The following is a 115,343-nucleotide window of genomic DNA, read 5'->3' as shown; positions in this document are numbered from 1 at the left end:
GAGGCTGGATCGGTTCTGGTCGGCCGCGCCGCAGGCTGATGAAAGCCTGCTCCATGGAACTGGCCAGCGTCTGTGCATCGATATCGGTGTCGGCCACATAAACGTTGTACCCGGCCATCACCCAGGGCGCATCCAGGTCCGGGGACGGCCGGAATTCGCGGCGGTAGATCGCGATCGCGTCGTGCAGCTGTCCCGGCGCGAAATGGGAGGCAAAGGCATAGGGCAGTCCCAGGTGCGCCGCAAGCTGGGCCCCGAACAGGCTGGAGCCGAGGATCCAGACAGGAACATGAGAACCGGCGCCCGGTATCGCCCGAATGGCCTGGTCCGGAGCGGGGTCGGCCAGGTAGCCCTGCAGTTCCACCACATCCCGCGGGAACTGCTCAGGGTCGCTCTGCGTGCTGCGACGCAGGGCACGGGCCGTGGCGGGGTCCGTGCCCGGTGCGCGGCCCAGTCCCAGATCGATCCGACTGGGAAAGAGGGCATTCAGGGTGCCGAACTGCTCGGCCACGATCAGCGGCGCATGGTTGGGCAGCATGATGCCGCCAGCGCCCACGCGGATGCGCGTCGTAGCAGCCGCGACCTGGCCGATGAGCACTGCGGTCGCCGCACTGGCGATCCCCGGCATGTTGTGGTGTTCGGCGAGCCAGTACCGCGTGAATCCCAATTTATCGGCGAGTCTCGCGAGGTCCAGCGTTCTGTGCAGTGCCTCACGAGCATCTGAACCGACCGTGATCGGGGCGAGGTCAAGTATGGAAAATGTAGTCATCCGATCATTGTATCTCGCGCCTTGGGCCTCCTTCGAATGATTCGCTCCGAAAGGTCAATCCATATTCCCTGACTAATCAACATTCGAGTGCACGATGCCGTGGTAGTGCGGCAAACGTGGTGGCCCTGGCGATTGGCGCGTCTGGTTAGCCTGAACAGGCAATTCTCAGAAAATATATATACTTAGCATAAAAAGGGAGCGTCATTTTTGCGGCCCGTATCCTGCAGTTGTTGGCGGTCAGGGGCGCTATGCCAACCGAATGTGATTATGCTGAATCCAGTCGTCCGGGGTTGTCGGGAAAGATCAGCCTGGACCTGCAGTGTTGGTTCTGAGTCAGTCTCGATTTTCGGTTCCGCGTCACAAAAAGTGGTGGTGCGAAGAGAAAAATCGTTGACGATTCGTGTAGATTCATCCGTTGGTAATGTAGTGGGTTCGCATTAACTTGGGTTAAGTTCAAGTGTAATGAATTGGTATTAACGTAAGTTAATGGAGGTAGCAGCATGTTCTGTGCTGTTAAGGCTCCCGGAGCGGCATTTGTGAAGGGTATTGCGTAGACAAAAAGTGCCACTCTCGAGCCATGACCAGAGTGCGAATCAACGTGTTTGAGGAGAGCGGATGACCGTAAGGGCACCGGAAGAAATTGAGGCCGAACATCGCGTTCTGCTCGTGTCGATATTTGCCACTCTGGGATCAGTGCTGCTGGTTGCATTTGGAGTCCTGGCCATGTCGACCGGGCGAGCGGTTCTGGCAACCGTGCTCTTGACCACCGCGGTGCTGTGTCTGTCGTTGATGCTTTACAGCAGGCTTACCGGTGATTTCCGTAACGTCAGCTTTCTGTTGTCGGCATTGGCTTTTCTGCTCGCAAGTTTCCTGATCATGCATGGCGGCGTCGAAGGAACCGGGGCCTACTTCGCGTTTGCCATCGTGATCATCATGGTGATGGCCGGGTTCACGAATATCCGGGTGACGATGTCCATTTGCGGGCTTTTTCTGGTGGCCGTGGCCATGGGGCTTTTTGGCTCGGTGTCCCAGCATTGGGTTTATCCGTACAGCTTTGTTGAAAAGGTACTCATCCTGGTGGCGCTCGCGGCCCTTATGCTGCTGGCAATAGTGTCCGAATGGATTCGTTTGCGATCGTATTCGGCGACGGTGGATATACATGAACAGGTTTGCGTGGATGCTCGCCACGACGCATTGACCAAGCTATTGAATCGTCGAGGTCTGGAAGGTGCTCTTGCCGCTCTGCCGCCGCCACGCTTTCCGGCATCCCTTGCGATCCTGGACTTGGATCACTTCAAGGCGGTGAACGACACACACGGGCATGATGCCGGTGATCGGGCGATTTCGGCTTTTGCCAGGCACCTGCGTTCCAGCGTCAGGGCACAGGACATCGTGTGCCGCTGGGGTGGAGAAGAGTTCGTCCTGGTCATTACGGATGCGCAGTGTGCCGAGGCGTTGGCGATCGTCGACGACATCCGGATGGACTTCGCGAGGACCACCCTGCCCATTGGCGATAACGGACTGCGCTTGACGTTTAGTGCCGGCCTGGCAAGCCTGGAGTCTGCTGGCGCCTTTGAGCGGGCATTGGCGGACGCCGATCAAAGCCTGTACCGCGCGAAAAACGACGGTCGCAATCATCTTCAGGTCGCCGAAGCGGATGAAATGCCCTTGCACTCTGATGATGACACGCCGCCTTCGGGGTCGGCGGTTGTCCCGTCAAATCTGGCCGCGAAGCCCCCGAATATCATCCCAGTGTAATCCTCTGCGTCTATAGTCCAGGTGGGAAGCGCAGGAGGATTTTCGGATGAGTGTCGCGAGGCGTCTTAGCCAGTATCTCGCTGATCAGGGCATTGTCTATGCGAGAGTCCAACACCCGTATTCAAGCACCGCGACGCGCACGGCGGAGGCCGCCCATGTGCCGGGTGACCGTCTGGCGAAGGGCGTACTGGTCGAGGATGCGGGCCACTACATGCTGGCCATTCTGCCCGCGTCGCGGCGCTTGCATCTTGGGCAGCTACATCACCTGATCGGGGAGCATGTCGGGCTGGCGACCGAACAAGAGGTCGTCGAAACCTTTGCAGACTGTGCCCGTGGGGCGATCCCCGCACTGGGAGCGCCCTATGGGCTGGAGAGCATCGTCGATGAACACGTGCCAACCGAAGGGGATGTCTACCTGGAGGGTGGCGATCACGAAACTCTGATCAAGCTGCCGGCGGTTACCTGGCGGGAGTTGTTAAGGCCAAGTCGGCAGGGACTCTTCAGTCGCCATTTATAACGTGTAGCTGTTGCGCCATTGCTTGGTGCAGTGAATGCTACGGCGATGGAAATCGCAATTCGCCTGCAGGGACTGGTGCGCAGTTACAACGGCATCCGCGCCGTTGATGGCATCGATCTGGAAGTCCCGCCCGGAAGCATACTGGGGCTCCTGGGGCCCAACGGAGCCGGCAAGACCACCATCGTGCGCATGCTCTCCACCCTGATTGCCCCGGATGCGGGCATGGCCGAGGTCGGCGGCTTTGATGTCGTGCGCGATGCGGAACGGGTGCGAGAGATTATCGGGCTGACCGGACAGTATGCATCGGTAGACGAGAAGCTTACCGGGCGCGAGAACCTGTTGCTGATCGCGCGGCTGCTGGGTCTTGGGCGTCGCCACGCGCGCCGCCGTGCGGACGAGTTGTTGGGGCAGTTTCATCTACAGGATGCTGCGAAGCGGCCGGTACAGACCTATTCCGGGGGGATGCGCCGCCGACTGGATTTAGCGGCCAGTCTGGTCGGGAATCCCGCCATTCTCTTTCTCGACGAGCCGACCACGGGGCTGGACCCGCGGGCGCGCCGCGCTCTGTGGCGCCTGGTGGGGGAACTGCGGGAGCAGGGCACCACCGTGTTGCTGACGACCCAGTATCTGGATGAAGCGGACGCCCTGGCAGATCGGATCGTGGTGCTGGATCGCGGGCGGATCATTGCCGAGGGAACCTCGGCGGAATTGAAGGAGCGCGTGGGTGGCCGCTCGCTGTTCGTGGTGGTGGCGGACTCGGCCCGGGTCGATGAAGCGGCCAAGGAGATCGCACGTATCGTCGGTGAGCGCCCGCAGACGCGGGACAACACCCTGAACGTCGCCGTGACGAGCAGTGCCGTGGTACCGAGGGTGCTGAGGGCCCTGGATCAGGTGGGGATCGAGGCGGTCGAACTCGGTCTGCGCACCGCGAGCCTGGACGATGTCTTTCTGGCGCTGACTGGGCATGCGGCCGAGGCCACGTCCGAGATGGCAGAGGAGGGCGTATGAAGGCACTGGACCAGACGCTGGCGCTGGCCTGGCGCAGTCTCGTGCAGGTGCGTCGCAATCCCTGGGAGCTGGGGGATTACTCCATCCAGCCGATCCTGTTTCTGGTGCTGTTCCTGTTCGTGTTCGGCGGCGCGGTGGCGGGCTCGACCGAAGCCTACCTGCCGTTCGTGCTGCCGGGCGTGATCGCGATGAACATGTTGTTCGTCACCGTGTATGTCGGGCACGGTCTGAATACGGATCTCACGCGCGGCGTGTTCGACCGCTTTCGCGCCCTGCCCATTCCGCGCTGGGCGCCCCTGGCCGGGAGGATTCTGGCCGACCTGCTGAAACAGGCGCTTTGTATCGCGCTGTTGCTGATCGTGGGGGTGTTGCTGGGCTTCCGGATCGAGACCTCCCCCTGGGAGGTATTGGGGATGGTGGCGCTGGTACTGGTCTTCGCTTCGGCCGCATCGTGGATCATGGTGCTGGTCGGCGTACTGTCGCGCGATCCTGAACATGTACAACTGTTCGGCTTTACAGCGTTGTTCCCGGTGACGTTCGTCTCCACCGCTTTCGTGCCACTAGAGACGATGCCCGCCGTGCTGCAGCCCTTCGTGCAAGCCAACCCCGTCTCGCTGCTTGCGGATGCCTCGCGCGCCCTGTTGAGTGGGGGTCACGCGCTGGAGCCTGTTTTGTGGACCCTCGTCTGGGCTGCTGCGATTGCGGTGATTTTTGCACCGCTATCGGTCTGGGCCCTGAATCGGCGTCTGGCCCGGGGATAGAGGCTCAGGAGAAGGGCTCCTCCGGGATTACATGCGCAGGTCCACGCGTTCGGAGCCTGGCGCATCGATCCCGCGGTGTAGCAACAGCGTACCGCTTGCGTTCAGCAGTTCAGTGCTCAGCTGGCGAAAGCGCACAACCGTCTCGGTCAGGCGCAGGCGGCTCTCCAGCAGGTCACGTTGAGCCTGGGCCACGGCCAGCGCCGTCCCGGCACCGACGCGATAGCGGGTCTGTTCCACGCGCAGGAGCTCCTCCTGCAGTTCGATGGTCTCTTCCTGAGCGCGAATCTGTTCGCGCACGCGGGCGGCGTCGAACCAGACCGAACGCACGTCCTCGATTGCCAGTTGTTCCAGATTGGCTAGCGTTTCGATGATCTGCTGTCTGGTGAGGCGCGCGCGTGTGTGTTCGGCCTCCGCGGCGCGGTTGCCGATTGGCATCTCGAAGCGCAGTCCGGCCGCGAGGTCGTAGCCGTCGCCCTGGGCGTCGCGGAAGGTGCGGCCGAAGCTGTCCGCATAACCCGACTGTCCCAGCGTGACAAAGAAATCCAGCCGGGGCAGGAGCCCGTTGCGAGTGCGGATCACTTCGAGCTCGTCGCGCTGTACCCGCAACCGGGTCTCGTTCAGGTCGGCGCGATGGTCGCGGGCCAGTGCTACGTAGTTGTCGAGTGGCTCGATCTCGTACCGGTCCAGGGCTGGTTCGGAGCTGGTTAGCAGGCGCGTGTCCCAAAGGCCCCCGTCGCCCTGGATCAGGCGCGCCAGGGTGTCTTGCGCGCGGGCGCGCTCGCTGCGGGCGTCGATCAGCCCCTGTCGGCGCAGGGCCACCTCGGCGCGTGCGGACACGGCCTCGGTTTCCGGCCGGTCGCCGGCATCGATGCGTCGCTGCGTTTCGTCCAGCTGCTGGCTGGCCACCGCCAGGGCCTCCTCGAAGATCTCGATCTGCTCGCCCGCCAGAACCAGGTCCCAGTAGGCGGTCTCGACGTCGGTGATCAGCTGTTCGACGAAGGCCCTTACCTCGTACTCCGTGGCCTCGACGTCCAGCCCGGCCTGCTGCAGGCGTACGAGGTTCGACTCGATCCGGCCCCCGCGCAGAAGGGCTTGTGTCAGCGTCAGGCCTGCGCGCGAGGAGAACTGAGTCTGGTCGACGCGTGAACTGCTGGCGCGCTGGCTGCGCACGGACAGGCTCAAGTCCGTACCCGTCGGGAGCTGCTGGCGGATGCCCGCCTCGCCGAAACGCCGGGTGGAGGTGACCTCGTCGGTATCTTCTTCGGCCTCCTCCAGCAGGCGCACGCTCTGGTCACGGCTGACCTCGATCTCGGCGAACAGCTCGGGGTCGAACACGGCTCGCTCCTGTGCCTCGAAGGTGCCCGCGATCGCGGTCTGCAGACGTTCGGCGCGCAGGCCGCGGTTGCCTTCCAGCGCCCGGGCCACGGCCTCCTCGAGGGATAGCGTTTCCTCGCCGACGGGTTCGCGGGCAAACGGGTCGATCGCCATCAACTGCTCGGCCGGCAGGGACAGGCGCAGCCCGTTGCCGGAGGATTCGTCTTCCTCAGCGCTGGCAGAAGAAACGATCAGGGCCAGCAAGGCCAGTAGCGGCACGGCGGCGCGGAGAAACCTAGGCATCTTCGGTTCCGACTCGGTAGACGGGTTGTGGGCGTTCGCCACGACGGTGGAACAGCAGGTACAGCGTCGGGATCAGCAACAGGGTAATCAGGGTAGACGACAGCAGTCCGCCGATCACCACCCGCGCCATTGGGGCCTGCGCCTCGCCGCCATCGCCCATGCCAATGGCCAGCGGCGAGAGGGCCAGTATCGTGGTGAGCGTGGTCATCAGGATAGGCCTTAGCCGCTCGCCCGCGGCGGCCACGACCGCCTCGTGCAGGTCCATGCCGTCGTCGCGGTGCCGACGGGCCATGCGGTCCACCAGCAGGATCGCGTTGTTCACGACGATACCAACCAGTAGCAGGATCCCGATCAGTGATTGCACATTGAGCGTGGTGTCGGTGACGATCAGCGCGCCGGTGACCCCGATGATCGCCAGCGGGATCGAGAACATCACGATCAGGGGATCGCGCAGCGATTCGTAAAGGCTGGCCATCACCATGTACACGAGCAGTGTCGCGAGCATCGTACCCAGGAGCAATTCCGAGAATGCCGCTTCCTGTTCTTCGATATCGCCGGTGACGGAGTAGTCGATCTCCTCGGGCAGCGGGATTTCCGCCAGCGCCTCGCGGACCGATGCGGCGACCTCGCCCAGTGAGCGATCTCCCAAATTGATGAACAGCGTGCGCACGCGGGCCTGCTCGCGCCGCTCGATGCTGTCCGGGCCGATCTCGGTGTCGAAGGAAATAAGACTGCGCAAGGCGACCCGTTCGCCTTCCTCGCTGCGCACGGTCAGGTTCAGCAGGTCGTCCAGCGAGCTCTGGTCGGCGTCGCGCAACTGCACCCAGATGCGGGTTTCGTCGCCACCGGCACGCAGCTCCCCGGCGCTGGAGCCCCCCAGCGCGGTTTCCAGCGTCTGGGCGATGGTACGAACATCCACGCCGAGGTCCGCCGCGCGGTCGCGGTGGATACGGGTGGCGAACTCGGGCTGTCCGCCATCGGTTCCCACGCGCGTGTCGGTGATACCGGGGACATCGGCCAGTGCCTCCTCGAAGCGCTGCAACACGGCATTCATGGTCGACAGCTCGAAGCCGCGCACCTCCACCGACAAGCGCTCCTCGTCATCACCTCGGCCGAAACCGCGGAAAAAGATGCCGCTGGAAGCACGAACCCGGATCTCGGTCCCGGGTGGGTTGCCCAGGGCTTCGCGCAGGGCAGCGGCAATCTCCTCGGAGGAACGGCTGCGGCTGTCGCGCGAGCCAACCATGACACGCATGTTTCCAGAGGCGGGGGAGGAAGCCCGAAAGGCGGATGCGCCGGAACTGGAGACGAGGTTCTCGAGCTCGGGTACCTCGTCGCGAATGATTTCTTCCAGGCCCGCCATGGTGGAGTACAGTTCGTTGAGTGGGGTCCCGGGCTCCATGGAGACATTCACGCGCAGTTCGCCCTCGTCGGTGGCCGGCAGAAACTCGGTGCCGACGCCGCGCAGACCGGCCAGCGTCACGACCAGGAGCAAGGCACTGATCCCGATTACCATCCAGGGATGGGCCAGGGTGCCGCGCAGCAGCCCCTGATAACGCCGCTCCATACGGGCAAGGGCGCTCGTGTCGCGCTTCGGCATCGGGGCACGGGCCATCAGCATCGGCACCACCGTCAGGGCCACAATCAGCGAGGCGGCCAGAGCGAAGGCCACCACGGCGGCGAGTGGTTTGAACAATTGCCCGGCCAGCTCCTGGGCGAAGAACAGCGGGAGGAAGATGGCCACGGTGGTCAGTGTGCTGGCGATGATCGCGGGGGCCACGCGGCCGGTACCGCTGATGGCGGCCTCAGTGGCGCTTTGCTCCGTATGCTCCTCTCGCCTTCGGGCGATGCTCTCGATCACCACGATCGCGTTGTCGACCATCAGACCCACGCCCAGCGCGATGCCGCCCATGGTCATCAGGTTGAGCGAATGGCCGCCGAAGTAGACCAGTCCGAACGTCGAGATGACCGCGAGTGGGATCGCGGTGGCGGCGACCAGCGTGTAGCGGATGTTGCGCAGAAAGACGAGCAATACCAGTACGGCCAGCGCGCTACCGTACAGGATCGCCTGGCCGACGTTGGTGATGGAGCTGCGGATGAATCCCGCCTCGTCCGTGACGGCGCGGATGTCAATCTGGGGGAAATCGCGGTTGAGGCGGATCAGTTCGGCGTGGACCGCCTCCGAGACTTCGACCGTATTGGCATCCGCCAGTTTGCGCACGGCCAACTGGACGCCTTCTTCGTGATTGACCCGAAAACGGCGTGTTACCCGTTGGTGCGTGTCACGAATCTCGGCGACCTGGTGCAGGTAAGTGACGCCATCGTCGCTGCGCTGAACCACGGTGTCGCGAATCTCGCTCACGGAGCGGAACTCGGCAGGTGTCCGCAGCCGGTATTCGCGGCGACCGTCCATGATGGGGCCGCCGGGGGTGATCACGTTGGCATCGCGGATTCGGTTGCGCAGTTCATCCAGCCCCAGATCGATCGCCTGAATGCGGTCCGGATCGACCTCCACGCGCACCTCGCGTTCCAGTCCGCCAAATGTGTCCACCGCGGCCACGCCGGGGATGCGCTCCAGGCGTGGGGCAATGCGGTTGTCGATCAGCGTGCGCAGGTGGATGGCGTCGAGCTGCGAGCCCACGCCCAGGCGCATGATGGGCGAGTCCTGCGTGTCGAACTGGCGCACCAGTGGACGATCGGCCCCTTCAGGCAATCGGCCTTCGATACGCGCCAGACGATCACGCAGATCGTCGACGGCCTGGCGGATGTCCGTGCCCCAGGCAAAGTTGACGCGTACGTTGCTGTTGCCTTCGGCCGATGTGGAACGGATCTCCTGGGCCCCGGTAATCGCGGCCGCCGCCTGTTCCACCGGGCGCGTGACCAGTTGCTCGACCTCCTCGGCCCCGGCATTGGGGTAGGAGGTCATCACCGTGACCACCGGGTAGGTGATGTCAGGCAGGAGGTCGACCGGCAGGCGGGTCAGTGCGGTCAGGCCCAGGATCACCACGATCAGGGCGACCATGCTGGTCAGCACGGGGCGGTGGACAGTGAGGCGAGCCGGATTCACGGCTCTTCGGTCTCCGAGATGCCCGGGGCGAAGTCTGTGCCCGGCACGCTGCGCGGGTCGGTCAGGCGCACTGGGGTGCCGTCGGCGAGCAGGTGCTGCCCCAACACCACTACCTCGGTGCCCTCGGGCAGTTCAGGTTCCAGCAGCTCGATCCAGTCGCCGTCACGCACGCCGGTGATCGCCATGTGCCGGCGCGCCTCGGGGCGGTCGCCACTGCGGTCAACGCTGAACAGCGTGGGACCGGCCTCGCGCTGGATGATGGCATCCCGGGGTACGGCCAGCGTCTCCGACCGTTGCCCGAGGGTGATCGCGGTTTCGACGAACATGCCGGGACGGAGGCGTCCGTCTTCGTTGGCGACTTCCACCTCGATCCGTGCCTGGCGCGAGCCCGGACGAAACTCCGGGGAGATTCGCGTGATCGTGCCCTCGAATACCTCGTTGGGGTGTGCGGACGTGCGCACGGTGGCGTCCTGGCCGCGCGAGATCCGCGCGTAATCGGCCTCGGTAACCGCCAGGATGGCGCGCACCGGTTGCAGGTTGACGAGTGCTAGGGCAGGTTCGTTCGCGCTGATCACCGAGCCGGGATCGACCAGCCGCTCGGCTACCCAGCGGGTGGTACTCCCGGCATCGGCGTCGATGCGGGTATAACCGAGCTGTATCTCTCGGGTACGAAGAGCGGAGCGCCGCTGCCGAATCTGCGACTCGGCCAGGGCCACCCGGGTCTGGGCCAGGGCCAGCTCGGTTTCGGCGGCCTCGAGCTCCGAGCGCGAGGCGATCCCCTGGTCACGCAGTTCGCGGGTGCGCTGCAGATCGCGTTGGGCGGCGTTGCGACTCGCCACCGCCTCGGCCAGGCTGGCCTCGGCCACCTCGAGTTCGGCCTCGGCCTGGGTAACATCCTGTTCGAACTCCTCGGTGTCCAGTTGCAGCAGAGGGTCGCCCGGTTCCACTCGATCACCAAGGTTCACGAAGACCTCGGCCACCCGTCCGCCGACTCGCGGCGTGACCGCGATACGATCGGCACCCTCGATGCTGCCGGTGAAACGGCGGCGTTCCACCAGATCCCGCTGCTGGACGGTAGCCACGGCGACGGCCACGGGCCGCGTTTCACCGGTGCCAGGGCGCGCGGAGGTGGCCTGTTCGTCATCGACGCCCCATACAAGCCAGGCCAGTACGCCGCCCGCCAGGAGAAACAGGACCAGCGTGATTGCAGTGGAGGCCTTGGGCATGCGGGGGCTCGAAATTGGTGAACGGGATCACGATATGCTGCGAGTGTGCCGCAAGCCGCTGAATCGCGCATGAACCTCGTTCATTTTGCTTATTTCGGTTCAAACCCCTCGGGTGGACGTCCAATAGCAACGGTGCGCGAGGCGCGTGAGGAGGGTCGATGATCAATACAAGGGATGGGGTCGGACTGGTGGGCTGGGTGGGCCTGGTGTTCCTGGTCGCTTCCGCGGGCGGGTATGCCACCAGCCTGTCAGTACAGGACTGGTACCGGACGCTGGAGCGGCCCGAGCTGAATCCACCGGATGCCGTATTCGGCCCGGTCTGGACCGTCCTGTTTGCGCTGATGGCCGTGGCCGCCTGGCGCGTATGGCGTCGCGTGGGCGTCGCGGGGGCGCCGGTCGCGATGGGGCTCTTTCTCGCCCAGCTGGTGCTGAACCTGGGCTGGTCCGTACTGTTCTTCGGCATGCAGCGGCCCGATCTGGCATTGATCGAGATCTTGATCCTGTGGCCGCTGATTCTGGGGACCCTGATCGCTTTCTGGCGCCACGACCGGATCGCGAGCGCGTTGCTGGTGCCGTATCTGCTGTGGGTGGGCTTTGCGATCTACCTGAATGCGGCGATCGTCGTCCTCAATTAACGCGAGCGTCACATGAATCCGGTAGCCTGACGCGCGCTTTCGCAGGCCCATGCCTTGGAGGTGTGGTTCGGCAGCGAGGGATCAGCACTATCGGCGGATGGTGACGAGGTGTCCGAGAGCAGGATGAGCAGCGTACCAGGACAGCCAGACCCGGGCAGCCCGCCTACACTGGGGCTGGGTGCTTATGCGCGCATCACCGCAAACTACTGGGCTTTTACCGTCACCGACGGCGCGATCCGCATGCTGGTCGTCCTGTTCTTCCACCAACTGGGGTACAGCCCGCTCGAGATCGCGCTTCTATTCCTGTTCTACGAACTGTTCGGAGTGATCACCAACCTGACTGGGGGCTGGCTGGCCGCGCGGCTGGGGGTGAACACGACGATGATCGCCGGGACCTTGCTGCAGGTCGCCGCGCTGCTGATGCTCACGGTGCCGGAGGCCTGGCTGGGCGTGGCCTACGTGATGTTCGCGCAGGCCCTGTCGGGCATCGCCAAGGACCTGAACAAGATGAGTGCCAAGTCCGGCGTGAAGCTGGTCGCCGGCGACGGGGAGGGGCGGCTGTTTCGCTGGGTCGCGGTGCTCACCGGCTCGAAGAACGCGCTGAAGGGGGTGGGCTTCTTTGTCGGCGGTGCGCTGCTGTACTCGGTCGGGTTCCAGATGGCGCTGGTGATCCTGGCCGGGATGCTGGCTATGGTGATGCTGCTCTCCATCGTCGGCCTGCCGCGCGGGCTGGGCCGGGTCGGCGGCAAGCCGACATTCACCCAGATGTTCTCCAACTCCGCTGCGATCAACGTGCTCTCGGCCGCGCGGTTCTTCCTGTTCGGCGCGCGCGATGTCTGGTTCGTGGTGGCCCTGCCGGTGTTCCTGAGCGCGACACTGCACTGGAACCACATGCAGGTGGGGGCGTTTCTGGCGTTGTGGGTGATTGGCTACGGCATCGTACAGGCCTCTGTGCCCCGTCTGCTGGGCCGGGGCGGGCTGCACCCGACCGGTCTCACCGCGCGGTTGTGGGCCTTCATCCTGATGCTGCTGCCCATCGGCATCGTGATCGGCCTGGAGACGGGCCTGGATCCGGCCTGGGTCCTGATGGTCGGCCTGGGCGTGTTCGGTGTGGTGTTTGCGATCAACTCCGCCGTGCACTCGTTCCTGATCCTCGACTACGCAGAGACCGACCGGGTCGCGATGAAGGTCGGCTTCTACTACATGGCCAATGCCGGTGGGCGTCTGGTCGGCACCGTCGCCTCCGGGGCCATCTTCATGGTCTGGGGCCTGGAGGGCGCGTTGGTCGCCTCCACCCTGTTCATCTTCGCCACCTGGATGATCTCCTCCCTCCTTCCTCGGGAACCTGCTCGGGTCTGAGAAGGCGGCCCTCGCAGGGTTCCGATTACTGCAATTCCTCGATGACCGCCTCAAGGGTTCGCGAGCGGTAGCGGTGCGCATGACGGACCCAGCCGAGCTGGCGGGTGATGGGTGGGGCGGACCATTCGAGGATGGCCAGGTCGTCGGTGGCCATGGTGCGGGGGAGGAAGCCGATGCCGAGGCCGGCCGCGATCATCATGCGGATGACCTCCAGGTACGGGCTCTCCTGGGCGGCGGCGGGGTGCAGGCCCTGTGCGGCCAGCGCCCGGTCGATCTGGCGGCGGGTGGTGGAGTCCACCGGCGGCAGGATCGCCGGCCAGTCATGAAGGCGCTGCAGGGTGTGCTGCGGGGCATCCTTCGCACGGTCGCGGGCAACCATCGGGACCAATTCGTCGGTCCAGACGGGCTGGGCCTCCGAGTCTTTTGGCAGGTCGTCTGGCAGGGTGGCCAGCGCCAGATCGGCGTCGCCGTGCATTACCGCTTCGATGCCGGCTTCGGAATCCATGAATGCGAGTTCCAGCTCCAGCTCGGGGTAACGGGTGCGCAGGCGAGCCAGGGGAGCGGGCAGGCGGTGCAGGGCGATGTGGTGCGAGGTGGCCAGGCGGATGCGGCCACGAACGACCTGGTCGAGGTCCGCCACCTGCTGCTCGATCGCGTGCAGGCGGGCCAGGATCTCGCGTGCTTCGGGTAGCAGGCGTTCGGCGACCTCGGTGGGCCGCACGCGGCGCCCCTGGCGCTCGAACAGGGGACGTTGCAGCGTTGCCTCCAGCGACTGGATGCGTTTGCTGATCGCCGGCTGGGTCAGGTGCAGACGCTCGGCCGCGGCGGAGAAGGCGCCGGTATCGACCACTGCCACGAAGGCCTGCAGGGACTCGATGCTGAGCTGTTCCGGGCGCATTTCCGCCGCCTCCGTGGGATAATGACCGGCTGACTGATGCGGTGCCGGATCGCCAATCCATAACCATATGGAATGGTAAAGATAATAAATCGGATTTGAAAGAATAGAGGGGCGGCCGCAGACTGGCAATGCGGTGGTGCCGCCCGTCTGTAGGAGGCCAGCCCTCTGGCCGATTTGCACCGGCGTCGAATCGGCCAGAGGGCTGGCCTCCTACAGGGGGCTTTGGCGGCCGCTCACCGAAAACATGGCTGGAACATCGCGGCGTGGCCGCGGGAGCAGGTAATGGCAGGCAAGACACTGTACGACAAGCTGTGGGAGGCCCATGTGGTGCGCGAAGAGCCGGATGGTTCGACGCTGCTCTACATCGACCGCCACCTGGTGCATGAGGTGACCAGCCCGCAGGCCTTCGAGGGTCTGCGTCTGGCCGGGCGCAAGCCCTGGCGCGGGGATTCCGTACTGGCGGTACCGGACCACAATGTGCCCACCGCCAATCGCGACCGCGGGATTGAGGATCCGGTCTCGCGCACTCAGGTGGAGACGTTGGAGAGCAACGTCACGGGCCTGGGGCTGAAGTTCTTCCCGATGGCCGATGTGCGCCAGGGCATCGTGCATGTGATCGGTCCCGAGCAGGGCGCGACCCTGCCGGGCATGACGGTCGTCTGTGGCGACTCGCATACCTCCACCCACGGCGCGCTGGGCGCGCTGGCCTTCGGCATCGGCACCTCCGAGGTCGAGCATGTGCTGGCCACGCAGTGCCTGTGGCAGAAGAAGACCAAGGCCATGCAGATCCGCGTGGAGGGCGAGCTGCGCCCGGGCGTGACCGCCAAGGATGTGGTGCTGGCGATCATCGGCCGCATTGGCACCGCCGGCGGCACCGGCTATGCGATCGAGTTCGCCGGATCGGCGATCCGCAGCCTGTCGATCGAGGGCCGCATGAGCATCTGCAACATGTCCATCGAGGCCGGGGCCCGCGCGGGCATGGTCGCGGTGGACGAGAAGACGATCGAGTACGTGCGTGGCAAGCCGCAGGCGCCGTCCGGCGAACGGTTCGAGCAGGCCGCCGCCTACTGGCGCACGCTGGTCTCCGACCCCGATGCCGAGTTCGACGCGGTGGTGGAGATGGATGCCGCCGAGATCGCCCCGCAGGTGAGCTGGGGCACCTCGCCGGAGATGGTCGCGCCGATCAACGGCCGTGTGCCGGACCCGGCGGCCGAGTCCGATCCGGTGCGCGCCGAGGGTATGAAGCGTGCGCTGGAGTACATGGACCTGCAACCGAACACGTTGATGGCGGAGATCCGTCCGGACAAGGTGTTCATCGGCTCCTGCACGAACTCGCGGATCGAGGACCTGCGTGCGGCTGCCGAGGTGGTCAAGGGCCGCAGGAAGGCCGACAACATCAAGCTGGCAATGGTGGTGCCGGGCTCCGGGCTGGTGAAACAGCAGGCGGAACAGGAGGGGCTAGACCGGATCTTCCTGGACGCCGGCTTCGAGTGGCGCGAGCCGGGGTGTTCCATGTGCCTGGCGATGAACGCAGACCGGCTGGAGCCGGGTGAGCGCTGCGCCTCGACCTCGAACCGCAACTTCGAGGGCCGTCAGGGGCAGGGCGGGCGTACCCACCTGGTCAGCCCGGCGCTGGCCGCCGCGGCCGCCGTGGCCGGGCACTTCATCGAACCGTCGGCACTGAAGGAGGCGTAAGCGATGCAGGCCTTTACCGTTCACAAGGGGATTGTCGCGCCGCTGGATCGCTCCAATGTCGACACCGACGCGATCATCCCGAAGCAGTACCTGAAGTCGGTCAAGCGCACGGGCTTCGGGCCCAACGCCTTCGACGACTGGCGCTACCTCGACCCGGGCGAGCCCGGCATGGACAGCTCGCAGCGCCGGATCAACCCGGATTTCGTGCTCAACCAGGCGCCGTTCGACCAGGCAAGCATCCTGCTGGCCCGCAAGAACTTCGGCTGCGGCTCCTCGCGCGAACACGCGGTGTGGGCGCTGACCGACTTCGGTTTTCGCGCGGTGATCGCGCCGTCGTTCGCGGACATCTTCTTCTCCAACAGCTGCAAGAACGGGCTGCTGCCGGTGGTGCTGGCCGAGGATGAGGTACAGGCGCTGTTCGATCAGGTTGAGGCGAACCCGGGCGCGCAGGTCGAGGTGAACCTGGAAGAGATGACCGTAACGGCGCCGGACGGTACGGTGTTTCGTTTCACGCTCGACGAGGACCGGCGCCACCGCCTGCTGAACGGCCTTGACGATATCGCGCTGACGCTGCAGTACGCCGATGACATCCGCGCCTACGAGGAGCGCCAGCGCCGCGAGTGGCCGTGGATGGCGGAACACTCGCAGGGCTGAATGGTGCCCCTTGTAGGAGGCCAGCCCTCTGGCCGATAGGGCCTGTCCTGGCGCCCCATCGGCCAGAGGGCTGGCCTCCTACAGGTAGAAAAGAAATGGGATTGATCTGATGGTTAGGAGAGGTTTGTGAGCCGAATTCTGGTATTGCCCGGGGACGGGATCGGGCCCGAGATCGTGGCCGAGGCGCTGAAGGTGCTGGAGCGTGTGGGCGAGATCGGCGGGCTCGATCTGGAGATTGACCAGGGCCTGATCGGGGGCGCGGCGCATGATGCGGCCGGACATCCCTACCCGGAGGCTACCCGCGGGGCAGCGCGCCGCGCCGACGCGATCCTGCTGGGTGCGGTTGGCGGCCCGCAGTACGAATCGCTGGAGCGTGACCTGCGCCCCGAGCGCGGGCTGCTGGGCATCCGTTCGGACCTGGGCCTGTTCGCGAATCTGCGACCGGCGATCCTGTATCCGCAGCTGGCCTCGGCCTCTACGCTGAAACCGGAGGTCGTCAGCGGGCTGGATATCCTGATCGTGCGCGAGCTGACCGGCGGGATCTACTTCGGTCAGCCGCGCGGAATCGAGGAGCGAGGTGGCGAGCGCTACGGCTTCAATACCGCCGCCTACAGCGAATCGGAGATCGAGCGCATCGCACGGGTGGGCTTCGAGGCCGCGATGAAGCGCGGCAAGCGCCTGTGCTCGGTGGACAAGGCCAACGTTCTCGAGGTCTCCGAGCTGTGGCGCGAAGTGGTCGAGCGGGTCGGGAAGGAATTCCCCGAGGTCGAGCTGTCTCACATGTATGTGGACAACGCGGCCATGCAGCTGGTGCGTGATCCCAAGCAGTTCGACGTGATGGTGACCGGCAACATGTTCGGCGACATCCTGTCCGACGCCGCGGCCATGCTGACCGGCTCCATCGGCATGCTGCCCTCGGCCTCGCTGAACAGCGAGGGGGTCGGTCTGTACGAGCCGATCCACGGCTCTGCGCCGGATATCGCCGGGCAGGGCAAGGCCAATCCGATGGCAACCGTGCTGTCGGTCGCGATGCTGCTGCGCCACAGCCTGAACCGGAATGACCTGGCCGAACGCATTGAGCAGGCCGTGGGGCGGGTGCTGGATCAGGGCTTGCGCACGCCGGACATCTTCGGCGAGGGCATGACACTGGTGGGTACCCAGGGGATGGGTGATGCCCTGGTGGCCGCGCTGGATGACTAACTAAATATCAGTAGCTTGAAGGCTAAAATTAAACCGGGAATGAACGATGAGTGACCGCAAGTTTGACGTGGCCGTGGTGGGCGCAACCGGCGCCGTCGGCGAGACCCTGCTCTCCATCCTGGCCGAGCGCGACCTGCCGCTGGGGCGGGTGCATGCGCTGGCCAGTTCGCGTTCGGTCGGCAAGACGGTCGCCTTCGGCCGCCGCGAGCTGGAGGTGGAGGATCTGGCCACCTTCGATTTCTCCACCGTGCAGATCGGGCTGTTCTCGCCGGGGGCCTCGGTATCCGCCGAGTACGCGCCCAAGGCGGCCGCGGCCGGCTGCGTGGTGATCGACAACACCTCGCAGTTTCGCTACGACCCGGAGATCCCGCTGGTGGTGCCGGAGGTCAACCCGGACGCGGTGGGTGACTACACGCGCCACGGGATCATCGCGAACCCGAACTGCTCCACCATCCAGATGCTGGTGGCGCTGAAGCCGCTACACGACGCGGTCGGTATCGAGCGCATCAACGTCGCGACGTACCAGGCCGTCTCCGGCACTGGCAAGGATGCAATCGAGGAACTGGCGCACCAGACGGCGGCACTGCTGAACGGCCGTCCGGTCGAGTGCAATGTCTATCCCAAGCAGATCGCATTCAACGCGCTGCCGCACATCGACGTCTTCCAGGACAACGGCTACACCAAGGAAGAGATGAAGATGGTCTGGGAGACCCGGAAGATCATGGGTGACGAGTCCATCCTGGTGAACCCGACCGCCGTGCGGATCCCGGTGTTCTACGGCCATTCCGAGGCCCTGCACATCGAGACCCGCGAGAAGATCAGCGCGGACAAGGCCCGCGAGATCCTGTCTGCCGCGCCGGGAATCACGGTGCTGGACAAGCACGAGGACGGGGGCTATCCGACCGCCGTGACCGAGGGTTCCGGCAAGGATGCGGTGTTCGTCGGACGCATCCGCGAGGACATCTCGCATCCCCGCGGGCTGGACCTCTGGGTGGTCTCCGACAACGTGCGCAAGGGCGCCGCGTTGAACACGATCCAGATTGCCGAGGTTTTGATCCGGGATTACCTGTGATTTAATCCGGTGAAAGTCCGGGAAAACTCATACCCGGCAAACCGCGGCCAGGGGGCGCTGGGGCAGTAAGGTGGCCCAGGCGATGACAGGCCGCGCGGCACATTCAGGGGGGATTCGTGCGCAAGTTACTTCTCGGGCTACTGCTCTTGCTGCTGGTTGCACCGGCATCATCGAACTCGGTGAGTTTTGGTGAGGTCAGCCTGCAATCCCATCTGAATCAGGCCCTGCGCGCGGAGATTCCTCTGCGAGGCGGTGCCGCGGCCAGTGACTCGCTGCAGGTGCGGCAGGCTTCGGAAAGCGACTATCGTCGCTCCGGCATGAACCGCGGAAGTGTACCGGGGGATCTGAATATCCAGGTTCAGGGACAGGGTGCGGATCGACGCGTGGTGCTGACCACCCGTCAGGCGGTTCGCGAGCCATATGTGGGGATTCTCCTTGAGGCTCGCTGGGATGGCGGACGCTCGATGCGCGAAGTCTCCCTGCTCCTGGACCCGCCCGACACTATGCCCGCGGATGCAGCCGCGCCGGTGCCGCGAGAAACCGCCCGCGACGCCCCCGCGCGCCGGGATGCACCGATGCCGCGCGAGGGCGAATCGTACACCGTACGCAGTGGTGACACGCTGTATCGCATCGTAGAACGCGCGGGTCTTGCCGGTATGGCCGATCAGGCGATGCTGGCCTTCCTGGAGGCCAACCCCGATGCGTTCGCCGAGCAGAACATCAACACTCTTCGTGCGGGTGCAGAACTGACGGTCCCGTCGCGTTCCGAACTCGAACAGCGAAGCGCGTCGGAGGCGCGCGCAGAAGTCCAGCGCCAGACGCAGGTCTGGCGTGACGGCACCGTGACGGCCGCGCGCGAGGAGCCAGAGCCCGAAGAAGCGGCCGAGGTGGAGCCGGAAGTCGAGCCGGTCCCGGAAGAGGACGAGGTCGTTGCGGAAGACGATGAAGCCGTTCCCGAGGAAGACGAGGTCGCGGCCGAGGACGACGTGGCCGCGGTGGACGAGGAAGACGAGGCGGCAGTTGCCGACGACCGGCTGGAGATCGTGACGGAGCTCCTCCCCGAGACGGATGAAGGCGCGGTTGCCGCAGCCGAGTCCCCCGATCTGCTCCAGGAAGCGATGTTGTCCCAGCGCGCGGAGATGGAGGGGATGCGCGATGAGATTTCCGAACTGCGCGAGGAGCTCGGTGAGCGCGGCCGTCTCGCGGAGATCTCGAGCGAGAACATGGCCGAGCTGGAGGAACAGCTGAGCCAGCTGCGCGCGGAACGCAACGAGTTGATGGCGCGACTCGACCGGGCGGACGCAGAACGCAACGCCCCGCTGCACGAACGGATCATGAACGACCCGCTGCTGTTGATGATGGCGATCGCGCTGGTGATCCTGCTACTGCTGGTACTAATGGCGTTCGCGCGGGGCGGTCGGCGTGAGATGGTGGTCGAAGAGCGCGCCGCTGGCATGCCGGGGCGTGCGGACAACAGCCGTGTGCAGGCATCGGCAGTGGAACCGGCGGGGTACGAGGCGCGCGAAGTCGATGAAGCTCGGAGCGGTTCGACCGTTGCCGGGGCTGCGACAGCCGTTGGTGGCGCCGTGACCGGCATGGCCGCTGGTGCGGTCGCCGGAAAAGAAGACGATCGTGATCAGCCGGTCGAGCCCGATGAGCCGGAAGAGTCGGTCGGCGAACCGGTGGTGGTCAGTTCCAGTGGGGACTCCTCAGTGGACGATGTGCTGGCCGAAGTGGATGTCTGCCTTGCCTACGGGATGAACGATCAGGCCGAAGAGACGCTCACCCAGGCCATCGAGCGCGATCCGGAGAACACCCGGTATCGATTGAAACTGGTCGAGGCGCGCGTGGCGCTTGGCGACGAGGCGGGGGCGCGCGAGGCTGCATCAGGCCTGCGTGAGCGCATGGCGGCCGATGACCTGGATACCCGGAATCAGTTGGCCGAGCTTGAGTCGCGTATCGGTGGGGCCGGTGATGTTGGTCCCGGGTCGAGCAGCTCCCCGGCTGATGACGATGAGCAGGTGCCGGCTGCAGAGCCGACACCAAGCGGTGACGTAGATGCCCGCAACGAAATTGACTTTTCCGGATTGGAACTGCCGGATGTGGAATCCGGCGCCGATGAAACAGCGAAATCCGCCAGACAGCCCGATGAGGTGGATTCCGGCCTTTCCTTCGATTTTGAAGACTCGTTCGACCGGGATGGCGTGGAGCCGTCGGCCCCCGAGAAGGCAGACGAGGGCGGGGATGACCTGAACGACCTCTCGTTCGATATCGATGACAGTGATCTCCCCAACCTGGATGATGACGGGCGGGAGGACACGGAGGCCGGAAGCGATATTCCAGCCCTGGATCTGGGCGACGAGGATACCCCGTCTGCCGAAGCGGAGACGGCTTCGTCGGCACCGGGCGACGCCCAACCGGTTGGCGCGGATGATGACAATGAAACGCGTCTGAGCCTCGCCCAGGCCTATGCGGACATGGGCGACGAGGAGGGGGCGCGTGAATTGATTGACGAGATCGTCGCCTCCGGCACCGAGGAGCAGAAGGCAAAGGCGGAAGCGATTCGCCAACAACTGGACGGGTCGTGATCCGCCATCGGATCTGCTGAAGCAGTATCCTGTCGCGATGAGGCGACGGGGTTTCGACATCAAGTACGAGACGGCCGGATCGGCGTCCCTGTGGGCGCTCCCGGCCGTTTTGCTGTTGTCGGCGATGCTGGCGACTGCTAAACCGGTCGTGGTGCTGGCGGTGCTGCTGGGGGTTGCCGGACTTGTGTGGGCGGGGCCCTTTGCCTGGGAACGCTGCGGACGCCTGCTCTGGCGACTGAAATGGTTTTATCTGTCTTTACTGGTGTTCTTCGGGGTCTGGCCGGTCGAAACACCAGAAGGCCCCGCGCTGGCTGGCTTGATCGAGGCATTCTGGCGGATTGGGGCGCTGGCCCTGGTGGTAGTCCTGGTCGTCTGGCTGACGGAGCGGTTCTCGCGAGGCGAGCTGGTTCGGGCGCTGTCTTCGTTTCTGGCGGGTCCTCGTGGTTGCTTTGGCGGGTGGGGTGAGCGGTTCGCGCAACGGCTGTTTCTTGCTCTGGCGCTGTTCGAGTCGGACCGGGTGGATATTGAACGGGAGCGTGAGGGGCTTCGTGGCGGGTGGCGCGAGCGGCTGCATGGGGCGCGGGACTGGCTGATCGTGCGTCTGGATCGTGCCCTGAGTGGCGAGGTGCCGGAGCTGGCGACCGACGCGTTCACCGGGCGCAGCAGCACAGTTCCCCAAGGGGGTGCGGGGGCGGTGGTGTGGTTGTGGATTGTGGCGGTTGCAGTCGGCGGGCTTGCCTGGTGGTGGTGATCAGGTGATGCCAAGGACAACATTGACGGCAAGTGATACGGATCCGGCCCGTCAACGCTGGGCGTTGGGAATCGAGTACGACGGGCGCGGGTTGCTGGGCTGGCAGCGCCAGAAGGACGGGGCCAGCGTCCAGGGGCACCTGGAGGCGGCGCTGAGTTTCGTGGCAAACGAGGGGATTGAGCTCACCTGCGCGGGACGCACGGATGCGGGGGTCCATGCGACCGCTCAGGTGGCGCACTTTGATACTGCGGCGGTCCGGGAACGGCATTCCTGGGTGCTGGGGGTGAACAGTCGTCTGCCGGACGGGATCACCCTGCGCTGGGCCGAGCCGGTCGACGACGATTTTCATGCACGCTTCAAGGCGTTCGGCCGTCGCTATCGCTATGTGATCGCGAATCGACCGGTACGCCCCGCACTGGAGGCCGGGCGGGTGGCGTGGTGGCGACGCCCACTGGATGCTGCACGGATGCATGACGCGGCGCAGACCTTTGTTGGCGAGCACGACTTTTCCAGCCTCCGTGCCGCCGGATGCCAGGCGAAATCACCAATTCGGAATATACATTCGATTGGTGTCCAGCGGCGCGGTTCCTACGTGATCCTGGATATCCATGCCAATGCCTTCCTGCATCACATGGTGCGGAACATTGCCGGAGTTCTCCTGGCGATCGGAGACGGACGCGAGGAGCCAGGCTGGGCCGCGCGGATCCTCGCCGCCCGCGACCGGCGAGTCTCGGGCATCACGGCCCCGGCCGGGGGGCTTTATTTCGTTCACGTAGACTACCCGCCCGAATTCGCTCTCCCCAGTGCCGAGGGGCCGGTACTGGAGGGGATCCCGGGCAATGGGGCGGTCTGATTGCGGGAAAGAGGCTAGCCGCCGTGCTTCTGGTACGCTTTGCCGCTTGATAATTGAGGCCGGAGCGGGATGCGCTATCGGGTAAAGATTTGCGGAATCACGACGCCGGAACAGGCGGAGGCCGCGGCACGTGCCGGGGCCGACGCGATCGGCCTGGTGTTCCATCCGCCCAGCCGCCGTTATGTCGAGTCCGACCAGGCGGCGGAGATCGCGGCGGCATTGCCCCCGTTCGTGACCACGGTCGGACTGTTCGTCGACCCGGACCCGGCACACGTCGAGCAGGTCCTGGCCGGGGTACGCCTGGACTGCCTGCAGTTTCACGGTCATGAGTCGGCAGCGGAATGTACGCGTTTCGGGTATCCCTATCTCAGGGCCGTGTCGATGAACGAGGGGGGTGATCCGCGGCCGGTGATGGACGCCCACCCCCAGGCGCAGGGCTTTCTGCTGGACAGCCATGGAGCCGGGCGCAGCGGCGGATCCGGCCACCGGTTCGACTGGGACACGGTGCCCGAGGCGCTGGACCGGCCCTGGCTGCTGGCCGGGGGACTGGACGAGGATTCGGTACGCGAGGCGCTGGAACACCTGCGCCCGTACGGGGTCGACGTAAGCTCCGGAGTCGAGAGTGCCCCGGGGATCAAGGATGCACGGCGCATGGAGGCCTTCGTGAAGGCCGTGCGCCAATGCGAGGTGAACGAATGAGCAAGATCGACTGGGCGGCGTTCCCGGATGCCCGCGGGCATTTCGGGCCCTATGGCGGGCGCTTTGTATCCGAAACCCTTATGGGCGCGCTGGACGAGCTGCAAAAGGCGTACGAGCAGTATATGGGCGATGCCGACTTCATGGCGGAGCTGGACCATGATCTGCAGCAGTTTGTCGGTCGTCCCAATCCGCTGTATCACGCCGAGCGTCTTTCGAGAGAGCTTGGCGGGGCACAGGTGTACTTCAAGCGCGAGGACCTGAACCACACCGGCGCGCACAAGGTGAACAACACCATCGGCCAGGCCCTGCTCGCGAAGCGCCTGGGCAAGACCCGGATCATCGCGGAGACCGGTGCCGGCCAGCATGGCGTGGCCACCGCTACCGTGGCTGCGCGTCTGGGGCTGGAATGCGTGATCTATATGGGCGAAGAGGACACGCGGCGGCAGACACCGAACGTCTATCGGATGCGTCTTCTCGGGGCCGAGGTCGTGGCGGTGAAATCGGGCACGCGTACGCTGAAGGATGCCCTGAACGAGGCGATGCGCGACTGGGTCACCAATGTCGACGACACCTTCTACATCATCGGTACCGTTGCAGGCCCGCATCCGTATCCGGCCATGGTGCGAGACTTCCAGGCCGTGATCGGCCGCGAGGCGCGGGCGCAGCACTTGGAGATGACCGGCAAGCTGCCGGATGCGCTGGTGGCCTGTGTTGGCGGCGGATCGAATGCGATCGGCCTGTTCCATCCGTTCCTGGATGACGAGTCCGTGGAAATGATTGGCGTCGAGGCCGCAGGCGCGGGCATCGAGTCCGGCCGGCATTCGGCACCGCTTTGTGCCGGGCAGCCGGGCGTGCTGCATGGCAACCGCACCTACCTGATGGAAGACGAGCATGGGCAGATCGTCGGGACGCATTCGGTCTCGGCCGGGCTGGATTATCCGGGCGTCGGGCCGGAACACGCCTGGCTGAAGGACACAGGCCGTGCGCGCTATGTCGCCGTGACCGATGACCAAGCGCTGGAGGGCTTTCATCGGCTCACCCGTACCGAGGGCATCATCCCGGCGCTGGAGACCTCACACGCGATTGCGCATGTCCTGGAACTGGCCCCGACGATGCGTCCGGACCAGAGCATTATCGTGAACCTGTCGGGTCGGGGCGACAAGGACCTCAACACCGTGGCGGAACGCGAAGGAATCACGCTATGACTCGCATCGAGCAACGCTTTGGCAAGTTGCGGTCGGAGAACCGCGCGGCGCTGGTGCCCTATGTGACCGCGGGTGACCCGGAGCCGGGCGCCACCGTTCCGCTGATGCATGCGCTGGTAAAGGCGGGTGCGGACCTGATCGAGCTGGGGGTCCCGTTCTCCGACCCGATGGCAGATGGGCCGGTGATCCAGAAGGCCTGCGAACGGGCGCTGCGTTATAGCACCAGCCTGCGGGACGTGCTGGACATGGTGGCCGAGTTCCGCAAGACCGACGCCGAGACGCCGGTGGTGCTGATGGGCTATCTCAACCCGGTCGAACGCATGGGTTACGAGACCTTTGTCGAAAAGGCCCGTGAGGCGGGGCTGGACGGTCTGCTGACGGTGGATCTGCCGCCCGAGGAGTGTGACGAAGTTGCGGGACTACTGGAGAGCGCGCAGATTGCACCGATCTTTCTGGTAGCGCCCACGACCTCCGACGAGCGTATTGGTCATGTGGCGCGCGCGGCGCGGGGTTTCATTTACTACGTGTCGCTCAAGGGCGTGACCGGCTCGCAGACGCTGGATACCTCGGCGCTGGCCGAGCGCCTGGAAGCCATCCGCCAGCACACGGATCTTCCGCTGGGCGTGGGTTTTGGTATTCGCGATGCGGAGACGGCCGGGCAGGTCGCGCGCGTAGCGGATGCCGTCGTGGTGGGCAGCGCGATCGTGCGTCTCGCCGAGGAGTTCGACGGTGATCCGGCCGGGTTCGCCCATGCGGCGTCCGAAGTCGTAGCGGGAATGCGCGTGGAAATGGACCGCGTGCGTGCGTCCGGCGTCGAGGCGTCGGTGTAGTAGAATGCAGCGCTCGCAGGACTGAGGGATTCAGGATGAGCTGGTTCGAAAAGCTGATGCCTTCGCGCATCCGTACCGACAACAGCAACAAACGGGGCGTGCCCGAGGGGCTGTGGGTGCGCTGCGAGGGTTGCGACGCCACGCTGTATCGCCCCGAGGTGGAACGCAATCTCGATGTCTGTCCGAAGTGCGGGCATCACCGACGGATGAGTGCGCGGCGGCGGCTGGAAACCTTCCTCGACGAGGAGGGGCGCGAGGAAATCGCCGCCCAGATCGAATCTTCCGATGTCCTGAAGTTCCGTGACTCCAAGAAATACAAGGACCGCCTGGTCGCCGCGCAGAAGTCGACCGGCGAACGCGACGCGCTGGTCGTCATGCAGGGCCAGTTGATGGGGCGCCCGCTGGTGGCCTCTGCGTTCGACTTCCGCTTCATGGGGGGGTCCATGGGCTCGGCCGTGGGCGAGCGCTTTGTCCGTGGCGCCAACCGTTCGCTGGAACAGCGTATTCCGCTCGTCTGTTTCAGCGCGTCCGGCGGGGCGCGGATGCAGGAGGCCTTGTTCTCGCTGTTGCAGATGTCCAAGACCAGCGCGGTGCTGGCGCGGATGCGCGAGGAGCGTATCCCGTTCATATCCGTGATGACCGACCCCACCATGGGCGGTGTCTCCGCGAGCCTCGCGATGCTCGGCGATGTCAATGTCGCGGAGCCCAATGCCCTGATCGGTTTTGCCGGTCCGCGCGTGATCCAGCAGACCGTCCGCGAGACGCTGCCCGAGGGCTTCCAGCGGTCAGAATTTCTGCTCGAACACGGGGCGGTCGACATGATCATTGAGCGCGGCGAGATGCGCCGCCGTCTGGCCTCCGTGTTGGGAATGCTGACTCATGGGCCGGCTCCGGCCCCTGAGGCGGCCCCGGTCGAAGAGGAAGAGCCGGAGGTGGAAGTGATTCGCGCGGATGATGCCAGCGAATCGTCGGATGCCCCGCGCTCGACCTGACTCCCTCCGTGCGCAACGCCACACTGGCTGAATGGCTGGCCTTCCAGGAGCGACTGCATCCGGTTGGCATGGACCTCACCCTGGAGCGTATTGCCCTGGTCGCCGACAGGTTGGGGCTGCGCGGCCCGGGGACGCCCCGTACGGTCATTGTGGCCGGCACCAACGGCAAGGGCACCGTAACCACGCGTACGGCGGCGCTGTTGCAGGCGCAGGGTCTGAATGTGGGGTTGTTCACCTCCCCGCATTTGCTTCAGTACAACGAACGCATCCGCCTGAACGGCGTGCCGGCCGCGGACGTGGACCTGTGCAGGTCCTTCGAGGCGATCGACCAGGCCCGGGGTGACGATTCGCTGACCTATTTCGAGTTTGGCGCTTTGGCCGCGGCCTGGCTTTTCTGCGAGGCCCGCGTCGATGTGCAGGTGCTGGAGGTCGGGCTTGGCGGGCGCCTGGATGCGGTGAACATCTGGGACGCGGATGTGGCGGCGGTTACCGCCGTGGATCTCGACCACCAAGCCTGGCTGGGGGATTCGCGCGAGGTGATCGGACGCGAGAAGGCCGGCATCATGCGCGCAGGGCACCCAGTGGTAATCGGGGAGCTGTCGCCTCCACAGAGCGTGCTGGACCAGGCTCGGGCGCTTGGGTGTCCTACCGTCCGCTTGGGGCGCGATTTTGACCTGCTGGTCGAACAGGAACGGCTCGTCTGGTGCTGGAATGGCGCTCAGGTGGAGTGGAATGTCCCGCTGGCGCGGGGGCTGAGCGGTGCCGTCCTCGCGAATACCGCAACCGCGCTGGCCGTGGTCGAGTCGCTTGGCATGGGCACCGGGCTAAGCTCGGCCTCGCTGGAGCGGGCGCTTCAGGTTCGCCCGCCCGGTCGTCTGCAATGTCTGGGCGGGTCTCCGGAGTGGCTACTGGATGTGGCCCACAACACGCAGGCAGTCGCCGAGCTCGCGCGCTGGTTGCGTGACAATCCCTCCGCAGGGCGGACCGTCGCGCTGGTGGCGGTCATGGCCGACAAGGAACGCAGGGCCATGTGGCGCGAGCTGCACGGTCTGGTCGATGTCTGGGTCCCGATCCCGCTTGATCTCCCGCGTGCACTCCCTGCACACGACCTGGCGGCGGAACTGGAAGAGGCCGGCCAGCCGGACGTCCGGCCGGTGGGCGAGATCCAGAAAGCGCTTGAACAAACGAAGGAATTGGCCGGAGCCCAGGGACGGTGTGTCGTGTTCGGCTCGTTCCACACGGTGGCGGCGATCCTCGAACAGGCCCCGGACCTGGCGGCTTCGGCTCTGCGCGAGTCATTGCCACCCGATTCCGTACCGAAAGGCATCGCTCATGGCTAGGGACGCAAGAAAGCTTTCGCACACTTGCCTTGCCCGACTGGGTGGACGCGGCGTAATGTCGCGGACAAGACCCGACATGCGGGATTCCAATACCATCACGGCATGACCACGGACAGTCCCATTCGTTTTCGCCTGACGGGCGCGGTGATCCTGATTGTGATCGCCGTGATCTTTCTCCCGTGGTTGTTCGACGGTGCCGGTTACGAATACATGAGCGGCATCGATGACCCGGTTCCCGACGCTCCGACCTTTGCGGCACCGGATATCGCGCTTCCTTCCGAACGTGAGGATGCGCCTCCGAGAGCCGAGCGGGAGCGGGGCGAGGAAGTGCGAATCGCCGATCTTCAGGCACTGGAGAATGGCGAGGAGAACCGGGAAGACGCGGCGGACAACGATGAAGCCGACACTCCGGAACCGCTGACACGAGCCCCGGAGTCGCGCGCGATCGAAGCGGGTTGGGCCGTGCAGGTGGGCAGCTATCGGGCCGGTGGGAATGCGCGGGAAGAGGAATCACGCTTGCGTGACGCCGGCTGGCCAGCCTTTATCGACGAGTCCGAGGCCGAAGGTCGCAGCATCTATCGGGTCAAGGTGGGTCCGGTGGCTCAGCGCGACGAGGCCCAGAAGCTGGTCGAGGAACTGAAGGACGATTTCGATATCACGGGCATTGTGGTGACCTTCCCATGATCTCCCACGACCGTGGACACGCAGGCAGCCGCCTGCGAACTTCGAGGCGCTGCGGTACACTACGCAGCCTTTTCGCACCGGAAGTCCGCCGCGCGTGAACTGGATCGACCTGGTCATTATCGCCCTGATTGTCGTCTCGGGGCTTATCAGTCTGTTTCGTGGGTTTGTGCGCGAGGCGTTCTCGCTTGCCACCTGGATTGTGGGCATCTGGCTGGGTATTCGGCATGCAGCCGAGGTCGCCGAAGTGCTGCCCGAGGCGCTGTCGGATGCCACATTGCGCCTGGGGGTCGGGTTCGCGCTGATCTTTATCGCAGTGCTGATCGTGGGCGGCATCCTGGGGGTGCTGGCCAATCGTCTGGTGCGCGGCAGCGGCCTGACGGGCACCGACCGTTCGCTGGGCGTGATCTTCGGTCTGCTGCGCGGCGTGGTTCTGGTCGCGGTACTTGTCTTTGCGGCCTCTCTGACACTGATGCCCGAGGAGGGCTGGTGGGAGAACAGTCGCCTGATTCCCGAGTTCGAACGCCTGGTCGAGTGGATGGTCGCGCAGTTGCCTGACAGCTGGCAGGAACAGATCGGCAGCCTACTGGCCGACGACCCAGCCGATCCCGCCGTGGATGAGCCGGCCGGTGAACCATCGGCACCGGAAACCGAGCCCCCCGCCGACCAACGCTAGTCGACCGCCTTGTTGGAGCCCTGAACCGTATGTGTGGAGTAGTCGGAATCGTCGGGCGTGGCCCGGTGAATCAGCCGCTTTATGATGCCCTGCTGGTGCTGCAGCACCGTGGACAGGATGCCGCCGGCATCGTGACCTGCGACGACTTAGGCCGGCTGCACCTGCGCAAGGACAACGGTCTGGTGCGGGACGTCTTCAACAATCAGCACATGCAGGGTCTGATCGGCAACATGGGCATCGGTCATGTGCGGTATCCGACGGCCGGCAGCTCGAGCTCCGCCGAGGCCCAGCCGTTCTACGTGAACTCCCCGTTCGGGATCACGCTCGGACACAACGGCAACCTGATCAATGCCCGAGAACTGAAGCAGGCCCTGTTCGCGACCGATCGTCGGCACATCAATACTGATTCCGACTCCGAGATCCTGTTGAACGTCTTCGCACAGGAGCTCCTGCGCTATCTGGACAACGGCCTGACCGCCGACTCCGTGTTCAACGCGGTCGAGCGTGTGCACGAGCGCGCCAAGGGCGCATATGGCGTCGTCGCGATGATCGCCGGTCGCGGTCTGCTGGCCTTTCGTGATCCGCATGGTATCCGCCCCATCGTCTACGGCTCGCGTGAAGGCGAGGAGGGGGGGCGCGAATGGATGGTCGCCTCCGAGAGTGCGGCGCTGGAGTCGCAAGGCTTCGAACTGGAGCGCGATCTGGCACCCGGCGAGGCCTTGTTCATTACACCCGAGGGCGAGCTCTCGACGCGTGTTTGTGCGGAAGACACGCAGCTCAACCCCTGCATCTTCGAGCACGTATATTTTGCCCGACCGGATTCGGTGATCGACAACGTGTTCGTGCATCGCGCGCGGATGCGGATGGGCACCGCGCTGGGTGAAAAGATCCGCCGTGTCTGGCCGGATCACGACATCGACGTCATCGTGCCCATTCCGGATACCGGGCGCACGGTTGCGCTGGAGATGGCGCACGAACTGAACATCAAGTACCGAGAAGGGTTCATCAAGAACCGCTACATCGGCCGTACGTTCATCATGCCGGGGCAGACCAAGCGGCGGAAATCGGTCCGCCAGAAGCTCAACGCGATTTCGCTGGAGTTTCGCGGCAAGAACGTAATGCTGGTCGATGACTCCATTGTACGCGGTACCACGTCGCGCGAGATCGTGATGATGGCGCGAGAGGCCGGCGCCAGGAAGGTCTACTTCGCCTCTGCCGCCCCCCCGGTGCGCTACCCGAATGTCTATGGCATCGACATGCCCGCGGCGCATGAACTCATCGCCCATGGAAGAGACGAACAAGAAGTATGTGAGGCGATCGCCGCCGACCGCCTGATCTATCAGGACCTGGAAGACCTGCAAAAAGCCGTGCGGCGGGGTAACCGGAGCATCGAGACCTTTGACTGCTCCGTGTTTACCGGCGAGTACGTTACGGGTTTGCCCCACGACTACCTCGAACACCTGGCGTCGCTGCGCGGCGAGGGACTCGTCAACACACCAGTGGCGGGCGAGGTACTGGATCTGGCCAACAAGAAATGACGAGAGAGTAGTGACGTTGCCGAGTTTGCAGTGGATCGAGCCGGTCATCGAAGCGGCACGAAAACAGGCCGGCGGCGGCGCAGCGACGCTGCCGACGGTCGTCGTGCGTGTCGACCAGCAACGCCTCTATGTCTGGGAAGGCGGCAAGGTCACGGATGTCTTCGATGTCTCGACTTCGGAGCGTGGCATCGGAAACCAGGATGGAACCTACAAGACCCCGCTGGGCCTCCATCGTATTGCCGAACGATTCGGCGATGGTGCCGCGCCGGGTACTGTGTTCCGGGCGCGCGCCAATACCGGCGAGATTGCCGAGATCCTGACGGGCGAAGGCGAGCGTAGTCGCCGGGACAACATCACCTCGCGGATCCTCTGGCTCGAGGGGCTGGAGCCTGGCCTGAACCGCGGGGGCAGTATCGATTCCTATCAGCGTTACATATACATCCACGGTACGGATGAAGAGGGACGCATTGGCGAGCCAGCCTCAGAAGGTTGTGTGCGCATGCGTAACGACGAGGTCATCGAACTGTTTCCTCGCCTCCCGGTGGGCACCCTCGTCGTGATCCTGAACGGCCCGGATTACGAAGCGGGTCGCGTCCTGCCTGTCTAAGCCCGACTTTGCTGCCCCCATCGGGCCGAAGTCGGCATTGATCCAGAAGTTCCTAATTTTCTAACTATTTCCGAGGGAACTCCGAGAGTCTCTGACGGCTCTCACAATAACCTGCGTCTGGTGTACGTGAATTCCCGGCAATCGCCTGATACAATCATGGAATTATTCCTGACAACAACTGTCAGGTAAGAAGGGAATTATTCCTGACTATCATTGTCAGGAAAGGTGAACGGATTCGATTCTGTGAATGGATGTCGACCTCGACACGCACAATCACGGTTTCTCGGAGGCTTTAGACATGAAACTCTCAACCAAGGGCCGCTACGCGGTGACCGCCATGATGGATCTTGCGATCCATGATCGGGTGGGACCGGTGACCCTGGCCGACATCTCGCAGTGCCAGGGCATCTCGTTGTCCTATCTGGAACAACTGTTTGCGAAGCTGCGCAAGGCCGACCTGGTGGAAGGCGTGCGGGGTCCCGGCGGGGGTTACCGCCTGGCCAAGCGCGCGGATCAGATCAGCATTGCCAACATCATTACAGCGGTTGACGAGTCGGTGGACGTGACCCGCTGCAAGGGCCACAAGGACTGCCAGGATGGGGAACGCTGCCTGACGCACGAGCTCTGGGATGACCTGAGCCAGCAGCTGTACGACTTCCTGGACGGCATTACACTGGCGCAGTTCGCCAACCGCCCGGAAGTGCAGAAGGTCGCTCGCCGTCAGGACGAGCGCCGCGGTGCCCGGCACCACTTCATCTTCCGTAACGACGCGGCCTGATAACGGCCGGACGACGCAGCGGCCCGGGACTCCCTCCCGGCGCCGCCTTGGAAGACCCGAAGGCCCGACCGGATGCTGGATCCGGCCGGGCCTTTTCTTGTTGGGAAAATCCTACGTCATCCGTGGTACGGGGTGGCCGGCGGCTGGCTTCCGCAGGTCGGATGCAGCCAGTCGCCGCAGGGCCGTCAGATGTCTGGCCCGGTCATCGGGCCGAGTGGGGGCGAAGCGGGTTTGATTGTAGTGCTCGGCGAAGGCATCGACGATCGGCGCGAGATCGGACCGTGCAGCCTTGACCCGTCGGGTCCATGTGACGACGGGCTCGTGCGCGTGTCGGCCCAGTCCTGCCTGCTGCCGTTCGATCCGCCGGGATAGGTGCTGCAGGAGCCGGTCCGGCGCAGCGCGAGGGCGGCGAGGCCGACGCCACACACTCCAGGCCAGGGCCACGACGGCAAGCAGGCCAAACCCGGTGCCGAGTGCAATGACGATGTCGCGCCAATCGGTCGCGTCGAGCCCGAAACGCGCGAAGAGTTCGCGCTGGCGCTCGGGATCGAATGCCAGCACCCAGCTCTCCCAGCGGAACCGGGCGAAATCGCGCCAGTCCTCGAATCCAAACCGGAGTTGCTGCACCCAGCCGAGTCCATCGCGGCGCAGGAAATCGGGCACGGGTTCGCCCTCGCCACCGGTCAGGCCGCCAATGCCGGCTTCGATGCGTTCCGGTGCGATCGCCGCAGTGGGGTCGACGCGAATCCAGCCCTCGCCATCCAGCCATACCTCGTTCCAGGCATGTGCGTCGGCATTGCGCAGGCGCAGGTACTCGCCCCGCTGCATCCATTCTCCGCCCTGGTAGCCCGTAACCACGCGGGTGGGAATCCCCGCCGAGCGCATTAGCACGGCGAACGCGGAGGCGTAGTGCTCGCAGTAACCCGCCTGAGTCTCGAACAGGAACTGGTCGGTGACATCGCCCTCGAGAGTAGGTGGCTGCAGGGTATACCGGTACGGTGCAGCCGCGAAGCGATCAAGAGCCGCCTGGATGATCGCGCGGTCATCGTCGCCATGCGTGGCGCGCCAGAGGGCGACCTCGGCGCGGGCCCGGGGAGCCGCACTGGGCGGAAGCTCGAGGGCGCGTTCACGGGCGCTTTCGCTGAGGGGGGCATCGCCGCCCGGTGGGCGCGTCAGGTCCGCCTCGGCGACGTACTGGATACGGTTCACGATCCGCCGATCACGTATGACCTGGTGGTTGTCGCGGTATTCGGCGTTGTCCGGCAGGGAAACGGGATAGTCGAGCACCGGCAGGTAACGCACACGGGTGGGTTCCAGCGTGGCGGTGTAGGCCACTACCTCGTCCGGCTTGCCGGGCGAGGGCAGCTCAATACTGGATTCCCCGCCCTCGGCCTGCCAGCGGCGCCCGTCAAAGTTCGTCATGACCAGTGCGCGCCAATACTGAGCCCGGGGCGGTGGCACGGCGTCATGGAACTGGACACGCATCGCAGTGGTTTGGTCCTGCAGGAGTTCCGCGATGTCACCAGGATTGAGCTCGCCCGAGAGGGCCGTGGTGGCTACGTCGTCACGCTGTGGGTCGCCCCACAGTGGCCCCTGTACACGCGGGAAGGCCACGAACAGGATCAGCATGAACGGAAGAGCGTGGACGATCATCCAGCCGGACTGCTTCGCGAGACGGCGTCGTTCGAGGGTTCGCCCAGCATGCACCTGGATCAGTGCGGCGGTGAGCAGCCAGGTGGACAGTAGGGACCAGGCGGCGATCACCAACGACTGGTCGAAGAAATAGGTGGTGACCACCACAAAATATCCGAGGAACAGGCCGATCACGATATCCCGGCGGTTGCGCGTCTCGAGCAGTTTGAGCGCCATCATGACCAGCAATAGCGCGGTGCCCGCCTCCTGTCCGAAAAGGGTGCCGTATTGAAGGAAGGTCATCCCGCCCGCGAACGCCGCCAGTATGGCCATCAGGCCAATGGAAGGAGGCTTGCGGTCGCTCAGATGGAGCCAGGTCCGCAGCAGGACGGCGGCCGCCACGATCAGCGTGACCCACGGTGGCTGGTACCAGGCATGCGGAAGGGCGGCTACCGGCAGGGCCAGCAGGGCGAGTTCAAGGCCCCGCAATTCTGGCGAATGATGCCGGCGCACACGGTTCACTTCTTCGTTCCCCTGGTTGTTTCCGGAATCGGCAAGGGGATCGGCTCGAAGCGGTATTCGGCGAGGGCGCGCAGGCCCCGTTCCCTTTGCGCGGGGCCCCGCCCGGGTGGAAGGATCTGGTCGGGCAGGCGCAGCCCCCATGCGCGGCCCTCCGCCTCGGCAGCCAGGATTTGATGGCAGAGCATGGAAAGGCGCGTCTCGGTGTCGCTGGCCGGCATTGCGGACCAGTCGATCCAGAACGTGTCGCGGGCTCCCTCGACCGTCTCGCGTATGTGCAGCTTGCCGGTGCGGGCCAGCGCCTTCCATAAGATACGGCCGGGCGGGTCTCCGGGGCGGTACGGACGGATGTGATCGGGTGTGGACGCATCATCCTGACGGCGCTGGACGCCGGCCTCGTCTCCGAGGCCAGTATGGGCGGCGCCTGGATCGACGGGTTGCGGATACACGAGCATCTCGCTGGTCAGCCCAAGCCAACTCCAAGCATTCAGAATACCGAGCGGGTACCGGGTGCCCAGGTGTTGGCGGGGTAGTCGGTACACCCCGCGTCCGAGCACCGGCAGGGGCACAGTGGCCACTTGCCGCCCGTTGGCCGGTACCGCAACGGCTTCGCTTGTGTATCCGCCGATGCTCAGGTGCAAGGACTCACGGTCGCGCCCGCGTGTATCCTCCAAGCGCAGGGAGACAGACAACGGCTGGCCCGCGAACACCGGTGTTGTGGAAAGCGCCGACACCTTGAGCCCGAGCAGGTTGCGATGGGTGTACCAGATGGCATTGTGGCCGATCCCCACCAGGAGAAAGGTCAGCAGAAACGCCATGTTGTTGGAGTAGTTGATCGCCCCGAGCAGCATCACGCCGAGGATCGCCAGTAGGGTGTAACCGGCCCGGGTCGGCAGGATGTAGATACGGTCGCGGCCAAGCGTGGTCTGCGCCCCGTCGGCGCGATGGCGCCGCGTGACCCAGCGGATCATGCCTTCGGGCAGATGTTTCCCTAACGAACCGGCACGCATTCCAGCAGCCGTTCCACCGTGCGTGCGGGGGTGTCCGGTTCGCGGGCACGGACACGATGGCCGGCCACGGCCGGCAGGACGTCCGCCAGGTCGTCCGGGGTCACGTAGTCGCGTCCGTCGAGGTAGGCATGGGCTCGTGCGGCGCGCAGCAGACCCAGCCCGGCGCGTGGCGAGAGCCCGTGGGCAAAGCGTGCGCGGTCGCGGCTCGCCTGAATCAGGTCCTGCAGATAGTCCAGCACGACCGGTTCGGCATGCAGCTGGGCGATCCGGGACTGCCATCCCTGCAGGTCGTCGGGTGTGACGATCGCACTCGGGGCAGGATGGGCGACGGGCGCCACCGCGGCACCGCCGCGCTCGAGCAACGCGCGCTCGGCGCGGGTGTCGGGATAGCCCAGTTCGATGCGCATCAGAAAGCGATCCATCTGGGATTCCGGAAGGGGATGTGTGCCGACCTGTTCTTCCGGGTTCTGCGTGGCGATTACGAAGAATGGCTCGGGCAGGGGGCGGGTGGTGCCCTCCACGCTGGCTTGGCGTTCTTCCATCGCCTCGAGCAGCGCGCTCTGGGTCTTGGGGGGCGCGCGATTGATCTCGTCCGCCAGCAGGATCTGGGTAAAGATCGGCCCGGGATGGAAGCGGAATTCGCCGGAGCCCTGCTCGAATACGGAAACCCCGAGGACATCGCCGGGCAGGAGATCGCTGGTGAACTGCACGCGGCGGTAATCGAGGTTCATCGCCGCGGCCAGCGCGTGCGCGAGGGTCGTCTTGCCAACGCCCGGCTGGTCCTCGATCAGCAGGTGGCCATTGGCCAGCAGGCAGGTGAGCGCCAGCCGGACGCGATCCGGTTTGCCTAGCAGGATATCGTTCAGTGCGCTTTCGACCTGGTGTAGAGCTTCGTTGGCCGCAGGCATTGGGCTCCTCGTAGTGGATGGTGTCGGGTGGCCAAGAGGCAGACGAGCAGGGTTGGCTCATCCCCGTTTCGCGTGTCGGGTGACTTTACGGCTACCATGGCCGCAATTGCCCCACGAGCGACAGTATGGACAAGCAGGCCGCCGATTCGGGCCAGACGTTTCACTATGATGCCACAGCCTCGCCGGATGCCCGCCTGCATCTGGCCGGTCGGCTGGACGTGCATGCAGTGGAGCGTGTCTGGTCGCCTCTGCGTCGCCGGGTGCGAGAACTTGCACAGGGTACGCAGACCGCCGTAACACTGGATGTCAGTGACCTCGTGTACTGCGACGGCGCGGGCGCTGCGTTGCTGCACGCGCTGGAGCGCGATATCGAGCGTGCGGGCAGGGGCGTTGAGTTGGTCGGTGTTCAGGGGTTGGTGGAAGAACAGCTGACACCGTACCGCGAACTGGAAACCGTAGAGCCCGCACGCCATGAAGATCGTGGAGGTGCCCTGGCACAGGCGCTTCAGGCCGTTTCCCGAGTGGGGCAGGCGGCCTATTCGCAGTTCGGCTTCGTTGGCGAGCTGACGCGGGCGCTGGGGGCGGCGCTGCTGAATCCCCGCCAGGTGCGCTGGGGCGATACTTTTCGGGTCGCCGAGGCGGCTGGTTTCCAGGCGCTGCCCATTGTCTCCCTGATTGCCTTCCTGCTGGGCGTGATCCTGGCATTCCAGTCTGCGATTGCGATGCGCCAGTTCGGCGGCGAGATCTTCGTCGCCAATCTCGTGGCCGTATCGTTGTTCCGCGAGCTGGGGCCATTGATGATGGCGATCCTGCTGGCCGGCCGCTCCGGGGCCGCATTTGCCGCCGAGATCGGCACGATGAAAGTCAACGAGGAGGTCAACGCCCTGAAAACGATGGGGCTCGACCCGGTGCGTTTCCTGGTGTTGCCCAAGGTGCTGGCTGGCATCGTGGTTGCCCCGTTGCTCGCAATGTACGCGAACATGATCGGCCTGCTGGGCGCCGCGGTGGTCATGCAGGGGTTCGGGATTCCCTGGGTCGCATTCTTCAATCAGGTAACGATGGCACTCAGCCTGTCGGACCTGTTCTCCGGGTTATTCAAGGCGGTGATCTTTGGTCTGCTGATCGCGGGCGTGGGCTGTCTGCGCGGGCTGCAAACGGCGAGCGGTGCGGCCGCTGTGGGGATCTCGACCACCAGCGCGGTGGTCACCTCGATCATCCTGATCGTGGTGTTTGACGGTTTGTTTGCCGTCCTCTTCTACCACATGGGGGTGTGAGGAATGGCGAATACGGAGCCGGTGATCAAGGTTCGCGAGCTCACCATGGGGTTCGGTGATTTTGTACTGATGAGGAACCTCGACTTCGATGTCCAGCGTGGCGAGATCTTCGTGATTCTCGGGGGGTCCGGCAGCGGCAAGAGTACCCTGCTCAAGCACATGATCGGGCTTTACACGCCACAGCAGGGCCACATCTGGATTGCTGGCGCGGATATCACCACCGCAGAGGGCAAGGCGCGCGAAAGCATATTGAGACGGGTGGGCGTGATGTATCAGATGGGCGCTCTGTTCGGGTCCATGACCCTGCTGGAGAACGTGCGGCTACCGCTGGAGGTCCACACCGACCTGCCGCGCGAGGCGATGGATGCGATTGCGCAGGCACGCCTTCAGTTGGTGGGGCTGGGCGAGTTCGCGAATTTCATGCCTTCGGAAATCAGTGGCGGGATGCAGAAACGCGCTGCGATCGCGCGTGCGATGGTGCTGGACCCGGAAGTGCTGTTTCTGGATGAACCTTCAGCCGGGCTGGACCCGATCACCTCGGCGGGGCTCGACCGGCTGATCCTGCGCCTGGCGCGCAGCCTGGACATGACCATTGTGATCGTCAGCCATGAACTGGCCAGTATTTTTGCGATTGCCGACCGGGTCATTATGCTCGACAAGGAAAGCAAGAGCATCGTTGCCGAAGGGAACCCGGCGACTCTGCGCGACACATCCGATCACCCGTGGGTACAGCGCTTCCTGCAACGGGCCGATTCGGCCGACTCCGAAGAGAGATCCACATGAGTGCCCGACAACATTTTGGCCTTGGACTGTTCATCGTAGGCGGCCTGGTGGCGCTGGTGGTCGCATTGACCATCATGACCGCGGGCAATCTCTTTCGTGCGTCCATCCCGATCGAAACCTACATCGACTCGTCGGTCCAGGGACTGGAGGTCGGAGCACCCGTGAAATTCAGGGGCGTGACCATCGGCGAGATTACCGAGCTTGGATTTACGTCTGTGGAATACCAGCGCGATGTCGACCCGCGCGATCGCAAACGCTATGTGATGGTGCAGGCGCGCCTGTGGCCCGACCGGTTTGCGGCCACTGCCCGCGAGCAGGAGTTCGAGCCAGAGATCCTCAAGAGCCTGGTCGACGCCGGGCTGCGCGTGCGGATCGCGGCACAGGGCATTACAGGGATGAACTATCTGGAAGCGGACTTCTCGGACCCGGAAGAACACCCGCCGCTGGAACACGACTGGGAGCCCCGGTCAATTTACATTCCGTCCTCCCCGAGCATCGCCGTCCGGTTCATGGAGTACGCGGAAAACCTGCTCATGAGGATCGACGGGCTCGATATCGAGGGGGTGATCGAAAACCTGAATTCGGTATTGATCACCGTTGACGAAACCGTGTCGAGCCTGGATACGGCGGGTCTGAATCAACGAGCCGATGAGTTGATTTCGGAGCTTGAGCAGACCATGCGCACCGCGGACCGCGTGATGCAGTCGGTCGAGCAACTCGTCGACCATCCGGATACGCAGGCTTTGCCGACGGAAACCCGTGAGGCCATCCGCGAGTTGCGCCGTACGGCCGAGGCAGCCGATGTCGCGGGTCTGATCGATCGCATGGACTCGATGGTCGAGCGGCTTGATCGTGGCATGGATGTCAGCGAGTCGAAGCTCCTGGAGACAATGGACGAACTGCAAGGTGCGATCTCGGGCCTGCGCAGCCTGTCCGATGATGTTCGCCGCAACCCCGGTGGTGCGTTGTTTGGTGCGCCACCCCCGCGCAGCCGTATGGACAAGGAATGAGCATGAACTGGTGGAAAACCCCGATCCTGATGCTTGTGGCGCTGTTACTGGGCGGCTGCACCCTGCTGCCCGAACGCGAACCGGTCGATCGCGCCTGGTATCTGCTGGAACTACCAGACGAGCCCGCGGCACGTACGGCCGACGAACCTGTGGCAGTGGAACTGGGCTCGGTCCGTGTCGCCCCGGCTTATGCCGGCAATGGGCTGGTGTACCGTTTGGGAAACCATCAGTACGAGTCGGACTACTACAACGAGTGGTTCCTGAGGCCTTCGGAGCAGGTCGAGCAGTTGTTGCGCGAACGCTGGACGCGCAGCGGTGCGGCAATCGAGTTGGTCGATAATGCGGCCGCTGTACGCGAACAGGGACGTCCCGCGATTCGGGTCCACGTGCTGATTACGGCTTTGTACGGCGATCTGGACGGTGCGAACGGGATCGAATCCAATGGGCTGGCGGCCTCGGGCACCGGGCATATGGGACTGCGCGCCCAGTTGAGTCAGGGCGAGCGAAGCCGTCTGGTGCACCTGGAATCCGAGCAGCCCCTGGAACGGCGCTCTGCGTCGCAGCTGGTGGGGGCTCTGTCGCGTGCCACGGCCGAGGTTCTGGTTGACCTGGAAGACGCAATCCTGGAAGAGGTCGGGGGCATGGATGATGACTAATGTCTTCGACTTCTCGGTACATGCCGCCGACGGCAGCGAGCAACTGCTTGGCGCGTTTCGCGGGGATGTTCTGCTGATCGTCAATGTAGCCAGTGAATGCGGGTTTACCCCCCAGTACGAAGGCCTGCAGGCATTGCACGAGCAGTTCGCCGATCGGGGTTTTCGTGTGATTGGCTTCCCCTGCAACCAGTTTGGGGGGCAGGAACCGGGTGATGCGGAGACGATACGCGCCTGCGGTGCGCGTTTTGGGGTCACCTTTCCGGTACTCGCAAAGATCGAGGTCAACGGCGAGGGCGCCCACCCGCTGTACAAACATCTCAAGCAGCAAGTCCCCGGTGCATTGGGCACTCAGGGCATCAAATGGAACTTCACCAAGTTCCTGATCGGCCGAGATGGGTCCGTCATCGACCGATTTGCTCCCCAGCGCAAGCCGCAGGACCTGGTCGACAGGATCGAAACGGCCCTTGCTGAACCGCGCCCGGGCGATGGCGGCTGAACTCGAACTCGACCCGCGGAGCATTAGACCCGGCGATCAAGGACCAGCGCCTACGGAACGCGGTGCGCATGCCTTCTGGATGAAGGTAGCGCTCGGACATGCCGAGCGGGCAGCCGAGGTGGGCGAAGTGCCCGTGGGCGCTGTACTGGTGGACGCGGAAGGGCATTGTCTCGCGGCCGCGCATAATGCCCCCATCAGCGAGCATGACGCGACTGCGCACGCAGAGATTAGAGTCCTGCGCGCAGCGGGACAGCGATGTTCCAACTATCGACTGACCGACACCACGTTGTATGTAACGCTTGAGCCGTGTTCGATGTGCGCTGGTGCGATGATCCACGCGCGGGTAGGGCGGCTGGTGTTTGCGGCGTCCGACCCTCGCACTGGGGCCGCTGGAGGTGCGATGGACCTGCTGCATCACCCCGCTCATAACCACCGTCTGGAATGCATCGAAGGGATCGAGGCAGAGCGGTCTTCCGAGTTGTTGAGAGGTTTCTTTCGTCTACGCCGAAAGCGTTAGATCCGCGTGATCCAAGGCCGTTGCCCACCGGCGCATTGAGGCGCAGAATCAAATCAATATGAGACGGCGTTCACGTTTTGCACCGACTGGGTGCGCGGGGCCGCCGGGATTCTGCGTCCAGATGCCGGGGTGTACCGATTAGCCAGCCTCCTTCCAACGATGACCGCGGGGATCCCGTCCTGGATTCCGCCTCGAGTGCTCCCGAGACGGAACCCATGGACGACGCTGACGCTCTCGAACCGGAACTGCCCGTTGTCGACACGGAAGGTCGAGCCGACACCCTTCTCGGTGGGCTGATTCTGATTGCCCGCATGCACGGGCTGCGCCTGACGCCGGACTCCGCGCTTGCCGGTCTGCCGCTGGATGACGGGCGGCTCTGTCCCTCCCTGGTACCACGCGCTGCGCAGCGCGCAGGCCTGACGACACGGACGGTCACCCGTGACGCGCGCGGCCTGAAGGACGACCTGCTGCCCGCACTGTTGCTGCTGGACCAGAACGAAGCCTGGGTGCTGGTCGGATGGAACGAAGACAAGAGCGTCGCCAGGGTCATCGATCCGGAGCTCGGTGACGCGGTCGTCGAAGTCCCCCTGAACCGGCTGAAAGAACGCTACGTAGGCCGAGCCATCTATGTACGCCCCGAATTCCGTATGGACGCGCGCGCGCCGCGGGTCTCGAAGGAGAGCAAGGGGCACTGGTTCTGGCGGGTCATTCGCGAGAACCGGCCGCTATATCGCGATGTGCTGATCGCGGCGGTGATGATCAACCTCTTCGCACTGGCGATGCCGCTGTTCGTGCTGAACGTGTACGACCGCGTGGTCCCGAATCACGCGACCGAGACGCTGTTCATGTTCGCGGCGGGTGTGGTCATCGTGCTGATCGCGGACTTGATCCTGCGCACCATGCGCAGCCACTTTGTCGACAAGGCGGCGATGCGTGCGGATGTAAAACTCTCCTCGCACATCATGGAGCGTGTGCTGGGGCTGCGCATGGAGAATCGACCGGCCTCGGTGGGTTCGTTTGCATCGAACATTGGCGCGTTTGAGTCGGTGCGCAGCTTTATATCGTCGGCGACCATCATTGCCTTTGTCGATCTGCCGTTCGCTTTGATGTTCATTGCCATCATCGCGCTGATCGCCTGGCCGCTGGCGATCCCCGTGGCGATCGGTGCGCTGCTACTGCTGTTTTACGCCACGGCGATCCATCGCAAGCTGCATGCACTCGCGGAAGAAAGCTACCGCGTTGCCGCGCAACGCAACTCGACCCTGGTCGAGAGCCTCGCGGGCGCCGAGACTCTCAAGGCCCTTGGGGCGGAGGGGCGGGTGCAGGCAACCTGGGAGCGTGCAACGACCCATCTGGCAAGGACCAGTGCACAGAACCGCCTGCTGACCGCAAGCGTGACCCACACGGCGATGTGGGCACAGCACACGGTGGGCGTCGCCATCATTGTGCTCGGTGTGTTCCTGTTAATGGAGGGAGATCTCTCCATGGGTGGGCTGATTGCCGCCTACCTGATCTCCTCGCGCGCGATGGCGCCCATCAGTCAGACGGCCGGGCTGCTGATGCAGTATCACCAGGCCTCGACTGCACTCGGCTCGCTGAACGAGATCATGGCGCTGCCGGTGGAGCGCCCGGCGGACTCGCACTTCCTGAGCCGTGAGCGGTTCGAGGGCGCCATCGAGTTTCGCAATGTCGGTCTCGCCTATCCCGAGTCCGCCACGCCGGCGTTGCAGAGTGTTTCGCTGAAGATCGAGCCGGGCGAACACGTCGCCGTGCTGGGGCGCGTGGGCTCCGGCAAGAGTACCCTGGCCAAGCTGATCATGGGTCTTTATCAGCCGACCTCCGGGGCGGTGCTGGTGGACGGAATCGATGTGCGCCAGCTGGACCCGGCCGAGCTGCGGCGGTCGCTGGGCTATGTGGGCCAGGAGGTCATGCTGTTCTACGGAAGCCTGCGCGAGAACCTGGTGGCGGCCGATCCGCTGGCCGGCGACGAGGCCATCCGCAAGGCGATAGCAATCTCGGGCATCGAGGATCTGATCAATACCCATCCAGAAGGTGTCGACCTGCAGGTCGGAGAGCGCGGGGGCCGGCTGTCTGGCGGGCAGAAGCAGAGTGTCGGCGTGGCGCGGGCCGTGCTGCATGAGCCCAGCATGCTGCTGATGGACGAGCCGACCAGCTCCATGGACAACTCCACCGAGCAGGGGATGAAGCGTCGGTTGGCGGAGTTCATTCAGGGACGCACCACCGTGATCGTGACGCACCGTACCTCGCTGCTCGAGTTGGTGGACCGAATTATCGTGCTGGATCAGGGCCGAGTGGTGGCCGACGGGCCGAAGGATCAGGTGATTCAAGCCCTGCGGGAAGGCCGCGTAGGCAAGGCGCAGGCATGAGTAAACGCACGCGCAGGGACGGCCAGGGGTTCGAGGCACTCGGCCGCGGTATGGACCACACCGGAAAGGTCGGTGCGCCGATGGTGGACCGGATCTTTCGCCCCTGGCTGACCAAGGGTGGGGGCGACCACCGCAACTGGGCATCGGACGCCGATTGGACGCAGATACAGGAGCGTCCGATCCGCGCCCGCGCGCTCCTCTACGGGATCCTGATCACGCTGGGCCTGCTGGTTTACTGGGCCTCCATTGCCGAGATCGACGAGGTGGCCCGCGCGGACGGGCGGGTGATTCCGTCGCAGAACCTTCAGGTGCTGCAGTCCATGGACGGGGGCGTGGTCTCCGATGTGCTGGTGCGAGAAGGCGATGTCGTGGAACAGGGCGATGTGCTCGTGCGTGTGGACCCGACGCGATTCCTGTCCGACCTGGGCGAGGCGAGGGCCAGCGAGTTCGCGTTGAAGGCGCGCCGGGCGCGCCTGATGGCGCTGCTGACGGAAACCCCGTTCCTGATTACACCAGACCTGCAGGAAGGGCCGCAGGCCATCGTCGAGCAGGAGCAACAGCTTTACGAAGAAAGCCTGGACGAGCTGCGCTCGCGGATTCGCATTGCCGAGGAACAGATGCGGCAAAGACGTGAGGAGCTGAACGAGGTAAGGGCGCGACGCAGCCAGGCCATCCGAGCCCTGGAGCTGGCGAGTCGCGAGCTGGAGGTTACCGAACCGCTGGTGCAAAGCGGGGCGGTATCCGAAGTGGAGATCCTGCGCTTGCGCCGCGAGGTCTCCAACGCCCGCGGCGACCGCGATCAGGCGACGGCGCAGATCGCCCGTCTGGACGCCGCGATCGAGGAAGCGGAAGAGAAGATCCGAGAGGTGCGGCTGAATTTCCGCAATCAGTGGCGTTCGGAGCTCGCCGACACCCTTGGGCGGCTGCAGGAACTGGCCGAGGGCACCGAGGGCCTGGAGGACCGTGTGCGGCTGTCCGAGGTGCGCTCGCCCATGGCGGGTATTGTGCAGCGGATGTTCATCACCACGCGCGGTGGCGTGATCTCGCCCGGGCGCGAGGTGGCCGAGGTGGTGCCGCTGGAGGACGAATTGCTGATCGAGGCGCGGGTCTCGCCGCGGGACATTGCCTACTTGCGTCCGGGACTCAACGCCAAGGTGAAGTTCACGGCCTATGACTTCGCCATCTACGGCGGCCTGGATGCCACCGTGGAGCACATCAGCCCGGACACCATTACCGACGACGACGGCAACACCTACTACAAGGTCCGCGTACGAACCGAGGAAACAGGCTTCGACGAGGAACACCCGATCATGACCGGGATGGTCACGCAGGTGGATATCATCACCGGGCGTCGCACCATCCTGCAGTACCTGCTGAAGCCGATCCTCCGCGCGGGCGAGCTGGCTTTTACGGAGCGCTGATCGATATGCAGATCTTCATGGTGGACCGGGCGTCGCGGCCTTCACCGCGCTGGGAAGAGGCCTTCCCGGACGCCCAGGTGCTGCGCCCGCCGTTTCCGGCGACGTTGCCGGAGGGCGCCGAGGCCTGCTGGATCGGCACGGACCTGGCCGACTGGGAGGTGCACGTCGAGCAAAGGACCCGGGTGCATCGGGTCATCGTGCACTCGCGCCACCCGCACGACGAGGAAGGCATTCGTGCGTTCGATACCGGGGCCCACGGCTACTGCCATACGCTGGCCAACGCCACCCAGTTGCGCACGATCGCCGCGACCGTAACGGGTGGCGGGCTGTGGGTCGGCCCCGACCTGATGACCCGCATGATTCGTACCGTCCGCAGCGCCCAGCCCCGCGATCCGGAAACCCCGCCCGAGGGCTTCGATAACCTGACGCCCCGGGAGCGCGAGGTCGCGCTGGCCGTCACCACCGGCGCGCACAACAAGGAAATCGCACGCCAGCTCGGCATGACCGAGCGTACCGTCAAGATGCACCTCGGCTCCGTCTTCAAGAAGCTCAACGTGGACGACCGTGTCCAGCTCGTGCTCCACCTGACTCGCCTGCGCGAATCCCACCCGACCGTCTGATTTTCGTGCCATCCGCGAAACCCGCCTCTAGCGGCGGCGATGCGATTCGCTTTGCTCATCCGCATCCTACGACCCTCATCAAACGAGGGGGGAGCGTCACGTAGGATGCCTATGAGCGGAGCGAATCGCATCAACCCAGCCCCCGCCCCACGCAACTTCCAGCCGCTTTCGTCCAACCGAGGCCCATATCGATTCTCCCGTAACCCCACAAACCCTGTACTTCGGTACACCTGTCGTGCCAAGACCGACTCCCCTAGGCTCGTACCCATCGAAAACTGTGAAGTACTTCCGAGTCCAAGGAGAAGGTCATGTCTGAAGTTGTCGTAGCTACCGTCGAATCCGTGGTGGGTACCGTCATTGCCAGGGACGAGGACGGCAACACCCGCGTCCTGCAACCCGGAGACGAGATCTTCTACGGCGAGGAAGTCATCGCCGAAGACGGCGCCTTCATCGAAATGGCCTTCGAGGACGGGTCCACCATGTCCCTGGCGGGCAACGAGTCGGCCACCATCACCGACGATCTGGCGGAAACCGCCGAACCCGCGCCTGAAGAAGGCGGGATCGCCGACGCTACGGTCGAAGAGATCATCGCCGCCCTGGATCGCGGTGAAGACATCACCGACATCATCGAAGCGCCGGCCGCCGGTGCCGACGGCGGCGCAGCCGGCGAAGGCGGCGGCTTCGTCCGCATCGCCCGCGGCTCCGAAGAGGTCGGCCAGATCGAATATACCTACGACCCGAACGCACTGGGAGGCCCCGGCGAAGCGGATGGTGAAGGTGGAGGGACCCTCGCCGGTACGGATGATGTGGATTCGGAACCCAGCCTCGTCATCGCTGTTACACCAGTCAATGATCTTGTATCGCGGGTGGGCTCCGATATCCGTCCCCTGGGTCAGGGCCCGATGGCCGCTCTGGCCGAACAGGGCGACATGCTGCCCTCTGAACAGCCCGGGGCCGGCATGGTGGTGTTCAGCCTGGGTGCCACGCTGGACCTGGATGGACTACCCGAATCGGCGGCCGGCCCGATTGCGTACGAGATTGTTGGCGGCGACTCGGCCTATCTGGAGATCGGTTCTGATGCCGATGGTAATCCAGCCATCGTTCTGACCGAACAGGGTGCATGGGCACTGCAGAATGGCCAGGTTCCCAATAACGAACTCTCCGTAGACGTTCAGGGTACCGTCGAGATTGACGGAATTGGCCTGGTTTCAGCCACGGACAGCTCAATCGTTGCCGTCGAAGTGCCGGAGCCGACATTTGATTTCCAGTTGTTGCCGGGAGAAGTATTCCCGATGCCTCCGCAGGGCGATCTGGGCGACGGTAAGGATCTCGGCGTGCAGGCGCTAAATACGGATGTAGAAGGCCCCTTCCCTGAGGATTTGGGATTTCCCTCCTCGGAAGTTGAAGAGGGTATGACCGTATTCTGGATTAACCCGCAGGCTGACTTTGATGGAATCGATGAGTCACTCGGCCAGTTTACTTACGAAATCGTCGGTGGCGACGTCGAATACCTTGAGCTTTCCCAGGATGAGTGGGGCCAATGGTCGGTTGCCCTGACCGAGGCAGGCGCCGAAGCGATCCAGAACGGGCAGGTTTCTGGAAACGATCTGAGCGTGACCATCGAAGGCACCCTGATTATCGGCGAGAACCTCGTTAACACCTTCACTCTCGAAGCGAGCGCCGAGGGTGGTGTCCTGGTGCCAGTGCCAAGCCCGGAGTTGACGATCGAGTTGTCGATGGCCGAGCAGCCTGAGGGTTGGCCGCAGTCAGCGGATGAAGGTGATGTGGTGTTTGAAGTCACCGCGGATCTGGAACTCGATGGCATCGACGAAGGGCTGGCGGGCAACATCGCTCTCACCCTGACCGAGGACAGCAACGGTTTTCTGACACTGGACGGCAACAATGTGGTGCTGACCAAAGATGGTGCCACTGCCATCCGCAACGGCCAACTCGGACTGGATGGTTTGATAGCGGCGGTTGAAGGCACGGTTACCATCGCCGGGGACGACGTGAACCCGTTCGTGCTGAGTGATGACGCGCAAGCGGCGATCGACGAGGTGCCGGTGCCGAATCCGGAGCTGACAGTGGAGCTGTCGGCAGTGGATGCCCCGGAGGGCTGGCCTCAGTCCGCTGACGCCGGTGATGTGGTGTTCGAGATCAGCACTGATCTGGACCTAGATGGCATCGACAGCGGCCTGGCGGGCGAGATCGCCCTGTCGCTGACCGAGGACAGCAACGGTTATCTCGCGCTGGACGGGAACCACGTGGTGCTGACGGCCAACGGTGCCGAGGCGATCCGAAACGGGCAGGTGTCGGGGAACGAACTGGCGGCAACTGTTGAAGGTACGGTGACCATCGCCGAGGACGGGGTGAATCCGTTCGAGTTGAGTGATCAGGCCTCGGCAGTCACTGGGGTTCCGGTCCCGGGGCCGGAAATTACAGGGTTGGGCGAGAAGGATTTCTTCTTCGACGAGAAGCATCTGGAGAACGGTACAAACCCGGATTCCGCTCAATTGGTGAAATCGGGAAGCTTCGCGCTCGTTGCCCCGGCAGGTATTGCCAGCTTGGCAATCGTAGGAACATTGAGCGGGAACAACGGCGTGGGGGCTACCGAGGAAGATGGATCTGTGGTCTTGACGCTCGATCAACTCCAGGCTCTTGGTGAATCCAATACGGTCAGTATCGAAACCGACAATGGAAATCTGCTGACCCTTACCGATTTCGACAGCGATACGGGCGAAGTCAGTTTCGATCTGGAATTCCGCGAGCCGATCGAACATCCCGATGGTCAGGGCCGTAACCTGGACTGGAAAGAGGCGATTAAGGTTGCGCTGACGGATGACAATGATCAGGTCGCCGACGACACCATTGACGTGTTGATTCGTGACGATGCTCCTGTGTTCGAAGGCGGTGAAGGTATCACCCTTTCTGGTTCGGTGACCGAAAGTCCGATCGAGGGCAATAACGGCCTTAACATTGGCGCCGACATCGACGGGGCATTCATCAAGGACATCGAGCTGGCCGTGAATGACGATGGGCATCTCGTGGCCCTTCTCGATGGGGAGGAGGTCCTATTGACGTCCCGGGGGGAGCAGCTCACCCTCAGTTTCGACAGCGATACAGCGACGCTCACTGCCTTCAATACGAATGGAGATCCAGTCTTTACCATCCAGGCTGGGCTTGATGGTAGCTACAGCGTCAATGTGCTCGAACCGATTGACCCGGTGGCGCGGAGCAGTTTCGACGAAGAAAGCCTGACCTCCGGTGGCGGAATAGACGATGACCTGTTTGTGTTCGACAACGGTCTGGAGGTCCAGTTTGCGTCGGACAATGGCGCGGTCAATTGGTCTGGAAGCGGTATTGGCGTCGCGAATAATCTGATCAGTGGTGGGCAGACCCTGTCGGCAAGCTTTAATCAGTATGTCACTGACCTCGATTTCACAATGGGGAACCAGGGGACACCGAGTTGGGAAATCTACCGCGACGGCGACCTTGTGGGCTCCGGTAACAGCCTGTCGATCAACGAACCAGGTGGTTTCGACGAGATCCGTTTCCTTGGGGCTTCGGGCGGGAATCAGTACAACATCAAGGGAATGTCCGGGACCTACATGGATGCCTCGGAGAGTTTCGAGCTTCCAGTGACCTTCCATGCAGAAGATGGTGATGGTGATGATGCCAGCCATGTGATTCCAATCGTTTTTGATCCTGCTGTGGTGGACTTCCCCGAGTCCGGGGAGCTACTGAGTCCATTGGTTTCGGTTGCGGTCGACTCCGAGGAGGGGCAGGAGACTGTCCTTAAGGACGATTTTGAGGATCTGGGTGTCGGTGGGTCCGGCGATGGGATTATCGACGACCCGAACCCTCCGGCGGATACCGAAACGCTGATGTTCGACTTTGGTCAGGCCAATGCTGGCCAGAGCTTCACTCTTACCTGGACTCAGCAGGCGAAGGGCGGGTGGGAGGACGGCAACCCAGACAATCTTCCATCTTGGCAGAACCGGGGCGGTACTCGGGATACTTTCAAGGTCTTTGCAAATGGCGAGGAGATCTACGAAACGTCTTGGTACGACCCGGACAATGCCGATGACACCGTGTTTGATCCGGAGGACGAATCGCTGACCGTGGTGCTGGACGAAAACGGGCGGGCGGAGATTATGTTTGAGGTCCGTTCTACGCATCCGGACGAAGTCGTCGATGTCAGCAACATTCAGGGACAGCTGGATGTCACGTCCACGATCTACACTGTTTCGCTCGACGGAAGTATCGATGATCCGGGTGAGATCGACTACTACCAACTGGAGGTTCAGGGTGGCGAACTCCTGGTCAACGGTAACGTGCAGACGTCGGTCGATGGCCTCTATACAGTGGATCCGGCGGACATCACCGGATTGACGGTCCGACCGGATGCTGGAGCCAATGAAATCGAGGTTTCGGCGCAAGCAGTTTCCACTGATGGCGTGTGGAGCGACGTGGACATCGACAGCACGGAGGTCGTGTACAGCAGCGCCGTGACCGCGGTCGACAATCTGAACACGGCCTACGTCGGCGAGTCCTTGGAAGAACACCTGAGCGGTCGTGAGAAAGGGACGGATTGGGCAGAGACTCGCGAGTTCACCATTGGTGAAGGATATTCGGGTTCCGTTGCGATAAATGCCGAATTTTCGGTGTTTTCCAGCGGCATTGCTGGAAACGGGGAAGCCGAACTCACATGGGCACTATTCCTTGAAGACTCGGATGACGGAGAGGTGCTGGTTGGGAATGGTGTGCTCACCCGCGACTCATCACAGGGGTCGGAGTTTAATGTGCCAATGGATCTTCCAGATGACCTGGGACCAGGTCACTACCGGCTTGAGCTGACCGGCGAAGAAACTAATGACGGAAGTTGGTTTCTCGGTTCTTGGGGCGGGGAGGTCGGATTCTCCGAGATTGTGGTAGGCCAGCAGGTCGACAATGCGGTTCACGGGAATGTTATTACGGATGAGGACGCCGAAGGCAATTCCGATGAGCCAGGCAGCGATTCGACGACCCTGAGCATCTTCGATGGCGATGGATTCGTCGAAGTCGATGGCGAACATACGGTGGCCGGGGAGTTTGGTTCACTGACCCTCGCGGAGGACGGGACGTATACCTATACGGCATCCAATGATGTTGCCAACGCCGGGAGCATCGAGACCTTCGATTACAAACTGACCCATCCGAACGGTGATGAAGCGGTTGCGACCCTTTCGATCCGTATCGACAGCCCGGATGTGGAGGTGATCTGGGGTGACGATGTCGAGCCGGGAGCGACCATTGCGGGTTCGGAGGCGGACGAGATCCTGGTGGGCACCTCGGGTGCGGATCAGATCGCGGCGGGTGCCGGCAATGACATCCTGATCGGCGGGGATGGTGCCGATACATTCATCTGGCCCGGTGACGTCGCCGGAGATGTCCCGTCGACCGGTGATATCAATAGCGGGGCCTATGATCCAGACGCGATGCCGCGGGATGTGGTGCGTGATTTCACTGTCGATTCGCAAAACGGCTTCACCGGAGAAGGTGAAGCAGACCAACTCGATCTTTCGGACCTCCTGGTGGGGGCCGACGCCGACAATGTGGACGAATACATCCTCGCGGAAGAGGATGGCGATGGAAACACGGTGCTGTACGTACGCACGGAGGGTGACACTTCGCCGGGCAATAGTGGTAACCCGAATAATAACGATGGTGACTGGGCGCACAATCAGTCCATCGTGTTGGAAGGGGTAAGCATGGATGGCCAGAGTTCGGCTGATTTCGTCAAGCAATTGATGGATAACGACCAGCTGAAGATTGACCAGTAGCGGGTCGCATGGGGAGCCCCGCCGGTCTGAATCGGCGGGGCTTTCTCGTGTCTGAGGGTGTAGGCTGGGAGCGGAAATGCCGAACGACCGGGAAGGGGCCTATGTATGTGAGACGGGATGCAGAGGGCAGGATCGATCTGGTGAGCCGGGACGTGAATGCCGAGTGCGTGGAGTTCGTGGCGGCTGATTCACCGGAGCTTCTGGACTTCCTGGCTGGCAATGGTGCCGAGCCTGCGCCCGCTGCGCTGCAGGCCTCGGACCTGGAGCTGATCCGTGTGCTGGAGGACCTGGTGGAGGTGCTGACAGACAAGGGCGTGATCCGGTTTACGGATCTACCGGACGCGGCACAACAGAAATTACTGGGTCGCAAGGATCTCCGGGCTTCAGCCAGGCGCTTGAATCTGGTCGAAGATGAAGAAGGACTGCTTTAAGTAGATTGGAAAATCATCTGCCCCTTGTTTCGGCGGACTGATGGTGGCTCCGGGTTTATGCCCTGGGGCATGAGCATGACCAATGGCTCGCGGCCAGATTCCCGACGATGGAAGCCAACGGGATATTGGGTCCGTTCCGTGGTGTTGACCGGCATTCTTGGTGAGCGCTTTCGCCGCGCCTACGATTTTCCTTTTTCTGACGTCACCCAAAACGGCTCTGCCCCTGTACTTCAGTACAGCTAACGCGATTTCTACGTTGAGCGTATCTAATCAGTCGTAAGCACCCCGGTGTGGGGAGCATGACGAGGAACACAACCATGAGCGCAGAAACGATTATCGCTACAGTGCAGGCGGTGATCGGCACCGTGATCGCCCGGGACCCAGAGGGCAACTCGAGAGTACTTCAGCAAGGTGACCCGATTTACGCCGGTGACGAGGTCGCAACCCAGCCCGGTGGCTTGGTGGAACTCGCTTTAGTGGATGGCTCGAGCGTGACCCTGGCGGAGGGCGAGGGCGCCACCATCACAGAGGACCTTGTGGACTCCACAGACGCTGATCCGATGGAGTCCCAGATTGGCGATGCCACGGTTGAAGAGATTGTTGCCGCTCTGGAGCGAGGCGAGACCCTGGATGATTTGCTGGAGGCCCCGGCCGCGGGTGTGGAAGGGGGAACACCGGGTGAAGGGGGCGGGTTTGTCCGGGTCGCTCGGGTGAATGATGACATCGACCCGCTCCAATACCTGTTCCCCGACAATGTACTGGGGCAGCCTGAACTGGGCAGTGGAAATGATTCGAGCTCACTTGCTGTCACGGCGGATGAACAACCCCCGGCTGTGATTCCTGATGACGAGGATCCCGGCGCGCAAGACCCAGGTGATGAGGATCCGAGTGACGAGGATCCCGGCGATCAGGATCCAGGCTCTCCCGATCCGCGCAGTATCTACAGTGACGTGAGCGCGCATACCGTTGGCAGCTCAACACAAGGCACCGCCGCGACCGCTTCAGGCTTGAAGCAGACAGGGCATCAAAGCGCCTCTGTCTCCCTCGATGAAGGTGGCTTCTATGCGGTCGACCATCAAAGCAATGCGGATGAGCCGAACGCAATCGAACACAACGAAGGGCTGTTGTTCGAGCTTGCCCAGCCGGTCGATGGCATTCAGTTCGCCGTTCAGGGACCCGTTACTGGTGCGACGTACGCTCTGTATGACGAGCTTGGGGGCCGGATTGCGACGGGTGATCTGGTAGTGATCGATGGTGTGGCCACGATCGAGCACAGCGAGAGCTTCTCCTATATTGCATTCTTTGGAGGGCGGGAAGGGCCCAACCAGAGCGCCTATTCGGTCAAGCCGCTGGGCGTCAGGCTCGTCGGAACCGACGACGAGGATACCCTGATCGGCTCGAACGGTGATGACATCCTGATTGGAGGCGATGGGGATGATGTCCTGTTTGGGAGCGAAGGCAACGATACATTGGTCGGCGGCGCCGGGAACGACACGTTAACGGGCGGAGGTGGAAACAACACCTTCGTCTGGAATGCGGGCGACCAGTCGAGTGTCATGGGACAACCGGCGCAGGACACGGTTACAGACTTCAAGCCCTGGGACGGGTCATCGGGTGATGTGCTGGATCTATCGGACCTCCTGCAGGGCGAAAACGCAGGCAACCTTGACGATTATCTCTACGCCCAGACGGAAAACGGCAATACCGTGCTGTATGTCCATTCACAGGGTGGGCTTGCCGGCGACAAGGACAACGCAGACCAGATCATCACGCTACAGGGTGTCACCCTTGGCGGCAGTTCCGAGGTCATTATTCAGACGCTGCTGGACAACGACCAGCTGAAGATCGACCAGTAAGATCGAGAGACCCGTATGGGCGCTTCAGGCCCCGCCGAAGGAGGCGGGGCTTTTTGTGTGCCTCAGGCGTTAAGGGACTGGACCGCCCGGCCGGTCACCCCGTCGATGCCGAGATCCATAAGGGGCTCGATATCGTCTGCGCTGTCGCAGCCTTCGGCGATCACCATGATGCCGATGGAATGCGCCAGGGTGCACAGTCCGCGGATCAACGCCTGTGCCTCGGTCGAACGATGCACGCCCTGGACCAACGATGCCTGCAATTTCACATAGTGCAATCCGTATGCGGTCAGGTCATGCGAGCGGAAGGCCTCCGGCCCGGCATGTTCAAGGCCGACCACAAAGCCTGCCACACGGGCGACGCGGCACAGATCACGCAACTCGGCAGGATGGGCCAGGGCTCCCCGAGCCGGAAACTCCAACCAGAGACGGCCGGCGATCTCTGGATCCGTCGACAGTCGGGTCTCCAGCCGCTGTCGAAAGTCCGTATCCCGCAGGCTGTCCACCGAGAGGTTGATGGCGAGGCGTTCGTTGGTGGTCTGAAGTTGTTCGAGCGCGGCGTCGAGCACTGCGTCGTCCAGCTGCCGAATCAGATCCAGACGGACCGCCCACGGCATGAAGTAACCGGCCGGGCGCGATTCGCCATCGAGCATCAGGCGCATCGGGGCCTCGTGATGCATCAGCTCGTGATCGGCATCGACCACCGGGAATCGCGCCAGTTGCACGCCGTGGGTGGCCAGAGCCACGGTTATAGCGGTACGCCATTCGTTCTGATTGGCGTGCGGCAACACCGCGTAGGGCTCCTCGGCGATGGAATCACCGGGTTCAAGTTCCGCACGGGCCAGTGCCTGGTCGACCCGGCTCAGGACTTCGCCTGTCGTGTCGTCGGGGTGGTAGGGCGTCCCCGCCAGGTGGAACGTCAACATCCTGGGCGCCTGGGAGCCCAGCTCGGCACGAATCGCTGTCAATAGGGATTCTGCAAAGCGTCGGCTGTCGCCGATGCCGTCGCCGAAGACCGCGATGTCCGATCCCTTCAAACGCCCCGCAGCACCGTAGTCGGTCAGACTGGCTTGTTGTTCGACAACGCTGGCGATGCGCCCCAGGAGCTCGTCCAGGGTGTCATGCCCAATGGCTTGATTAAGCTCTGGCAGATCGGAAATGCGCAGCAGGACAAAGCTTCCTGCAGAGCCGGAATGGCGGTTGTCCAGCGTCGCCTGGAAGCGGGCCAGGAATGACTCACGGTTTAGAAGCCTCGTGACATCATCATGCTGCAGTCGATTCTTCAGACGTTCCAGACGCGTGGATTCTTCCTGCAGCATCATCCGGACGTGCTCGGTGAGCCGGTTCATGGCGCGGACCAGGGCTCGAAACTCCCATGTCCGGGGCTCGGGCGTGGTCACGAAGCGCCGCTCACCGACGGCCTCGGCTTGCTCCACGACCTGCTTCAGTGGGCGTATCAACCGCCCGAGCAGGAAGGAGCCTATCAGCCCGATAATCAGCAATCCGCCGGCAAAAATGGCGGTGAGGCGAAGGGTGCCTTCCCACAGGGCTTCGTAGGCGTAATTGGTCTGGCTTTCGACAATCAGCGTACCGAATGACGACCAGCCATCGGAGACGTGAGCGATTCCTGGGCGAACGTTGAAGGCCAGGCGTTCCACGAACCACTCGGGTACCCCCTGTGGTGGCTCCGGATTGCGACGCTCGATCATCAAGTCGCCGGTCGGGTCAACCAGCCGGATGTGCTGGTAGTGGCCGGTGTCGAACTGGGAGGCGATCTGCAGCTCCACGGTGGTCTCGTCCTTGGGCAGCTGGGACAGCGACAAGGCCAGTGATGCTGCATTGTCGATGTTCTTGGTGAGTAGCTGCTGCGCCAGGTAATTGCGTGCAGACAGGGTGCTCACCACGATGCTGACCAGTAGCGCCAACAGCATGATGATGGCCACTGCGATCCAGAGTTGTTTTCTCAGCGTCATGGCTGCGCCCTCATTCCGGGGTCGAGTTGATGGGTCGGTCGAGATCAACGCCGTAGTCATCCAGCTGTTCCAGGACACGGCGCCAGCGTGACAGGCGGGCCGTGGGATCGGCCGCAGACTGCGTCTGCCCGTCCGGCCAGAGCCCCTCGCTGTTGAACGAAAAGATCGGTGTCAAGTCGTCGCGCTGGGAGGCGCGTTCAATACGGGTGACCAGGTTGTCCAGCACCTTGGGCTCGTCACGTGGGTCGGTGAAGTAGCCCAGGACCATGTGCGCCTGGCTCAGATTGCTTCCGGGCCCACCCAGCCGGGCGCGCACATAGAAGAGCCGAAGTCGTTCATCGGGGACGCCCAGCTTGCGCAAACTGACGTACTTGGCAATGGAATAGTCCTCGCAATCGCCAGCCCCCTTGTACAGGGCCTCCAGCGGTGTGGCCCAGAAATCCTCCTGGCCCCAGGTCACCTGGTCGTCCTGGTAGCGCAACTGTCGGTTGAAGAATTCGTTCACCCGCGTGATCTGCGTCTGCTCGTCTTCACCGGCCAGTTCCTCCAGCAATATTCGCCAGCGTCGGACGCGCTCGGCGGTTTCTGCTCCGTAGCGCTCGGCGGCGACCTGTTCCAGCTGAGCGAAGTCATCGAGACCCGCCTGGCTCGAGCCCAGCAGCCACGTTCCACCGACCAGTACGAGAAAAAGGCACGCGTACCGCATCAATCGGGGTGTACTGCGGGGCCAGATGCCAAGCACGTAGGCGCGCCCTCCGGTGGATGAAAAAAGCACTACTCCCCGAATGATGGGCTACGCCTGTCTGGAAAGCCAGAAACATAGTTGCAAGCGTAGTGCCGTGAAGTATTTCTCGCTGCGTCAGGCGTTTGTTTTCCGTTATGTGATCAACATCAAAAATCATTGCGCGGGTGAGGGCTTAGGCCTATCGTTCTTAAGTGTGAGGCGCATAGGAGCGTTTCGCCCTTTATGGGGCGTGCGAGCTCATAAGCGAGATCGTTGGGCGTGCCAGTTTTATGGGAGGTACAAGTGATGAAAGGAACCAGGCCCGCGGGCGGCAGAAGTGCTCTGCTTGCCCTGACGGCGGCTGTAGCGATGGTGGTAGGCGGATCGGCGCAGGCCGAGGCACCGGAGCCGTTGCGTGACGCCGCAATGGAAGCAGTACTCTCCAACCCCGATGTTCAGTCGCGCTGGCATGCCTTTCGCGCCTCCGGTGAGGAGCAAACGGGCGCGCGCGGACGCTTTCTGCCCGAGGTGGACCTGAATGCCCGCGCCGGGTATCAGCGTCAGAGTTCCAGTGACGACAACTTCGATACGTTCTCGCGCAACCCTCGTGGTGTCGACATCACCTTGACGCAGATGCTGTATGACGGCTTCGAGACAGCGAGCGAAGTGAAGCGACTGGGCGAAATTCAGCGCGTACGGTACTTCGAGTTGCGCGAGGCGAGCGAGGAGATCGCACTTGAAGCCGTCCGAGCCTTTGCCGATGTCCAACGTCAGCGAGCGCTGGTGGATCTCGCGCAGCAGAACTACGACGCGCACAAGGAGGTTTACGACCAGATCGTGGATCAGACCGAGCGTGGCGTGGGTCGAGGTGTAGACCTCGAACAGGCCTCGGGCCGTCTGGCACTGGCGGAATCCAATCTGCTGACCGAGCGGCAAAACCTGCACGACGTAAATGCCCGGTACTACCGTATCGTGGGGAAAATGCCGGGAGACCAGCGAGTGGAGATGGTCGGGACCTTTTCCGACGAGCCCATCCCCGGCACGGTGCAGGACGCCTTGACCGAGGCGATCACCAAGAACCCTGCGATGTTCGCCTCGCTGCGCAACATGGAGGCGGCACAAGAGCAGCGTAACGTCGCCCGATCAGCCTTCCACCCCCGTGTGGACCTGCAAGTGCGCCACGCGTACGAGAACGACGTTCTCGAACGTGAAGACATCCGTATCCATGACACATCGGCACTGGTGGTAATGACCTGGAACCTTTTCCGCGGCGGCACCGATCAGGCGCGGGTGCGCCAGTTCACCGAGGAGTTCAACCAGGCGCGTGATCAACAGGAGTCGGTCTGCCGCAACGTTCGCCAGACCGTCTCGGTGGCATACAACGACATTCGTTCGCTCGAAAGCCAGCTACGCTTCCTGCGCCAGCACCGAGACTCGTCCGACCGTGTGCGCACCGCGTATCGCCAGCAGTTCGGGATCGGGCAGCGGAGCCTGCTGGACCTGCTCGACACCGAAAACGAGCACTTCGAGGCGAGTCGCGCCTACGTCAACGCCCAGCACGATATGGAAATCGCCAAGGCACGGGCGCTGAATGGCCTGGGTCGTCTGCTTGAGTATCTCGACATCTCGCGCGGCGACATGCCGACCGCCGCCGACCTGGGTCTGGTGGATGATGCCGCCCGGATCGACCCGGAATCGGTATGTCCGGCGGATGCCCCGCAGATGACCGAGGCACGCCACGAAAGCATTTTCCGCTAGGATTCACCGGCGGAAATGCCAAAAAGCCAAGGGCCAGCCATTTCGGCTGGCCCTTTTGCTGTATGCGATATGGAGCCGGCGACAGGAGTCGAACCTGCGACCCTCTGATTACAAATCAGATGCTCTACCAGCTGAGCTACACCGGCCAGGTGCGCAGTTCCGGGCCAAGCAGTGGACCCGAAAGAAGGAGTGGTGCCGGGAGCGAGAATCGAACTCGCACTCTGTTGCCAGAACCGAATTTTGAGTCCGGCGCGTCTACCAGTTCCGCCATCCCGGCTTTCGAGGCGCTAGTGTAGCGCACCGGCTGGCCGTGACAAGGCAGATCGTCTCTTCGTTTATGCACTTTCGCGGGCGCGGCGCGTGGTAGGATCGCGCGCCATGCGTGTTTCCGATTTCGACTATGAGCTCCCGCAGGAGCTGATTGCCCAGTATCCGTTGCCCGAGCGGGCCAGCTCGCGGCTGCTCGTGCTGGAGGACGAGCAGCCGCACGATGCCGCGTTTGGCGCGATCGAGTCACTACTGCGGCCAGGTGATCTCCTGGTGCTGAATGACACGCGCGTGATCCCGGCGCGGGTCTTCGGGCAGAAGGCGACCGGTGGGCGGGTTGAGGTCCTCGTGGAACGGATCGAGTCACCCACGCAGGTGCTGGTGATGGTGCGGGCCAGTCGTGCACCGAAGCCCGGTACGCGCCTGCGCCTGGCGGATGCCTTTACGGTGCAGGTGACGGATCGCCAGGGGCCGTTTTCTCGGCTGCGCCTGGTGGATGGCGACGACATACTCGGGTTGCTGAAGCAGCATGGTCATATCCCGCTGCCGCCGTACATCGAACGGGCGGACGAGGGCAGCGATGCTGAACGCTACCAGACGGTATTTGCGCGCAAGGAGGGTGCGGTCGCGGCGCCGACGGCCGGGCTCCATTTCGATGACGCGTTGCTGGAGCGTCTGCGTGTGCACGGGGTCGAGACGGCCACCGTGACGCTGCACGTCGGGGCGGGGACGTTTCAGCCGGTCAAGGTGGACGATACCTCGCGCCACGAGATGCATGCCGAGTGGCTGGAGGTGGGCCCAGAGGCCTGCGCCGCCGTGGCGGCCTGCAAGGCACGTGGCGGGCGCGTGGTGGCTGTGGGTACAACCTGTGTTCGGTCGCTCGAGACGGCCGCGGCCGAGGGCGAACTGAAACCCTTTCAGGGTGAAACACGACTGTTCATCCAGCCGGGATACCGTTTTCACGTAGTGGACCGGATGGTGACGAACTTCCACCTGCCGCAGAGCACGCTGCTGATGCTGGTGGCGGCCTTTGCGGGATATCGACGCATCCTGGACGCCTATGGCCATGCGGTGACCAATCGCTACCGCTTTTTCAGCTACGGCGATGCCATGTGGTTGGCACCCGGCGATCCCGCCGATCTGCCGCCGAGCGTCCGGGAGGAGCGCGATGGAGTTTGAACACCTGGGCCAGGATGGCGCGGCACGCCGAGGCCGACTGCGGTTCCCGCGTGGGGAAGTCGAGACACCGGCTTTCATGCCGGTAGGGACCTACGGGACCGTAAAGGCCATGACGCCGGAGGAGCTGCGCGAGCTGGGAGCGCAGATCATCCTGGGCAACACCTTCCACCTGATGCTGCGGCCGGGTACCGAAGTGATCCGGGCGCATGGCGATCTTCATGACTTCATGCACTGGGAAGGACCGATCCTGACTGATTCGGGGGGGTTCCAGGTCTTCTCGCTGGCCGAGATGCGCAAGATCAGCGAGGAGGGTGTGCGTTTTCAGTCCCCTGTGGACGGGTCGAAGGTGCTGATGACGCCGGAGTCGTCAATGCGGGTGCAGCGCGAACTGGGCTCCGACATCGTAATGATCTTCGACGAGTGCACGCCCTATCCAGCCACCGAAGACGAGGCGCGAAAGTCGATGGAGCTGTCGTTGCGCTGGGCCGCGCGATCGCGCGACGCGCATGGCGACAACCCGGCGGCATTGTTTGGCATCGTGCAGGGGGGCATGTACCGGGCGCTGCGTCGGGAATCGGCCGCGGGTCTGCGCGAGATCGGCTTTGACGGCTATGCGATCGGCGGCCTGTCGGTGGGTGAGCCCGAGGACGAACGCCTCGCCGCGCTGGATGTAACATTGCCGCTGTTGCCGGAAGACAGTCCTCGCTACCTGATGGGCGTGGGCCGGCCCGAGGATATCGTTGAAGCCGTGCGCCGTGGCGTGGATATGTTCGACTGCGTGATGCCGACCCGCAACGCCCGTAACGGGTTCCTGTACACCCGGGAAGGGGTTCTGCGCATCCGTAACGCGCGGTTCCGCAGCGACACGGGCCCGATTGACCCAGAGTGCAGATGCTACACCTGCCGCAATTATTCAAGGGCTTACATGAAACATCTCGACAAATGTAACGAGATTCTGGGCTCGCGGCTGGCGACAACCCACAATCTTCATTACTACCAGGACCTGATGCGTGGCCTGCGCGAGTCGATTGCGGCTGGTGCCCTTCAGGATTTCGTCACCGATTTCTATGGTCGGCGCGGCATGGAAGTGCCGCCTGTGCCATAATCCGCGCGGCAATTTTCGCGATCCCGTTCACGGGGGTCGTGGGCGCCGCGCGCTCGGGCCGGTGCCGTAACCGATTGGCTAGACGGGAGTGTTTCGATGGATTTTCTGATTTCTGCAGCGCATGCCCAGGAAGGCGGTGCCGCCGGCGGCGGCATGATCGAGTTCCTGATCATGATCCTGATCTTCTTCGCGATCATGTACTTCCTGATCATTCGGCCGCAGAGCAAGCGCGCGAAGGAGCATCGCTCGATGGTGGAGTCGTTGTCCAAGGGTGACGAGATCGTGACCAATGGCGGTGTGGCCGGCACGATCACCGAGGTGGGCGAGAACTTCATCAAGGTCGATATCGCCAATGGCGTGAATATCGCCGTGCAGAAACAGTCCGTTCAGCAGGTTATGCCCAAGGGCACCCTCAAGGACCTCTAGGGTCTTCGAATATGCGCAATTCCTTTCCGGCGTGGCTGTACGCTCTGATCGTCGTCGTCATTCTGGGCGCGGGGCTTTATGCCGCGCCCAACCTGTTCCCGGAGGACCCGTCGGTCCAGATCGGGAACCCGACCACCGGCGAGATTGATCAGAACATCCGTGAACTGATGGGGACCATCCTCGGTGCCCAGGGTGTGACGCCGCATACGCTCGAAGAGCAGGATGATGGTCAGATCCTGTTGCGCTTCGAAACCACGGACGAGCAGTCGACAGCGGCCGAGATCTTGCGCAACGCACTGGATGACAACCACACCGTCGCACTCAACATGGCCCCGGCCACGCCGCGCTGGCTGCGGGCGATCAACGGCCAGCCCATGGCTCTCGGTCTCGACCTGCGTGGGGGGGTTCACTTCCTGATGGAAGTGGACCTGGATGCCGTGATCGGTACCGCGATGGAGCGATACTCGAACGAACTGCGCGGGCGCCTCCGGGAAGAACGCATCTCGTTCGACACCGTGGAGCGCGGCTCCCGCGATCTGTCCGTGATGTTCGAGAGCGAGGCGGATCGCGAAGCGGCGGAAGGCTGGCTCCAGCGCCAGTATCGCGATGAACTGGTCTGGGAGTCGCGGGGTTCGGGTGACACCAGCCGTCTGGTCGCGACCCTGGATGACGATCACCTGACGGAACTGCGCCGTCAGGCCCTGCAGCAGAATATCTCCACGCTGCGCTCGCGGGTCGACGAACTGGGCGTGGCAGAACCGATCATTGCCCAGCAGGGTGAGAACCGGATTGTGGTCCAGCTACCCGGCGTGCAGGACACGGCACGCGCGAAGGAGGTCCTGGGCGCGACCGCCACGCTCGAATTTCGCCTGGTATCGGAGAGTGGTGACGCCCAGGAGGCCGACGAGACAGGTCGCGCACCGTCGGGCACGCGGCTTTATCACGAACGCGACGGCACGCCGGTTCTGCTTCAGCGCCAGGTCATGCTGACCGGCGACTACATCACGGATGCCTCCTCGGGTATCGCCCAGGATACGGGCGGACCCGCGGTGTTCATCAACCTGGACGGGCAGGGCGCGCGGATCTTCTCGCGAGTGACATCCGATAACGTCGGCCGGCTGATGGCGACGGTGTTCATCGAAACAACGACCGAAACCGTTGAGGAAGATGGCGAACAGGTAATGCGTACCTCTCGCAGCGAAGAGGTGATTAACGTCGCGCGCATCAACGAGCCGCTGGGACGCCGATTCCAGATCTCCGGGCTGGACAGCAGCCGCGAGGCCCGCAATCTCGCACTGCTGTTGCGCGCGGGGGCTCTGGCCGCGCCGATGTCGATCGTCGAAGAACGCACGGTCGGCCCGAGCCTGGGGCAGGAAAACATCGATCGCGGCATGCAGTCGGTCGTGATCGGGTTCATCGCGGTAATGATCTTCATGATCCTGTACTACCGGGTGTTCGGGGTCATCGCGAACGTCGCCCTGGCGCTGAACCTGATCTTTATCGTCTCGGTGTTGTCAATGCTGCAGGCGACCCTCACCTTGCCCGGCATCGCGGGAATCGTGCTGACGGTAGGGATGGCCGTAGACGCCAACGTGCTGATATTTGAACGAATACGCGAGGAATTACGTAACGGACTGTCACCCCAGGCCGCCATCGCTTCGGGCTATGACCGCGCGTTCACCACGATTGCGGATGCCAATGTGACCACGCTTATTGCCGCTCTGGTGCTGTTCCTGTTTGGCACCGGCCCGATCAAGGGTTTCGCGATCACGCTGTCGATCGGGATCATCGCCTCGATGTTCACGGCGATCATTGTGACCCGCGCCATCGTCAACCTGACCTACGGGCGGCAGCGTCGGCTGAACCGCCTCGCTATCTGAGCGCCGGGAGACACATATGCTTCCGCATTTGAACTTCGCCGATTCGAATCTGAATTTTCTCGGCAAACGGAAATACGCGATCACCGTCTCGCTGATCCTGATCGTGATCTCCGTGGCGCTGCTGGCCACGCGGGGGCTGAACTTCGGGATCGACTTTACCGGCGGTACGCTGGTCGAGGTCGGATATCCCGAGGCCGTCGAGCTGGATCCGATCCGCGAGACACTGGCCGCAGGCGGCTTTTCCGGGGCACAGGTGCAGACCTTTGGCACCTCCCGCGATGTGCTGATTCGGCTGCCCCCGAGCGAGGATGACGACGACCCCGCAACCCTTTCCAACCGCGTACTCAATGTGCTGCAGGACGGCGGGCCGGACGACCCGGATCTACGGCGGGTGGAGTTCGTCGGGCCCGCCGTGGGCGAGGAGCTGCGCGAGCAGGGCGGGCTGGCGATGATCTACGCCCTGGCAGGGATTCTGATTTACGTGGCCGTTCGATTTGAGTGGCGTTTTTCGATCGGGTCGGTGCTGGCGTTGATCCACGACGTGGTGATCACGCTTGGCATCTTCTCGCTCTTGCAACTCGAGTTCGACCTGGGGGTGTTGGCCGCGGTGCTTGCGGTGATCGGGTATTCATTGAATGACACCATCGTTGTCTACGACCGAATACGGGAGAATTTCCGTATATTGCGCAAGAAGGGCACCGAAGAAGTCATGAATATCGCCGTGAACAAGACCCTGGCGCGTACGATCATCACCAGTACGACCACCTTGCTGGTGTTGTTTGCACTGGCCTTCCTGGGCGGCGCGGCGCTTCAGAACTTCTCGGTCGCGCTGATTATCGGCGTGATCGTGGGGACCTACTCGTCGATCTTTATCGCAGCGACGGCAGCCTTGCTTCTGGGCGTGGACCGCCAGGTGCTCCTGCCGGTGAAGAAGGAAGGCGCAGAGGAGGATCAGACGCCCTAGGGAGACGCTGATTTAATCGCACGTCCGCGTTGGTGCCCCCTGTTTTCCGAGACAAGGCGCGTCGTGTAGCGGGTAGTGGTTCTACCCGCCCGTTGCTGATTGATTCGGGGCGCAACGCAGGATCGGGGAACAGGGGGCACCAACCCCGCAAGCCATTTACTGCAGGGGCTCGGCCGCCCGTTTTTGATCAACAACGGGCGCGGGAACGGCGTTGCGGTTCCCTTGTGCAGAATGACTGCACGGCAGTCACCGCGCCTTGTTCCCACGCAAAAGCGACTCGAGCGCGGACGCGCGATTAAATCAGCGTCTCCCTAGGGGTGGCCCGTTTCAGTTGGGTATAAAAAAGCCCGGCAAGCCTTTGGCTGCCGGGCTTTTTTGGGTTGCGCTGGCAATCAGAACGCGAGGGCTTCCTTGATAATGCGCTCGACCAGTTCATTCACGGCCCGCAAGCTTTCCTTGGACTCTTTATCGCCGACCTCGGGTACCGGGGTATAGCCCATGTACACGACGCCGGGCTCGTCGGTCAGCTCGTAGACGGTGATGATGTAGGGGCAGAACACCATGTTGTGGGGATCGGCTTCCATCGTGGCCCGGGAATAGGTTGCGCTGCAGAAGTCCACTGACCTGCCATCCAGGTAGATACCCTCGCCGCTCTCCTGCCCGGCGGTACGGTCGAGCATGTTCGCGATGAAACCAACGTTGTTGATCACCAGACCTTCGGCAGAAATCGCTTCTTCCACCATCTCGAAGTAGTGATCGAAGTCGCCCTCGATCTTGAAGATCACGCGCTCGTCGGTGTCCATTACGGTTTCATAAGCACTGGCGGTCGCGCCCAGCGCCAGGCCCGCGCTCAGGGCCAGGGCGAGTACCGAACGGCACAGTAGTTGGGGCAGATGGGGGGATGCCTTCATGGTTCCTTCCTCGTAGTCGGTTCCAGGGGCCCGAGGCCCGCTTAGTCGAAGAAATGGCCTGCGAATCGGGTGCGCGGGCCCCAGTAGGGATTGTCGAGTTCCTCGATGCGGACTTGCCCGCGCGAACTGGGTGCGTGGACGAATCGGCCTTCACCGACATAGACCCCGACATGGTCGATTTGATTCCCGTTTATCGCGAAGAAGACGACGTCGCCGGGACTTGGGTCACCATCACGCTGGATGGCCGCCTCGGCCTGCTCGCCGGTCGTGCGGGGCACATCGCGACCCGCTTCGCGGTATGCGCGCTGTACCAGCGCGGAACAGTCGAGCCCGCTGGCGTCGGTACCGCCATAGCGATAAGGCGCATCCAGATGACCAAGCGCCGCAAGCACGACCTCCGAACGCTTCAGTTCCACCTCGGGCGTGTAGCTCATGGAGCCTTCGACTACCTGGGGCTCCGGGTCCACTTGGATCGGTTCCGGGGCAGGCCCACGTGGCTCGGGACTGCCCGCGCACCCGACCAGGACTAGTGCAAGCCCCAGCCCCAGAACAGGCAGGATACTGGCCGGCTCCAGCCCGTAGCCGGCCAAAGACCCCGGAAGACTAGAACATCTCGGTTTCTTCATAGCTTTCGGGCACCTGAAACAGGGCCTCGCTCAGTGGATCGGTGGACAGTCCTGCCAGCCGGGTTGTGACACCCTCGTATTCGCGAACCTCCAGCGGGATTCCCTCCACACGCGGGAGCAGGGACGCCCCCATCTGGGAAGCCATGGGCCCTCCCGCCTCGAGGGCGCGCAACGACAGCTCATAAAGCCGATCCATCAAGGCCCCGAGGGTCTGGAAATCGGATTCCTCCAGCCCCAGAGACTGCGCGTCGGCGACGCAGACCGTGCTCTGGGGGCGATCGTCGATCAAGACCTCGATCTCGCTACAGACAAACTCTCCGATATCCCGCTGTTCGCCGGTCTCGCGGGTACTGATATCGGCCTCGAATCCCTCGGGGCCGATGCCGAGCTGTTGTTTCAGCTGTTCGCGAACATCGGGGGGGAGCTGTTCCATCTGTCGGCGCAGGTCGCTGACCATGTCGGTCATCGCCTGTATCTGCTGGTCCATCACCTCGCGGGTCAGCGGCAAATAGGTCTGGTCGTCGTCGTCCACCACGGTGAGCTGGTCATTGCGTGCGTCGAACAACATGTAACCGGAAGTCCCGCTAATCGCCTCGTTCAACTCCATGCGGATCATGTGGTCACGCACCAGGATCTGACTCTCGAGCCCTTCGTCGTCGATGTAGTGCAAGAGAGCGTCGGCCTGGGCCGGCAGAGCCGCCGCCAGGGTCAGGAGGCCAGCGGCCGGGAGCAGGGCGAGAGTACGGGACATGAGCATTTGCAAGAGAGGAACCAGGGTCTATTGTGACATGGCCACGCGGGATCAGGCGGAAACCGGTTGCAAAAGCTGCCGTGCGAGTGCATCGGTGTCCAGGGGTTGTTCCGGCGCAACCTCCACCACCCCTTCCGCACCGGTTGGCCATTCCTGCTGCGGGCGTTGTTGCTGCATCACCTGGTAATCCGCATCGGAGGCATCCTGAGCAGCCGCTGCGCGCTGTTCGAGACGCTGGTGCAGTATCCGATCGCTGGCATGACAGGCGACCACCGCGAAGCCAGCCTGGTGGCGGGTGGCGAGCTTCTGGAATGGTGTCCGGTGGGCACGTGTCAGGAAGGTCGCGTCCACGATTACGGTATGGCCTAGTGCGAGAAGGGTATCGGCGCGCTCGCGCAGGTGAGAGTAGATCTGCCCGCGTGCCTCCTCGCTGTACGAGACCTCGTCGCCCATGCGCTTGCGCTCGATATCGGAGCGCAGCCGCAATGCCCCGAGGGCCTCGATAATTTGTGTACTGATCACGGTCTTCCCACTGCCGGATACGCCGTGCATCAGAATCAGGCGAGGCGTACCCGGCTCGGTCAGGCGTTCCGCCAGCGCAAGGTAACGGCCCATCTGCGCACGGTGTGCGGCCTGTTCGTCCGACGGCAAATGGGACTCTTGTGCATGGATGCCCTGCACCTTGGCTCGGATCAACGCACGATAGACCTGGTAGAGAGGAAGGAGTGCGAGCCCGGCGAAGTCTTCACGACCTTCGAGATACGCATTCAGCAATCGCCAGGCATGTGCACGCGCCTCGCGTGACAGAAGATCCATCGTTGTGAACGCGATCTCGGAGATCACGTCGATCCAGCGCAGATCGGGGTCGAACTCGATGGCGTCGAAGGCCGCGAGAGCTTCACCTCGTTCCGGGTCTTCGACATACACGATGTTGCCCAGATGCAGGTCGCCATGTCCGTGGCGGACAAAGCCCCCGCGGTGCCGCGACTCCAGAAACGGACCGAGACGGTCGATCTCGCGGCGGGTCCATCGTTCCAGCGCTGTCAGGCGGGCGCGCTCAGCTTCGCCACGTACTGCTTCCGAGAGCGCCGGAAAGTTATCCAGCATGGGCTGGGTCGCCGCCTCAAGAGTGCCATGAGGCGAGTCGGCGTCCGCCCGCTCCGTGCGTTCGTGAAACTCCGCGATGTAATGGCCAAGCGCGTCCATGGCCGCGCTTGGCAGTCGGCCTTTCTCCAGCAGGTTGTCCAGCTGCTTGCGGCGATCGAACCGACGCATGCACACGGCATAATCCAGGACTGGTCCTTCGCCGTTGATGCGCGGGGCCGTGGCCTCACCGTTCAGGGTCACCACGTCGAGATAGATCTGCGGGGCCAGGCGGCGGTTTACCTCCAGCTCGGTCTCGCAGAAGTGCTTGCGTGCCTCCAGCGTGGAAAAGTCCAGGAATCCCAGCGCCAGAGGCTTTTTGAACTTGTAGGCATAGTCACCCGCGAGGATGACCGTCGAGATGTGGGTCTCGATCCGCTGCACCTGGTCACGCGGCGCGGGTTCGGGAAACCCCAGTGTGGCAATCAGGGCCTGCAACTGTTGCTGATGTTCTTCCAGCGCGCTCATCACGTCTCCATCGGATTGCCGGCTCGCGATCGGGTGGACGGCTTTTGTGCCGATTCGTTCCCGGAAACGCTGCATCGCGGCATGCCCGTTCCTCCCGGTCAGGTTAACATTGGGGTGGTTCCCATTCCTTTCCGTGGTCTTCACACGCCCCCATGGCCCGAAAACGCACCGCTCGTTCCCGCCGAGGTTCTGCATCCCGAGGCCTGCGTCGCTTTCTTGGCGCGGGGGTGTGGCTGTTCGCGGGGCTGTTACTGGCCGGCATGGGCGTTGGCGCGATCTATGTGGTGTCGCTGGACCAGGAGATTCGCGAGCGCTTCGAGGGACAGCGCTGGGCCCTGCCGGCACGCGTCTATGCGCGGCCGCTGGAACTGTACGAAGGGCGGGTGCTCACGCCACAGGCACTCGAGACGGAACTCGAAGCCTTGAACTATCGCAGCAGTGAGCAGGGCAGTGGTCCGGGCGAGTATCGCGTGGATGGCAGCCGGGTGTCATTCACCACGCGGCCATTTACCTTCGGTGACGGGCCAGAACCGGCCCACTCGGTGCGGGTGGATTTTGCCGACGGACGCGTACAGTCCGTGCGCGAGCAGGAAAACGGCGGTCGCGTGGACCTGATGCGGGTCGAACCCCTGTTGGTCGGGAGCATATACCCGACCCATGGAGAAGATCGCATCCTGGTATCCATCGACGAGGTGCCGCGCGAACTGATTGGTGCGCTGCTGGCGATCGAGGATCGTCGCTTCATGTCGCACCGCGGGGTGGACCCGGCGGGTATTGCCCGTGCCGCCATGGCCAACCTGCGTGCGGGTCGGACGGTCCAGGGCGGCAGCACCCTGACACAGCAACTGGTCAAGAATTTTTATCTGACACGCGATCAGACCCTCGCACGCAAAGCCAACGAAGCGGTCATGGCCCTGTTGCTGGAGCGACGCTATTCCAAGCGCGAAATACTCGAGGCCTACCTCAACGAGGTGTATCTCGGCCAGGCGGGCGAACGGGCGATCCACGGATTCGGTCAGGGTTCCCAGTTTTACTACCAGCGCCCGCTGAACGAACTGCGGCTGGACCAGCTCGCCCTGTTGGTGGGGCTTGCGCGCGGCGCGAGTTACTACGATCCACGGCGGCATCCCCAGCGTGCCAAGGCACGTCGCGACCAGGTACTGCGCGCCATGCTGGAAACCGGCCTGGCCGATGCCGAGCAGATCGAGGCCGCTCTCGATACCGAACTGGATGTCTCCCCCGTGGTGCCGCAGGGACGCAGCCGTTTCCCGGCGTTTCTCGACATGGTGCGCCGCGAGCTGCGCGCCGACTACGCCGACGAAGACCTGCGCAGCGAGGGGCTCAGAATCTTCACCACGATGGATCCGGTCGTGCAGCTCACCCTGGAGGACCGACTGAAGTCGGGCGTCGATCGCGTGATCGAGCAACGCGGATCCAATCTGGAGCGGCTGCAGGCTGCAGCCGTCGTCACCGACCCGCAGGCGGGAGAGGTGCTCGCGGTAGTGGGGGATCGCAATCCGCAGTTTCCCGGCTATAACCGGGCGGTCGAGGCGCAGCGGCAGGTCGGATCGGTGTTGAAGCCTTTCGTCTATCTGGCTGCGCTGACGCAACCGGGGCGCTATACGCTTGCGAGCCTGCTCGATGACAGCCCGATGACCATCCAGCTGCCGCATGGTGAGCCCTGGACGCCGCGCAATTTCGACCGCGAGCACCGTGGCGACGTGACGGCCTGGGAGGCGCTCGTACAGTCCTACAACGTCGCCACGGTGCGGCTGGCCCAGGAGATCGGCATTTCGCAGCTGATCGACGTGCTACAGACGCTTGGCTTGCAGCGCACCCCGGCGCCGCTGCCGTCGCTGGCCCTCGGCGCGATTGAGTTGTCGCCGCTGGAGGTGGCCGGGTTATACCAGGCTCTGGCCAACGGCGGCTATGCGACCGGCACCCGGGCGATTCGGGACGTCCTCGACCTGGAGGACGAGGTCTTGTCCCACTACGGTCTGGAGCTGCGTGGCGCCGTACCGGACGGCGCCGTGAGCCTTCTGACGCATGCCCTGCATGATGTCACCACCGAGGGCACCGGGCGCCAGATCAGCCAGCGCCTCCCGGGGCGCGTTGTAGCGGGCAAGACAGGCACCACGAACAACTTTCGGGATAGCTGGTTCGCCGGTTTCGACGACCGTTACGTCACGGTGATCTGGCTGGGGATGGATGACAACGAAGCGACGGGCCTGACCGGAGGGGCGGCCGCGGCGCCCATATGGGCCGATGTGATGGCGGGTCTTGGCGCCCGTTCGCTGCGACTTGATCGTCACCCCGAGATTGCCTACCAGGAGATCGATCTGAAATCCGGCGGTCGTGTGGAACGGGAAGATCATGCCTGCGAGGCGGTGAAATCGCTTCCGTTCTGGCAGAATTCCATGCCCGAGAACCGTGCCGACTGCGATACGGGCCGAACCCCGGATGAACGGGGCTTCTTCGAGAGACTCTTCCGCTAATGATTCCAACTTCCCCCATTCACGTTCGCCTGCGGATTCGTCCACAACCGATCGGTGCGTTACTGACCGTCGTGTTCCTGGCTGCCTGTGCGGTACCGGAAACACGAGCACCCGCCCCAGAGGAACCGCCAGCGGCCGAGGCCCCGGAGCCGGAACCCATTCCGCACGAGGAGGCCCGCGATCGCGAGCCCGTGCCGGAGCCGGAGACCACACCGTCGGCCGCCCTGGCACTAGCCGAGCAGGCAGAGGGCTCACGCAGCGAGGGTAACCTCGAGCGTGCGGCTCAGCAGCTCGAACGCGCCCTGCGGATCGCTCCACGGGATGCATCGCTTTGGCATCAAATGGCCCGCATCCGGCTGGAGCAGGGCAACTATCCTCAGGCGGATCGCCTGGCCGGACGTTCGCTGCAACTCGACGGGGAGCGGGACCGCACCCTCGCGCTGGAGAACTGGCGTGTGATCAGGGCCGCGCGCGAGGCGATGGGCGACGAAGAAGGCGCGCGGGAGGCCCAGGACGCCATCCAGAGGCTGGAAACCGGCGTTGTCTGAGTTCGTCGAATCAGCTGTGTCGGCCACGTCCGAGTCGCCGGCGGTGCGCGCGCTAAGCCCCGGGGGGGACCTCGCGCAGGCGCTGCAGGGGTTCCGCCCGCGTGAGCCGCAGCAGCGCATGGCGGCAGCGGTGGAATCGGCCCTGGGGCAGGCACCAACGGCATTACTGGTCGAGGCGGCCACCGGGGTCGGGAAGACCTTTGCCTATCTTGTGCCGGTCCTGCAGGCGCGACGCAAGGCACTGGTTTCGACGGGCACCAAGACCTTGCAGGACCAGCTCTACGAGCGTGATCTGCCGACCGTCTGCTCGGCATTGGGCTATCGGCCGCGCACCGCGCTGTTGAAGGGCCGCGCCAACTACCTGTGCCACTACCGTCTGGAGCTCGCTGCCGCCGACGCCAGCGGGCAGACGCGGCGCAGTGCCCAGCGCGAACGAATGCCCGTGATCGAAGCGCTGCGCCAATTCGCGCGGACCCATCCGACGGGCGATCTGGGGCAGGCCGGGATCCTTGCCGAAGACTCGCCACTGTGGCCCCAGGTGACCTCGACGGTCGACAACTGCCTGGGCAGCGAATGTCCACAGTACAACGACTGCTTCGTAGTGCAGGCGCGCAAGCGCGCCCAGGATGCGGATGTCGTGGTGGTCAATCACCACCTCCTGCTGGCCGACATGGCGCTGAAGGAAGAGGGCTTTGGTGAACTCCTGCCCGAAGTGGACGCCGTGATCGTGGACGAAGCTCACCAACTCCCAGAAATTGCAGGTGCATTTTTTGGCGTTGCGGTAGGAAGCCGTGCATTGCGCGATCTGGCGCGTGATGTACGGCGGGAACAGGAGCAGGCGGCCTCCGACATGGTGGCGATTCGCGAGGCCGCAGTCGAACTCGAAACCGTGGTGAAAAAGCTGCTCGAGAGAACGCAGGGCATGGAATCGCGTGCGGCTTGGGAAGCCGTGAACGATCAGGGCCGGATGGATCCCCTGATCAAGGAACTTGAAGGGGCCCTGTGCGCGCTTGGCGATGCACTGGCGCCGGCCACCGAACGAGGCCCCGGGCTCGAACAGGTGCAGGGGCGTGTACTGCTGATGAGGGAACGCCTGCAGGCCTGGCGCGACGACACAGCGGATACCGTCGCCTGGGTCGAGCGATTCGCACAGAGCGTCATCCTGCACAGGACCCCGCTGGATGCGGCACGGCCGCTTGCTCAGCGTCGTGCTGCGCGTCCCGCGGCATGGGTGTTTACCTCGGCCACGCTGGCCGTTGGAGAAGACTTCACCCATGCGGCGCGGCGTCTGGGCCTGCCGGTGGATGTCGCCCAGGAGCGGCTGGAAAGCCCGTTCGACTTCGCCCGGCAGGCGTGCCTGGTACATCCGCACCCGCCACTGCCCAACCCGAACAGCCCGGACTATACCCGCGCCTGCGTCGCCTGGGCCTGGCCGTTGCTGCGGGATAACCCCGGTGGCGGGTTCTTTCTGTTCACCAGCCACCGAGCCTTGCAGGAAGCGGCAACCCTGTTGCGCGCCGAATTGCCCGACCGCGAACTGCTGGTGCAAGGCGAACAGCCTCGGGCCGACCTGCTGGCGAAGTTTCGCGAGAGTGGGACCGCCTGGCTGCTGGGCGCCCACAGCTTCTGGGAGGGCGTGGACATCCGGGGAGAGGCCCTGACGGTCGTGATTATTGACCGACTGCCATTCGCGGCGCCGAACGATCCCGTCTTGCAGGCCCGGGCTCAGGCTCTGGAGGCCGAAGGCCGCTCGCCATTCATGGAATTCAGCCTGCCGCAGGCGGTGCTGGCGTTAAAACAGGGAGCCGGGCGCCTGATTCGCGATGCCGATGATTCCGGGATTCTCGCCATCTGCGACCCGCGCCTGACCGGAAAGGCGTATGGACGTCGGTTCCTCGCCAGCCTGCCACCTTTCCATCGTACACGTGATCCGGTAGCAGCCTTGCAGTTTCTCGCGACGGCCCGGGAGCGTATCGGATGCGATTGATCGCCATCGAGACCTGTACCGAAATGTGCTCCGCCGCGCTGTGGGTGGATGGAGTCCTGGACTCGGTCGAGGCGCAAGCCCCACGCAAACATGGCGAGCTGATTCTTCGTCAGGTGGAGGAACTCCTCGCGCGAGCGGATATCGCTCGAACTTCGCTGGATGCCGTCGCCGTGGGGCGTGGACCCGGGGCGTTCACTGGCGTGCGCCTGGGGCTGGGGGCCGCACAGGGAATGGCCTTTGCTCTCGATCGCCCTGTCTTGCCCATCTCGACCCTGCAGGCGCTGGCGCAGCAGCTCGTACGCGAAGAGCCCGAGACATCTCCGGAGGAAGGACTCGCGGCCATCGATGCACGTATGGGCGAGGTGTACTGGAGCCTGAATGCCATCGTCGGCGGGCGCGCGCAGTCGGCCCAGGAGCAGGTATCGGCGCCAAGCCAGGTGCTGCCCGCATGGAGAGGCTCGCCGCAGCAGGGCATTGGCTCCGGATTTTTGGCCTATCCCGAGCTACTCGAGCGAAGTGGGCTAAGCCCGGGACGGGTATACCCGGATGCGTTGCCACGCGCGCGCGAGGTCGCCATGCTGGCCGTGGATGCGTGGGAGCGCGGCGAGGCCATAGCGCCCGAACACGCCCAGCCTGTTTACCTGCGCGACAACGTTGCGGAACCATCCAGGCCTCGAGGGTCGGGGGCATGACACCGGTATATCCCTGGCCAGCCCCGATCTCGGCGCGAGTAAAACAGGCCCCCGAAGATTTTTGCGTGTTCGAACTCCCAGCGACCGCGCCCGAAGGGAGCGGGGAACACCTCTGGCTGGAGGTCGAGAAGCGGTTGCTCAACACCGAGGATGTCGCCGTGGCTCTGGCGCGGGCATGCCAGGTACCGCGGGCACAGGTGAGCTATGCCGGGCGCAAGGACCGACAGGCCGTCACGCGCCAGTGGTTCAGCGTGCAGTGTACGACCAACGCCGAGCCGGACTGGCAATCGGCTTCAACCCTGACAGAACACATGAATGGGAGCGTCGAGGGCGAAGTTCGAGTACTGCGTGCGAAGCGGCATTCGCGCAAGCTGCGCACCGGCCATCTGGCGGGGAACCGCTTTGTCATCTGGCTGCGTGGCGTCACGGGTAATCGCGACGGGGCCGAGCAGGTCCTTCGGCGGATCTGTGAACAAGGGGTGCCGAACTACTTCGGTCAGCAACGATTCGGCCGCCGCAACCTGGAGCAGGCTGAGCGGTGGCTGGGTGGTGGACGGGCGCCCCGAGGACGCAACCAGCGCAGTCTGCTGCTGTCTTCGGCGCGTTCTGCAATATTCAACGCCGTGCTGGCCGAGCGTGTAAGCGACGGGACCTGGGCAAGTTTTCGGCCAGGTGACGTTGCAACCTTCCAGGGATCCGGCAGTGTGTTTGCGGTTCCCGAGGTCACGACCGACATCGAGCAGCGCCTGGCGACGGGCGTGATCCATCCGACGGGCCCGCTGTGGGGTCGGGGCGAACGATTGACGACGGGCGAGGTACACAGCCTGGAAGCGCACAGTGCCCGACGATTCGAAACCCTGGCGTCGGGGCTGGAGGCGCAGGGCATAAAGCCCGCGCGCCGGGCCCTGCGACTCCTTCCGGCGTCACTCGGCTGGGAATGGCAGGACAACGACCTGCGCCTGGAAATCGAACTCGGTCCTGGGGAATATGCGACCAGCATTCTTGACGCACTGATTGGCGAGGCGCCTGAAGCGGTCGCGCCGTAGTGGGGCGGGCTTCGCAAGGCAGCCCGGGACAGCCTTCAGGCGGAACGGGCCTCAGTCTGCTTGAGCTTTTGTTCCGCTTGTTCGGCGCGTTGCTCCGCCTCGACGCGGGCCGTGATGTCTTTCTGGATGCCAATGTAGTAGGTCAGCCGATCTTCGTCGTTGAACACCGGCGTGAGTGACAGCTCGTTCCAAAACAGCGAGCCGTCCTTACGGTAGTTGCGCAGTGTCACCCGGCAGGGCCGGTTTTCCTCCATCGCCGTGCGAATCTCCGAGCGCGCTTCCTGGCCGGTATCGTCCCCCTGAAGGAAACGACAGTCACGATAGAGGATCTCCTCGGAGCGATAGCCGGTCAGTTCTTCGAACGCGCGGTTCACGTAGATGAGGATGTTGTCGTCGCCTTCGCGTTCTGCGATGACGACGCCATCATTGGAAGCGTCTACGGCAAGGGCCAGGAGTTCGGCGTCAATCGTTCGCGTCATATTTGGTCAGATTCGTGTGCTGGGCAAGTGGCAGACCCGACCTGGGGACACCCTCGGTTCGGGTACTCTGCCGTTCTAAAAATAGCACGAATATGCTCTGACGCGGGCAATGTCGCCAACACACAAAAAAGCCGCCCGAAGGCGGCCTTTGAAGCACAAGGACTTGAGGCCTACATCTCGTGGGTGATCGTGAACGCGCCACGCACATCACCCTCGCTGAAGCCGGTGGCCTCATCGTCGGGATACAGACGCTCGAGCGCGTGTTTGACGTCGCTACTGATGTCAGTGCCATGGCAGGCCAGACATGCTCCGCCGGTAGGAATGGCCGCCATAAAGCGGAAGCGCGCGCCATCCTCGTCCTCAACGACCTCGTGGCGCGGATCCAGTTGGTCGGCCGGAGTGCCATCGGCACGCTGCGACTCAAAGTGCTCGAGCTGGATACGTTCCCACTCGTCCGGGCTGTTTTCCGGATTGCGGATTTTCAAGCTGGTGCGGCCGATGTCCCGGCCGAATTCGGCCGAAATCCTCTGCTCGATCTCGGGCGCACGCTCGTTGCACACCTCGATGGCCTGAATGGGGCCACCTTCTTCCATCGCCGCCATCAGTTCACTTTGAAGGGTGCTGGCGAACTGCTCTATCGCGGCACGACTCTGCGCGATCTGATCCTGCAGTTCTTCGTCGGTCATCTTGGTGGCGTCATCGTCGCCGAGAGCGTATCCGCTGGTACCGACGAACGCGGCCAGGCCAAGGGCGATCGGGGCTAGCTTCCAGTTCTTCATGGACAGGACCTCCCAATGCAATGTCCGTTGCGTCCCACAGGTCTGTACAATACCTATACAAAGCATGGTACGGATTGCTGGAGTTTGCAAGGATCGGTACAGGAAAAACGTGAACCACTTCCTGGCTTGAGTTTCCAGCGTAGAGCCTGGAATCAGTCTAGGCTCAAAAATCAGCGAATGGGAATATGTGACTGAAGTACATCTGCCGGCCGTTCTAACGTTAGGCTAACGGGCCGGCCCCGACGCGCGTTTCAGGAGGACGTAGACCGCACCGGTGCCCCCATCGGTGGGCGGGGCGGAACAGAACGCCAGTACGTCGTGCCGCTGGCGGAGCCAGTGATCGGTGAGTCCCTTGAGCACCGGCCCTCGCTGCCGTGAGCGCATGCCCTTGCCGTGAACCACGCGCACACAAAGCCGCCCGCGCTCGCGTGCCTGATCGAGAAACCGAGCGATGGCGTGTCTGGCTTCGTCCGCGAACATCCCGTGCATGTCGAGCTCGTCCTCCACACGGTAATGTCCATTGCGCAGCTTGCGAAAAACGCGGTGGCTGATGCCGTCGCGGGCATACCGCAATTCGTCGCCTGGCTGCAGGTCCGAGGCCCCGATGGGATCGCTTAGCCAGTCGGCACGGGCGGCCGCGTCATCCTGATCACGCTGGCGCGCACGGGCTGGCGGACGCGGCTTGCCTGTGTCCGCCTGATCATGGTGCAAGCGTCGCACATCGCCAATCGCACGCAGAAATTCATCCGTGTCGTCGGGCCTGTCGTTGGGATCATTGCCGGAGTTCATGGCAGGATACTCGCGTTTTCCGTGGCGTGGACGGAAAGAACTTCAGGGAAACGCTGAGGTTCATGACCGCGCTCGGTGTTCCGATTCCAGTATATTAGGCATCTTCCCGGTGACCCCCAATCCGCATGCGCATTCTGGTAAGTAACGACGACGGTATCCATGCGCCCGGCATCCAGTGTCTGGCGAATTGTCTGCGTGAGGTCGCCGAGGTGCGTGTGGTCGCGCCGGATCGCGACCGTAGTGGTGCGTCCAACAGCTTGACGCTGGTGCGACCCGTACGGGCGCGCGAGGTGGGTGGTGACGGAATTCAGGTCGACGGGACTCCGACGGATTGTGTGCATCTGGCCTTGACCGGTCTGCTCGGTGACTGGGAGCCGGATGTCGTGATTTCGGGAATCAATTCCGGGGCCAACATGGGCGATGACGTGCTCTATTCGGGTACCGTTGCGGCCGCCATGGAGGGCCGTTTTCTGGGCCTGCCGGCGATCGCGGTTTCGCTGGTGGGGATCGACCTTGAACACTATGATGCGGCGGGTCGTATCGTCCTGGACTTGCTGGACCGTATACACCGCGTGCCGCTGCCGGCTGCCACGATCCTGAACGTCAATGTCCCGGATCTGCCGCGCGAACGCATTCGTGGTGTACAGGCGACGCGTCTGGGTAACCGCCATCGTGCGGAGCCGATGATCGCGGACGCCGACCCCCGCGGGCGCCCCATCTACTGGGTCGGTCCGGCGGGGTCGGAACAGGACGCCGGTCCGGGTACGGATTTTCATGCAGTACGTGAGGGATATGTGTCGGTGACTCCAATTCAGGTGGATCTAACGCGTTACGACGCCATCGATACGGTAGGTCGCTGGCTGGAGGATGGAGCGCCGGGGAGCCACCATGGTTCCTGATGCGCGCGGCGCGGGGTTGACGTCGGGGAGAGCACGCGAGCGGCTGCTCCGTTTGCTGGAAGGGCAGGGTATCCACAATCCTCGTGTGCTCGAGGCCATTCGTACGGTGCCTCGGCATATGTTTGTCGAAGAGGCACTGAGCCATCGCGCCTACGAGAACATCGCGCTGCCTATTGGCCATCGGCAGACGATTTCGCAGCCATTTATCGTGGCGCGGATGACCGAGGCGCTGCTCGAGGGCGGCCCTGTGAGTACGGTACTGGAGATTGGCACCGGTTCGGGATATCAGGCGGCGGTACTGGCTCAACTGGTGGATCGGGTCTATTCCGTCGAACGCATCCAGGCGCTGAGCCGCAATGCACGGGAATTGCTGAGTCGCCTGGGGATCAACAACGTCAACCTTCGACACGGCGATGGGGCAGAGGGGTGGCCGGAACGGGCACCATTCGACGGCATCATCCTGACCGCCGCGCCACACAATGTTCCGGAAACGCTCCTGACACAGCTCGCTCTCGATGGTCGCCTGGTGGCTCCGGTGGAGGGCCCGGACGGACGGCAGCAACTGGTGCGCTATACGCGTACCGAAGAGGCCTACGTGCGCGACATCCTCGATGCGGTCATGTTCGTTCCCATGTTGCCGGGAGCCGAGCAGTGAGGTTTCCGCGTGTTCCGGCATGATGGTTCTCCCCCGAAGGGTATCGCGTGAAGCTGTTTGAGCCACTTTATGACCGTGTGATGCAGTGGTCGCGGCACCGACATGCTCCGCGTTACCTGGCGACGCTGTCATTCGCCGAATCCTCCTTTTTCCCGGTGCCGCCCGATGTCATGCTGGCACCGATGGCGGCCGCCCGTCCGCGGGCGGCCTGGCGCCTGGCCGCCCTCACGACGATCTTCTCCGTGCTGGGAGGGCTGCTGGGCTACCTGATCGGCTGGGCGGCTTTCGAAGGAATCGGACCATGGCTGGAACGCTGGGGATATGGCGAGGAACTCGCACAGGCCGAGGCCTGGTTCAGCGTCTGGGGGGTCTGGGTCGTGCTGATCGCCGGGTTCTCGCCGATCCCCTACAAGCTGTTTACGGTGACGGCGGGCGCCCTGTCCATGGCCCTAATCCCATTCGTGATCGCTTCGTTGATCGGACGCGGGCTGAGGTTCTTCCTCGTGGCGTTGGTGATGGCCTGGGCAGGACCCCGAGCCGAGCAGCACCTGCGGCCCTATATGGAGCGCATTGGCTGGGCGGGGGTAGTGGTTCTTCTGGGCGCGATGGTGATCGTGCTGTTCATGGAATAGCACCTTGAACCGGCGATTCGCTCAAGTGCTTTTACTGATAGCCATCGCCGGTCTGGTGGTTGCTCTGGTCACCGGCTGTGCCACACGAGCCCCCACGACCACCGACTCTCCCCGCACCAGCGATATCCCCACAACGCACACCGTTCAGCGCGAAGAAACCCTGTACCGCATCGCCCAGCGTTATGGCCTGAATTGGCGCGAACTGGCCCAGCGCAACGCGATCAGTGCCCCGTACATCATCTATCCCGGTCAGGAGCTACGCCTGCGCGGGACCGCGCGCTCGTCACCACCACAGGCACCCCGCCAGGAACGCGAAGACCAGCAGACCGCGAGTCGTAGCGACAGTGACAATGGGTCCTCTCGCGAAACGCAACGCTCGGATCCACCGCCCGATGATCCGGGTGACTGGCAGTGGCCGGCAGACGGGGATGTCCTTCGCGGCTTTTCGAGCAGTGGGACGCGGCGAGGCCTCGCCATTGGCGGGGAGCGTGGTGATGACGTGCGGGCCACCCGGTCGGGGGAGGTAGTCTATGCAGGTGGAGGCCTGGTGGGGTATGGTCGACTGATCATCCTGAAACACGACGCGCGTTTTCTGAGTGCCTATGGCCACAACGACGAATTGCTGGTCTCCGAAGGGGATCAGGTCGAGGCCGGCGACACGATTGCGCGTCTTGGGTCATCGGGCGCGGAGCGCCCAATGCTGCACTTCGAGATAAGGGTAGATGGAACACCCGTGGATCCGACCCGATACCTGCCGGATCGCTAGATAAATAAAGGGAGTACAGGGCATCCATGGCTAAATCCCGGAAGCCGGTTGATTCGGAACTGGACGAAGAACACCTGATGGACGACGGAACCGGCCTGTCAGGTGAGAACGAGCCCGCCGCCGACCACATCCGCGCGACCGACGACCCCCTGGCGGCTCGAGAAAACCCTGAAGAAGAAGAGTTGCCCGCCCCGGATGACGAGAAGGAACTTTCCCCGGAACGTGACGTTCCAGTGCGCCCCCGCACGCTGCGCGATGCACGTCCGGCCGAGCTCGACGCTATCCAGATCTATCTGCGCGATATCGAATATCGACCACTGCTGACGCCGGAGGAAGAACGCACGTACGCGCGTCTGGCTCGCGACGGCGACGAATCCGGGCGGCGGCGCATGATCGAGTGCAACCTCCGGCTGGTGGTGAAGATCGCGCGACGCTACCTGAATCGTGGTCTCCCGCTTCTGGATTTGATCGAGGAGGGCAACCTGGGCCTGATGCACGCGGTGGAGAAGTTCGATCCCGAACGCGGTTTCCGCTTCTCGACCTACGCGACCTGGTGGATTCGGCAGACCATCGAGCGTGCCTTGATGAACCAGGGGCGAACCATCCGTATCCCCGTGCATGTGAGTAAGGAATTGCGCATGCACGCGCGCATCGCCCGCAACCTGACCCAGGAGCTGGGCCGCGACCCCACCGAAGAAGAACTGGCACAGCGCCTGGGCAAGCCGGTTGCGGAGATTCAGAAACTTAGGGCAATGTCGGAGCCTTCGACTTCCATGGATCTACCGCCGGGCCCGGATGGTGAGCGTTCGCTAACGGATATTCTGGCCGATGTGAACGCGCAGGAGCCGTCCTCGTTGCTGGAGGATCAGGACCTTCAGCACCTCGTGGAGGAGTGGCTGGGAGAGCTGGATTACAAACAGCGTGAGGTACTGGTGCGGCGCTTCGGGCTGCACGGGTTCGAACGTTCGACGCTGGAACAGGTGGGCGACGAGATCGGGGTGACGCGGGAACGCGTGCGCCAGATCCAGATGGATGCGCTCAAACGCCTGCGGCGGCTGCTTGAATCGCGCGGTATGAAGGGCGATGAGGTACTGCCCAATTCCTGAAAGCGCTGCCGCGTCTCCCTCAGCGGTCACCGTCGATGATCAGTGCAGCGGCCACCTCACGACCTTCGGCCATGATCAGGTTGTAGGTGCGGCACGCAGCGGCCGTATCCATGATCTCCACGCCAAACCCCTCGTGACGCAGGTAGCGCCATACACCCCGATCCGGGAAGCGTTGTACCTCGCCTGTGCCGATCAGCAACACCTCCGGGGGGTGGTCAATCACGGACTGAAGGTGCTCCACTGCCAGGTCTTCGACATTCTCGACCGGCCAGTTTTGCTCCAGCGCATTCGGCCGCACGATCAGGCTTTGGGTATACCCGACCTGATTGATCCCCACCGCGCCCGACTCGTAGCCGGTCACGATGTAGGTTTCCTCGCTGGTGACTTCGGAGAACAGCATGGCTACACGCTACTCCGGGCGGGAGACAGGCTCAAGAACAGGCGTTCGCCGCGCGGTCAGTTTGGTGGCCGATTCGTTGACAGAGACGGGCCCGGGTTATACTTTGGCGCGCTTTCCGGTGCGGTATTTAAGGGGATTCCGCGGCGTTCCCCCCAGACCTGCCGCCGGCTCGCTTGGCCCAACCAGGACCTGACCCGTGACCGACGTCTTTCCCCGTATCGAGCGCCTCCCGCCCTACGTCTTCAACATTGTGAACCAGTTGAAGGCCGAGGCACGCGCGCGCGGCGAGGACATTATCGACTTCGGTATGGGCAATCCGGATCAGCCGACCCCGGATCACATTGTCGACAAGCTCTGTGAGGCCGCGCAGCGCGGCGACACCCACCGCTATTCGGTTTCCAAGGGGATCCCGCGCCTGCGCAGGGCGATCACGCGCTGGTACAAGAGCACCTTCGATGTGGACTTGGACCCCGAGACCGAGGCGATCGTGACCATCGGCTCCAAGGAAGGCCTTGCCCACCTGGCGCTGGCAACCCTGGGGCCGGGCGACGCGGTACTGGTTCCGAATCCCGCCTATCCGATCCACCCCTACGGTTGTGTCATTGCCGGAGCCGACGTACGCCATGTGCCGCTTACGCCGGAAGTGGATTTCTTCGCCGAACTCGAGCGGGCAATTCAGGATTCCTGGCCCAAGCCCAAGATGCTGATCCTGAACTTCCCGGCGAATCCGACCACGCAATGCGTGGACCGGGAGTTTTTCGAGCAGGTCGTGGCGATCTGCAAGGAGCACGGCATCTGGATCGTGCACGACCTGGCCTATGCCGAGATCAGCTTCGACGGCTACAAGGCTCCGTCGATCCTGGAAGTGCCAGGTGCGAAGGAGCTCGCGGTCGAGTTCTACACGCTGTCGAAGACCTACAACATGCCTGGCTGGCGTGTCGGGTTCATGTGCGGCAATCCAACCCTGGTGGCCGCGCTTGCGCGTATCAAATCCTATCTGGATTACGGCACGTTCACGCCGATTCAGGTAGCCGCCATTGCCGCACTGGAGGGCCCGCAGGACTGCGTCGAGGAGATTCGGGAGCTCTATCGTTCGCGCCGGGATGTGCTCTGCGAGGGGCTCGGCAAGCTGGGCTGGCAGGTGGAGAAACCGAAGGCGACCATGTTTGTCTGGGCGCCGATCCCCGAGCCCTACCGCGAGATGGGATCACTCGAGTTCGCCAAGAAGCTGCTGCGTGATGCCAAGGTGGCCGTCTCGCCGGGTGTCGGCTTCGGCAACTATGGTGACGACTTCGTGCGCTTCAGTCTGATCGAGAACGAGCAGCGCACGCGCCAGGCACTGCGCGGGATCAAAGCCATGTTCCGTGCCGATTCGATCCTCGCGGACGCGGCCACGGAGCCGGCAGCGCCCGCACGAGGCCAGTAGCCAGCAGGAATTCATCCGGGCTTCAACGCCCGAACTTAGACAAAGCAAGGCTTTTATGACGCCGGTAAAGATTGGAATCCTGGGACTCGGTACGGTTGGCTGCGGCACGGTCAATGTACTCGAACGAAACGGCATCGAGATCGCGCGCCGGGCAGGGCGCGGCATTCAGGTCGTAGCCGCCGCCGCGCGCGATGTCGAGCGAAGCCGCGAATGCAACTGCGAACAGATTCGCCTCACGACGGATCCGGCACAGGTGGTCAACGACCCCGAGGTCGAGGTCGTAGTCGAATTGATGGGCGGCACCGACCCGGCACTGAACCTGACCCTCGCCGCGATCGATGCCGGCAAGCACGTGGTCACCGCGAACAAGGCCCTGATCGCACTGCACGGCAACACGATCTTCCAGCGCGCCCAGCAAAAGGGCGTGATGGTCGCGTTCGAGGCTGCGGTGGCCGGGGGCATCCCGATCATCAAAGCCATCCGCGAGGGTTTGGCCGGCAACCAGATCGAATGGCTCGCCGGGATCATCAACGGGACCGGCAACTTCATTCTGACGGAGATGCGCGACAAGGGCCGCGACTTTGACGACGTGCTCGCCGAGGCCCAGGCGCTGGGGTATGCCGAGGCCGACCCGACCTTCGACGTAGAGGGCATTGATGCCGCGCACAAACTGGCGATCCTGGCGTCCATCGCCTTCGGTATCCCGCTGCAGTTCGACCGTGTGGCGGTCGAGGGCATCAGCAATATCACCCGCGAGGACGTCGGCTTCGCCGCCGAGCTGGGCTATCGCATCAAGCATCTGGGGATTGCCCGGCGCACCGACAAGGGCTACGAACTGCGAGTGCACCCGACCCTGATCCCGGAACGTCGGCTGATCGCCAACGTGGATGGTGTAATGAACGCGGTTCTGGTCAATGCCGACGCGGTGGGGCCGACGCTGTACTACGGGGCGGGTGCCGGTGCCGAGGCCACCGCCTCCGCGGTGGTGGCCGATCTGGTGGATGTCGTGCGCGCACTGACCACGGATCCCGAGAACCGGGTCCCGCATCTTGCTTTCCAGCCGGATGCTCTGTCGGACAAGCCGGTGCTGGATCTGTCCGAGGTGGAGACGTCCTTCTACCTGCGCCTGCGTACACAGGACCGTCCGGGCGTGCTGGCCGATATCACCCGCATCCTGGGTGAGCACGGCATCAGTATCGAGGCGATTCTGCAGCGCGAGCCGGATCCAGAGCGCGGCGAGGCCACGATCATCATGCTCACGCACAAGGTCCGCGAGGGCGCGATGAACGAGGCGATCGCCGCGCTCGAAGCACTGGATCACCTGCTGACCCCGATTACTCGCATCCGCATGGAAGGTCTGGGGCGCTAGGGAAACACTGGTTAATGTACACACTCGCGTTGGCACCCCAGGTTTTCCGAGACAAGGCGCGGTGCGCAGCCGGTAGTGGTTCTACCGGCAAGGGCCGCAACGCAGGATCGGGGAACCTGGGGTGCCAACCCCACAAGCCATTGAAAGCAGGGGCTCGGCCGCCCGTTGTTATCGAAAATGGGCGCGGGAACAGCGTTGCGGCTCCCTTGTGCAGAATGACTGCACGGCAGTCACCGCGCCTTGTTCGCGCGCAAAAGCGACTCGAGCGCGAGCGTGTACATCAATCAGTGTTTCCCTAGAGCTCCTCCTTTCGCAACGACAAAGAGAACACCATGGCCTTTGGACATCGCTATACCGGACTGATCGAGCGCTATCGCGACCGCCTGCCGGTGCACGACGACACACGCATCATCTCGCTGGGCGAGGGCAATACGCCGCTGATCCGCCTGAACAACATCCCGCGCGATCTGGCGCGCGAGGTGGAGATATACGTGAAGTTCGAGGGCCTGAACCCCACCGGTTCGTTCAAGGACCGCGGCATGACCATGGCCGTCACCAAGGCCGTTGAAGAGGGCTCCCGCGCGATTGTCTGTGCCTCCACCGGCAACACCTCGGCCGCGGCCGCCGCCTATGCGGCACGAGCCGGGATCACGGCATTCGTCGTAATTCCCGATGGCAAGATTGCGATGGGCAAGCTGGCCCAGGCGATGATGCACGGCGCCACCGTGATTCAGATCGAGGGCAACTTCGACGACGGCATGCGCCTGGTGAAGGAGGTCGCCTCCAACACGCCGGTGACGTTGGTGAACTCGGTTAACCCGTATCGCCTGCAGGGGCAGAAGACCGCGGCATTTGAGATCGTCGAGGAACTGGGCCGCGCCCCGGATTATCACTGCCTGCCGGTGGGCAACGCGGGCAACATCACCGCGCACTGGATCGGCTACAGCGAAATGGCGGCCAAGAGCAGCGACGACGTGACCGATGCGTGCTCCTACTGCAAGGGCCACTGCAAGTACGCCGGCGGCGGCATGGTGGGCAACCGCCCTCACATGGTCGGATATCAGGCCGCCGGGTCCGCGCCGTTCATGCGTGGAGCGATGGTCGACAGTCCGGACACCGTGGCGACGGCGATCCGTATTGGGCATCCACAGTCCTGGGACATGGCCTGGAAGGTGCGCGAGGAATCCAACGGCTGGTTCGATGAATGCCAGGATGACGAAATCCTGGCTGCACAGAAGCTTTTGGCCGAGAAGGAGGGCGTCTTCTGCGAGCCCGCGTCAGCCGCGTCACTGGCCGGCGCCCTGCGCGATATCCGCGAGGGCAAGATTCCGGAGGGCTCCACCGTAGTGTGCACCCTTACGGGTAACGGGCTGAAGGACCCGGACACCGCGATTGCCCAGAGCGTGATACAGCCGACCAAGGTCCCGGCGGAGCTTGACGCTGTCTCCCGCGCGATCCGCGACAACCTGGCCTGAGGGGGCCGCCTGGCAGTGGTAGGTCAGGGCTTGCTGCGCAGATCCAGATCATACAGCGTATCGCCCCCCAGGCGGAAGATCCTGCAGGGCGGACGCAGCGCCTGATCCAGCGTTTCGATATCGGGCAGGGTAATGCCGTGCCGCCCCGACCCAATCAGCATTGGGGCAACCGTCAGATGCAGGCGATCCAGGGTGTCACTGGCCAGAAAGCGGGATACCGTTTGGCCTCCGCCCTCGACCAGCAACCGATGAAGTCCATGATCCGCTGCCAGACGGTCCCGAATCTCCGGTGGAGCGAAGCGTCCGCTGTGGTCCGTGGGCATCTCCACGCATTGGACGTGGTCGGGCATCTCGCAGGGACCAAGGCCCGCTGCGTGCAGGACAAGCGTTTTCACCTCGCCGTCCTGGAAGACGCGGGCACTGGAGTGGATCCGCCCGTCCGGATCGAGGATTACACGCACCGGGTGGGCTCCTTCGGCCTTGCGAACGGTCAGGCGCGGGTCATCGGCCACCACGGTGCCTGCACCCACTACGACGGCATCGACCAATGCACGCAGCCGATGCAGGTGCTCGATATCCTCTGGACCGGTTACAAACTGGGAATGTCCGGTGTGAGTGGCGATGCGACCGTCCAGGCTCTGGCCCAGTTGCGCCACGGTAATGCTTTCGGCCTCGATGATCGGGCCGTACAGTTCCAGCAGGTCGTGTGCCGCCGGGGCAAGAGGACCGGGCAGGGGGCAACAGCCCGGGTCGGCGCGCTGCGCCAGCAGCCAGCGCCAGGCCTCTTCTTCGGTCACCGGGTAGGCAGTCATGCCGGTAAAACCCAGGTTTCGCGACCCTCCGGGGGCACATGCGATAGGCTTGGGGGAGATTGGGGCGGCTGGTGGCGGCTGGACAAGGTGGAATTCGCGTCCTGCGGGCTGGTCATAAGACAAACTCCATTGGGAAGGACCTGATGCACAACGCCGATCGTGGGATATTCGATCTTCGCCGGGGCCACCCGGTCTTGCTGAGCGGCGAGCAGTCCAGTGTACTGGTTGCCGCCGTCGAAGGTCTGACCCCGGTGTTGCTGGATCGCCTGACGCATATGACCGGCGGCCGTCCACGTCTGATTCTAACGCCCCACCGTGCGTCCGCAATGGGTTGGCCCCAGCCACTAGCCAAGGGATGGGAGGGGGTCGCCCTGGAGTTTGCTCCGGGAACCGATCCGGAGGCTCTGTTTACGCTCGCCAGCGCCCCGGAGGCCTCGAACGAGGGCGAACACCCCACCCATGCGCTTGACCAGGCGGAAGTGCGGACCGCCGAACCAGCCGAAGTCGCGGCCCTTGAGCTGGCCCGCGCCGGTCGCCTGTTGCCCGCTGTCGTATCGGCGCGGGTGCCCGAACCCGTACCCGACGCGATCCGCTCAGCGCTGGCCGACGGGATGTTCCTGAACGTGGACGAGCGGGAGGCACGGGCGGTCGCACATCACCCGCGCCTGGAACTCGCCTACGTGAGCGAAGCCCCGGTACCCCTGGCGGATGCCCCGGTGACCCGCTTTATGCTCTTCCGGGAGGGGAATGGGATCCTGGAACACGTGGCCGTGGTCATTGGCGAACCGAACGAATGGCCGGAGGCCGTCCCGGTTCGGTTGCACTCGGCCTGCCTGACCGGCGACTTGTTCGGCAGCTTGCGCTGCGACTGTGGCGATCAGTTACGCCTGGGGGTGAAGACGATTAACGAGAGTGGTGGCGGTGTACTGCTGTATCTGGCCCAGGAGGGGCGGGGTATCGGCTTGGCCAACAAGCTGCGCGCCTACACCATGCAAACGGCTGGGCTCGACACCATCGATTCCGACTGTCAGCTGGGGTTCGAGGCCGATGGGCGCCGTTACGACGCAGCCGTGGAAATGCTGGAGTTTCTAGGTATCGACACGGTCCGCGTCCTCACCAACAATCCCGCCAAGATCGAGGCGCTGCGCGCCGGGGGTATCCAGGTCGTGGCCCGGGAACCCGTGCATGGCACGCTGAATCCACACAACCTGCGCTACCTCAGTACCAAGGCCGACCGGGGTGGCCACTGGTTGCAGGAGTTGCTGGCCTCGGAGGCAGAGCGGGGCTGATCCGGGCTCCCGGTCCAAATCCCGATCAGATCAGCTTGAGGTCGCTGCGGGCCCGCACGATCTTGCGCAGCGCGATGAGATAGGCGGCCGTACGGTAGTCCAGCACCTGTCCATTGCTTTCCACCTCGCGCACCTCGTGCATCTCGCGAAAGGCCTCGCGCATGGTGTCATCGAGCCCCGAGCGGACCAGATCAATCTCTTCCGCGCCCCGGACGATCGACTCGCGCAGCCAGTCGGGCACACTCTGGTTGGTCATCATGTCGATCGCCGTGACCACATGCTGTCCCTGGGCCTGATCGTAACGACGCTCCATGCGCCCAAAACGGATGTGCGAAAGGTTTCGCACCCACTCGAAATACGAAACGATCACCCCGCCGGCATTGACATAGACATCCGGCAGGATGGTCACGCCGCGCTCCTGGAGGATCTGATCGGCCTCAAAGGTACACGGACCATTGGCGGCCTCGGCGATCACCCGTGCCTGGATGCGTTCGGCATTATGACGGTGAATCGCGCCCTCAAGGGCGGCCGGGATCAGGATGTCGCACTCCTTCTCGAGAATTCGATCGCCATTGCGCTCGAACTCGACCCCGGGAAAGCCTTCCATCGTTCCGGTCCGGCGCACATAGTCGTGAAGCGCTTCGACGTCCAGACCATCCTTGCAGTAGACGCCGCCGTCACTCTTGATGATCCCGACGATACGGGCATGGTCGTCCTGCTGAAGGAAATGGGCGGCGTAGTAGCCGACATTACCGAAGCCCTGGATGATGATGCGCTGATCGCCCAAACCACCTTCCAGCCCGGCATCCCGTGCCGCGTTGCTCTCGCGGAAAAAGGCCTGGAGGGCGTACTGCACGCCACGGCCCGTCGCTTCCAGGCGCCCGCGCATACCGCCCATCTCGACGGGTTTTCCGGTCACGGCCGCAATATGATTGATGTCCTCCGGGTGGCGCTCGCGGTAGGTTTCCATGATCCAGGCCATCTCGCGCTGCGACGTGCCAACATCGGGGGCTGGAACGTTCTGTGCGGGGCTGATGTAGTCACGCTGGATCAATTCGTGGGCAAAGCGGCGGGTGATCCGCTCCATCTCCCACTCGTCGTACCGACGCGGGTCGATTCTCAAGCCCCCTTTGGAACCCCCGAACGGGATGTCCACAATCGCGCACTTGTAGGTCATCAGGGCGGCCAGGGCCTCGGCATGCTCCTGATCCATGCTGGGGGAGAATCGCAGCCCGCCCTTGACCGGAAGGCGATGGGAGGAGTGCACGGCACGCCAGCCGGTAAAGACCTCGAGGCGATCGGGGAAGCGGATCGGAAAACTGACCTGGACCACCGAATCGCACTGCTTGATCGCATCGCATGCGCCCTGGGGGAGTTCCAGATAGCGCATGGCCCGGTCGACCATGTGTGAGACACTATCAAGAAAGGTTTCCGGCTTCGCATCTTCCGACATGTTCGATTTCCCTGCTCCATTGATGTTGCGCACACGCTGTGAGCGCGTGACGACGGGGTCGCGATGAACGCCCTGCGACCTGCACCCGATCCTCGCTTCTCGGTGGCACCGATGATGGACTGGACGGACACCTGGTGTCGCCAGTTTCACCGTCTGTTGACGACCCGTGCGCTGTTGTACACCGAGATGGTACACGCCAACGCAGTGCTGCACGGTGACCGCACCCGTCTGCTGGGCTTTTCGCCGCAGGAACACCCGCTCGCGCTGCAACTGGGCGGATCGGATCCTTCGACCCTGGCCTACGCGGCTCGGATCGCCGAGGATCAGGGCTTTGACGAGATCAACCTCAACGTCGGCTGTCCCTCCGATCGGGTGCAGTCGGGGAGCTTCGGGGCCTGCCTGATGGCACGGCCGGAGCTCGTGGCGGAATGTGTCCAGGCCATGCAGCGGGTCGTATCGGTGCCGATTACGGTCAAGCACCGTATCGGGATCGACGACCAGGACTCCGAGGCCGATCTGCAGGGGTTTGTCCGGCAGGTGGCGGACGCGGGTGCGCGACACTTTATCGTGCATGCCCGCAAGGCCTGGCTGCAGGGCCTGAGCCCCAAGGACAACCGCGACGTGCCCCCGCTGGACTACGAGCGCGTCTATCGCCTGAAGGCCGAATTCCCGGATCTGACCATCGTGTTGAATGGAGGCTTGAACGATCTACGCGGTGCGCACCCCCATCTGGAGCATCTGGATGGCGTAATGTTGGGCCGCACCGCTTATCACCAGCCGTGGGTACTGACGGAGGTCGACCGGCTGTATTTTTCCGACCCTGAAGCCCCTGTGACCCGGGAGGCGGTCATGCAGGGTCTCCTGACCCTTGCCGAGCGCATGCGATCTGACGGCACCCCCCTGGCCCGACTGACCCGGCATATTCTGGGCCTGTTCCATGGCGAGCCGGGTGCGCGTCAGTGGCGCCGCATCCTCACCGAAGGCGCCCACCGGCCGGATGCCGGACCGGAACTGATCGAGCGGGCGGCCGAGCCCTGTCGGCGCACCGCTGCCTGAGCAGGTCCCGGCCCAGCGGAGGTTGATTATCGATCCGCGGGCTCCAGCCAGCCTTCTTCCAGGCCGTCACGGCACATCTCCCGGACCGCCGGCCATTGCGCATCCCATTGCCGCGGGTCGAGGGTCTCCGCCGTGCACAGCCGCTCCAGATCCTCTGGCGACAGATTGCAGGCGGGGTAACTGTGTCCGGCAACGCAGAGGACCGGTCCTGCGGGCGCCTCCAGCCAGTGGCGGCGAATCCCCGGGTGAATGCGGCATACCCCGCTGGCGAAACCGGGATCATCAGGGTGCAGCTCGACGTTCCCTGCGGGACGGCTCAGGAAGCGCCCCAGGAAGGCATCCAGCTCCGTGTCATCGGCGGCGAGCATCTCGCGCAGAATGACACGCAGTTGAGTGCGGTCGTGCGACGGCAGTTCACTGGCGTAGGCAGGCGCCGGGCGCTGAGGATCGCTGTATCGGGCCTTCTCGCCGACCCGGTTGGCGCGCTCCTCCAGGAACCCGGTCAGCAGATCGAGGTGGGTCGGGGCACGAAAGCCGACCGACCAGGTCATGCACTGGTCATCCAGTGACAGGCCGTAGTGGGGCAGGTTGGGCGGCAGGTAGAGCAGGTCACCAGGCTCAAGATCCCAGCTCTCGCTTGGCTCGAAATCGCGCAGGATCGCCAGCGGCAGATCGTCGTGGCATTCCAGAGCCCCCGGTGGTGACTGGATCTGCCAGCGCCGGCGTCCGTCCGCCTGGAACAGAAAGACATCGTAGGCATCGACATGGGGCCCGACCGAGCCCCCGGGTGCCGCGTAGGAAATCATCAGATCGTCGCGGCGCCAGCGGGGGACAAAGTCGAACCGGGCCAGGAAGTCCCACCCCTCGGGCCAGAAGCGCTCGACGTCGCTAACCAGGAGAGTCCAGGCGCGATCGGGCAGGGACACGAAGCGATCTTCATCGAACGGGCCGTACTCGACTGCCCAGTCCGCGTGGTCGGTGTCGCCGAGTACGAGCCGGGCGCTCGCATCCGGATCGCAGGCGAGGCCGGCCAGGTCGTCGGGCTCGATGGGGTTGGCGAAGCCCGATACCGCGCCGCGTACCAGCAGCGGCTTTTGTTGCCAGTAGTCCCGGAGGAACTCCGCCGGTGAGAGCCCGCCCAGCAACTCCAGGCCCTGGTTCGGGTCGGGGGCGGGCACGCTTTATTCGTCGCGCGCCAGCTGGCTGGCGATCCCCGTGTAGCGGTCCGGGGTCAACTCGCGCAGGCGCTGTTTCGCCTCGTCCGGGATCTCCAGGCCATCGATGAACTCGGCCAGCGCCTGCGGCGTGATGCGCTGGCCGCGGGTCAGGGCCTTCAGCTTCTCGTACGGAGAATCGATCCCGTAGCGGCGCATTACGGTCTGCACCGCCTCGCCCAATACCTCCCAGTTCTGGTCGAGATCCTCGTCCAGCCGGCCGGGTTCGATCTCCAGCTTGCCCAGACCGCGCTGGAAGGCCTTGTAGGCGATCAGCGACCAGGCGAAGCCCATCCCAATGTTGCGCAGCACGGTCGAGTCCGTCAGGTCACGCTGAAAGCGCGAAATCGGGAGCTTGCTCGCCAGATGGTCGAACACGGCATTGGCGAGCCCGAGGTTGCCCTCGGCATTCTCGAAATCGATCGGATTGACCTTGTGCGGCATGGTCGAGGACCCCACCTCGCCGGCCACGACCTTCTGCTTGAAATAGCCCAGCGAGATATAGCCCCAGATGTCGCGCGAGGCATCCAGCAGGATCGTATTCAGACGCATGAAGGCGTGAAACAGCTCGGCCAGGAAGTCGTGCGGCTCGATCTGCGTGGTGTGGGTATTGGGGACCAGCCCGAGGCTCTCCACCATGCGCCGCGAGAGCGACGGCCAGTCCACCTCCGGGTAAGCCGCGTAGTGGGCATTGAAGTTGCCCACTGCACCGTTGATCTTGCCCAGGCACTCGTTCGCAGCGATCGTGGCGCGCTGCCGATCCAGACGATGGACCACGTTGGCCAGCTCCTTGCCCATGGTCGTAGGCGAGGCTGGTTGTCCGTGGGTGCGGGCCAGCAGGGGCTGATCGGCGAAGCGCTGTGCCAGCTCGCGCAGCGGCTCCAGCACGGCATCAACCGCCGGCAGCAACACATGATTGCGCGCCTCCCGGACCATCACTCCATAGGCGAGGTTGTTGATGTCCTCGGAGGTGCAGGCGAAGTGCACAAATTCGATCTGGCTTTGCAGATCGGACCGGCCGCGCATCTGCTCCTTGATGTAGTACTCGATGGCCTTGACGTCGTGATTGGTCTTGGCCTCTATCTCCTTCACCCGGGCGCCGGCGACCTCGTCGAAGTCCATGGCGATCTCGTCCAGGAAGGCGTCCGCTTCGGCGGTCAACGGCGGGACCTCGGGGATGGCAGGCTCGGCGGCCAGCGCCTTGAGCCAGGCAATCTCCACCCGCACCCGGGCCTGCATCAGGCCCTGCTCGGAAAAATAGGGGGCCAGGTCGCGGGTGTGCCGGGCGTAGCGGCCATCGACGGGACTGATCGCGGACAGGGGGCTCAGGGACATGGTGCACTCGAGTCGGAATGGATGGGTCCGTCAGGGAGCGTGGGTCATGTGTCCTGCGGACGGTCGATTGACGCGGCGCAGTATAATACAAAGCTACGCCCGATCATTTGGAGGAGTGCATGTCGAAGTCCCCGACCCGCCAGGAGCAGGATAGCCTCGGACCGGTGGAAGTCCCCAGGGATGCCCTCTGGGGTGCCCAGACCCAGCGCGCCATCGACAACTTCCAGATCGCCGGTCGACCCATGCCTCATGCATTCATTCGGGCGCTCGCGCTGACCAAGGCGGCCTGTGCGGAGGCCAACCAGGAGCTGGGGCAGCTCCCGGACGCCGTGGCGAACGCGATTGTGGCAGCGGCCGAGGCGATCGCTGGGGGCGAGCATGCGGATGCCTTCCCGGTCGACGTCTATCAGACGGGCTCGGGTACCAGTACCAACATGAACATGAACGAGGTGCTCGCGCACATTGCATCGGGTAGTGGGGAACCGGTCCATCCGAACGATCATGTCAATCGCTCGCAGAGCTCCAACGACGTGATCCCGACCGCCTTGCATGTCTCGACGGCGCTGGAACTGGAACAGGAACTGATGCCTGCGCTGCGCCACCTGATTGCGACAATCGCTCGGCGCGAGCGCGAGGTGGGGGCACTGGTCAAGACCGGGCGCACACACCTGATGGATGCAATGCCCGTGACCCTGGGGCAAGAACTCTCTGGCTGGCGCCGCCAACTGGAGCTGGACGTGAATCGCCTGGAACATACCCGCGTGCGAATTCAGCGTCTGGCCATCGGCGCTACTGCGGTGGGCACCGGTATCAATGCACCCCCGGGATTCGGCGAGCGTGTGGCGGGCCGTCTGGCCGAGCGAACCGGATTGTCGTTTGTGCATGAGGGCAATGGCTTTGCGGCACTGGCCAGTCAGGACAGCGCGGTGGAGCTCTCGGGCCAATTGCGGACCGTTGCCGTGGGGCTTATCAAGATCGCGAACGACCTGCGCTGGATGAATTCCGGCCCGCTGGCGGGGTTGGGCGAAATCGCCCTGCCGGCCCTGCAACCCGGCAGCTCGATCATGCCGGGCAAGGTGAATCCGGTGATCCCGGAGGCGGTCATCATGGCCTCCCAGCAGGTGCTCGGTCTTGACGCGGCAATTGCCGCCGCGGGCGCCGGGGGCAATTTTCAGCTGAACGTGGGACTCCCGCTGATTGCCGACAACCTCCTGACCCAGTGCGGCCTGCTGGCCCGGGCCTCGACACACCTGGCGGATAGGGCGATCGCGGGCTTTACCGTGAACGAGGACAACCTGCGCGCCGCGTTGGATCGCAATCCGATCCTGGTGACCGCCCTGAATGCCGAGATTGGCTACGAGGCCGGTGCCCGTATTGCCAAGGAGGCCTACGCTTCGGGACGGCCGATCCTGGATGTGGCGGAGGAGCACACGGATATCCCGCGCGAGCGCCTGAAAGTGCTACTGGATCCGGCGAGACTTACTCGCCCGGAGAACAGAAGCGGCTGAGGCCTATCCGGTCCGGGGTAGGCGGGCGCGGTCCTGCAACAGGGCGCGGAAGTCGTTAAAGGCCATGGGACGCGCAAAGAAATAGCCCTGCGCCTCGTTGCAACCGAACTCACGCAGGATCTCGGCCTGGCGTTTGGTTTCAACGCCCTCTGCGATGATGTTCAGTCCCAGGGTCTGGGCCATCTTCACAATAGCCTTGACAATCTTCGCGTCGCTTTCGCTGCGCTCTAGGTCCTGGACAAAGGACCGGTCAATCTTGAGCGTATCCGCCGGCAGTTTCTTGAGCTGAATGAGCGACGCATGGCCCGTCCCGAAGTCGTCCACCGCCAGCCGCATGCCAATCTCGCGCAAGCGCTCGAACATCCGGGCCGCTCCTTTGGGATCATCCATGATGGTGGTTTCGGTCAACTCCAGCTCGATGCACTCGGGGGCCACACGGGCAGCCTGGAGAATGGCGTGAAAGTCGCCCGCCAGATCGGGTTGCCGAAGTTGTCGCGCCGAGACATTCACCGCGAGCCGCAAGGCGCAGTCCTCGCCTGGAGAGGGCAGGGTCTTCAGGTCACGGCAGACCCGGCGAAGGACCCATTCGCCGATTTCCTCGATCAGCGTCATGTCTTCCGCGAGCTCGATGAAATGACTGGGGGGCAGGAGGCCGAGCTTGGGATGCTGCCAGCGAATGAGGGCCTCCGCACCCAGGATGTCACCGGTATGCAAGTCAACCTTTGGCTGATAATGCACAACCAGTTGTTCCTGCTCGATCGCGGTACCCAGTTCCTTTTCCAGCTCGAAATGCCGGAAAGTACGAGAGTTCAGGTCCTGTGTGTAAAAGCGAAAGCCGTTGCGACCACGCTGCTTCGCTTCGTACATGGCGGCATCGGCGTTACTCAACAAGAGATCGGCGTTGTCCCCGTCGTAGGGGAATACGGCAATCCCGCAGGAAGCGCTGGTCACGACGGGGCGGTCGAAGACCGTGCGTTCCACCGCGGTGGTGCGTACAACGTCTGTGACCAGCCGGACACAGCCTTCCAGGCCCTGCAAATCCTCGACCAGGATCCCGAATTCGTCGCCCCCGAGCCGCGAAAGGGTTGTGCGCAGGGGACGACCCGACCGATCACGGCCACGTTCGAGAAGCCTGCCCAGATCCTGTGCAACCTTGCGGATCAGTTCGTCTCCCGCGCGATGCCCCAGGGAATCGTTCAGGCGTTTGAAGTTGTCCAGGTCCAGCAGAATCAAAGCAATGTGGTGATCCGTACCCTTGTGCCGCTCAATGGCCTGAGAGAGGCGGTCGCTGAACAACATCCGGTTGGGAAGGTTGGTCAGGGAGTCGTGCGACTGGTGATGCAGAAGCTCGCGCGACTGGTGTTCGGTAATTCGCTGCAGGGCTTTCTGGCGCCGTTCCATCATTTGGAACAGATCCGCGCTCTCTAGGGCATAGGCGGTGTTGAACAGCACCATGGTCAGGGTCGAGAGGGTCATCTCGTGGCGCTGAAGTTCATTCTGGCGAAAGCGTGCGGCGAACATGCCGCGTATTCGGGTTCGAGTCGAAATTACGTGAAGCAACAGGCTTTCGCCCTCGAAGCGCGACGGCAAACAAACGGGATGATTCTGGTGCAGCGCCCAGGAGAAGGTGCCTTCCTGGATCAGATCTTCGACCGCATCCGCGAGATCGTAGGCGTCATCCTGGGGATACTGCTGGTAGGCCAGATCGAACGACGACTCTCCGTCAAGGATGTAGACGGCCATGTCGCGGGCGGGAAGCAGCCGCCGGATGGACTCCAGGCTGCTCTGGATAATCAGCTCCGGGCTGCGGTTGCGGTCGGTATCACCAAAGATCGCCGTGGTCGAGGCGAGCACGTCCATCGCGTAGGCATTGGCCTCCAGCGCTTCTTCGAGGAAACGGATACGCTCGTGCAGCGCATTGACCTCTTCGGGCGTTTTGTAGGAAGGGCTCATGCCGGGTCGTCCTGTACCTGCTTCCGTGCGCTCATCGGTCCCTCGTCAGTCCAGCAGAATCGCCTGCATCTGTCCTAGCTGCTTTCGGGCATCACCGATTACGGCCTCATAGGTCTCCATCTCGAGACCGACCCGCTCGAAGGTCTCCGCTTCCACGGGAGGCACGAAGCGTTCACCTGACGACCCCAGTCGCAGGGCATTTGCGATGCTGTCGGCCACATGGACGATCGCGGTTTCGACAGGGAAGGCCTTTGCCTCAGTCGGTGCATGGTGGTATCGCGTGGCTTCCACCTGTGCCGGCGACATGCTCCAGCTTTCCAGCAGTTCCGCGCCGATGTCAGCGTGATCGAAGCCGAGAAACTCTGTCTCCGCTTCAAACAGCAGCATGCGTTCCCGCTCGCGGATGTTGATCAATTCCTCGGTGCGACTGGCCAGGTGAAGAAACATCAACAGGCGCCCAAGGTCATGCATGATTCCGTACAGGTAGAGCCGTTCGATATTAGCTTCGCGCCGAAACCGTGCAATCGAGCGGCTCAGTACCCCGACGGCGAGGCTGTGGCGCCAGAACGACTCCATGTCCACGCCGATCACCGGTACGCCGCGAAAATGCTCGATCACGACAGTGGACATCACAATCTGGCGCATCTGCTGCAGGCCGATGATCGAGACCGCCCGGTGGAGGGTGTCGATCGGCTCCGGAAAGCCATACAGAGAGGAATTCGCCACCTTCAGCGTCTTGGCGGCAATCGTTGGGTCCAGCTCCACGGCTTCGGTGATCGCCGCGACATTGGCCGTTGGATCGCTCAGGCGCGTAAAGATTGTGTTGTAGCTACCGGAGAAGCTGCACAGGGAACCGTCTTCGGCGAGGAATTCGTCGACGGTCATGCCTGCTCGCTCCGTCGTTTCGGCGAGTAGCGACACAGATCATCAAGGAGAGCGCGCCGCGCCAGACGGTAGATACCGGCCATGGGGTGGTCTTCTACCGAACAGTGCTGGAACCGCTCGGCGAGAATCTCGTCGGCACGGGCCTCCATCTCGGGCGAGGGCTCGACTGCGGGGATCTCGACAGCCTCCTGAGGGGCCGATAAGGATGCGTTGTCGGCACCCTCGTCGAGCACCTCGACGGCCTTGATACCCCAGGACAGCAAGACGCGAATCTGCTTTTCCTGGAGGACCATGCCGGCGGGGATCAGAAGACGCCCGGAACGGTCATGGACCGCTGTGGCCAGTGTATGGCCGGACCTCACGTCCTCTATGGGTACCCGCCGCATCATGCTGTGACCTTAGTCTCATTGTGCTAGTTGGCGCAACACATACGGCAGGATGCCCCCGTGGCGGTAGTAGTCGATTTCCTGCGGGGTATCCAGGCGCACACGGACGTTGAAGGTCGTGCGTTCTCCATCATCGGCCACGGCGGTGACGGTGGCCTCGCGGGCCTCGCCGTTGTTCACACCGGTGATCGAGAACGTCTCGCGACCCGTCAGCCCCAGGCTGGCCGCATTGTCGCCCGGCAGGAACTGTAGCGGCAGGACACCCATGCCCACCAAGTTGGAACGGTGGATGCGCTCGAAGCTCTCGACAATCACGGCCTTCACCCCGAGCAGTAGCGTGCCCTTGGCCGCCCAGTCACGCGAGGAGCCGGTGCCATACTCCTGCCCGGCGATCACGATCAGGGGCGTGTCTTCTTCCTTGTACTGCATGGCTGCGTCATAGATGGACATCTGTTCGCTATCCGGCAGGTGGACCGTGACGCCGCCCTGGGTGCCGGGGGCCAGCAGGTTGCGCAGGCGCACGTTGGCGAAGGTCCCGCGCATCATCACTTCGTGGTTGCCCCGCCGCGAGCCATAGGAGTTGAAGTCGGCGGGCTTCACACCCTGTTCCTCCAGGTAACGTCCGGCCGGGCTGTCCTTGGCAATGGAGCCGGCAGGGGAGATATGGTCGGTGGTCACCGAGTCGCCCAGCAGCGCCAGTACCCGGGCGCCATCGATATCGGTTACCGCCTTGGGCGTCATGCCCATGCCTTCGAAGTAGGGCGGGTTGCGCACGTAGGTGGAGTCGTCCTGCCACTCGAAGCGGTCCCCGGTGGGGGCCTCAAGATTGCGCCAGCGATCCTCCCCGGTGTACAGGTCGCCGTAGGCGGTCGTGAAGCTCTGGGCATCGACATTCGCCTGCACGGCCTCGTTAACCTCGTCAGTCGTCGGCCAGACATCTTTCAGGAACACGGGATTCCCCTGTGTGTCCTCGCCAATCGGGTCGTTGTACAGATCCAGCGTGCTGCGCCCGGCCAACGCATACGCGACCACCAGCGGCGGCGAGGCAAGAAAGTTCATCTGCACCTCCGAATGGATTCGCCCCTCGAAGTTGCGGTTACCGGAGAGCACCGAGCTGACGATCAGGTCATCCTTGATGATGGCCTCGCTGATCGGCTCGGGCAGGGGCCCGGAGTTGCCGATACAGGTGGTGCAGCCATAACCGACCACGTGGAAGCCGAGCGCCTCGAGGTCCTCGAGCAGTCCGGACTTTTGCAGATAGTCGGTTACCACCCTCGAACCGGGAGCCAGCGAAGTCTTGACCCAGGGCTTGACCTGGAGGCCGCGTTCGCGCGCCTTCCGGGCGACCAGGCCGGCGCCCAGCATGACCGACGGGTTCGAGGTGTTGGTGCAGGAGGTGATAGCCGCGATCACGATATCGCCGTGGTCCAGAGTGAACGCCTCACCATTCATCTCGATAGCCGTGTGACGTGGCTCTTCCGCCTGATGCTCAACGCCGACTGCGGTATGCCCGCCTTCAGCAGCGAAGCGCTCGGCCTCCTCCGGTTCGTCCGCGCCGCTGACGCGTTCCTTGAGCATCGTATCCAGGTGACGGCTGATCTCGGCTCCGGCCATGCTCAGTGCAATGCGATCCTGCGGGCGCTTGGGCCCGGCCAGGCTCGGCTCCACGGTGGAAAGGTCGAGTTCCAGCATGTCGGTGTAGCGGGCCACCGGGGCATTGTCGTCGCGCCACAAGCCCTGGGCCCTGGCGTAGGCCTCGATGAACTCGATATGGCCCGCCTCGCGGCCGGTCAGGCGAAGGTACTCGAGGGTCTCGTCGTCGATCGGGAAGATGCCGCAGGTCGCGCCGTATTCCGGTGCCATGTTGGCGATGGTGGCGCGGTCCGCCAGCGGCAGATCGGCCAGGCCGTCGCCGAAAAACTCGACGAACTTCCCGACCACACCCTTCTTGCGCAGCATCTCGACGATCACCAGCACGAGGTCGGTCGCCGTGGCCCCCTCGGCCAGTCGGCCGGTCAGGCGGAAGCCCACCACCTGCGGGATCAGCATGGAGATCGGCTGGCCGAGCATCGCGGCCTCGGCCTCGATGCCACCGACCCCCCAGCCCAGCACGCCCAAGCCGTTGATCATGGTGGTGTGAGAGTCGGTGCCAACCAGGGTGTCGGGGTAGGCGAGGCAGGAACCGTCTTCGCGGTCCTCGACGAACACGGTGCGCGCCAGGTGTTCAAGGTTGACCTGGTGCACGATGCCGGTATCCGGCGGGACGACCTTGAAGGTATCGAACGCCTGCTGGCCCCACTTCAGGAAGCTGTAGCGCTCGCGGTTGCGCGAGTATTCCAGCTCTGCGTTCAGGTTCATCGCATTCGCATTGCCGTACTCGTCGACCTGGACCGAGTGGTCGATCACCAGTTCGGCTGGCTGCAAAGGCGTGATTTTCCTGGGATCGCCGCCGAGCGCCTCCATTGCGTCGCGCATCGCCGCCAGATCGACGACCGCGGGCACGCCGGTAAAGTCCTGCAGCAGTACGCGGGCGGGCCGGAAAGCGATCTCCTGGGAAGGCTCGGCCTTCGGATCCCAGTCCAGCAGGGCCTCGATGTCGGCGCGCTTGACCGTGCGCTCGTCCTCGAAGCGCATCAGGTTCTCAAGCAGTATCTTCAGCGCGTAGGGCAGGTCCCGGGCGCGCGGGTCATCGGTGATCGGCACGTAACGGCACTCGCGGCCGCCGGCAGAGAGGTTTTCGGTCTTTTTCGGTTCTGCGTGGCTCATGATGCGCTATCCGCTGTCAGGTGTTCAGTCGTTGAAGGATGTGGTCCGCTTCGCGAATCAGTCGCTTGCGGCCCAGAAGGAGTTTCCAGCGAGACCCGCCCGCCTGGCGCCAGAGCACGGCGGCACGGATGCCGGCCAGCAGCAGGGCGCGCACGCGCGCGGCGATCTCGGGATTGGAAAGATGATTCTGTTCGCCCTGGACGACGATACGGGGGCCCAGTTCCGAGATGGTCTCCTTGTAGATCTCGGCCAGGCGGGCGATCACGCTCTCGTGCGTGATGGTGAAATAATCCACCTGCCGCTGGGCACCCTGCAGCCCGTCGCCCAGCTTTTGCAGCATGTCCGGACGTTTTTGCAGCTTGCGTTCCAGAAAGATCAGGCCGACCGCGTAACGGGTGATTTCCATATCCGGTGGCTTGCCGCCATTTTGCAGCTGGCTCTGCACGCGCTCCAGACCCGGGCGCAGGCTGCTGGCCCCGCGGTAAACATCCTCGGGCGTCTCCGCCTCGAACGTGAACAGGCTGTTGATCAGGATCTCGAATTCGTATTCGTCGCAGCTGCCGCGCCAGGCCAGGTCCTTGACCAGGCTCGCGCATTGGAAGAGGGCGGCCAGCGCCAACGTGCGGTTATGGTCGTTACGGTCCAAGCCGGAGGGCTCCCGGAACAGGCGTGAGTGGGTGGATGCGTGAAACGCGCCTACTATACCGGAACCGGGGCTTCTGGCTCATCGGCCAGTGTGCGGCGGCTGGCAATCACGGCCCCGCCCAAGCAGACGTCGCCGTCATAAAAAACGACCGACTGGCCGGGTGTGGCTGCACGCTGAGGGGCCTCGAAGCGAACGCGTACCCGGCCTCCATCGACGGATTCCAGCCGGCACGGTTGCAAGGGCTGGCGATGACGCAGACGCGCCATGAGTGACTGTCCCGGCTCGGGCGGGCGGTGAATCCAGTGCGCGGTTTCCGTCTCGATCGCGGGGCTCATCAGCAGCGGATGCTGCGGATCCTGCGCGACGACAAGCCGATTGCTCGCCAGATCCTTGTCCACCACATACCAGGGGGCCTCGGGAAACCCGTCGATCCCGCCGATCCCGAGTCCCTGGCGCTGGCCCAGGGTGTAGAACATCAGGCCCTGGTGGTGCCCCACGACCTGACCTTCGGGTGTGCACATCTCCCCCTCCGGCGCCCGCAGATATTGCGCCAGGAAATCGCGGAACCGGCGCTCTCCGATGAAGCAGATGCCGGTGGAGTCCTTGCGGGCGTGGTTGGGCAGCCCCAGCTCGCGGGCACACGCACGCACCTGGTCCTTGGGGATGCCCCCCAGCGGGAACAGCGTGGGGCGCAGCTGCTCCTGCGTCAGGGTGTGCAGGAAATAGGTCTGATCCTTGTTGGCATCCGCCGCCATGCACAGCTCGCTGTGGTCGGGGAGGTGGCGCACACGCGCGTAGTGGCCGGTGGCAATCCATTGCGCGCCCAGCTGGCGGGCGTGATCGAGGAACGAGCGGAACTTGATCTCGCGGTTGCACAGGATGTCCGGATTCGGCGTCCGACCAGCCTCGTATTCGTGCAGGAAGTGGCGAAACACCCGCTGGCGATAGTCCTCGGCAAAGTTCGCTTTGTGCAGCGGAATCTCGAGACAGTCCGCGACCTCGCGGGCCATCTCGTAGTCGGCCTCGGCAGCACAGTATTCCGCGTCGTCGTCATCCTCCCAGTTCTTCATGAACAGACCTTCCACGCGATAGCCGGCCTCCAGCAGGCGGCTGGCCGCCACGGCCGAGTCCACCCCGCCCGACAGGCCCACGATGACCCGCTCGGCACCGCTCACGGCCCCTCCGCATGAACCAGTGAGCCGGCCGCCGCGAGCGGCAGGCGCATGCCATCCTGATAGCGGCGAATGGTGCGCAGGACCAGCGGGCTGCGCAGGGGCCAGCCGCGACGCGCCTCGTCCGGCGTCAGCCAGTGGAGCGCATGGATGGCAGGATCTCGGGTCGGGGATTGAGCCGGCTCGCTGGCCGTGCCGCAGAACGCGACACGCAGCGTCACCGCGCCATTGGCAAGCGCGAGCAGGTCGCAGCCAAGCAGGGCCTCCGGCTGGAAGTCCAGACAGGTCTCCTCGCGGACCTCGCGGATCACCGCTTCGACCAGGTCTTCCTCGGCGTCGAGATGGCCGGCCGGCTGGTTCAGCACATGGCGTCCGTCATCGGTTTCCTCGACAAACAGGAAGCGCCCGTCTCGCTCGATGACGGCGGCGACGGTGATATGGCAGGGCAGGCGTTCGGACATGCCGCGAATGATAACGCAGCGGCCCGTCGGGCAGGTGTTCTCGAGACCAGGCTCCCCTCGGCGGGGGCGGATGGGTATGTATAATCACGGAGAGCGATTTCAATTCTTGCGCACAAGGAGTTTGCATGGCCTACCAGCACATTCAGGTCCCGGAAAAGGGCGAACGCATCACCGTCGACGAGCAGGGCAAGTTGGTGGTGCCGGAGCGCCCGGTCATCCCCTATATCGAGGGGGACGGGATCGGTGTGGACATCACGCCGATGATGCGCCGGGTGACCGATGCGGCGGTGGAGAAGGCCTACGGTGGCCAGAAGGCGATCGAATGGATGGAGGTCTATGCGGGCGAGAAGGCCACGCAGGTCTATGACGATAACTCCGGGCTGCCGGATGAAACCCTGGAGGCGGTCAAGGACTATCGCGTGTCCATCAAGGGTCCACTGACAACCCCGGTAGGGGGCGGTTTCCGATCCCTGAATGTCGCGCTGCGCCAGAAGCTGGACCTGTTCGTCTGCCTGCGCCCGGTGCGCTACTACGACGGCACGCCGAGCCCGCTGAAGGAACCGGAAAAAACCGACATGGTGATCTTCCGCGAGAACTCGGAGGACATCTACGCCGGCATCGAATTCGAATCGGGTACACCGGAGGTGAAGAAGGTCATCGACTTTCTGCAAAACGAGATGGGCGTGACCCAGATCCGCTTCCCGGATACCGCCGGCATCGGCGTGAAGCCGGTCTCCAGCGAGGGGACCAAGCGCCTGGTGCGCAAGGCGATCGAGTACGCGATCGACAACGACCGCCCCTCGGTGACGCTGGTGCACAAGGGCAACATCATGAAATTCACCGAGGGCTCGTTCAAGGCCTGGGGCTACGAGCTGGCGCGCGAGGAATTTGGTGCGAAGGATCTGGACGGTGGACCGTGGCAGACCTTCAAGAACCCGAAGACTGGCCGCGACATCGTGATCAAGGATGTGATCGCGGATGCCTTCCTGCAGCAGATCCTGTTGCGGCCGGAGGATTACTCGGTGATTGCCACGCTGAACCTGAACGGCGACTACATCTCCGATGCGCTGGCTGCTCAGGTCGGGGGTATCGGGATCGCGCCGGGCGCCAACCTGTCCGATACCACGGCGATGTTCGAGGCGACCCACGGGACCGCCCCGAAGTACGCCGGTCAGGACAAGGTCAATCCGGGCTCGCTGATCCTGTCGGCCGAGATGATGCTGCGCCACCTGGGCTGGTCCGAGGCCGCCGATCTTGTGGTGAAGGGCATGGGCGGCGCGATCAGCGCGGGCGAGGTGACCTATGACTTCGCCCGGTTGATGGACAACGTCGAACCGGTGAGCTGCTCGGCCTTTGGCGAGGCCCTGATCAAGCACATGTAATGACACAGGGTGCGGGCACTTGGCCCGAGCCCGGAACCGAACGACCATGAACATGGCCTAAGGAACCAGGGAGACACTGGATCATTGTTTCCCTGGATGGCCGAACTGGCATGACCAACCGCTGAAAGCGTGAGTTCGACCGATGAGTGAGAAAAAGCCCCAGATCCCCGATCACGACAGCAATACCGCCGTCGAAGAATCGAGGCCGGAGCTCAAGCCACCGCGGCAGTACAAGGTGGTGCTGCTCAACGACGACTTTACGCCCATGGAGTTCGTGGTCGAGGTGCTGGAGACCTTCTTCAGTATGGATCGCGAAAAGGCCACCCAGGTGATGCTGCACGTGCATACACGCGGCAAAGGAGTATGCGGCATCTATACCCGGGATGTGGCCGAGACGAAGGTGGCACAGGTGAACGATTACGCCCGTAGCCACCAGCATCCACTGCTTTGCTCGATGGAGGAGGTCTGACTCCCATGCTCGACAAGGAACTCGAATTCAGCCTGAACATGGTCTTCAAGGAAGCGCGGGAGAAGCGCCACGAGTTCGTGACCGTGGAGCACCTCCTGATGGCGCTGGCGCAGAACCCCAGTGCCGCGACGGTGTTGCGCGCCTGTGGGGGCGATCTCGACCGCATCCGCGACGAGCTCGAGGTGTACATCGACGAGAACACCCCGCGCATCCCGCCGAATGACTCGCGCGAGACGCAGCCGACACTGGGATTCCAGCGGGTCCTGCAAAGAGCGGTGTTCCATGTGCAGTCCAGCGGCCGCAAGGAGGTCTCCGGAGCGAACGTGCTGGTGGCCCTGTTCGGCGAACAGGACAGCCAGGCCCTCTACGTACTCGGGCAGCAGAACATCAGCCGCCTGGACGTCGTGAATTTCATCTCCCACGGCATCTCCAAGGTCGGGGAAGACGAACTGGGGGGGCAGCAGAACCCGAACGAACCACAGCCAGAGCCGGTCGAGGGCGAGCGGGAAGAAAAAACCAACGCCCTGCAGCTGTACGCGACCAATCTCAACGCGAAGGCGAGCAAGGACGAGATCGACCCACTGATCGGGCGCGACCACGAGATCGAGCGCACCATCCAGATCCTGTGCCGCCGACGCAAGAACAATCCGCTGCTGGTGGGCGAGGCCGGTGTCGGCAAGACCGCGATCGCCGAGGGCCTGGCGCGGCGTATCGTCGACGAGCAGGTGCCCGAGGCGATCGAGTCCGCGACCGTCTACGCGCTGGACCTGGGTGCGCTTGTGGCCGGCACCAAGTACCGGGGTGACTTCGAGAAGCGCCTGAAGGGTGTGCTGGCGCAACTGAAGAAGGAACCCGGCGCGGTGCTGTTCATCGACGAGATCCATACCATCATCGGTGCGGGCGCCGCCTCCGGCGGGGTGATGGATGCCTCCAACCTGATCAAGCCGATGCTAGCCTCGGGTGAGCTGAAGTGCATCGGCTCGACCACCTATCAGGAATATCGCGGTATCTTCGAGAAGGACCGCGCCCTGGCCCGTCGCTTCCAGAAGATCGAGGTGCCGGAGCCGACCGTGGACGAGACCGAGCAGATCCTGCGCGGGCTGAAGTCGCGCTTCGAGGCACACCACAATGTTCGCTTCACGCGTCCGGCGCTGCGCGCCGCGGCGGAACTGGCGGATCGCTACATCACCGACCGGTTCCTGCCCGACAAGGCAATCGACCTGATCGACGAAGCCGGCGCCAGCCGGCAGCTACTGCCGATGAGTCAGCGCAAGAAGACCATTGGCGTGCAGGATATCGAGACGATCGTGGCCAAGATCGCGCGCATCCCGCCGAAATCGGTCTCCAGCTCCGACAAGGAGACGCTGCGCAACCTCGAACGCAACCTGAAGATGACCGTCTTCGGCCAGGACGAGGCGATCGGGACGCTCGCGACCTCGATCAAGATGGCGCGTTCCGGTTTGGGCGACATGGACAAACCGATCGGGTCGTTCCTGTTCGCAGGGCCGACCGGGGTCGGGAAGACCGAGGTCACGCGTCAGCTTGCCCAGCAGCTGGGGATTCACCTCGCGCGCTTCGACATGTCGGAATACATGGAGCGCCATACGGTTTCGCGCCTGATCGGAGCGCCGCCCGGCTATGTCGGCTACGACGAAGGCGGGCTGCTGACCGACGCGATCCTCAAGCATCCGCATTCGGTGCTGCTGCTGGACGAGATCGAGAAGGCTCATCCGGATGTGTTCAATGTGCTGCTGCAGGTGATGGACCACGGCACGCTGACGGACGCCAATGGCCGCGAGGTGGACTTCCGCAACGTGATCCTGGTGATGACCACGAATGCCGGTGCGGAGCAGGCCAGCCGCCCGTCCGTGGGCTTTACCCAGCAGGATCACTCCAGCGATTCCATAGAGGCGATCAAGCGGACCTTCACGCCGGAGTTCCGTAACCGTCTGGATGCCACCATCCAGTTCGGTCCGCTGGACGAGGCGACCATCCTGAACGTCGTGGACAAGTTCCTGACGCAGCTGCAGGCCCAGTTGGACGAGAAGAAGGTGCACCTGACGGTGGAACCGGATGCCCGGGCCTGGCTGGCCGAGCATGGCTACGACGTCAAGATGGGCGCGCGCCCGATGGCACGCACGCTACAGGAGCACATCAAGAAGCCGCTGGCCGACGAGTTGCTGTTCGGGCGTCTGGCGCAGGGTGGCGAGGTCGTGGTCCGGGTGAGCGAGTCCGGGCTTGAGCTCGATATCCGCGAGCCGGCGGTCTCCTGAGACGAAACCCAGCCTTCAGAAACCACGAAGCCCCGGTCCAGCCGGGGCTTCGTCATTCGGGGGTGGGCCCCTTGGATTATTGCGCTCGGATCTTGCGAGCGGGCATGCAGCCCTGTCGCGGAACTACTTGTTGCGGTAGACGATACGGCCCTTGCTCAGGTCGTAGGGGGTCATCTGCACGATCACCTTGTCGCCACGCAGGATGCGGATGTAGTGCTTGCGCATCTTGCCGGAGATATGGGCGGTGATGGTGTGCCCGTTTTCGAGCTCTACACGGAACGTCGTATTCGGCAGGGTCTCCACCACCGTTCCTTCCAGCTCGATTTCGTCTTCCTTCGCCATGCAGTTCCTCGCGTATTGAATTCGGTGGCGACATTATCCGGATGCCACGCGCGAACACAAGTCAACACGGGGTTTCCGGCGCAATAGGGACCCTTGCGGATCGCCAAGCGAGTGAAGTTTTCGACGAACGAGGGGCCGTTTGCCGCCATTGTCCCGAGGGCCTACACTACGCCCGCTTTTTCACGCGCGAGACGATTAGCGAATGACCACTACCTGGGCCGCAGTCTTTCCGGGGCAGGGCTCCCAGTCCACCGGCATGCTCACCGATCTGGGCGACGACCATGCGGTCGTACGCGATACCTTTCAGGAAGCCTCGGACTGCCTGGATGCGGACCTGTGGAGCTTGTGCCAGCACGGCCCGGTCGAACAACTGAACCAGACCGAATGGACCCAGCCGGTCATGCTCGCGGCCGGCGTGGCCACCTGGCGACTGCTGACGCAACAGACGGATGCGCGTCCCGTTGCGGTGGCTGGCCACAGCCTCGGCGAGTACAGCGCGCTGGTCGCAGCGGGCGTACTGCGCTTCCCCGATGCAGTGCGGCTGGTAGCCGAACGAGCCCGCGCCATGCAGGCCGCCGTACCCGAGGGCGAGGGCGCGATGGCTGCCATTCTCGGTCTCGATGATGCCGCGGTCGAGCAACTGTGTGCGGCGAACGCGAGTGGCGAGGTCCTTGAGGCCGTCAACCTGAATGCCCCCGGGCAGGTAGTGATCGCGGGTGCGGCCGCAGCGGTCGACCGGGCGGTCGGTGCGGCGAAAGACGCCGGGGCGAAGCGGGCGCTCAAGCTGCCCGTGTCCGTGCCGTCTCATTGCGCGCTGATGCGCCCGGCCGCCGAGCGTCTGCAGTCGGTTCTCGACACGACGACCTTTGCGGCGCCGGAAATCCCCGTTTGGCAAAATGTAACCGCGGCGCCTGCCGAGACAGCGGAGGCGATCAGGGCCAATCTGGCCGCTCAGCTCTACCGGCCGGTACGCTGGGTGGAGACCATCCAGGGGCTTCGCGGCCAGGGTGCTGCGATACAGGTGGAATGCGGACCCGGGCGCGTGCTGACCGGCCTGGCCAAACGGATCGATCGCGGGCTGGAACTGTTCGACGTGGCCGATCGTGACACGCTGAACGCCACCGTGAGCCGACTGAAGGCTGGCTGACCCTCTACACTCGAGTCCGAGCAAGTCCAAATAAAGAAGGCGAAAGATGTCCGATAACAAACGAGTGGCTCTGGTGACCGGGGCCAGCCGCGGTATTGGCGCGGCCATTGCGCGCCGTCTGGCGGAGCAGGGCCTGCAGGTCGTGGGAACCGCTACCAGCGAATCCGGTGCCCAACGCATTACCGAGGCGCTGTCCGAATGGAACGGACGCGGTATCGCCATGGATGTGACCGACACGGATTCGGTCGCGGCTGGGCTCGCCAGCATCCAGGAGCAGGAAGGACCGGTGGAGGTGCTGGTGAACAACGCTGGCATCACCCGCGACAACCTGTTCATGCGGATGAAGGACGAGGAGTGGGATGCCATCATCAACACCAACCTGTCCGCCGCCGCGCGCCTGACGCAGCGCCTGCTGAAGGGCATGATGAAGCTTCGCCGCGGGCGTATCATCCTGGTCGGCTCGGTGGTGGGTTCCACCGGAAACGCCGGCCAGACGAACTATGCGGCCGCCAAGGCCGGACTCGCAGGGTTCGCCCGCTCGCTGGCGCGGGAGGTCGGCAGCCGCAACATCACCGTGAATACCGTGGCCCCGGGTTTCATTGATACCGACATGACCCGCGAACTCGGAGACGAGACCAAGGAACAACTGCTGGGCCAGATCCCGCTGGGGCGCCTGGGCGCGCCGGAGGAAATCGCCGCGGCGGTGGGCTTCCTGGCCTCCGAAGAGGCGGGCTACATAACCGGCGAAACGCTGCATGTGAACGGCGGGATGTTCATGCACTGATCAACCCGTGGGGCCCGAGGTCCCGCGCAAGCCCTAGAGGTTCGCGTGTCCCTGGAACGCGGCCGGGCTTTTCTCTAGAATGGCGAACCTTCAAACGAAGCCGCCTCAATTGGAAGGGGATTTCTGAACCATGAGTAGCATTGAAGAACGCGTCAAGAAGATCGTTGTCGAGCAGCTGGGCGTCAAGGAAGAGGACGTCACCAACAGTGCCGCCTTTGTCGACGACCTGGGTGCCGACTCGCTGGACACCGTGGAACTGGTGATGGCGCTCGAAGAAGAGTTCGAGACGGAAATCCCGGACGAGCAGGCGGAAAAGATCACCACGGTGCAGCAGGCGATCGACTACATCAACGAGCACATGAAGGACTGATCGGGCGCCCCCGGGCGCTCGCACAGGACACGGACGGGCCTCTCTGCGAGCAGAGTGGCCCTTCGTCGTTTCGTTGAGCGCGTATTTCAGTCTTTCCGAGGAGAACTTCATTGGCTAAGCGACGTGTCGTGATTACCGGACTGGGCATCGTGTCTCCGGTCGGCTCTACCATCGACAAGGCCTGGTCCAACATCAAGGCCGGAAAGAGCGGCATCTCTCCCATTGATGTGTTTGATGCATCGGACATGCCGGTCAAGATTTCCGGGGCCGTGCGGGACTTCGACGCCAATGACTACGTCCCCACGAAAGACCAGAAAAAGATGGACACCTTCGTCCTCTACGGGCTGGCCGCCGGGATCCAGGCGCTGGACGATTCCGGTCTGGAGGTAACCGAGGAGAACGCGGAACGTATCGGCGTAGCGATTGGTTCCGGGATTGGCGGTCTGCCCTATATCGAACGTTCCTACGCCGCCTATCTGAAAGGTGGTGCGCGCAAGATTTCCCCGTTCTTCGTGCCCAGCGCAATCATCAACATGGTCGCCGGGAATCTCTCCATCATGCGCAACCTGCAGGGCCCGAACATCTCGATTGTTTCGGCCTGTGCAACCGCTACGCACAACATTGGCGATGCGGCCCGCATGATCGCCTATGGCGATGCCGACGCCATGGTGGCCGGCGGTGCCGAGATGGCCACGACGCCGCTGGGGATCGGCGGCTTTGCAGCCGCGCGTGCACTTTCGACCCGCAACGACGATCCGGCGCGAGCCTCCCGGCCCTGGGACCAGGATCGGGACGGCTTTGTGTTGAGTGACGGTGCTGGCGTGATGATGCTTGAGGAGTACGAGCACGCGAAGGCGCGCGGTGCCCACATCTACTGTGAAGTAGCCGGCTTTGCCTGGAACGCCGATGCCCACCACATGACCCAGCCGTCTCAGGATGGCGGGGGTGCTGCCAAGTGCATGCTCCGCGCGATGAACGATGCGGGCGTGAATCCCGAAGAAGTGGGCTACATCAATGCCCACGGGACTTCCACGCCTGCGGGTGATCTGGCGGAGACACAGGGACTCAAGAAGGCCTTTGGCGATCACGCCTACAAGCTGCTGGTGAACTCCACCAAGTCGATGACCGGGCACCTGCTCGGTGCGGCCGGCGGCATCGAAGGGGTGTTCACGGCACTGGCGCTTCGGGATCAGGTCTCGCCTCCGACGATCAATCTCGACAACCCCGGCGAAGGCTGCGATCTGGACTATGTGGCCAACGAAGCACGTGAGATGAACACGAAGGTAGGCCTTTCGAATTCCTTCGGTTTTGGGGGCACGAACGGCACCCTGGTGTTTCGCACTCTCTAAGCATATGGCAGTCGAACGGCTGGGGCGCGGGATCGACCTGGCGCCCCTGGCCCGGCGCTTTCCGGAGCGCTATCCACACCTGCTCGAGTCGGCGCTGATTGGTCAGGCGCCGGCTCGTTATTCCATACTATTCGCCTTTCCGGGCGCCACGGTCGATGCGAATGCGGATGCCGATCTGTTAGCCGTTCTCGACCAGGACCTGAGCGACTCAAGGCCCGACACGGAAGGCGAGCCGGGTTATAGCCACCTGCCTTTTCTCGGCGGCTGGTTTCTTTATCTGGGTTATGAGTGGGCCTGGCACCTGGAGCCGGCCTTGGGTAGCTGCCGTGAGGACCCCTGGCTGCCGACTGCACGAGCCATCCGCTTTCCCGCAGCCATCATCGTGGATCATCACGACGACCAGACGCTTTTGGTAAGCGAGGAGGGCACCGACCAAATTGCCTCCATGCGCGCGGACCTCGAGGTATGCCGAGAGGATGTGCTGGGGCCAGGGGCGTTGCCGGATCTCGTGATCGACGAGGAAGAACCCGATCGCTATCGCGCTGCGGTCAGGCAGGGGCTTGAGTACATTCGCGCGGGCGATACCTTTCAGGTGAATCTGTCTCGCGAATGGAAGGTGACCAGCGACGAGACACTTAACGGGGCTGCGCTTTATGCGCGGCTCAGGAATGCGAATGCCGCACCATTCGCTGCCTGGTTGCAGTTTCCCGAGGGGCAGGTGATCAGTTCGTCTCCAGAACGGCTGGTGTCGGTAGAAGGTGGCGAGATCGAGACCCGCCCTATCGCCGGCACGCGTCGCCGGGATGAAGACTCGAAAAAGGACTCTCGTCTTTTTAGTGAATTACGGGGAAACATTAAGGAACGATCTGAACATGTAATGCTGGTCGACCTTGAGCGGAATGATATCGGCCGAGTGGCGTCCGCGGGGAGTGTACGGGTAGCCGAGCTGATGACCGTGGAAAGCTACCGCCGGGTGCACCATATTGTGTCGAGTATCGTTGGAAGGCTGAGGCCGGGCGCGACTGCGGGCGATGTGCTGAGAGCTGTTTTCCCTGGGGGCACCATTACCGGGTGCCCCAAGATACGTAGCATGCAGATCATTCAGGAACTGGAACATGGTGCGGCCCGCGGGGCGTACACCGGATCCTGTGGATACGTGAGTCGGCACGGGCGCATGGATACCAACATCCTGATCCGGACCCTGCTGCTGCGCGGTAACGAACTTCGCTTTCGCGCGGGCGCGGGCATCGTGGCGGACTCGGATCCTGATCGCGAGCTCGCCGAAACCCGCCACAAGGCCCACGGGCTGCTGGATGCACTAGGAGGTCAGGCGTGATCCTGGTCAATGGCGCCAGGTCCGGCGTTCCGGGTAGCGACCGGGGTTTGTTGCTGGGCGACGGGCTGTTCGAGACGGTCCTGATGGACGCTGGCCGCCCACGCTTGTGGTCTTATCATGCCGCACGGCTGGAACGGGGGCTGAACAGACTGGGATTTCCGCTCGTCGATGAAGCGCTGCTGCGCGATGAATTACAACAAGTCGCGCCAGAGGGACGCTGTATGGCGCGCATTACCGTGACTCGTGGTGAAGGGCCCCGTGGTTATGCGCCACCCGACAACGTCGCGATAACGCGGATTGTGTCCGGTGGTCCCGCGCTCGCGCCACCCGACGGTGCCGACCCGGAGCCGCTGCGCATGGGCTGGTCGCGGATAGCCATGGCGATTCAGCCCGCACTCGCAGGGCTCAAGCACACGAGCCGTCTGGAGCAGGTAGTGATTCGGCAAGCCTGGGAAGCCGGATGGGACGAGGCCGTCGTCTGCGATACTCGCGGGCGTCTGGCCAGCGCTACTCAAGGCAATCTCTGGTGGCGCAGGGGAAAGTGCCTGTTTACACCCCCGGTGGACGAGGCGGGGATCGCTGGCACACGCAGGGCGTGGGTGTTCGACCATGCGGCTGCCCACGGCTTGGCCGTGCACGAACAGAGCGCGGAACCACGGGCATTGCACCGGGTGGACGGACTTTATGTCAGCAATGCGCGCCTGGGATTACACCCAGCGCGTCTGATCGAAACGGACATGCCGGACACGGCATGGCAGGATGACCCGGTTCGGGTTCTGAGTATGGCGCTCCATGAAGCGGATTAGTGGTCTGATAATCGGGATTTTGCTGGTCGGCGTGACCGCCGGAGGCTGGTGGTTCGCCGACCGCTATCACCAGGATCTGAACCAGCCACTGGCACTGGATCAGACGGAGCGGTTCCAGCTCGAAAGGGGGCAGGGGCTACGCCAGGTGAGCCGGGAGTTCGCGCAACGCGGCTGGGTCGAGCAGGCCTGGATGGTCGAGCTGTACGGTCGGCGCCAGGGCCTGGCCCCCCGGCTGCAGGCGGGCGAGTACGCGGTGGATGCCGGGGCAACCCCGCGCAGCCTGTTGCACGCCATGGCGCGCGGCGAGGTGGTGCAGCACCGACTGACCGTCCCGGAGGGCTGGACGATCGCACAGGCCCTACGCGCCCTGCGGCAGCATCCAGAGATCAATCCACCGCCAGAATCTGTTGGAGTCGACAACCTGCTGGAGGCGATGGACCTCGAAGAACTGGGGCATCCCGAGGGCTGGTTTCTCCCGGATACCTACTTCTTCGGTTCCGGCACGGATGCTTTGGACGTCTTGCGTCGCGCGTACCGCGCGATGGATGCGGCGTTGCAAGCGGCATGGGAATCGCGCGTTGACGGTCACCCGGTCGAATCGCCATACGAACTGCTGATCCTTGCGTCGATCATTGAACGCGAGACCGGGCGTGGCGAAGAGCGGGATCGGGTCGCGGGCGTCTTCGTAAACCGACTGCGCCGCGGGATGTTGCTGCAGACCGACCCCACACTGCTCTACGTCCAGGAACCCGGAGTGCAGCGCCTGACCCGAGCCGAGTTACAACGGGATCATCCCTACAACACCTACACCCGGCCCGGGCTGCCACCAACCCCAATAGCACTACCGGGGCGGGCGGCCATCGAAGCCGCCGCGCGCCCGGCGGAGACGGACGATCTGTTCTTTGTCTCCAGGGGCGATGGGACGCATCACTTCTCCGAGACGTACCGCGAACATCGCCAAGCGGTGATTCGCTATCAGCTCGGTGGTGATGGTACCCGCTACGGCATCCGGAACCGACGATGACGGGCCCCTCAGCCACAACCGCGTCCACCGAGGCCCGCTTCGTGGTGCTGGAAGGCATCGAGGGCTCGGGCAAGTCCACCCAGCTGGCCACCGTGGTGGAAGCTTTGCGCATGGTGGGGATCGAACCCGAGTGCACACGGGAACCGGGCGGTACGGCGCTGGGAGAGCGACTGCGGGGGCTGCTGCTCGACCCCGATCTTCCCGGTATGTGTCCGGAGGCTGAACTCCTGTTGATGTTTGCCGCCCGCGCGCAGCACCTCGCCTCCGTGATTCGCCCCGCGCTCGCGGCCGGGCACTGGGTGGTCAGCGATCGCTTCACCGATGCCAGCTTCGCCTATCAGGGTGCGGGGCGGGGACTGGGGACAGAGCGAGTGGCGCAACTGGAAAACTGGGTGCAGGGCGATCTTCGGCCCGACCTGGTCCTGTTGCTGGACATTGACCCCACCACAGGGCTGGAGCGCGCCGTGCAGCGGGGTCGCCGTGATCGCATCGAGCGTGAGGCCCTGGAATTCTTCGCACGGGTGCGCGAGGCCTACCTGGAGCGTGCCCGGGCCTGTCCGGAACGCTACCGTGTCATTGATGGGCATGCATCTCCCGAGGAGGTGGCCGACTCGGTGCGTCGTGCACTGGACGAGTGGCGAGCCAAAACCATGCTTCGGGGCGCCTGATGCCCACGCATCCGCCCTGGCTCGATCCCCTACGGCAGCGCCTCGTACGGCGCGGGCGCGATGGCCGCCTCCCCAGCGGGATTCTGATCAGCGGAAGCCCCGGGGTTGGCAAGGGACTGCTAACGACTACCGTCGTTCAGAGCCTCTTGTGCCAGCGAGCATCCGGCGACGAGCCCGGCTGCGGCGACTGCAACGCCTGCCGTAGCCTGGAAGGGGGCGTACACCCGGAGGTGAGGCTACTGGAACCGGTCGAACCCGGAAAGGATATCCTCGTCGATGCCGTACGCGATGCCACGGAGTTTCTCACCTTGAGCGGCTCGGCAGGGGGCTTGCGCGCCCTGGTTATCCGGCCCGCCGACTCCTTGAATCTGAATGCAGCCAACGCGTTGCTCAAAACGCTGGAAGAACCACCCGCCGGGGCATCACTGTTTCTCGAGGCCGCGCGCCCGGCCAGTCTGCCCGCCACCATTCGCAGCCGCTGCCAGCAACTTGACATCGCCAGCCCCACCATCAACGAAGTCCACGATTGGCTCGCGGCGGAAACCGATCAGCCAGAGCGCGTGACTGAGGCCTATGCCGCAAGCCTCAACCGTCCGCTACTGGCGCGGGAAATCCTGACCGATGCGGCGGCCCTGGAGGCCTGGGAAACCGACCGTCAGATCCTGACCAGCCTGCTGGAAGCATCCGACCTGCATTCCAGCGCTGCCGCACTTCAGCGCAGCGTGCCGGAACGCTTGTTCCCGCGCCTTCAGGCCCTGCTGTTGTCGGCGCAGCGGCTGTTGCTGGTGGGGCAACTGGATGCCTTCGGCGAACAATTCCCGCGCGCCCAACTGCTGGACTTCGCCCGCGCGCGTGGCGCACGTCGGCTGGCGTGGCTGGCGCAGCAGTCGCTGGAATGGCAGCGCCAGAATAGCGCCAACCTGAGCCCCGCGCTCCGCAGCGAGGCGATCGCACTGGCGCTGGGGAGACGCTGACAGTGTCTCGCAACAGGGGGTGGCGCGTGCCAGCCAGGATGAGGGATACTCGCTAGTCCAGACACCGTCGCGGGAGGGAACATGGCCGGGCAGGGCATGTTGACCTTGGCAATCAAGGAAAAACCAGCGCTGTACGCCGCGTACATGCCCTTCGTGACCAACGGCGGGCTGTTCATCCCCACGGACAAGTCCTACAAACTCGGCGACCAGGTCTTCCTGTTGTTGTCGCTACTGGACGATTCCGACCGCCTGCCGACCCCGTGCACGGTAGTCTGGATCACCCCGCCCAGGGCTCAGGGCAACCGCCTGCGCGGCATCGGCGTGCAGTTCAACAAGTCCGACAAGGGCGTCACGCACCGCCGGATCGAGGAACACCTGGGCGGGATGCTCAACTCGGATCGCAAGACCCACACGTTCTGAGCATCTGAGCACTGCAACCGTCAGGCCGCGATCCCGAGCGCTTTCTGCACCTGATCCAAGGCCCGCTCGATCTGCTGATCCGTCAGGTAGTAGTGCGGCGAAAAGCGGATGCCCCCGCCACGTACCGCGCACAACACCCCACCGGCCTGGAGCCGCGCATAGACGGCGTCGAGATCCGCCGCAGGTGGGCGAAAGGTCAGGATGCCTGCACGGCGGCCACGCGGCGTCAACACGT

At 63.8% G+C, this 115,343-nt stretch carries 101 protein-coding genes and 2 tRNA genes (2 of these 103 only partly in view); 70 read left to right on the top strand and 33 right to left on the bottom strand.

What is annotated here, in order from left to right; genetic code table 11:
• Window positions 1–766: the 5' portion of an LLM class flavin-dependent oxidoreductase gene (locus F623_RS0107040; RefSeq protein ID WP_026279396.1), read on the bottom strand. Its footprint begins 242 nt before the window's first position; the window shows 766 of its 1,008 coding nt (coding positions 1–766); it begins with the start codon at window positions 764–766; the stop codon falls past the left edge of the window.
• Window positions 767–1,381: 615 nt separating this feature from the next.
• Between F623_RS0107040 and F623_RS0107035 the strand changes: the two genes are divergently transcribed.
• The 4 genes from F623_RS0107035 to F623_RS0107020 are packed head-to-tail and all read left to right on the top strand — an operon-like array spanning window position 1,382 to window position 4,810.
• Entirely contained in the window at window positions 1,382–2,524 is a 1,143-nt protein-coding gene (locus F623_RS0107035) for a diguanylate cyclase (protein WP_018861489.1), read from the top strand.
• 46 nt (window positions 2,525–2,570) lie between these two features.
• Entirely contained in the window at window positions 2,571–3,041 is a 471-nt protein-coding gene (locus F623_RS0107030) for an aminoacyl-tRNA deacylase (RefSeq protein WP_018861488.1), read from the top strand.
• A 45-nt stretch (window positions 3,042–3,086) separates the two neighbouring features.
• Window positions 3,087–4,049: a daunorubicin resistance protein DrrA family ABC transporter ATP-binding protein gene (locus F623_RS0107025; protein WP_018868678.1), complete on the top strand. Its 963-nt coding sequence runs from the start codon at window positions 3,087–3,089 to the stop codon at window positions 4,047–4,049.
• Window positions 4,046–4,810: an ABC transporter permease gene (locus F623_RS0107020; protein ID WP_018861486.1), complete on the top strand. Its 765-nt coding sequence runs from the start codon at window positions 4,046–4,048 to the stop codon at window positions 4,808–4,810. The genes F623_RS0107025 and F623_RS0107020 overlap by 4 nt, the downstream gene beginning before the upstream one ends.
• Window positions 4,811–4,837: 27 nt before the next feature.
• On the opposite strand, the gene F623_RS0107015 is transcribed toward F623_RS0107020, so the two are convergent.
• The 3 genes from F623_RS0107015 to F623_RS0107005 are packed head-to-tail and all read right to left on the bottom strand — an operon-like array spanning window position 4,838 to window position 10,720.
• Window positions 4,838–6,427 (bottom strand): TolC family protein, encoded by a 1,590-nt coding sequence (locus F623_RS0107015; protein ID WP_026278660.1) that lies wholly within the window; start codon window positions 6,425–6,427, stop codon window positions 4,838–4,840.
• The gene (locus F623_RS0107010; RefSeq protein WP_018868677.1) at window positions 6,420–9,494 is read right to left on the bottom strand and encodes an efflux RND transporter permease subunit; all 3,075 of its coding nucleotides are present in this window, start codon (window positions 9,492–9,494) and stop codon (window positions 6,420–6,422) included. Before F623_RS0107010 ends, F623_RS0107015 begins: the two co-directional genes overlap by 8 nt.
• On the bottom strand, window positions 9,491–10,720 hold the full coding sequence (locus F623_RS0107005; protein WP_018868676.1) for an efflux RND transporter periplasmic adaptor subunit: 1,230 nt from the start codon (window positions 10,718–10,720) through the stop codon (window positions 9,491–9,493). The genes F623_RS0107010 and F623_RS0107005 overlap by 4 nt, the downstream gene beginning before the upstream one ends.
• A gap of 158 nt (window positions 10,721–10,878) precedes the next feature.
• On the opposite strand from F623_RS0107005, the gene F623_RS0107000 reads away from it, so the two are divergent.
• Together F623_RS0107000 and arsJ are read left to right on the top strand one after the other, a co-directional pair.
• Window positions 10,879–11,355, top strand: a complete 477-nt coding sequence (locus tag F623_RS0107000; RefSeq protein WP_018861482.1) for a TspO/MBR family protein — start codon at window positions 10,879–10,881, stop codon at window positions 11,353–11,355.
• 123 nt (window positions 11,356–11,478) lie between these two features.
• Window positions 11,479–12,714, top strand: a complete 1,236-nt coding sequence (gene arsJ, locus F623_RS0106995) for an organoarsenical effux MFS transporter ArsJ (protein WP_018861481.1) — start codon at window positions 11,479–11,481, stop codon at window positions 12,712–12,714.
• A gap of 25 nt (window positions 12,715–12,739) precedes the next feature.
• On the opposite strand, the gene F623_RS0106990 is transcribed toward arsJ, so the two are convergent.
• Entirely contained in the window at window positions 12,740–13,612 is an 873-nt protein-coding gene (locus tag F623_RS0106990) for a LysR family transcriptional regulator (protein ID WP_018868675.1), read from the bottom strand.
• Window positions 13,613–13,894: 282 nt separating this feature from the next.
• On the opposite strand from F623_RS0106990, the gene leuC reads away from it, so the two are divergent.
• The 17 genes from leuC to iscR all read left to right on the top strand — a co-directional run bounded on the left by leuC (window position 13,895) and on the right by iscR (window position 31,771).
• Window positions 13,895–15,307 (top strand): 3-isopropylmalate dehydratase large subunit, encoded by a 1,413-nt coding sequence (gene leuC, locus F623_RS0106985; RefSeq protein WP_018868674.1) that lies wholly within the window; start codon window positions 13,895–13,897, stop codon window positions 15,305–15,307.
• A 3-nt stretch (window positions 15,308–15,310) separates the two neighbouring features.
• The gene (leuD, locus tag F623_RS0106980; protein WP_018861478.1) at window positions 15,311–15,961 is read left to right on the top strand and encodes a 3-isopropylmalate dehydratase small subunit; all 651 of its coding nucleotides are present in this window, start codon (window positions 15,311–15,313) and stop codon (window positions 15,959–15,961) included.
• A 126-nt stretch (window positions 15,962–16,087) separates the two neighbouring features.
• Complete coding sequence (gene leuB, locus F623_RS0106975; protein ID WP_018861477.1) at window positions 16,088–17,161, top strand: 3-isopropylmalate dehydrogenase; 1,074 nt, start codon at window positions 16,088–16,090, stop codon at window positions 17,159–17,161.
• 46 nt (window positions 17,162–17,207) lie between these two features.
• Window positions 17,208–18,233 (top strand): aspartate-semialdehyde dehydrogenase, encoded by a 1,026-nt coding sequence (locus F623_RS0106970; RefSeq protein WP_018861476.1) that lies wholly within the window; start codon window positions 17,208–17,210, stop codon window positions 18,231–18,233.
• A gap of 179 nt (window positions 18,234–18,412) precedes the next feature.
• A complete protein-coding gene (locus F623_RS0106965) occupies window positions 18,413–20,821 on the top strand; it encodes a FimV/HubP family polar landmark protein (RefSeq protein ID WP_018861475.1) in 2,409 nt (802 codons plus the stop codon).
• Window positions 20,822–20,858: 37 nt separating this feature from the next.
• The gene (locus F623_RS0106960) at window positions 20,859–21,572 is read left to right on the top strand and encodes a hypothetical protein (protein WP_018868673.1); all 714 of its coding nucleotides are present in this window, start codon (window positions 20,859–20,861) and stop codon (window positions 21,570–21,572) included.
• A gap of 64 nt (window positions 21,573–21,636) precedes the next feature.
• Window positions 21,637–22,425 (top strand): tRNA pseudouridine(38-40) synthase TruA, encoded by a 789-nt coding sequence (gene truA, locus F623_RS0106955; RefSeq protein ID WP_018861473.1) that lies wholly within the window; start codon window positions 21,637–21,639, stop codon window positions 22,423–22,425.
• Window positions 22,426–22,494: 69 nt separating this feature from the next.
• Window positions 22,495–23,124, top strand: a complete 630-nt coding sequence (locus tag F623_RS0106950; RefSeq protein ID WP_018861472.1) for a phosphoribosylanthranilate isomerase — start codon at window positions 22,495–22,497, stop codon at window positions 23,122–23,124.
• Window positions 23,121–24,329 carry a tryptophan synthase subunit beta gene (trpB, locus tag F623_RS0106945; RefSeq protein WP_018861471.1) on the top strand — a complete coding sequence of 403 codons (1,209 nt, stop codon included), beginning with the start codon at window positions 23,121–23,123 and terminating at the stop codon, window positions 24,327–24,329. Before F623_RS0106950 ends, trpB begins: the two co-directional genes overlap by 4 nt.
• Window positions 24,326–25,159 carry a tryptophan synthase subunit alpha gene (gene trpA / locus F623_RS0106940; protein ID WP_018861470.1) on the top strand — a complete coding sequence of 278 codons (834 nt, stop codon included), beginning with the start codon at window positions 24,326–24,328 and terminating at the stop codon, window positions 25,157–25,159. Before trpB ends, trpA begins: the two co-directional genes overlap by 4 nt.
• A gap of 35 nt (window positions 25,160–25,194) precedes the next feature.
• Complete coding sequence (gene accD / locus F623_RS0106935) at window positions 25,195–26,151, top strand: acetyl-CoA carboxylase, carboxyltransferase subunit beta (RefSeq protein WP_018861469.1); 957 nt, start codon at window positions 25,195–25,197, stop codon at window positions 26,149–26,151.
• A gap of 8 nt (window positions 26,152–26,159) precedes the next feature.
• The gene (locus F623_RS0106930; protein ID WP_018868672.1) at window positions 26,160–27,491 is read left to right on the top strand and encodes a folylpolyglutamate synthase/dihydrofolate synthase family protein; all 1,332 of its coding nucleotides are present in this window, start codon (window positions 26,160–26,162) and stop codon (window positions 27,489–27,491) included.
• 102 nt (window positions 27,492–27,593) lie between these two features.
• Entirely contained in the window at window positions 27,594–28,175 is a 582-nt protein-coding gene (locus tag F623_RS0106925) for an SPOR domain-containing protein (protein WP_018861467.1), read from the top strand.
• A 94-nt stretch (window positions 28,176–28,269) separates the two neighbouring features.
• The gene (locus F623_RS0106920; protein WP_018861466.1) at window positions 28,270–28,848 is read left to right on the top strand and encodes a CvpA family protein; all 579 of its coding nucleotides are present in this window, start codon (window positions 28,270–28,272) and stop codon (window positions 28,846–28,848) included.
• 29 nt (window positions 28,849–28,877) lie between these two features.
• Window positions 28,878–30,386, top strand: a complete 1,509-nt coding sequence (gene purF, locus F623_RS0106915) for an amidophosphoribosyltransferase (protein WP_026278658.1) — start codon at window positions 28,878–28,880, stop codon at window positions 30,384–30,386.
• A 10-nt stretch (window positions 30,387–30,396) separates the two neighbouring features.
• Complete coding sequence (locus F623_RS0106910; protein WP_081616576.1) at window positions 30,397–30,993, top strand: L,D-transpeptidase; 597 nt, start codon at window positions 30,397–30,399, stop codon at window positions 30,991–30,993.
• A gap of 298 nt (window positions 30,994–31,291) precedes the next feature.
• Window positions 31,292–31,771 (top strand): Fe-S cluster assembly transcriptional regulator IscR, encoded by a 480-nt coding sequence (gene iscR, locus F623_RS0106905; protein WP_012982722.1) that lies wholly within the window; start codon window positions 31,292–31,294, stop codon window positions 31,769–31,771.
• A 111-nt stretch (window positions 31,772–31,882) separates the two neighbouring features.
• Here iscR and F623_RS0106900 read toward each other — a convergent pair whose 3' ends face one another.
• Genes F623_RS0106900 through F623_RS0106890 form a run of 3 tightly spaced genes read right to left on the bottom strand, consistent with a single transcriptional unit; the run spans window position 31,883 to window position 35,840 of the window.
• Window positions 31,883–33,925, bottom strand: a complete 2,043-nt coding sequence (locus F623_RS0106900) for a transglutaminaseTgpA domain-containing protein (RefSeq protein WP_018861462.1) — start codon at window positions 33,923–33,925, stop codon at window positions 31,883–31,885.
• The gene (locus F623_RS0106895) at window positions 33,922–34,932 is read right to left on the bottom strand and encodes a DUF58 domain-containing protein (protein WP_026278656.1); all 1,011 of its coding nucleotides are present in this window, start codon (window positions 34,930–34,932) and stop codon (window positions 33,922–33,924) included. The genes F623_RS0106900 and F623_RS0106895 overlap by 4 nt, the downstream gene beginning before the upstream one ends.
• On the bottom strand, window positions 34,914–35,840 hold the full coding sequence (locus F623_RS0106890; RefSeq protein WP_018861460.1) for a MoxR family ATPase: 927 nt from the start codon (window positions 35,838–35,840) through the stop codon (window positions 34,914–34,916). Before F623_RS0106890 ends, F623_RS0106895 begins: the two co-directional genes overlap by 19 nt.
• A 125-nt stretch (window positions 35,841–35,965) precedes the next feature.
• Between F623_RS0106890 and F623_RS0106885 the strand changes: the two genes are divergently transcribed.
• From F623_RS0106885 to F623_RS0106830, 12 genes are all read left to right on the top strand, one after another.
• Window positions 35,966–37,114: an MlaE family lipid ABC transporter permease subunit gene (locus F623_RS0106885; protein ID WP_018861459.1), complete on the top strand. Its 1,149-nt coding sequence runs from the start codon at window positions 35,966–35,968 to the stop codon at window positions 37,112–37,114.
• Window positions 37,115–37,117: 3 nt separating this feature from the next.
• On the top strand, window positions 37,118–37,897 hold the full coding sequence (locus F623_RS0106880) for an ABC transporter ATP-binding protein (RefSeq protein WP_018861458.1): 780 nt from the start codon (window positions 37,118–37,120) through the stop codon (window positions 37,895–37,897).
• Window positions 37,894–38,907 (top strand): MlaD family protein, encoded by a 1,014-nt coding sequence (locus F623_RS0106875; RefSeq protein ID WP_018861457.1) that lies wholly within the window; start codon window positions 37,894–37,896, stop codon window positions 38,905–38,907. Before F623_RS0106880 ends, F623_RS0106875 begins: the two co-directional genes overlap by 4 nt.
• Before the next feature lie 2 nt (window positions 38,908–38,909).
• Window positions 38,910–39,563, top strand: a complete 654-nt coding sequence (locus F623_RS0106870; protein ID WP_018861456.1) for an ABC-type transport auxiliary lipoprotein family protein — start codon at window positions 38,910–38,912, stop codon at window positions 39,561–39,563.
• Complete coding sequence (locus F623_RS0106865) at window positions 39,556–40,059, top strand: glutathione peroxidase (protein ID WP_018861455.1); 504 nt, start codon at window positions 39,556–39,558, stop codon at window positions 40,057–40,059. Before F623_RS0106870 ends, F623_RS0106865 begins: the two co-directional genes overlap by 8 nt.
• Window positions 40,049–40,576: a tRNA adenosine(34) deaminase TadA gene (gene tadA / locus F623_RS0106860; RefSeq protein ID WP_018861454.1), complete on the top strand. Its 528-nt coding sequence runs from the start codon at window positions 40,049–40,051 to the stop codon at window positions 40,574–40,576. The genes F623_RS0106865 and tadA overlap by 11 nt, the downstream gene beginning before the upstream one ends.
• 215 nt (window positions 40,577–40,791) lie before the next feature.
• Entirely contained in the window at window positions 40,792–42,963 is a 2,172-nt protein-coding gene (locus tag F623_RS0106855; RefSeq protein WP_018868670.1) for a type I secretion system permease/ATPase, read from the top strand.
• Window positions 42,960–44,384, top strand: a complete 1,425-nt coding sequence (locus tag F623_RS0106850) for an HlyD family type I secretion periplasmic adaptor subunit (protein WP_018861452.1) — start codon at window positions 42,960–42,962, stop codon at window positions 44,382–44,384. The genes F623_RS0106855 and F623_RS0106850 overlap by 4 nt, the downstream gene beginning before the upstream one ends.
• Window positions 44,385–44,389: 5 nt before the next feature.
• Window positions 44,390–45,004: a response regulator transcription factor gene (locus F623_RS0106845; RefSeq protein ID WP_018861451.1), complete on the top strand. Its 615-nt coding sequence runs from the start codon at window positions 44,390–44,392 to the stop codon at window positions 45,002–45,004.
• Between the two features lie 308 nt (window positions 45,005–45,312).
• Window positions 45,313–50,826, top strand: a complete 5,514-nt coding sequence (locus F623_RS0106840; protein ID WP_018868669.1) for a retention module-containing protein — start codon at window positions 45,313–45,315, stop codon at window positions 50,824–50,826.
• A gap of 101 nt (window positions 50,827–50,927) precedes the next feature.
• Window positions 50,928–51,257, top strand: a complete 330-nt coding sequence (locus F623_RS0106835; RefSeq protein ID WP_018861449.1) for a hypothetical protein — start codon at window positions 50,928–50,930, stop codon at window positions 51,255–51,257.
• Window positions 51,258–51,574: 317 nt separating this feature from the next.
• Window positions 51,575–53,113, top strand: a complete 1,539-nt coding sequence (locus tag F623_RS0106830) for a retention module-containing protein (RefSeq protein ID WP_018861448.1) — start codon at window positions 51,575–51,577, stop codon at window positions 53,111–53,113.
• A 62-nt stretch (window positions 53,114–53,175) separates the two neighbouring features.
• Here the strand turns inward: F623_RS0106830 and F623_RS0106825 are convergent, their stop codons facing one another.
• Both F623_RS0106825 and F623_RS0106820 read right to left on the bottom strand, forming a co-directional pair.
• Window positions 53,176–55,083 (bottom strand): LapD/MoxY N-terminal periplasmic domain-containing protein, encoded by a 1,908-nt coding sequence (locus F623_RS0106825; protein WP_018861447.1) that lies wholly within the window; start codon window positions 55,081–55,083, stop codon window positions 53,176–53,178.
• A 10-nt stretch (window positions 55,084–55,093) separates the two neighbouring features.
• On the bottom strand, window positions 55,094–55,789 hold the full coding sequence (locus F623_RS0106820) for a transglutaminase-like cysteine peptidase (RefSeq protein WP_018868668.1): 696 nt from the start codon (window positions 55,787–55,789) through the stop codon (window positions 55,094–55,096).
• A gap of 387 nt (window positions 55,790–56,176) precedes the next feature.
• Here F623_RS0106820 and F623_RS0106815 point away from each other — a divergent pair, with 387 nt between their 5' ends.
• The gene (locus F623_RS0106815; RefSeq protein WP_018861445.1) at window positions 56,177–57,565 is read left to right on the top strand and encodes a TolC family outer membrane protein; all 1,389 of its coding nucleotides are present in this window, start codon (window positions 56,177–56,179) and stop codon (window positions 57,563–57,565) included.
• Between the two features lie 70 nt (window positions 57,566–57,635).
• On the opposite strand, the gene F623_RS0106810 is transcribed toward F623_RS0106815, so the two are convergent.
• Both F623_RS0106810 and F623_RS0106805 read right to left on the bottom strand, forming a co-directional pair.
• Window positions 57,636–57,711: transfer RNA gene (locus F623_RS0106810), tRNA-Thr, on the bottom strand.
• 44 nt (window positions 57,712–57,755) lie between these two features.
• Window positions 57,756–57,842: transfer RNA gene (locus F623_RS0106805), tRNA-Leu, on the bottom strand.
• Between the two features lie 101 nt (window positions 57,843–57,943).
• Here F623_RS0106805 and queA point away from each other — a divergent pair.
• The 5 genes from queA to secF all read left to right on the top strand — a co-directional run bounded on the left by queA (window position 57,944) and on the right by secF (window position 63,386).
• Window positions 57,944–59,011 (top strand): tRNA preQ1(34) S-adenosylmethionine ribosyltransferase-isomerase QueA, encoded by a 1,068-nt coding sequence (queA, locus tag F623_RS0106800; RefSeq protein WP_018868667.1) that lies wholly within the window; start codon window positions 57,944–57,946, stop codon window positions 59,009–59,011.
• Window positions 59,001–60,116 carry a tRNA guanosine(34) transglycosylase Tgt gene (gene tgt / locus F623_RS0106795; RefSeq protein ID WP_018868666.1) on the top strand — a complete coding sequence of 372 codons (1,116 nt, stop codon included), beginning with the start codon at window positions 59,001–59,003 and terminating at the stop codon, window positions 60,114–60,116. The genes queA and tgt overlap by 11 nt, the downstream gene beginning before the upstream one ends.
• A 96-nt stretch (window positions 60,117–60,212) precedes the next feature.
• Window positions 60,213–60,542: a preprotein translocase subunit YajC gene (gene yajC, locus F623_RS0106790; protein ID WP_018868665.1), complete on the top strand. Its 330-nt coding sequence runs from the start codon at window positions 60,213–60,215 to the stop codon at window positions 60,540–60,542.
• 11 nt (window positions 60,543–60,553) lie between these two features.
• Window positions 60,554–62,422 (top strand): protein translocase subunit SecD, encoded by a 1,869-nt coding sequence (gene secD / locus F623_RS0106785; protein WP_018868664.1) that lies wholly within the window; start codon window positions 60,554–60,556, stop codon window positions 62,420–62,422.
• A 16-nt stretch (window positions 62,423–62,438) separates the two neighbouring features.
• Entirely contained in the window at window positions 62,439–63,386 is a 948-nt protein-coding gene (gene secF / locus F623_RS0106780; protein WP_018861440.1) for a protein translocase subunit SecF, read from the top strand.
• Window positions 63,387–63,778: 392 nt separating this feature from the next.
• Here secF and F623_RS0106775 read toward each other — a convergent pair whose 3' ends face one another.
• The 4 genes from F623_RS0106775 to F623_RS0106760 form a co-directional block, all read right to left on the bottom strand.
• A complete protein-coding gene (locus tag F623_RS0106775; RefSeq protein ID WP_018868195.1) occupies window positions 63,779–64,297 on the bottom strand; it encodes a DUF302 domain-containing protein in 519 nt (172 codons plus the stop codon).
• A 41-nt stretch (window positions 64,298–64,338) separates the two neighbouring features.
• Window positions 64,339–64,839, bottom strand: coding sequence for a C40 family peptidase (locus F623_RS0106770; RefSeq protein WP_231367695.1), 501 nt, complete (start codon window positions 64,837–64,839; stop codon window positions 64,339–64,341).
• A 61-nt stretch (window positions 64,840–64,900) separates the two neighbouring features.
• Complete coding sequence (locus F623_RS0106765) at window positions 64,901–65,674, bottom strand: hypothetical protein (RefSeq protein ID WP_018868196.1); 774 nt, start codon at window positions 65,672–65,674, stop codon at window positions 64,901–64,903.
• Between the two features lie 51 nt (window positions 65,675–65,725).
• Window positions 65,726–67,285, bottom strand: a complete 1,560-nt coding sequence (locus tag F623_RS0106760; protein WP_018868197.1) for a bifunctional aminoglycoside phosphotransferase/ATP-binding protein — start codon at window positions 67,283–67,285, stop codon at window positions 65,726–65,728.
• A gap of 152 nt (window positions 67,286–67,437) precedes the next feature.
• On the opposite strand from F623_RS0106760, the gene mrcB reads away from it, so the two are divergent.
• The 5 genes from mrcB to truD are packed head-to-tail and all read left to right on the top strand — an operon-like array spanning window position 67,438 to window position 74,053.
• On the top strand, window positions 67,438–69,780 hold the full coding sequence (gene mrcB / locus F623_RS0106755) for a penicillin-binding protein 1B (RefSeq protein ID WP_155984194.1): 2,343 nt from the start codon (window positions 67,438–67,440) through the stop codon (window positions 69,778–69,780).
• Complete coding sequence (locus tag F623_RS0106750) at window positions 69,780–70,328, top strand: tetratricopeptide repeat protein (protein ID WP_018868199.1); 549 nt, start codon at window positions 69,780–69,782, stop codon at window positions 70,326–70,328. Before mrcB ends, F623_RS0106750 begins: the two co-directional genes overlap by 1 nt.
• A 43-nt stretch (window positions 70,329–70,371) precedes the next feature.
• Window positions 70,372–72,315, top strand: a complete 1,944-nt coding sequence (locus F623_RS0106745) for an ATP-dependent DNA helicase (RefSeq protein ID WP_026279347.1) — start codon at window positions 70,372–70,374, stop codon at window positions 72,313–72,315.
• The gene (tsaB, locus tag F623_RS0106740; RefSeq protein ID WP_018861431.1) at window positions 72,306–73,007 is read left to right on the top strand and encodes a tRNA (adenosine(37)-N6)-threonylcarbamoyltransferase complex dimerization subunit type 1 TsaB; all 702 of its coding nucleotides are present in this window, start codon (window positions 72,306–72,308) and stop codon (window positions 73,005–73,007) included. The genes F623_RS0106745 and tsaB overlap by 10 nt, the downstream gene beginning before the upstream one ends.
• Window positions 73,004–74,053: a tRNA pseudouridine(13) synthase TruD gene (gene truD / locus F623_RS0106735; RefSeq protein WP_196799765.1), complete on the top strand. Its 1,050-nt coding sequence runs from the start codon at window positions 73,004–73,006 to the stop codon at window positions 74,051–74,053. Before tsaB ends, truD begins: the two co-directional genes overlap by 4 nt.
• A gap of 35 nt (window positions 74,054–74,088) precedes the next feature.
• Here truD and F623_RS0106730 read toward each other — a convergent pair whose 3' ends face one another.
• The 3 genes from F623_RS0106730 to F623_RS0106720 form a co-directional block, all read right to left on the bottom strand.
• The gene (locus F623_RS0106730; RefSeq protein WP_018861429.1) at window positions 74,089–74,532 is read right to left on the bottom strand and encodes a PAS sensor domain-containing protein; all 444 of its coding nucleotides are present in this window, start codon (window positions 74,530–74,532) and stop codon (window positions 74,089–74,091) included.
• 170 nt (window positions 74,533–74,702) lie between these two features.
• The gene (locus tag F623_RS0106725) at window positions 74,703–75,311 is read right to left on the bottom strand and encodes a DUF3365 domain-containing protein (RefSeq protein ID WP_018868202.1); all 609 of its coding nucleotides are present in this window, start codon (window positions 75,309–75,311) and stop codon (window positions 74,703–74,705) included.
• Between the two features lie 225 nt (window positions 75,312–75,536).
• Entirely contained in the window at window positions 75,537–76,100 is a 564-nt protein-coding gene (locus F623_RS0106720) for a Smr/MutS family protein (RefSeq protein WP_018861427.1), read from the bottom strand.
• Window positions 76,101–76,225: 125 nt separating this feature from the next.
• On the opposite strand from F623_RS0106720, the gene surE reads away from it, so the two are divergent.
• The 5 genes from surE to rpoS are packed head-to-tail and all read left to right on the top strand — an operon-like array spanning window position 76,226 to window position 80,158.
• Window positions 76,226–76,999, top strand: a complete 774-nt coding sequence (surE, locus tag F623_RS0106715; protein ID WP_018861426.1) for a 5'/3'-nucleotidase SurE — start codon at window positions 76,226–76,228, stop codon at window positions 76,997–76,999.
• Window positions 76,989–77,654 (top strand): protein-L-isoaspartate(D-aspartate) O-methyltransferase, encoded by a 666-nt coding sequence (locus F623_RS0106710; protein ID WP_026278653.1) that lies wholly within the window; start codon window positions 76,989–76,991, stop codon window positions 77,652–77,654. The genes surE and F623_RS0106710 overlap by 11 nt, the downstream gene beginning before the upstream one ends.
• 47 nt (window positions 77,655–77,701) lie before the next feature.
• Window positions 77,702–78,286 (top strand): YqaA family protein, encoded by a 585-nt coding sequence (locus tag F623_RS0106705; RefSeq protein ID WP_018861424.1) that lies wholly within the window; start codon window positions 77,702–77,704, stop codon window positions 78,284–78,286.
• Window positions 78,287–78,290: 4 nt separating this feature from the next.
• Window positions 78,291–79,052 carry a peptidoglycan DD-metalloendopeptidase family protein gene (locus tag F623_RS0106700; protein WP_026279348.1) on the top strand — a complete coding sequence of 254 codons (762 nt, stop codon included), beginning with the start codon at window positions 78,291–78,293 and terminating at the stop codon, window positions 79,050–79,052.
• Window positions 79,053–79,078: 26 nt separating this feature from the next.
• The gene (rpoS, locus tag F623_RS0106695; RefSeq protein WP_018861422.1) at window positions 79,079–80,158 is read left to right on the top strand and encodes an RNA polymerase sigma factor RpoS; all 1,080 of its coding nucleotides are present in this window, start codon (window positions 79,079–79,081) and stop codon (window positions 80,156–80,158) included.
• Between the two features lie 19 nt (window positions 80,159–80,177).
• Here the strand turns inward: rpoS and F623_RS0106690 are convergent, their stop codons facing one another.
• On the bottom strand, window positions 80,178–80,558 hold the full coding sequence (locus F623_RS0106690) for an Mth938-like domain-containing protein (protein ID WP_018861421.1): 381 nt from the start codon (window positions 80,556–80,558) through the stop codon (window positions 80,178–80,180).
• Window positions 80,559–80,754: 196 nt separating this feature from the next.
• On the opposite strand from F623_RS0106690, the gene alaC reads away from it, so the two are divergent.
• From alaC to thrC, 3 genes are all read left to right on the top strand, one after another.
• Window positions 80,755–81,984, top strand: coding sequence for an alanine transaminase (gene alaC / locus F623_RS0106685; RefSeq protein WP_018861420.1), 1,230 nt, complete (start codon window positions 80,755–80,757; stop codon window positions 81,982–81,984).
• A 55-nt stretch (window positions 81,985–82,039) separates the two neighbouring features.
• Complete coding sequence (locus F623_RS0106680) at window positions 82,040–83,353, top strand: homoserine dehydrogenase (RefSeq protein WP_018868204.1); 1,314 nt, start codon at window positions 82,040–82,042, stop codon at window positions 83,351–83,353.
• 332 nt (window positions 83,354–83,685) lie between these two features.
• Window positions 83,686–84,828: a threonine synthase gene (gene thrC, locus F623_RS0106675; RefSeq protein WP_018861418.1), complete on the top strand. Its 1,143-nt coding sequence runs from the start codon at window positions 83,686–83,688 to the stop codon at window positions 84,826–84,828.
• A 23-nt stretch (window positions 84,829–84,851) separates the two neighbouring features.
• On the opposite strand, the gene F623_RS0106670 is transcribed toward thrC, so the two are convergent.
• Complete coding sequence (locus F623_RS0106670; RefSeq protein ID WP_018861417.1) at window positions 84,852–85,640, bottom strand: RibD family protein; 789 nt, start codon at window positions 85,638–85,640, stop codon at window positions 84,852–84,854.
• Between the two features lie 143 nt (window positions 85,641–85,783).
• Between F623_RS0106670 and ribA the strand changes: the two genes are divergently transcribed.
• A complete protein-coding gene (gene ribA, locus F623_RS0106665; protein WP_018868205.1) occupies window positions 85,784–86,929 on the top strand; it encodes a GTP cyclohydrolase II RibA in 1,146 nt (381 codons plus the stop codon).
• 25 nt (window positions 86,930–86,954) lie between these two features.
• Here ribA and F623_RS0106660 read toward each other — a convergent pair whose 3' ends face one another.
• A complete protein-coding gene (locus tag F623_RS0106660; protein ID WP_018861415.1) occupies window positions 86,955–88,382 on the bottom strand; it encodes a Glu/Leu/Phe/Val dehydrogenase in 1,428 nt (475 codons plus the stop codon).
• Window positions 88,383–88,445: 63 nt separating this feature from the next.
• Here F623_RS0106660 and dusA point away from each other — a divergent pair, with 63 nt between their 5' ends.
• Window positions 88,446–89,438: a tRNA dihydrouridine(20/20a) synthase DusA gene (gene dusA / locus F623_RS0106655; protein ID WP_018868206.1), complete on the top strand. Its 993-nt coding sequence runs from the start codon at window positions 88,446–88,448 to the stop codon at window positions 89,436–89,438.
• A 26-nt stretch (window positions 89,439–89,464) separates the two neighbouring features.
• Here dusA and F623_RS0106650 read toward each other — a convergent pair whose 3' ends face one another.
• Both F623_RS0106650 and purB read right to left on the bottom strand, forming a co-directional pair.
• Complete coding sequence (locus F623_RS0106650) at window positions 89,465–90,616, bottom strand: cupin domain-containing protein (RefSeq protein WP_018861413.1); 1,152 nt, start codon at window positions 90,614–90,616, stop codon at window positions 89,465–89,467.
• Window positions 90,617–90,619: 3 nt separating this feature from the next.
• Window positions 90,620–91,987: an adenylosuccinate lyase gene (purB, locus tag F623_RS0106645; protein WP_018861412.1), complete on the bottom strand. Its 1,368-nt coding sequence runs from the start codon at window positions 91,985–91,987 to the stop codon at window positions 90,620–90,622.
• Window positions 91,988–92,106: 119 nt separating this feature from the next.
• On the opposite strand from purB, the gene F623_RS0106640 reads away from it, so the two are divergent.
• Window positions 92,107–93,495 carry a lyase family protein gene (locus F623_RS0106640; protein WP_018868207.1) on the top strand — a complete coding sequence of 463 codons (1,389 nt, stop codon included), beginning with the start codon at window positions 92,107–92,109 and terminating at the stop codon, window positions 93,493–93,495.
• Between the two features lie 3 nt (window positions 93,496–93,498).
• Here the strand turns inward: F623_RS0106640 and F623_RS0106635 are convergent, their stop codons facing one another.
• From F623_RS0106635 to F623_RS0106605, 7 genes are read right to left on the bottom strand one after another with little or no spacing between them, the layout of a single operon-like run.
• Window positions 93,499–95,448 carry a bifunctional diguanylate cyclase/phosphodiesterase gene (locus tag F623_RS0106635; RefSeq protein ID WP_018861410.1) on the bottom strand — a complete coding sequence of 650 codons (1,950 nt, stop codon included), beginning with the start codon at window positions 95,446–95,448 and terminating at the stop codon, window positions 93,499–93,501.
• Window positions 95,449–95,493: 45 nt separating this feature from the next.
• On the bottom strand, window positions 95,494–96,333 hold the full coding sequence (locus F623_RS0106630; RefSeq protein ID WP_018861409.1) for an HDOD domain-containing protein: 840 nt from the start codon (window positions 96,331–96,333) through the stop codon (window positions 95,494–95,496).
• Entirely contained in the window at window positions 96,330–96,722 is a 393-nt protein-coding gene (locus F623_RS0106625) for a hypothetical protein (RefSeq protein WP_018861408.1), read from the bottom strand. Before F623_RS0106625 ends, F623_RS0106630 begins: the two co-directional genes overlap by 4 nt.
• A 15-nt stretch (window positions 96,723–96,737) precedes the next feature.
• Window positions 96,738–99,485 carry an aconitate hydratase AcnA gene (gene acnA / locus F623_RS0106620; protein WP_018861407.1) on the bottom strand — a complete coding sequence of 916 codons (2,748 nt, stop codon included), beginning with the start codon at window positions 99,483–99,485 and terminating at the stop codon, window positions 96,738–96,740.
• 16 nt (window positions 99,486–99,501) lie between these two features.
• Window positions 99,502–100,131, bottom strand: a complete 630-nt coding sequence (gene hflD, locus F623_RS0106615; protein ID WP_018861406.1) for a high frequency lysogenization protein HflD — start codon at window positions 100,129–100,131, stop codon at window positions 99,502–99,504.
• 53 nt (window positions 100,132–100,184) lie between these two features.
• Entirely contained in the window at window positions 100,185–101,306 is a 1,122-nt protein-coding gene (mnmA, locus tag F623_RS0106610) for a tRNA 2-thiouridine(34) synthase MnmA (RefSeq protein WP_018868209.1), read from the bottom strand.
• Complete coding sequence (locus F623_RS0106605; RefSeq protein WP_018868210.1) at window positions 101,303–101,764, bottom strand: NUDIX hydrolase; 462 nt, start codon at window positions 101,762–101,764, stop codon at window positions 101,303–101,305. The genes mnmA and F623_RS0106605 overlap by 4 nt, the downstream gene beginning before the upstream one ends.
• Window positions 101,765–101,889: 125 nt before the next feature.
• Between F623_RS0106605 and icd the strand changes: the two genes are divergently transcribed.
• The 3 genes from icd (at window position 101,890) to clpA (ending at window position 105,888) form a co-directional block, all read left to right on the top strand.
• Window positions 101,890–103,146, top strand: coding sequence for an NADP-dependent isocitrate dehydrogenase (gene icd / locus F623_RS0106600; RefSeq protein WP_018868211.1), 1,257 nt, complete (start codon window positions 101,890–101,892; stop codon window positions 103,144–103,146).
• A 142-nt stretch (window positions 103,147–103,288) separates the two neighbouring features.
• A complete protein-coding gene (gene clpS, locus F623_RS0106595; RefSeq protein ID WP_018139417.1) occupies window positions 103,289–103,615 on the top strand; it encodes an ATP-dependent Clp protease adapter ClpS in 327 nt (108 codons plus the stop codon).
• A 5-nt stretch (window positions 103,616–103,620) separates the two neighbouring features.
• A complete protein-coding gene (gene clpA / locus F623_RS0106590) occupies window positions 103,621–105,888 on the top strand; it encodes an ATP-dependent Clp protease ATP-binding subunit ClpA (protein WP_018861402.1) in 2,268 nt (755 codons plus the stop codon).
• Between the two features lie 123 nt (window positions 105,889–106,011).
• Here clpA and infA read toward each other — a convergent pair whose 3' ends face one another.
• Window positions 106,012–106,230 (bottom strand): translation initiation factor IF-1, encoded by a 219-nt coding sequence (gene infA / locus F623_RS0106585; RefSeq protein WP_018861401.1) that lies wholly within the window; start codon window positions 106,228–106,230, stop codon window positions 106,012–106,014.
• A gap of 202 nt (window positions 106,231–106,432) precedes the next feature.
• On the opposite strand from infA, the gene fabD reads away from it, so the two are divergent.
• The 10 genes from fabD (at window position 106,433) to F623_RS0106535 (ending at window position 115,108) form a co-directional block, all read left to right on the top strand.
• Window positions 106,433–107,377, top strand: coding sequence for an ACP S-malonyltransferase (gene fabD, locus F623_RS0106580; RefSeq protein ID WP_018861400.1), 945 nt, complete (start codon window positions 106,433–106,435; stop codon window positions 107,375–107,377).
• Window positions 107,378–107,423: 46 nt separating this feature from the next.
• Window positions 107,424–108,161: a 3-oxoacyl-ACP reductase FabG gene (fabG, locus tag F623_RS0106575; protein WP_018868212.1), complete on the top strand. Its 738-nt coding sequence runs from the start codon at window positions 107,424–107,426 to the stop codon at window positions 108,159–108,161.
• A gap of 130 nt (window positions 108,162–108,291) precedes the next feature.
• Complete coding sequence (gene acpP, locus F623_RS0106570) at window positions 108,292–108,531, top strand: acyl carrier protein (protein ID WP_012982657.1); 240 nt, start codon at window positions 108,292–108,294, stop codon at window positions 108,529–108,531.
• Window positions 108,532–108,659: 128 nt separating this feature from the next.
• Window positions 108,660–109,880: a beta-ketoacyl-ACP synthase II gene (gene fabF, locus F623_RS0106565; protein ID WP_018861398.1), complete on the top strand. Its 1,221-nt coding sequence runs from the start codon at window positions 108,660–108,662 to the stop codon at window positions 109,878–109,880.
• Between the two features lie 4 nt (window positions 109,881–109,884).
• Complete coding sequence (locus tag F623_RS0106560) at window positions 109,885–111,216, top strand: aminodeoxychorismate synthase component I (protein WP_018868213.1); 1,332 nt, start codon at window positions 109,885–109,887, stop codon at window positions 111,214–111,216.
• Window positions 111,213–112,022: an aminodeoxychorismate lyase gene (gene pabC / locus F623_RS0106555; protein ID WP_018868214.1), complete on the top strand. Its 810-nt coding sequence runs from the start codon at window positions 111,213–111,215 to the stop codon at window positions 112,020–112,022. The genes F623_RS0106560 and pabC overlap by 4 nt, the downstream gene beginning before the upstream one ends.
• Window positions 112,009–113,046, top strand: a complete 1,038-nt coding sequence (gene mltG / locus F623_RS0106550; RefSeq protein WP_018868215.1) for an endolytic transglycosylase MltG — start codon at window positions 112,009–112,011, stop codon at window positions 113,044–113,046. Before pabC ends, mltG begins: the two co-directional genes overlap by 14 nt.
• The gene (gene tmk, locus F623_RS0106545; protein ID WP_018868216.1) at window positions 113,043–113,714 is read left to right on the top strand and encodes a dTMP kinase; all 672 of its coding nucleotides are present in this window, start codon (window positions 113,043–113,045) and stop codon (window positions 113,712–113,714) included. Before mltG ends, tmk begins: the two co-directional genes overlap by 4 nt.
• Entirely contained in the window at window positions 113,681–114,688 is a 1,008-nt protein-coding gene (locus tag F623_RS0106540) for a DNA polymerase III subunit delta' (RefSeq protein ID WP_026279350.1), read from the top strand. The genes tmk and F623_RS0106540 overlap by 34 nt, the downstream gene beginning before the upstream one ends.
• An 81-nt stretch (window positions 114,689–114,769) precedes the next feature.
• Window positions 114,770–115,108, top strand: coding sequence for a PilZ domain-containing protein (locus tag F623_RS0106535; RefSeq protein ID WP_018861392.1), 339 nt, complete (start codon window positions 114,770–114,772; stop codon window positions 115,106–115,108).
• 20 nt (window positions 115,109–115,128) lie between these two features.
• Here the strand turns inward: F623_RS0106535 and F623_RS0106530 are convergent, their stop codons facing one another.
• On the bottom strand, window positions 115,129–115,343 hold the 3' portion of the coding sequence (locus F623_RS0106530) for an aminotransferase class V-fold PLP-dependent enzyme (RefSeq protein WP_018861391.1). Its footprint extends 904 nt past the window's final position; the window shows 215 of its 1,119 coding nt (coding positions 905–1,119); its start codon lies off the right edge, out of view; its stop codon occupies window positions 115,129–115,131.

The sequence above is a fragment of the Thioalkalivibrio sp. ALD1 genome (assembly GCF_000381245.1).
GTDB lineage: Bacteria > Pseudomonadota > Gammaproteobacteria > Ectothiorhodospirales > Ectothiorhodospiraceae > Thioalkalivibrio.
The sequence above is the reverse complement of the archived record's forward strand: the minus strand, read 5'-3'. Positions and strand labels throughout refer to the sequence as shown.

Bases quoted from the DNA above. Each gene is read 5' to 3' on its own strand.
- F623_RS0107035 (WP_018861489.1), top strand. From the start codon at position 1,382: ATGACCGTAAGGGCACCGGAAGAAATTGAGGCCGAACATCGCGTTCTG.
- F623_RS0107030 (WP_018861488.1), top strand. From the start codon at position 2,571: ATGAGTGTCGCGAGGCGTCTTAGCCAGTATCTCGCTGATCAGGGCATT.
- F623_RS0107025 (WP_018868678.1), top strand. From the start codon at position 3,087: ATGGAAATCGCAATTCGCCTGCAGGGACTGGTGCGCAGTTACAACGGC.
- F623_RS0107020 (WP_018861486.1), top strand. From the start codon at position 4,046: ATGAAGGCACTGGACCAGACGCTGGCGCTGGCCTGGCGCAGTCTCGTG.
- F623_RS0107015 (WP_026278660.1), bottom strand. From the start codon at position 6,427: ATGCCTAGGTTTCTCCGCGCCGCCGTGCCGCTACTGGCCTTGCTGGCC.
- F623_RS0107005 (WP_018868676.1), bottom strand. From the start codon at position 10,720: ATGCCCAAGGCCTCCACTGCAATCACGCTGGTCCTGTTTCTCCTGGCG.
- F623_RS0107000 (WP_018861482.1), top strand. From the start codon at position 10,879: ATGATCAATACAAGGGATGGGGTCGGACTGGTGGGCTGGGTGGGCCTG.
- arsJ (WP_018861481.1), top strand. From the start codon at position 11,479: ATGAGCAGCGTACCAGGACAGCCAGACCCGGGCAGCCCGCCTACACTG.
- F623_RS0106990 (WP_018868675.1), bottom strand. From the start codon at position 13,612: ATGCGCCCGGAACAGCTCAGCATCGAGTCCCTGCAGGCCTTCGTGGCA.
- leuC (WP_018868674.1), top strand. From the start codon at position 13,895: ATGGCAGGCAAGACACTGTACGACAAGCTGTGGGAGGCCCATGTGGTG.
- leuD (WP_018861478.1), top strand. From the start codon at position 15,311: ATGCAGGCCTTTACCGTTCACAAGGGGATTGTCGCGCCGCTGGATCGC.
- F623_RS0106970 (WP_018861476.1), top strand. From the start codon at position 17,208: ATGAGTGACCGCAAGTTTGACGTGGCCGTGGTGGGCGCAACCGGCGCC.
- F623_RS0106960 (WP_018868673.1), top strand. From the start codon at position 20,859: ATGAGGCGACGGGGTTTCGACATCAAGTACGAGACGGCCGGATCGGCG.
- F623_RS0106950 (WP_018861472.1), top strand. From the start codon at position 22,495: ATGCGCTATCGGGTAAAGATTTGCGGAATCACGACGCCGGAACAGGCG.
- trpB (WP_018861471.1), top strand. From the start codon at position 23,121: ATGAGCAAGATCGACTGGGCGGCGTTCCCGGATGCCCGCGGGCATTTC.
- trpA (WP_018861470.1), top strand. From the start codon at position 24,326: ATGACTCGCATCGAGCAACGCTTTGGCAAGTTGCGGTCGGAGAACCGC.
- accD (WP_018861469.1), top strand. From the start codon at position 25,195: ATGAGCTGGTTCGAAAAGCTGATGCCTTCGCGCATCCGTACCGACAAC.
- F623_RS0106925 (WP_018861467.1), top strand. From the start codon at position 27,594: ATGACCACGGACAGTCCCATTCGTTTTCGCCTGACGGGCGCGGTGATC.
- purF (WP_026278658.1), top strand. From the start codon at position 28,878: ATGTGTGGAGTAGTCGGAATCGTCGGGCGTGGCCCGGTGAATCAGCCG.
- iscR (WP_012982722.1), top strand. From the start codon at position 31,292: ATGAAACTCTCAACCAAGGGCCGCTACGCGGTGACCGCCATGATGGAT.
- F623_RS0106895 (WP_026278656.1), bottom strand. From the start codon at position 34,932: ATGCGTGCCGGTTCGTTAGGGAAACATCTGCCCGAAGGCATGATCCGC.
- F623_RS0106890 (WP_018861460.1), bottom strand. From the start codon at position 35,840: ATGCCTGCGGCCAACGAAGCTCTACACCAGGTCGAAAGCGCACTGAAC.
- F623_RS0106885 (WP_018861459.1), top strand. From the start codon at position 35,966: ATGGACAAGCAGGCCGCCGATTCGGGCCAGACGTTTCACTATGATGCC.
- F623_RS0106880 (WP_018861458.1), top strand. From the start codon at position 37,118: ATGGCGAATACGGAGCCGGTGATCAAGGTTCGCGAGCTCACCATGGGG.
- F623_RS0106875 (WP_018861457.1), top strand. From the start codon at position 37,894: ATGAGTGCCCGACAACATTTTGGCCTTGGACTGTTCATCGTAGGCGGC.
- F623_RS0106870 (WP_018861456.1), top strand. From the start codon at position 38,910: ATGAACTGGTGGAAAACCCCGATCCTGATGCTTGTGGCGCTGTTACTG.
- F623_RS0106865 (WP_018861455.1), top strand. From the start codon at position 39,556: ATGACTAATGTCTTCGACTTCTCGGTACATGCCGCCGACGGCAGCGAG.
- tadA (WP_018861454.1), top strand. From the start codon at position 40,049: ATGGCGGCTGAACTCGAACTCGACCCGCGGAGCATTAGACCCGGCGAT.
- F623_RS0106855 (WP_018868670.1), top strand. From the start codon at position 40,792: ATGGACGACGCTGACGCTCTCGAACCGGAACTGCCCGTTGTCGACACG.
- F623_RS0106850 (WP_018861452.1), top strand. From the start codon at position 42,960: ATGAGTAAACGCACGCGCAGGGACGGCCAGGGGTTCGAGGCACTCGGC.
- F623_RS0106845 (WP_018861451.1), top strand. From the start codon at position 44,390: ATGCAGATCTTCATGGTGGACCGGGCGTCGCGGCCTTCACCGCGCTGG.
- F623_RS0106840 (WP_018868669.1), top strand. From the start codon at position 45,313: ATGTCTGAAGTTGTCGTAGCTACCGTCGAATCCGTGGTGGGTACCGTC.
- F623_RS0106835 (WP_018861449.1), top strand. From the start codon at position 50,928: ATGTATGTGAGACGGGATGCAGAGGGCAGGATCGATCTGGTGAGCCGG.
- F623_RS0106830 (WP_018861448.1), top strand. From the start codon at position 51,575: ATGAGCGCAGAAACGATTATCGCTACAGTGCAGGCGGTGATCGGCACC.
- F623_RS0106825 (WP_018861447.1), bottom strand. From the start codon at position 55,083: ATGACGCTGAGAAAACAACTCTGGATCGCAGTGGCCATCATCATGCTG.
- F623_RS0106820 (WP_018868668.1), bottom strand. From the start codon at position 55,789: ATGCGGTACGCGTGCCTTTTTCTCGTACTGGTCGGTGGAACGTGGCTG.
- F623_RS0106815 (WP_018861445.1), top strand. From the start codon at position 56,177: ATGGTGGTAGGCGGATCGGCGCAGGCCGAGGCACCGGAGCCGTTGCGT.
- queA (WP_018868667.1), top strand. From the start codon at position 57,944: ATGCGTGTTTCCGATTTCGACTATGAGCTCCCGCAGGAGCTGATTGCC.
- tgt (WP_018868666.1), top strand. From the start codon at position 59,001: ATGGAGTTTGAACACCTGGGCCAGGATGGCGCGGCACGCCGAGGCCGA.
- yajC (WP_018868665.1), top strand. From the start codon at position 60,213: ATGGATTTTCTGATTTCTGCAGCGCATGCCCAGGAAGGCGGTGCCGCC.
- secD (WP_018868664.1), top strand. From the start codon at position 60,554: ATGCGCAATTCCTTTCCGGCGTGGCTGTACGCTCTGATCGTCGTCGTC.
- secF (WP_018861440.1), top strand. From the start codon at position 62,439: ATGCTTCCGCATTTGAACTTCGCCGATTCGAATCTGAATTTTCTCGGC.
- F623_RS0106775 (WP_018868195.1), bottom strand. From the start codon at position 64,297: ATGAAGGCATCCCCCCATCTGCCCCAACTACTGTGCCGTTCGGTACTC.
- F623_RS0106765 (WP_018868196.1), bottom strand. From the start codon at position 65,674: ATGTCCCGTACTCTCGCCCTGCTCCCGGCCGCTGGCCTCCTGACCCTG.
- F623_RS0106760 (WP_018868197.1), bottom strand. From the start codon at position 67,285: ATGAGCGCGCTGGAAGAACATCAGCAACAGTTGCAGGCCCTGATTGCC.
- mrcB (WP_155984194.1), top strand. From the start codon at position 67,438: ATGGCCCGAAAACGCACCGCTCGTTCCCGCCGAGGTTCTGCATCCCGA.
- F623_RS0106750 (WP_018868199.1), top strand. From the start codon at position 69,780: ATGATTCCAACTTCCCCCATTCACGTTCGCCTGCGGATTCGTCCACAA.
- tsaB (WP_018861431.1), top strand. From the start codon at position 72,306: ATGCGATTGATCGCCATCGAGACCTGTACCGAAATGTGCTCCGCCGCG.
- truD (WP_196799765.1), top strand. From the start codon at position 73,004: ATGACACCGGTATATCCCTGGCCAGCCCCGATCTCGGCGCGAGTAAAA.
- F623_RS0106730 (WP_018861429.1), bottom strand. From the start codon at position 74,532: ATGACGCGAACGATTGACGCCGAACTCCTGGCCCTTGCCGTAGACGCT.
- F623_RS0106725 (WP_018868202.1), bottom strand. From the start codon at position 75,311: ATGAAGAACTGGAAGCTAGCCCCGATCGCCCTTGGCCTGGCCGCGTTC.
- F623_RS0106720 (WP_018861427.1), bottom strand. From the start codon at position 76,100: ATGAACTCCGGCAATGATCCCAACGACAGGCCCGACGACACGGATGAA.
- surE (WP_018861426.1), top strand. From the start codon at position 76,226: ATGCGCATTCTGGTAAGTAACGACGACGGTATCCATGCGCCCGGCATC.
- F623_RS0106710 (WP_026278653.1), top strand. From the start codon at position 76,989: ATGGTTCCTGATGCGCGCGGCGCGGGGTTGACGTCGGGGAGAGCACGC.
- rpoS (WP_018861422.1), top strand. From the start codon at position 79,079: ATGGCTAAATCCCGGAAGCCGGTTGATTCGGAACTGGACGAAGAACAC.
- F623_RS0106690 (WP_018861421.1), bottom strand. From the start codon at position 80,558: ATGCTGTTCTCCGAAGTCACCAGCGAGGAAACCTACATCGTGACCGGC.
- F623_RS0106680 (WP_018868204.1), top strand. From the start codon at position 82,040: ATGACGCCGGTAAAGATTGGAATCCTGGGACTCGGTACGGTTGGCTGC.
- thrC (WP_018861418.1), top strand. From the start codon at position 83,686: ATGGCCTTTGGACATCGCTATACCGGACTGATCGAGCGCTATCGCGAC.
- F623_RS0106670 (WP_018861417.1), bottom strand. From the start codon at position 85,640: ATGACTGCCTACCCGGTGACCGAAGAAGAGGCCTGGCGCTGGCTGCTG.
- ribA (WP_018868205.1), top strand. From the start codon at position 85,784: ATGCACAACGCCGATCGTGGGATATTCGATCTTCGCCGGGGCCACCCG.
- F623_RS0106660 (WP_018861415.1), bottom strand. From the start codon at position 88,382: ATGTCGGAAGATGCGAAGCCGGAAACCTTTCTTGATAGTGTCTCACAC.
- dusA (WP_018868206.1), top strand. From the start codon at position 88,446: ATGAACGCCCTGCGACCTGCACCCGATCCTCGCTTCTCGGTGGCACCG.
- purB (WP_018861412.1), bottom strand. From the start codon at position 91,987: ATGTCCCTGAGCCCCCTGTCCGCGATCAGTCCCGTCGATGGCCGCTAC.
- F623_RS0106640 (WP_018868207.1), top strand. From the start codon at position 92,107: ATGTCGAAGTCCCCGACCCGCCAGGAGCAGGATAGCCTCGGACCGGTG.
- F623_RS0106635 (WP_018861410.1), bottom strand. From the start codon at position 95,448: ATGAGCCCTTCCTACAAAACGCCCGAAGAGGTCAATGCGCTGCACGAG.
- F623_RS0106630 (WP_018861409.1), bottom strand. From the start codon at position 96,333: ATGACCGTCGACGAATTCCTCGCCGAAGACGGTTCCCTGTGCAGCTTC.
- F623_RS0106625 (WP_018861408.1), bottom strand. From the start codon at position 96,722: ATGATGCGGCGGGTACCCATAGAGGACGTGAGGTCCGGCCATACACTG.
- acnA (WP_018861407.1), bottom strand. From the start codon at position 99,485: ATGAGCCACGCAGAACCGAAAAAGACCGAAAACCTCTCTGCCGGCGGC.
- F623_RS0106605 (WP_018868210.1), bottom strand. From the start codon at position 101,764: ATGTCCGAACGCCTGCCCTGCCATATCACCGTCGCCGCCGTCATCGAG.
- icd (WP_018868211.1), top strand. From the start codon at position 101,890: ATGGCCTACCAGCACATTCAGGTCCCGGAAAAGGGCGAACGCATCACC.
- clpS (WP_018139417.1), top strand. From the start codon at position 103,289: ATGAGTGAGAAAAAGCCCCAGATCCCCGATCACGACAGCAATACCGCC.
- clpA (WP_018861402.1), top strand. From the start codon at position 103,621: ATGCTCGACAAGGAACTCGAATTCAGCCTGAACATGGTCTTCAAGGAA.
- infA (WP_018861401.1), bottom strand. From the start codon at position 106,230: ATGGCGAAGGAAGACGAAATCGAGCTGGAAGGAACGGTGGTGGAGACC.
- fabD (WP_018861400.1), top strand. From the start codon at position 106,433: ATGACCACTACCTGGGCCGCAGTCTTTCCGGGGCAGGGCTCCCAGTCC.
- fabG (WP_018868212.1), top strand. From the start codon at position 107,424: ATGTCCGATAACAAACGAGTGGCTCTGGTGACCGGGGCCAGCCGCGGT.
- acpP (WP_012982657.1), top strand. From the start codon at position 108,292: ATGAGTAGCATTGAAGAACGCGTCAAGAAGATCGTTGTCGAGCAGCTG.
- F623_RS0106560 (WP_018868213.1), top strand. From the start codon at position 109,885: ATGGCAGTCGAACGGCTGGGGCGCGGGATCGACCTGGCGCCCCTGGCC.
- mltG (WP_018868215.1), top strand. From the start codon at position 112,009: ATGAAGCGGATTAGTGGTCTGATAATCGGGATTTTGCTGGTCGGCGTG.
- tmk (WP_018868216.1), top strand. From the start codon at position 113,043: ATGACGGGCCCCTCAGCCACAACCGCGTCCACCGAGGCCCGCTTCGTG.
- F623_RS0106535 (WP_018861392.1), top strand. From the start codon at position 114,770: ATGGCCGGGCAGGGCATGTTGACCTTGGCAATCAAGGAAAAACCAGCG.